Below are 89,351 nucleotides of genomic sequence, written 5' to 3'. Positions count from 1 at the left end.
GGGGCCGCCACGACGGGAGCCACGCTGAGGCTCGGCTGCCTCGGGCAGCTCGAGCAGTCGGCGGAGCACGGCGTTGGGGGTGTCCACGAACGGCTTGGCCTGTTCCTGGAGCTTCTCGTAGACCTCGTGGTCAATTCGAATGGTGGGAGTCATCAGCTTCGTACCTTTCTCGCGTCTGACTGGTGGGGTGCCCGGCGGATCCGCCGGCACGCGGGGCAGGACCGGGAGTTCGTCACCGTTTCGTCTTGCTGAAACAGTGTGACAGACAAAAAGATAAAAGACAACTGTGACGCTAGGCTCATCGCGTGAACGACGTCTCCCGCCCGGTGATCCTGCTCGTCTCCGAGACCCGGGGCGCCTTCCTGCGCGACGAGTTCGGCCGCTACGCCCGCGACTACGACCTGCGCACGGCGACGACGGTGGCCGAGGCCGAGCGCATCGCGAAGGAGGTCGCCGGAGCCGGGGGACTGGTGGCCCTGTTCGTGACGGAGTCGACGTTGCCCGACGCCGGCGTCTTCGAGGCGTTCGGTCGCCTGCGGGCCGTCGTACCCACCGCGCGCCGGCTGGTCACCGCGCACTGGGAGCGCTTCCGGGTCGACGCCGACGCGCTGCGCCACGGCCTGGCGAACGGCAAGTTCGACGCCTACCTGCTGATGCCGCGTGGTGCCCGCGACGAGGAGTTCCACACCGCGATCACCGAGATGCTCTCCGACTGGGGATCCACGGTGGCCGCCCCCGAGGTCGACGTCGTGCGCATCGTGACGCCGTACGTCGACTCGCTGGTGCTGGCCCTGCGCGACTTCCTCGACCGAATGGGACTGCCCAACCGCACCTATGCGCCCGACGACGACGCGGTCGCCGAGATCGTCGCCGACGTCGTCGATCCCGCCTACCCACTGGTGACCGCGTTCGACCGCGCCCCGGTCGCGGTGCGATCGGTGCACGACCTCGCGATCACCGTCTATGGCCAACCGGGCGACATCGACGTCGACACGGTGGTCGACCTGGCCGTCGTGGGTGGCGGCCCGGCCGGCCTCGCCACCGCGGTGTACGGCGCCTCCGAGGGCCTCTCGACCGTCGTGCTCGAAGCCGAGGCCATCGGCGGCCAGGCCGGGACCAGCTCGATGATCCGCAACTACCTCGGCTTCCCGCGGGGCATCTCGGGGATGCGCCTGGCCCAACGCGCGCGCAGCCAGGCGATCCGCTTCGGCACCCGCTTCTTCACCGGATGGCCGGTGACCGGACTCGAGCCGGGACGCGCCGGCGCGCCGCACCTGCTCCACACCGACGGCGGCGACCTGCGGGCCCGGGCGGTCGTCATCGCCTCGGGCGTCACCTACAGAAAGCTCCGGGTCGAGACGCTCGAGGCTCTCACCGGCTCCGGTGTCTTCTACGGTGCGGCGATGACCGCCGCTCGCGAGATGGCCGACCAGGACGTGTACGTCGTGGGCGGTGGCAACTCTGCCGGTCAGGCCGCCGTGCACCTGTCCCGCTTCGCGCGATCGGTGACGATCCTGGTCCGCCGGGCGGGGTTGGCCGAGACCATGTCCGACTACCTGGTCCGCGAGATCGAGTACAACCCGCGGATCATCGTCGAGGCGGCCTCCGAGGTGGTCGACGGCGGCGGGGAGGGGCGCCTCGAATGGCTCGGCATCCATCGGATCACCACCGGCCAGGTCGAGCGCCGCGCTGCGGGCGGGTTGTTCCTGCTGCTCGGGGCCGAGCCTCGCTGCGACTGGCTGCCCGAGGTGATCGACCGCGACGAGGACGGCTATGTGTGCACCGGCCGCGACACCGCGCGCCGATCCTGGGTCGACGGTCTGCCGCCGCCGGGCCTGGCCACCACTGTGCCCGGCGTCTTCGCGGTCGGTGACATCCGAGCGGGTTCGATGAAGCGGGTCGCCTCGGCCAGCGGTGAGGGCGCGTCCGTCGTACCCCTCGTGCATGCGTGGCTCGCGGAATACGACTGATCGGTCAGCGTGAGGCCAGCACCGCCTGTGCCGCGTTGTGCCCGCCGAGCCCGGAGACCGCGCCGCCACGGCGCGCCCCGGAACCGCAGAGCAGCAGGTTCTCGATGTCGGTGGCCACACCCCACTGCTGGGCCGGCTTCTCGAGCATCGCCCGGTTCGTGGCCCACGGCCACTCGAGGTCGCCGTGGAAGATGTGACCGCCGGGCATCGCCAGATCGGCCTCGATGTCCTGGGGCACCTTCGCCTCGATGCACGGCAGGCCGTGGGCATCGGTGGCCAGGCACTCCTCGATCGGCGTGACCAGGTGCTGGTTGAGGGAGGCCAGTGCCCGGGCGACCGCGAGTTCCTTGTTCCTCGGGTCCTCGAAGAGTCGCGCCGGGGTGTGCAGGCCGAAGTAGGTCAGCGTGTGTCCCTCGAACGTGCCGAGGATCGACCGGTCGCTCAACGAGTGGCAGTAGACCTCGCCCGGCATCTCGGTGGGCACCCGGCCGGCGGCAGCCTCGGCGTACGACCGCTGCAGCTGCGAGTAGTCCTCGCTCAGGTGCAGGGTGCCGGCGAAGGCGACCTCGGGGTCGGCGCCGGACCTGAGCTCGGGCAGTCGATCGAGCAGGAAGTTGATCTTGAGCTGGGCGCCCTCGGGTTTGGTGTCGGGCTCCGGCTCCTCGCCGAGCAGGATGCGCAGCACCCAGGGCGCCACGTTGGCGAGCACGTGGTCGGCGGTGACGGTGTGGTGCCGGGTGTCGTCGTGCCAGGTGACCTCAGCGGTCGAGCCGTCGCTGCGGATGGAGCTCACTCCGGCTCCGGTGAGCACCTCGGCGCCACCGCCGACGGCGGCCCGGAGCAGGGCGTCGGTGACGGCACCCATTCCGCCGACGGGCACTCGCCATTCGCCGTCACCATTGCCGATCAGGTGGTAGAGGAAGCAGCGGTTCTGGATCAAGGACGGGTCGTGGAGGTCGGCGAAGGTGCCGATCAGCCCGTCGGTGGCGACCACTCCGCGGACCGTGTCGTCGGTGAAGCGTCGCTCGACCGAGGCTCCGAGCGGCTCCTTGGTGAACTCGCGCCAGAGGTCGGCGTCGACCCGGCCGGCGAGCTCGGACTCCTTCATCAGCGGCTTCAGCAGCGTCGGAGAGACCGCGTCGGCCAGGGTCCCGACGTCGGCGTAGAAGCGCTGCCACGCGTCGTACTCGTCGTTCGAACCGGTCAGCTTCTTGAACGACTTGCGGGTCGCCCTGCCCTCCGGCCGCTCCGCGAGCAGGCCGCCGGCGCGCCCGTCGCGCAGCCACGGTGTGTACGACGCGGTCGTGCGCGACCGAAGGTCGAGGGAGAGCCCGAGGTCGGAGACCAGCTCCTGCGGCATCAGCGAGACCAGGTAGGAGTAGCGCGACAACCGTGCGTCGTGGCCCGCGAAGGCCACCTTGGAGACGGCCGCCCCGCCGGTGGCCGGAAGTCGCTCCAGCACCAGCGTCGATAGACCGGCGCGGGCCAGGTAGGCCGCGGCGGTGAGTCCGTTGTGGCCGCCACCGACGATGACCACGTCGTACGACGACCTGCTGCTGGCTGAAGTCATGGCCCGAACCTAACCCAGCCATGCTCGTCGAACGGGACTACCGTGGAGACATGCCCGCCGTCACTGTCGATGACCTCACCGTCCTGCACCGGAGCAAGGGTCCGGGTCTGGGCGATCAGCCGCGCCCGGTCATCTCCGTGACCACCGCGCCCCAGGGCTACGAGGGCGAGGGATTCCCGGTCCGGCGCGCGTTCGCCGGCATCGACATGCGCCAGCTCGACCCGTTCATCATGATGGACCAGATGGGCGAGGTGGACTACGCGCCGGGGGAGCCGAAGGGCACGTCGTGGCACCCGCACCGTGGCTTCGAGACGGTCACCTACATCATCGACGGGCAGTTCGACCACCAGGACAGTCACGGTGGTGGCGGCACGATCACCAACGGTGACACGCAGTGGATGACCGCCGGCGGGGGCATCCTGCACATCGAGGCACCACCCGAGTGGCTGGTGGTCAAGGGTGGACTGTTCCACGGCATCCAGCTCTGGGTGAACCTGCCGCAGGACGCGAAGCGGGTCGCGCCGAAGTACCAGGACCTCCGGGCGGGCACGGTCGCCCTGACCACGTCCCAGGACGCCGGCGCTCTGGTGCGGATCATCGCCGGCGAGGTCGACGGTCACGGTGGTCCGGGTGCGACGCACACCCCGATGACGCTGGTGCACGCCACGATCGAGCCCGGCGCCCGGCTCGACCTGCCCTGGCCGGTGGAGTTCAACGCGCTCGTCTACGTGCTCTCGGGTCGGGGGAGCGTCGGCACCGACGCGCATCCCGTCCAGATGGGCCAGGCAGCGGTCCTCGGGGCCGGCGACTACGTCACGGTCCAGGGTGCGTCCCGCCAGGAGAGTCGTACGCCGGCACTCGACGTGATCGTCGTCGGCGGCCAGCCGATCCGCGAGGCGATGGCGTGGGCGGGGCCGTTCGTGATGAACACCCGGGCCGAGGTCGTGCAGGCCTACGAGGACTACCAGAAGGGCCGGTTCGGCCACCCTCAGTCGTGAGGCACTTCGCCGTTGGCGATCTCGGCGGCGACTTCGACGGCGATCTCGATCGCCCGCGCCGCGAGTGGGGACAGGGTGCGTTCGGCCGGCCAGTGCAGATAGATCTCGCGTGGTGGCAGGGCCGGTCGTAACTCGTGGATGCGGAGACGCCTGTCGGACTGGACGCCGGCACCCCGGATCGCGAGCCACGGCAGCACCGTCGATCCGAGGCCGGCGCGCACCATCGAGAGAAGGGTGTCGTTGATCGCGCTGCGAAACACGATGCGCGGACGGGCGCCCGTCCCCGCGATTGCCTGCTCCATCAACGGCTGGTCACAGGTCAGCGGCCACGCCACCATCGGCGCACCGTCGAGTTGGCCCAACCGGACCGGTCCGTCGGGGAAGGCCTCGGGGTCGGCCACCAGGTAGTAGGGATCATCGAGCAGTTTGGCGCGATCCACGTCGGTCTCGATCCGGCCGTCGTAGAACAGCAGGTCGAGATCGCCGATCCGGGGAGCGTCAGGCTCCCCCTCGGACAACCTGATGTCGCAGTCGGGGTGCTCGTCCCGGAGCCGGCGTACGACGCTCGGCAGGATCACGTTGGACACGCTCTGAAAGGTGCCGATGTCGATCCGGCCGTCGCCCGCCTTGAACCGGTCGACCGCGTCGACCAGCCGCTCGGCCCTGGCCAGCAGTTCACGGCCTTCTTCGAGGACCACGGCGCCCAGCGGCGTGATGCGCACCGGCCTTGGTCCACCCGGCCGATCGAACACCGCGCCGCCGACGGTTCGCTCCAATGCGGCGATCTGCTGGCTCACTGTCGACTGGGTGTAGCCGAGCAGAGCGGCCGCCCGGCCGAAGGAGCCCTCGTCGGCGACGGCGGCCATCGCAGCGAGGTGACGCAGCTCGATGTCGGACACGCGTCCACGGTAGCAACGACATCGCTACTGGCGATTGACTTGATCGAAGACAATCGCTTTTCACGATGGCGGCCGGCGGGCTAGCGTCACAGGACCAGCCAGTCCACGAAGCAGTCCGAAAGGGGTCGACATGACCGCGATGACCACTCACGGCGAGAGTCGGCTGCGTTCGGCACTCTGGCTGCCGCTGTTCGACGAGCTCGCCGACCCGAGGGTCGTGGCCAGGTTGGCCGCCGACGCGGAGGAAGCCGGATGGGACGGCTGCTTCGTGTGGGACCAGCTGTGCTGGCGTGCGCCGGTTCGAGCGGTCGCCGACCCGTGGATCACCGTGGCGGCGATGGCCACGGCCACGCAACGCTTGCGGATCGGTCCGATGGTGACACCGCTTCCCCGTCGCCGGCCGGCCAAGGTCGCTCGCGAGACCGCGACTTTGGATCGTCTCAGCGACGGTCGGCTCATCCTCGGGGTCGGCATCGGCGGCGACGGGTTCGGCGCCGAGCTGTCCAAGACCGGTGAGCAGCTCGATGATCGGCAGCGTGGTCGGATGCTCGACGAGTCCCTCGCAGTCCTCGCCACCGCTTGGTCCGGTGAGCCGGTGCACCACCGCGGTGAGCACTACACCGTCGACGACATCGAGTTCCTGCCGCGACCGGTGCAACGGCCCGGGGTGCCGGTGTGGGCCGCCGGCTTCCCCGGCAACGCCAAGCCGATCCGCAGGGCCGCCCGACTCGACGGCTTCTTCCCGGCCAATCTCAAGCACCCCGACCAGCTGGCCGAGGTGGTTGCCACCATCACCGACCTCCGATCGGGCGAGACCAGACCGTACGACGTCGCCATCGGGCTGCCCCTCGACGCCGACCCGTCGCCGTACGCCGCCGCTGGTGCGACCTGGTGGCTGCCGGAGTTCGACCCGGGCGTGCCGCTGGACACGGTGCGTGGCGTACTCCGCGACGGGCCCGCGAGTCCGGGCGGTGAATGAGATGTTCGACTACGACGCTGAGCTGAGCCGCTACAACGTGCGGTTGCGAGAAGCCGCCGCCGTCCGGGCCGATGACCGGGTGCTCGACATCGGCTGCGGCAGCGGGCAGACCACGCGACAGGCCGCAAGGTCGGCGACAGCGGGCAGCGCGCTCGGGGTCGACCTGTCACTCCCGATGGTGGACCGTGCCCGACGGGTGGCAGAGGAGAAAGGCGTGTCCAATGTCAGCTTCGAGGTGACCGATGCTCAAGAGCACCCGTTCCCGCCGGGCGACTTCACCTTGGGGATCAGCCGCTTCGGCACGATGTTCTTCAGCGACCCGGTTGCGGCATTCACCAACATCGCGCGTGCCCTGCGGCCACAAGCACGTCTGGTGCAGCTGGCGTGGCAGGCCCACGACCGCCAGGAATGGGTCAGTGCGATCCGGCAGGCCCTGGCCGGACCGGACAAACAGATCACGCCGGCCGGGCTGGGCCATGCCGCGTTCTCGCTGGCGGACCCGGCGGTCGTGGCGGGCGTGCTGGCCGCTGCCGGATTCACGGGCGTCGAGATCACGGATCTGCGCGAGCCCGTCTACTACGGCGCGGACGCCGCCCGCGCCCTCGACGCCCTGGCGGAGCTGCGGATGGTTGACGACCTGATCGTCGACCTGGACGACAACGAGCAGGCGCGCGCGATGGAACGACTGCTGGTCATGCTCGACGCCCATGACGCCGGCGACGGCGTGTGGTTCGACTCCCGTGCCTGGCTGGTCACCGCGATCCGAGCGTGACCACCGCCGTTCGCCCAGCCAGGACCCGACGACGCCTGCTCCTGCGAGGAACCATCAGGCGGCGGCGTCGTCGATGAGCTCGTACTCCGAGAGGAAGTCAGTGGGGTCCTGGAGGTTGGCGGCGACCAGTTGCCAGTCTGGTGGGTCGGTCCAGCCGGGTAGGGGTGGTGCGGTGGAGGTGTAGGTGTGCCCGGTGGGTGTGGTGGTGGTGACCTGATGTCGCCGGTGGGGTGGGTGGTGGCCGGTGGCTGTCCAGTAGGGGGCTTGTTTGGCGTAGTTGCAGGCTTCGCAGACGCCTTGGAGGTTCTCTTCGACTGTGTGGCCGCGGTGGGCGATGCCGGTGGCGTGGTCGATGTGTCTGATGGGGGCGTCGCAGTAGCGGGTGCGGCAGGTGCCGCCGTCGCGGAGCCGGATCAGGTGGGCCAGGCCGTGGGGGACGATCCGGGCCCGGGAGTCCATTGCGGTGAGTCCGCCGTGGGGGCTGGTGTAGATCGTGCGCAGCCAGGTCTGCAGCCCGGTTGCGGCGCCGGTGTCGAGGGCGGTCGCTGCGAGGTGGCGGGCCAGGTCAGCGGGGATGGTGCCGTGGCCGTCGAGGTGGGCGGGGTCGTTGCCGTGGCCGAGGAGGGTCTGGTCGCAGACGACCAGGTTGATCGCGACCGGGACGTGGTCGGCTTGGGTGTGTCCGGTGACGCGGGTGACCAGGGTGTCGGCCATGATCTGGGCCCGGGAGCGTTCGTCACCGGCCGCGATCAGGGTGTCGGCGGTCTTCTTCAACGCGGCGTAGACGCTGACGCCTTGGGCGACGGGTAGGTGCCCGGACAGGTAGGTCATCGTGTCGGGGGCGGGGCGGATGGTGACCCGGCGGTCCTTCTCGGCCTTCGCTCGGCGTTGGGCCACCGAGGCGGGGTCGAGCTTGGCGGCCAGTGTGCGGGCCCGGTCCCCGATCTGCTTCTCAGACAGTTGCGCGACCTGGGTGAGGTCGCCGGCGACGTGCTGGTCCACGCGGGCCCGGTCGGAGAGGTCGAGGCAGGCGGTCTCGCGGGCGATCAGGGTGGCGGCCCATTCGGTGATGTGTCCGGCCCGGAACGCGGCCCGGGTGTGCGGCAGCTCGGTGCGCAGGATCTTGGCCAGGCCGAGGTGTTGGCGCCCGCGGTGGGGGGACTCGCGGCGGGCCAGGGCGAGCTGTTCGGCGATGCCGCGGCCTTGGCGGCGTTTCCCGACGCCGGTGGCGGCTGCCTTGGCGCGCATGGACTCGTCGAAGTCGACGCAGAGTTCGGCCTGGGCCGCGGCGGCGGCGTGCTTGAGTTTCTCGAGTTCCCCGATCACGTCGATGCGGGTGGTGTCGTCGTTGACGGCGCGGGAGATCTCGATCAGGGCTTCTGCCCATCCGGTGACGGTGGAGGCGTCCAGGGGCAGCTCAGGGCCGGGAGCGGGGTGCTCCGGGGTGAGGCCCTCCGATGCTTCGAACATGTGTTCGAGCTTATCGGGAATCGTCAACCAGGGCAAGGGATTCCGACGATCTGTGGAGACCAATGTCGACGACAGCGCCGTTGTCGTCGGCGTCGGCGAGTCGCGGTTCCTCACGTGCTCAGAAGCGCTGCCGACGGGCCATCCGGGTGGTCGTTCGCGCATCGCGCCAGGCGATCCAAGCGGTTCGTGCCCGTGGCGAGGCGATCGCGTGACCGTGCCTCCGTGCGCGCAGCTGGTCGACCAACCATGCCGGAGCCCGCGCCTCCTCGACCGCCGCGCTCTTGGTGAGGAGTTGTCCGGTGCGCAGTGCGTGACGACCGCGCGCCATCGAGGTCAGGCCGAGGTCCGCGATCATCGGGTCCAGCCACAGGTGCGGTCGTCATACGGCCCAGGCCCAGTAGCCGCAGAGCTCGGCCCGGGCCGCGGCGCGGATCTCGTCGTCCGACATCGGTGGCAGCAGGTCCGCGGGGGAACGGCCGATGACTTGGAACCCGTGACGCACCAGTTCCGCACGCGTGATGCCGGACAGGATGCGTCGGGTGAGCGCGCCGTGCGTCCAGGTCGGATGGAGCGCGTCGGCGTCGAGCAGGTTGCGCTCATCCACGTAGACGCAGCCGAGGTCGGCGCCTGCGGCCGCTGCGTGGTCGAGCTCCGCGTGCATCGCGACGAGCTGTGCGGTCCTCGTCTCGTCGACCGGTCCCGCAACCACGGCGACCAGATCCAGATCGCTGACCCCGGGAAGGTGGTCGCCGGTGGCCAGGGATCCGGCGACCAGGAGGTCGCTGAGCCAGGGGAGAGACCCGAGCCGGTCCGCGAGCTCTGTGACGGCAAGCGGTAGCGGCTCCACGCAGCGAGGGTAGTCGAAATGCACGAAGGCCCCGTCCGTGTGGACAGGGCCTTCGAATCGGGGTGAGTAACGGGACTTGAATCCGTTAGTCTGTGAGTCGGGATTTGTATCAGTGCAGGTCAGAGCATGTTTTGCTGTGTGGTCATGTGTCTTCGTACGCGCTCGAATTCGGGGTTATGTGCAAATATGCACATTGGTTTTGGGGTGCAGACGTCGGGCAGCCAGGGATCGAGCAGGGCCCGATCAGCAGGTCCGCCCAGTAGTGAGCGACGCCCAGGTCTTCGAGCTCGTCCATAGGTTCATGGTGCACCTGTTCGGCCGCGGCTGTAGTCGTTCTCCACAGGCCGCACCCGGGCGGCCGGCACGGCATCCAGCCTCGTCTCGGTGTTCCGTGTCCAGGAGACGTTCGCCGACCAGGACCCGTCGTCGTCCTGCGTCCACATGCGGACCTCACCGAACCACCACCCGCCGTCGACGAGCACCTCACACTCAGGCCGGTCGGGGATGGGGTAGACGATCTGCTGACGGGGCACCCGAAAAGAGTAGGCCCAGTCATTCTGCTGCGGGGAAGGGTGGACAAGATGCATCCTGTTGCGATGAAGCTCGCCACTCTCGCTCTCTGCCTCCTGCTCGCCCTAACCTCGTGCGGAGGCTCGGCCGATGGTGACGGCGGATCGAAGGGTGCGAACACCGCTACGCCGGCGGCGACCGCCGAATCCACCCCAGAGCCCCAGTTCGAGAAGGACGCTGCGTACGGCACCGTCCAGGAGTTGCATGATGCGGCGGTCGAGGCCGGCTACGTCTGTGCCAACTGGAAGCCGGAGCATAACGTCACGCTGGCCGCCGAGTCTGGCACGTGCTCGGATGAGGACGTGTTCAGCACCTTCGCGTCGCAGGGGGATCTGCAGTCTCAACTCGATCTGCACCGCGAAATGAACGAGCTGCTAGCGGACGCGGATATCGACCCGTCCCCGATGCTCGTGGGGTCCAACTGGATCATCAACGGAGACAACGCGCCCGCGCTGCAGTCGATGCTCGGTGGGACCGTGGAACGGTTCGCGCCATGAGGGCATAGGCCGGTGGCACGAACGAAACCGCCCCACCCTGCCGGAGCAGAGTGGGGCGGCGAAGTGCCGGATGCGGGGACAGCCAGGCGGCGTCAGTATGCCAGAGGGTCAGGCGCCCTGTCCGTCGATCGCAGCAGTCAGGTCAGCCCTGTCACCACCGGACTCCACGAACTGGGTGGCCAGCTGCGTGATGGTCGACGGAATCTGAGCCAGCCGGGATCTCCGTTCCAGCTCGTTGAGCACGTCGAGGCGGTGCTGCTCCAGGTCTTCGTCAGTGAGGGCCTGCAGATCCATGGTGTCTCCTTCGTCGGGTTGGGTGAGGGTCCTTAGGTGGGGTCGCCGATAACGCACTAACTGTGCTGCCCGTGGGCGCTGACGGCCGCGTGCCCATGGCCGACGCATCGCAGGCCGGCGGCATCCGCTGGTCTACCACCGGCCGGCTTGAAGGGACAGGGTCCCCGGGGGCTGGCAGCAACGCCACCCTCACCGACGCTGCCCCGGTCGGGACGGAGTACGTCGACACAGCCGGCACCAACGGCGCGTGGAAGTGGATCAAAACCTCGGCAGGTCCCGGAATCTCGAAATGGGCCGTCACCGTCGGCGACACCGGGTGGCGCGACATAACCGCACTTCTCGGTGCTGACTTCACGGGGTTCGTGCTGGTGCGGCGGAACACCAACTTGGTAGATCTACGAATCACCCAACTCAGGCGGAGCGCTGGCACCAGCACGACACCAATTACAACCCTTCCCACCGCATTCCAATCGTCCAGCGTTCCTGTCTATGGCCGGACGTACTGGAACTTCCAGTGCTACGTCGCGGCAGCGACGATCGCCGTGACGGCCTACACAGGAGGCGGCGATTACTGGGCGGTCTGTTTCTCGACGGGGAATGCCTGGCCCACCTCGCTGCCGGGAAATGCGGCCTAGCCGGAGACCCCCGGGAGCGCGGCGGGCCACGGCTCAGTCACGGGACTGGTTGCCGTCGCGCGCACCAGCGACACCTTCGCCACGGATGCCGTGGCCCACCGCAGGTAGCCGCCGGAGTGTGCCTCGACCGGCAGGTATTGACCGGCGGAACCTGTCGCGTTGAAGGGGTAATAGCCCGTCCCGGACGTGCTGTAGACGCCTCGGAATCCCGTCGGGATGTCGATGATCCGGTCAGCCGTGGCGGCAGTTCCGTCGAGGCCGAGCTGCCAGTACGCCGAGTTGCCCATCCGTCGTACGACGCACACCCCAGTGCCGCCAGAGTTCTTCGCCCAGCCATTGCTGAGAAGTGCGGTTACGTCAGGTCACGCAGCCGTGCCTGGGAGGGACGCCGGCCAGGCATCCGCCGTGGGCCACTGCTTGTCGAGCAGGAGTAGGGAAGTGTCAGCGGCGCTAAGCGGAGAGACCACCAGGTACCTATCGGCGGACACGAATCCATCCCGGAGGGTGCCTACATTCCGGAAGGTGATGCGCGCATTCTTTGGGCGGAAGCCGGTAGGGAAGTCGTAGATGGAGGCCGCCGTGGCGCCGCCGGCGGTCAGGAAGAACCCTAGATGCGTCGCGCTCCCGATGCGTCGAACCTGGGCAAACCCGGCACTGGTGAGTGCCCAGCCGTTGGTGAGGTCCGAGCTCACGTTGCGCCAACCAGTGTCGCCGGACTCGACCTCCCACCCTGTGTTTCCGGTGCCTGCGATCTTCCGCCACGTTCTCGCGCCGTTGTAGCCGCCGCTCTCGCTGTTCACGAACGCCGAGCCGACGGGTGCAGCGACCACACCGTTCGGGCTGCCCGTCCCCTCGAAGAAGGCCGTGGTGGCGAACCGCCACCCGCTGGTCTGGGCCGAGTCTGGCAGCAGTGCCCGCCCGTTCGCGCCGACCGGGAGAACAGTTAGTGCGTTATCGGCTGTGCCGACGAGCAGGTCACCCTTGGCGTTGACGATCGTCTTCGGGATGTTCGACCCGGCCTGGTCGACGTCGAGCGTCGTGCGGCCTGCGGCTGCGTTGGCGAGCGTCAGGATCGATCGCCCGAACGGCGTGGTCGTTAGGGCGGCGATCGCGGACAGGTCGGAGTCGACGGGCTGGGACGCGGCCTGTCCTGCAGCTGCCGCACCGAGTGGGTCGAACGTGCCCGCGAGCTCTGCCTCCGAGAGGCGGGCCGGGAGGTTGCCGTCCGGAACCACCTCGGTGTTGGAGAGCGCGCCGGCCTGGGCGGCGGTGACCTGGTGCGGGTTGTCGTGGTCGGCCTCGTGCGCAGCCAGGTCCCCAGCCACACCAGCGGCTGCTTCGTTGGGGCGGGCTACGTAGAACTTCACGTTCGGGTTCTTGATCTTGAACCTCGACCCGTTGGCGATCTCAACCATGACGACGCACCTTCCCTGCAGCCCACACCTGGTCGGTGGAGCCGTTGACGTAGACGAGCCGGACACCGGTGCCGTCGGGGACGGTGTCGGCCGCGGCCTTGTCGACCTGCCAGACCGCCTCCGGGCCGGTGATGGTGGCCGCCCAGCTGGTGGGGGACTCGGTGGTGAACACCAAGGACAGGGTCGACCCGGCAGGGAAGTCCTGGTCGAGCTCGCCGGTGCACGTGAAGTCCGCGCCGGTGGTGAGGTTGAGGTCGACGTACTCGGGGTCGATGCCCATGGAGAAACTGCAACTCATCGGGGCTGCTCCTTCGGGTAGAACGGCGACTCGCCAACGGCGAGATGAGCGAGCACGAAACCGAGCGGGTACGCCAGGGCACCGACGATGACGCCGGCCGCGAACCTGGTCACGGCTACTCGGCCCTGTGCTCGCCGGCGACCGGGGTGACCTGGCCGCGGATGTAGAACTGGGTCGCGGCCTGCAGCCCGGCGACGACGAGAGCGGCGACACCGAACGCGACGGCGCCGATGACGTCGGCCAGCGCGGTTCCGGCGACGACGACCTGCAGGAACACCAGCACACTGGACCAGATGAGCAGGGGTTCGTTCTTCATGGTCACTTCTCTTTCCCGGCCGAGGCCTCGATCTGCTTGAGCCGGCGGGCGAGGGTGAACGTGGTCCCGCCGTCGGGGTCCTCGATGCGGGCGTTGCCGATGGAGGGTGCGCCCTTCTCGTCGCGGAACAGGCGCTCGAGCTCGGCGCGTACGGCGGTGGGCAGCTCCTCGCGGATGATCGCCCGCAGTTCCTTCTCTGTGGCCATGTCGAACCAGGTCCTTCCGTTGTTGGTGATGGCGATCTTGATGTCGTCGCGGAACTCGTCCATGTCCAGCAGGCCGGGGTCCCACTTCCCGGTCAGGCTGGTCTCCTTGTGCGCCCTGTTGGCCACGGCTGTCCAGCCGTAGTGCTGGCTGGTGACGGCAGCGCCGTCGACCATCGCGGCAAGCTGCGGACGACCCCAGCCCTGCGAGCCAGAGTTCATGCACTCCCAGCCGATGTAGAGCCCATTGCCGTTGCCCGCCGGGACAGGGCCGGACGCCTTGGCGTCGCCCGCGTGGTAGGCCCGCCCAGCGGCGCAGACGTAGTAGACGCCCTCGGCGCTGATCGAGACGTTGCACAGTGGTCCCGCGAGATCGGAGCGGCCCTCGAAGGCCAACCACTTCGCGTACGACAGGTCGTCTGGTGCGTCCGCCAACGCGTCGTACGACCCGGTGTGGTGCCACAGGTTCCCTTGCGGATCGAAGGTGCCCGGGTGTCCGTTGCTCTTCCAACCGGGGAGCTCGATCACCGGGTGGCCAGTGGTGCGCAGGACTTCGGCGAGGTCGGTGAGATAGCGGTAGGTCATGCGTCGCTCCTTGTGTCGTCTGGCCAGGCAGGCAGGTCGACGGTCTGGCCAGCGAGCTCGTGGGTGCAGTCGCCGAGGAACTGGATCCGGCCGACGGTCACGAAGGAGTGGCACACCGTGTCATCTCCCGGCTGGACGTCCGGGTGAGCGGGCTTGTAGTACTCCGGGTACTCGCCCTTGGGCCACTGGTTGCCGCGGATGAGGATGGAGGGCGAGAACGTCGGACGTTCGAGGTCGCCGTTCCAGGTCCACGTGCCGACAGTGATGCCGTGGACTTCCTCGCAGCCGGGGCACCAGAAGTGCACGCGGTCAGGGTGGGCTGGCTTCGCTCGCGCGGTCACGCCGCCTCCTTGCGTGGGTGGATGGTGATGTCGATGGGGCGGTGGTCGGACGCCGCGTTGGAGGGCAGGACCTTGACGGTGGTGTGCCGGTTGGTGAAGGCCCAGTCGATGACCCGGCCACCGTGCGTCCCACGGACCCGGGACCAGGGGATCCGCTTGCCGTTGCTGTTGACCGGGGCAGCGGCGGTGAGGCGGAGCTGCCGGGCGATCAGGTCGCGGAAGTGCTTGTTCCGCAGGTTCACGTTCCAGTCGCCGACGACGACGATCTCCGCGTGCGGGCACTTCTCTCGCAGCTCCGCGACGAGGCGGCCGAGCTGGGCCAGTGCGTCGGTCCATGCGTTCGTGTCGACGGTGTTCGTGCCACGCAGGAGCGGGCCCTCGACACGGGCGGGCATGTGGACACCGACGACGACCCTGGTCCGGTCACTGCCGCGGAGCCGGTAGACCGTGACGGCGGCCCAGCATTCCTTCTTCCCACCGAGGTACCGCTTCGAGGAGAGGCGTACGGCGTACCCGGCGAGCCGCTTCCATGGGGTGCGGTGGTGCTCGACGGTCACGTCACCGCGGGCGCGGGGGCCCGGCTTGCGGAACACCCCCCAGGCCTTGGTGCGGAACTGGGTGCCGGTGGTTGCTTCGGTGCGGGTGATCATCTTCGACCGCTTGCGTTGGGCGAGGGTGATCCTCCGGCGGACTCTGCGGGACCTGCTGTACCTGCCGGATGCGTGGAGCACGGGCGCTTCAGCCCTGACCGGGTGGCAGGCTCGCGGGGGTGCGGCAGTCGAGGGCGACCGTCCCATCGGAGGCGATGGTGAACCCTGCGACGTACTGGCCATCAGGGCACGCGTAGCCGCCGGGGGTGGCGGTGCCGGGCTTCCCGTCCGCACCGGCGGGGCCTTGTGGTCCTTGGGGTCCGGTGTCGCCGGTGGCGCCCTTCTCTCCGGCCGGGCCGGGTGGGCCCTGGGGACCGACGACAGTGTCGCCGTCTTGCCCGTTCGCACCAGCTGGCCCGACGACGGTGTCACCGTCCTGGCCGGTCTTGCCCTTGACGCCGGTGAACCCACGAGGGCCACGGCACGATGCGAGGCCGAGCTCCTCGACACAGGACTGGCCACGCTGCCCGATGAGTGGGGCCGGGTCGGGTGCGTCGACGTCGGGTTCGGCCACCGGCTGCTTCCCAGCGGAGCGTAGGCGCCGGTTCGCTTCCTGCAACGCAGCCTGCTGCTCGGTCAGGGACACCCGCAGGTCTGCCCGGTCAGCGCGGCCGGCGTCGGCTCGCTCCTCGAGGGAGTCGTAGTTGCGGGACAGGGAGGCGAACCCGACGGCGCCGACCACGAGGGTCGCGACGAAGAGCACCACCGCCAGCCCCCACGCGACGTGCACCGTTCGTTCTGATGTCTTGAACTGCTTCACTTCAACACCACCATGAGTACCAATGCGAGGATCGTGAGAACCCACCCGATGGCAGCGACTGCCAGGGTGAGAGACGACGTGCGCCGCCATGACTGATCGCCCTCGCGTGACTTCTGGAGGGTGTCGACGTCGGCCTCGACCGCGGCCATCCGTCGACCGTCGCCCTTGCGTGCCTCGACCCACTCGCCGCGGGGGACGTAGGTGCGGCCGATCTCGGCGCGGAGTTCTTTGATCTCGGCCGTCATCGCCTGCTGGGTGCCGGTGATCGCCTGAAGGGCCCGCAGCATCTCCCCGGACGTGAAGTCCTCTTCGGCCATCAGGGGTGTCCTCCCACGAGACGGTTACGGGGCACGCCACCGACGAGGCGGCGGGCAGAGGAGTGGCCGCGGCCGTCGGTGCGGGGGTACTGGCGGACCGGGGGGATCTCGGTGGGGTCGGCACCGAGCTGCACGTTGTCGATTCGGTTGCTGATCCACAGGCGCCACGGGAACCCGATCGATTCCCGGAGCCCACCCTGTCCGGCTTGAGCGCCCCACATGATGGGGTAGTTGTCCACGATCGCCGGAGCCGCCGGCACGTCCGGGAAGGTCGCAAGAACGGCCCCGGTATCGAGGTTCCGATAGGTGACATCGGAAATGGTGGTGCCGTCGAACGTTGAGCTGAACGAGAGCCAGTGCCCGAACACCTCGGTGCCAGCGACCCAGTGAAAGAACTGTCCGGTCTCGTCGATGACCGAGTGGTACAGACCTGGGGGGATGGTGCCTTGTGCGGGGATACTTGTTCCGGCCGGGTCGCCGACCATGTAGGGGCCGCTGAATGCTTGGGCTGCGAGTGGCGGTTCGCTTGCCACGACAGCGCACCAGCCGCCGAGCGCCAGGCCTGCGACGCTGTTCACCGGGTAACTGGACACGTCGACGAAGGTGGGCTTGAAGGCGAAACTTCCGGGGCCCCAGCCGGCGAAGCCGGCGAACCCATTTACCTCGGTGAGGTCGGCGTACCCCTCCATGCCGGTCGTGCCGGCGTAGCCGTCACCGAAGAAGCACCCCGGGGTGACGAACGTCAGGTTCGTGTTCTCTGTGGTGATCGACTGACCGATGATGCCGGAGTTGAAGTCTTCCCGGAGCGTCGCGGTCACGAGGGCCACGTCAGGACCCTTCCTCGGACTGGGGCCACATGACCCGGCCGCCCTTGACGACTGCGTCCTGGTTGGGCCAGATCGCGACGTACAGGACGGGTTCGCGGAAGGTGGCGTACCCGAACCCGCCGTCGTCCTCCCACCTACCGGTGACCTGCTCGACGACGTCACCGTCGCCGGTGGCTTTCGCGCCGGGGAAGTAGCCGCACGGTTGTTCGTCGTCGCCGGCGACGTAGAGCAGCACCCGGTCCCGGTCGAGCTTGCGGCGTACGGACTCCTTGACCCACCGCTTCTTCCCCTCCTTCGTGAGGGGTGCGGGGACAGCGGCCTGCAGGTACTTGCGTCCGACACGGCGCCCGAAGATCGCGACGACGTACTCCGTCCACTCCCCGAGGTCGAGGGCCAACCTCGCGATCGTCCCGGCCTGCCCGGCGACGACGGGGAAGACGTTCCACTCTCCACCGTCGAGCTTGATGGGGTCGGTGACTCCACCCATGTCGGCGTCGTAGGTGACCAGGGCGTCCTTGTCGACGGTGGAGGAGCGGTGCTGGGCCATGAACAGGCGGGCGGGGTTGTTGCGGGAGTCCCGGTTCCGCTGGATGACCTCCCAGGCCTGCATGGCGTCACGGGCCTGGGTGTCGACGACGGCGGTGACGATGCCTTCGGAGGAGACGGTGATCCCGGAGACGTGCACGGTGATCCCACCCCCGAACAGGGGGAGGCGGAGGTTCATGCCGGGGCGGATGTTCCTCGACCTGAGCATGGACGTGACGGGGTCGCCGGGGGTGTGGTTCCCGGCGGGGATGGCGCCGGTGTTGAAGACGATGGTCCCGACCCAGTTGTCACCCGTGGCGAGCTGTCCCTTCGCCCATGCACGGATCTGAGACTTGGTGAACCCGTTCCCCATCGCGACGTTGCGGTCCACCGGCAGGACCCGCTTGTTGTAGTTCGGGTTCCGTGCGATCACCGACCCCGAGCTGGTGCGCCGCCACAGCATCGTGGCGGTGCGCTGCGCGGCCGGACGGATGCCCGCGTTGCCCAGCGACCACCCGGTCGCGGACAGGTCGAACAGGGCCGCCCACGTCGCATGGTTCACGTTCCCCGTCAGCGGGAGGCCGGCGTCTTCCTGCAGGTCCTTGACCGCGTCGACGACATCGTCGTCGTACCCGCCGGGCAGGTCCCGCATGGTCAGGTAGCCCATGGTCTCCAGGCGCCAGATCAGCGCGGAGACCCCGTCACCGGTGTCGGTGTCCGAGTCGGTGGTGCCGGCCCCGAACGCTGACCCGTCGGTGTAGGGGTACGGCGCGGGGCGGGTCTTGCGGAGGCCGGGGTAGTTCGCGAACTTGATCCGCAGGCCCTGCGAGCTCACACCACTGGCGTAGATCCGGTTCGGTTCCTCAGCGATGTCACGCCGCAGGTCCCCGACCGTGTGGGCCGCGTCGAGGTAGGCCGTCCCGTGGATCGTCGTCCGGTCCTTCAACGTCATCCGGTACGAGCCGTCCTGCACCGGCATGATCGTCCACTGGTCACCGTTCCTACGGACCGCCTTGGCGCACACCTCGAGGAGGTGGTCCAGGTGCGACCCGCCACCCCACGACAGCATCTGGATCCCGGTGGTCGGGCCGAGCCGGGGCCGCATCTGCAACCCGAGTGCGCGGATGTCGTGCCACGCGACCCGGCCCAGGTCATTGGTCCACGTGACGATGGGGGTCTGCTTGTTCCGCAACGCGGCCCGGCCCGAGGCGTGGCCACCGACCTCGACGGACAACGAGTTGCCGCGGGTGTTGAACGCGACCACGATGCCGCGGTAGTCGGTGACTGCGACGACACCGGTGGTCGGGTTGACCCGCTGGATGATCACGTTCGCGCCGGGCTTCAACCAGGACAGGGCACCGACACCGGGGGTCTCGAAGCACGCCGACACCTGCGGGAGCTCGAGGGTGGCGGTCCCGTAGAGCAGGGGCTCGGTCAGCTGGTAGGCCGGGAGCGGGGTCGGGATGCCACGGAAGTACGTGACGTCCTTGCCGCCCACGATGATCCGGTCCCGGTGATCGCCTTCGACCTTCTCCGACTCAACCAGGGTCGGCATCGTGTCCTGGTCGAAGATGGGTACGTCGTACGCGATCGCACGGACCCGGTTCATCGCCTTCTTCGCGGCGGCCACCGTGACGGGTGGGTCCACCACAGCGGGGAACCACTCCGCCAGGGCCACACCCCTGCGGGTGCGACCACCGACACGGTTCGAGGTGTCACTGCTGTACGGAGCGACGAGGGACATCGACAACGTGGGCCTGGGCAAGACGGCGGCCGCGGTCACCTCGACGGGCACGAAGAAGTGCACCCTGGCGTCCATGGTCGGCACCGGCGCCACAGCAGCAGCGAGGAGCGCCGCAGGACCGGGGTCGACGAGGTCAGACTGGGAGAACTCCACGAACGCGCGCTCCCACGTCCGTGGGTCGTTGGCCAAAGTCCCCGTGTTGCCGTTGGCGAGGGTGTCCTTCAACCCGAACGGGTCGCCGTACTGGAAACCGGCAGCGAGGTCCCACGACGGGGACGACGCGTTCAAGCCCCTGTCGAGCTTGACGCCGATCTCGATCGACAAGATGTCACCCGGCGTCACCGCGACAGGAGTCAACTCACATCGCCGCGCGAAGTCCGGCGAGACGAACCCCTCGTCGAGACGCTGGATCGGGTACCCGTTCTGCTCGGGGTCGGTCTCGTCGCACGCAATCCCACGCAGCGTGGACCCGTCCGCCGACCACACCGAGACGATGACCCGCAAACGGCGATTGGAATCGGTGGTGCTGGCGCCGCTGAAACCCGTGTGCCAGATCGGCACCCGAGCACGCAACGTACCCGACACCTCCGACACCAACAGTGGAGGCGACACGAGCTGCACCAGCAGCCCCGACAGGACATCAGCCGGAGTCGTGTGCAGAACGTGCTCGGTCAGCGGAGTGCCGGACCACCTCGGCGACGTCGGGAACACCAGCCCCGATGCTTCATCCCACTCGCCGCTCGCGGCAGGTGCGACCGCCGGGGCGCCTGAGGAAGGGAGGTAGAGGCGAGTGGCCACGGTTCAGGCCCTCAAGCTGCCGGCAACGACAGTGAACCGCCGAGCACCTTGATCGTCTGCCCGGTCGCGACCACGGACGTGTTCACCAAGATGTCCGCACCCACCACACCCACCGACGCGTCCAGCACCGGGGCCTCGGCCGAGTCCAACAGTCGCGCCCACCCCGCCTGCCCGTTGCCGACCGCGGGGGCCTCCGGGGGGATGGTGACGTCGAACTCCAGCACCGCTGCAGTGGACGGCACGAACGCCGGGTCCGAGAGGGCGATCTCCACCAGCAGCGTCCCTGTCGCGGCCGCGGCGGCGTCGGCTGGCTGGGGGCCGGTGTAGATCCGCAGCAACCCTGACCCGGCTCCACCGTCCACTGCAGCGGCGACGTCGTCCAGCATCGCGTTGCGGACGGTCTCGCTCAATCGAACGGCCATCTGTCAGTCCTCCTGGGGTTCGAGCACATCGGCGTGAAACAGGGTGATCGTGATCGCCGGACCAGTGCCGGGGCCGGTGATGACCAGGTCGTCAGCGAGTGGGGCGCAGTCCCACATCACTTCGCCGGCAGCGATCAGAGCGAAGTGGGTGACGTCGTCTTCCCATTCGTCGGTCGTCGGTGGGAACTCGACGGTCTCGAGCAGCGACTTCTCGCCGTCCGCCGCGGCCGCCCAGTCAGCCTCGGTCACGGTCACGCGGGAGTACCCGCCGCCGGAGACCTCAACACCACCGTCCATCGGGTCACCGGAGAACAACGCCAGCTCGTGCTCGGCCGGCGCGTTGGGTCCACGGGTGGTGCCGTAGTCGTTGTCCAGGCTGGCGTTCATCGCAGCCACGTCACGGATCGGCATCTCGTCCTCCTCAGGGGTTCACAGGGATCACGAGAGCGCCCCGGGCCAGGTGCTTCTCTGACATGCCGTGCGTCAGCGCACCCCACTGGGGGAACGCCGGATCGCACGACCACGACTGCTCCTGGCCGTCGACGCTGATCGTGGTGGTGTAGACGAACTGCGACACCGCCGCCTCGAGTTCGGCCTTCAACTCCGCCAGGTGACCGGGGGAGTTCCCGGAGGCGTAGACGCTCAAGGGGATCGACGACGCCTCGAGTACCGCGGAGAGGAGTTTCTTCCCGGGGACCCATGGCGAGTCCGGGGCGTACCCGAGACGCCAGGAGAAGTCCGGGGTGGAGATCCCATCAGCAGGGATCCAGAACGGCGCCGTGGCCCGGCACGACGGGTCACCCGTGACGTAGAGGTCAGGCAGCGACAGCCCGGCCCGGGCGATCCACACCTCGAGGCGGCTCATGCGGGGAACCCGCCCAGAGTCGCGGCCTGCTTGCGGCGGGTCAGCTGGATCATCAGGTCGTCGTAGTTGTTCGACCGGACGGTCTCGATGTTGATCAGGGCCGCCGAACGGGGGTTCGCCTCGGGGCGCTTCGCCGGCGCGCTGCTGGGCTTGATCGTCGGTGTCGGGGCGACCGTCTTCGGTGACGGGTTCGCCAACAGATCCAAGTAGTCGTCAGCACCGAAGTGGCCCCACTGGCCGCCCTTGCCGGCGGCCCTGTTGGCCCAGTCCACGGCCTCCTTGGCCTTGTCGACGAGCAGCTGCAGCTTGTCGATCGCAGCCTGGATCGGCGCGAGGAGTCGCGCGAACACCCGACCCATGACCCTGCCCACGACCTTGGCCGCGTCCATGACCTTCCCGAGCACCGTCTTGATGATGTCCAGGGCCGGCTGGAACTTCTCCCACAGCCACGCGGCCAGCACCTTGAGCCGGTCCCAGAAGAGCTTGAACGCCGGGACCAGTACGTCGGTGACGAACTGTGCGGCCAGCTTCATCAGGTCCCAGATCATCCGGAACGCGGGCCCGTAGATCGCCCAGTAGAACGACGCGATCTTCTTCAGGACCATCCACATCGTGTCGACGACGAGCCGGAAGGTCTCGGACTTCTTGTAGGCGTAGACCAGGCCGGCTGCCAGGGCGGCGATGGCGACCACGATCAGACCGATCGGGTTGGCGGTCAGCGCGATGTTCAACGCCCACTGGGCCACCGTCAGGACAGCGACAGCAAGCGCGGCCGCGCCGATGATGCTGACGAACACCGCGACCACCGTCTGGTTGTTCCGGATGAAGTCGATGACCGAGGACACTGCGTCGCGGACCTTGGTCAGCACGTTGGCGAACTTGCCGCCCAGACCCTCACCGGCCTTGAATTCCTGCCCGAACTTCCGCAGCGCAGGGATGACCTTCTTGTTCATCCCCTCAGCCATGCGGGTGAGCAGCGGGAGGAGCACCGAACCCAGTGACGCCTTGGTGTTGGTCCACTGAGCTGAGAGTCGCTGCTGCTGCCCGGCCAGGGTGGAGGACTCCTTGGCGAACGCGCCGGTCGAGTCCTTCGACTGCTTCATGATCAGGTTGGTGGTGGCCTGGCGCTTCGCGGCGTCCTGTGTGGCCGTGGACAGCTTCTTGAACTGGGACTCTGTCTTGACGCCAGCCAGGCGCCACGCCTCGGTGTTGATGACCGACTGCCGCAGGCTGATGCCGTACCGCTCCATCGGGTTGAACTCACCCTTGAACGCAGAGCCGAGGGCCTCGACAGCTTCCGCTGTGGTGCCACCGAAGGTCGCCGCGAGGTCGCCGGCCTTCGCGATCATCCGGTCTGTTTCGGCACCGAGTTCGCGCATCGGGACACCTTGGTTCTTGAACAGCGACCCGATCAGGTTGGCGTTCTCGCGGTACTCGTTGGCCGAGAGCCCGTACTGCAGGGCCGCCTTCTTCGACGTCTTGATGACCGTGTCGGCGAACTTCTTGAACACGGTCTCGGTGGCGCCGAGGGACTGCTCCGCGTTGGAGGCTTCGGTGATGGTGCTGCCGACCAGCTCCTTGATGCTGACCGCTGCGAACAGCCCGGCGGCCAGCCCGGCGACGCGGCGCAACGATCCGCCGACTCGGCCGGTCTCACGCTGTACGCCGGAGAGCTCATCGCGGCCGGTGCGGCCCATCGCCTTGAACCGGTCCCGGAGCCGGTTCGTGGACGCGGAGACCCGATCGGTCTGGGTGGCCTGGGTGCTCTCGGCCTTCGTGAGCTCGTCTGCGCTCATCTTGGCCCGCTTCTGCGCGACCGTCAGATCGCGGACAGCGTCGCGGGTGGTGTCGGTGGCCGTGTCGTTGGCGCGCATCGCCGCGGCCACACGCTCCTCGGCGGCAGCCAGCTGGGACGCCTTCGCCTTGCCGGACTCGCGCAGGTCGAGGAGCTTCGCCTCCGCCACCCGCAGGGCGCCGGCCCGGTCCTCTTCCTTGCGTCGCGCGAGGGTGACCTTCTCGGAGGACTTCACGACGGCGGACTGGGCGGACTCCACCGACTTCTTCAGCGCCGCTGTGGACGCGGACGCCTGCTGGGCCATCGGGGCACCGAACGCCTTGCCGGCTTCCTTGCCGGTTCGGGCGGCGACCTTGGAGACGCCGGCGAACTGCTTCTTCACCTCGGGCGCCACCTGGGATGCCTCGACGACGAGCGACACGTACGCGGTGGCGAGGTTCACTCCGTTCTTCGATGCCATGAGGTGGCTCCTCTCAGAGTCGTTCGCCCGTGGGTGACCACCCGAGAAGGGCAGCCATGTCGTCGGTGGTCATCACGTCGGGACCGTTCTCCGACTTGTCCTGCTCTCCGTCGCCCTTGAGGTCGATCGGCTCCGGCTGGTTGATCCCGCGTTCGGCGTCCGGGGTCTGACGCCACAACCCGACGCGCAGGTGGTACTCGATGCTGTGCAGCAGCGAGACCTCGGGCGTGTACCACCACTCCGGGTTGGTCGCGCGGGCGACAGCTGAACCGGGTGGCAGGTTGGCCGCCAGGTCGGCGACCTCGTGCAGCGGGATCCCCGTCGCTCGGATGCCGGCCAGGGACAGGGAGTAGTAGCGGCGGAAGTCAGAGGCCAGCGGCCCACGGTGCTTGCCGAGCAGCACCGCGAGCCTCAGGAGTTTGGGTTACACCCCGTCATCAGATCCATGACGAACTGCGTGCCGGCCTCCATGGACACCCGCTGACTGTCGGGGTCCCGCAGACGGCGCAGTGCCTCCCTGGTCTGATCGGGGCCCAGGAGTCGACGCATCACGGACGGAAGCCGGGTGGGGTCCTCGTCCTGGTCGATCGTGTTCAGGTCGTCGAGGAGCTCGAAGTCGTCGAGGGCGTCGGTCGCGACCACATAGTCGTGGTCGTCGATCGTCACGGTGATCTCTTCGGGTGGCGCCTCGGCGGTCTTCTTCGGCTTCTTGTCTGCCGGCCGCTTGGCGCCCTTGGGGATGTCGGTCATGTTCGCTGGCCCTTCGGTGGTTGCTGGCCACTGGGTGGTGCACCCGGCGCGGGCGGGCCAGCGATGGAAACCCGCGCCGGGTGGTCTCTCAGGCGCCGTCGGCGACGTCGTCGTTCTGCAGGTAGATGTACTGGCGCTTGCCCTCGGCGTCCTTCAGGCAGGTGATCTGGCACTCGGTGGCCGACAGTGCGGTGTGCACCAGCGGGTCCTCGGCGGTGATCAGCGGGTGGCCGTTGGGGAGCACGCGGCGCATCCGCTTGCCCTTGTAGAACGCGTCGATGACGAAGACGCCCGGCTCCGGCTCGGCCCCGGTGTCTTCGATCGCGATCAGGGTGCCGACGGCGCCGGCGGCCGGGGTCACGACGACGTTGTCCGCGCCGAACAGGAACTCGGCCACGTCCTTGTTGAACACCTCGATCAGCTTGAAGGTGTAGCGCTTCACGCTGCCCTGGGTCTGCAGGGCTGCGACGTTGTCACCACCCCACGCGAACTGGTCCTCGGACGTGGCCGCGTCGCCGGTCGGCTGGACGCCGTCGACGTTGACGTACCCCAGGGGCACGAACGCGGGGTCGAGGGCGGCGCTGGCCGAGGTCGGCAGCGGGGTCCCCAGGGGTGCGCGGAGGATTCCACCGGTCGTCGCGTTGGGGGAGAACGCGGCGACGTTGCTCGCTGTCTGGCTCATTTCTTGTCTCCTTCATCAGAGTGCTGGCCCTGATCCGCAGCGGTCGCCGCTTCGGAGGCTGAGGTGTTGGCCGCCGGGCTGGTGAGGCGGGCGGCGTGGTACTTCTTCGCGGGCTTCCCTGCGCTCGTGACGCAGGGTTGGTAGCCGGTCTGTGCGCAGGTGGGGCACTGCAGGACAGCGATCGGCCGGGACGGGTCCAACGCTGGCAGCGTGACGCGGTCGCCAACGGTCGGTTGGGCGGCGTGGACCCACCCGGTCGCGAGCCAACGGTCTGCCTGCGAGTCGGGGACTTCCCTCTGCTGCTGCAGGGTGGGGTGCTTCAAGATCATGGGCTGACCTCCGTCAGGCTGGCTGTGAGCTGGGCGACGAACTGATACCTCGGAGACCGGGTGTCCGGGTCGGGGAGGTTCACCGGGTTCGTCAGCTGGATCTGAGACACCCACACCCCGGGGGCGATGAAGGAGTCCTGGCCGCCCCACAGCACGGCGTACGCCAGCCGCGCCAAGCCGAGCGCTGCAGTGTCGTCGGCGCCCCAGCATTCGACGATGACCCGGGCGTCGGACTGGATCAGGTTCCGCTCGTTGCCGCCGGCCGCGGTCACCCGGGTGTGGGCGGCTGGGCGGGGGTTCGGCACCTTCGTGGCCACCGTCATGTGCGAGGACAGCAACGTCACCACAGCGGCCTCGATGTCGGGCGGCGCGTAGATCGTCACTGACCGGCGTCCAGGTTCTTGATCAGACGCAGGTCGCGGAGCTCGTCGTTGCGACCGTCCGCACCGAAGACGCGTTGGAACGTCGTACGACCGTCGAACTCGGGCTCGGTGGCGTAATAGCCACCCCACTCCGAGTCGGCGTTGCAGGCGGCCGCGATCGCCTCGCCGCGGCCGTCGAGCAGGGCCGGGTTGTTGCGCAGCTGAGAGAAGGCTTCGTCGTTGAACTCGAGCTTCATGCCGCTCACCCCTCTGCTCGTTTGAGTTCGACGACGAGGCCGGCGGTGGGGTGCGCCCATGGGCCGTGCGTCCAGTCGTCGGGGCGGGTCTCGATGTCGTACTCGGTGCCGCCGAGCAGCACACGGTCCAGTTCGCCAGGGGCATTGCCGCCGGCCGGTGCGTAGACGGTCCACAGGATCAGGGACAGGTCGCGGTTCGGATCCGTGGTTCGATCCGAGGCGCCTGGGGCGTACCCGAAGACGGGCCAGCTGATCGGGTCGGCGTAGGTGATAACCGGGTTGCCGTGAGAGTCCTTGGCAGGGCCGTCCTGGCGGCGGCGAACCTGCAAGGTCGTCCTGGTGGGGATGCTCACGGCAGGGGGCCCAACGCGTAGCGGGCCATCGTCGTGGCCTTGTCGCGGTCAAGCCATGAGCTGAGGGTGGTCAGGTTGGTGCGGTCCTGGCTGAACGGACCAGCCTGGTCGCGGGTGACGCGGGGATCCAGCGCTTGCTCGGAGGCGATGGCCGCGATGGTGGGGTACAGGTCGCCCGGGCACTCTGCGTAGCCGTGGACCAGGTCGATCTCGAGGACACGGTCACAGCCCGGCCGAGGCATCCACAGGATGCCCTTGCTCTTGCGGACCCGCCACCCCTCGATGATCACGGGGTCGGTAGGGCGCGTGACGTCGCGGATCTCGGACACGGCCTTGACGAGCAAGGACGGGAGCTGGATCCGCTTGCCGGACCAGTCGACCTCCAGCGTCTCGGTCACCTCGGGGAACACGTGCCACCCGGCACGGCCACGCAGCTCGGATACTGCCGCGTTGATGGCCGCCTGGGTGAACGGTGCCCCGGGGTAGGTCTCGAGGTCGCCGGGGGTCGGCTGGTCCGCCATGACTCACTCCTTGTTCGGTGTGGTGGAGCGGGCCTTGTTGCGGGGGCGGGCGACCTTTGTCGTCACCGTCTTCGCTTCATCGGGCTCACCCGACCCGCCCTCCGGACGCTTGGGAGCGTCCTCGGGGCGGTATCGGATGCCGTCGACTACGACCATCTCGAAGTCAGTCATCGTCATCACGGGGTGACGGCGGGCTTGACCACGGTGAGGCGGTTCGGCTTCCAGATTGCCTGGGCCGCCGAGAGCTCGCCGCGGACGTAGTTGAGGTTCCGCTGTGCGTAGTCCTTGTGCTGGTTGAACACCAGGACCGAGAGACCCTCGTTGTCGAGCAGCGCGACCTGCTTCCAGTCGCCCAGGATCGCGTTGGTGTCGACCACGCGCTCCGAGGTGACGCGGGGGCGACCCCACAGGGTGGCCGGGCCCGAGCTGAACGGGCCACCGGAGAAGTACCGGCCCTCGAGGTCCTGCAGCAGGTCCATGGCCGCGTCCATCTCGGGCGACATGACGATGCCGGTGACCGTTCCGCCGGGAAGGCGGGTGATCTGCAGGATCGCCATCCGGATCGCGCGGATGAACGCCTTGGCCGTGGCCTCGGTGGGCATGCCGTCGGAGCCGACCGCCTCGGCGGTGTACTCGACCTGCTGGACCCCGGTGGTGGACAGGATGCCCAGCGGCTCACCGTTGGTGCCGGTGCCGTTGAGCAGCTTGTCCTCGATGAGGTTGTCCAGCGAGTACTTCAGCTCGTTGTTCATGTACGTCGCGAACGCCGGCGCGTTGGCCAGCAGTTTATTCGTGACGTCGTAGCCGTCGGCGTACGTGTACACCTTGGCGTCCGCGAGCTGGGTGGTCATGTCGCTGACCGGCTTGAGGTCCGCCTCGAGCGACTCGCTGGTCAGCTCTCCGACGATCTTCGCGTTGCGGGTCACGCCGGTGACCTGCACGTACTCGAAGTCGCCGTCGGTCTGACCGTGGTCGATCAGGTCCAGCAGGGTGAGGCGGTCACGGTCGACGAGGTCGATCGTGGGGAACCGCACCGGCTGCGTGTGGGCCTGCCCGAAGGTGAGGGTCTTGAGGCGGGTCTGGGCGAACGTGCCCCGCTCGCCGACCTTGACGCGCCCGATCGAGACCGGGGTGCCGCGACCAACGCCGTTGGGGAACTCCTTGCGGAACTCTCCGTAGGCCGCGGACTTGACGAACTTCTCGCCGAAGGACCGGATGTCGGCCATGTCCCCGCGGTCGGAGACCTCCCAGCCAGACGCCTTGGTGCCGGTGGCGCCGTCGTCGGGGGCGTCGCCGTCGACCGATGCGAGGTCCTTGAGCAGGGCCTGCGAGTCGGCGTCCTTCTTGGCCTGGTCGGACTCGCCCTTGAGGCGGAGCGCCTCGTCGTGCTTGCCCTGGAACTCCGTGCGCTCGGCCTCGGTCATCGCGCCGTCGGGGCCAGTCCCCTTGGCGGCGATGTCCTGAGCAGCCTTGGCAGCGGCCTGGGCCTGCTTGAGCAGGCTCTTCCACTTCTCCATGATGCTTCTCCTTCTGTGTCAGCCCGCGGTTGCGAGCTCGATGGACAGCAGCGCCGACAGTTCAGACGGGGACGCGTGCATGGGCTCCACGGACTTCGCCCCGTCGGGCGCCTCGTCCGCGGCCGGCTCACTCGCCTTGGCCTTCTCGTCGTTGCCTGCCTCGCCGTCGACGACGGTGAGGACATCTGTGATGTGCTTCGAGGCGGCGTCCAGGGACGCCTTGGCCTCGCGCAGTGTGGCCTGTGCGGCCGTGGAGACGGACAGCACTCGGCCACCCTTGGTGAACCGGGTCGCATGCTCGGCCGCCGCCTTCACGGCCAGCAGCTCGGTCTCCTGGTTGGCGCCGATGACGCAGGGCCCGACCTCGTGCAGCTTGACCCGACGCAGCTCGTACCAGTAGTCGTCGTCGGCCTCGACCCATGCCGCTTCGACGATGTCGTACGCGAACGAGAACTGCGTGACCCGCCGGCCCTCGAGGAGCCGGTAGGCCTGCTTGGCCTTCGGAGAAGCGGCGTCGTCGATGTCGAGCTGGGCGAGCACCTCAAGGCCCTGGTCAGTCTCCTTGGCCTCGATGACCTCACCGATGCACATCTCCGGGTCGGACATCTGGTGCGACCAGAACACGGGGATCGGGGTGCCCTTGGCTGCCCACTCAGCGAGCGTCTCAGCGAAGGCTCCGGGCATGACGATGTCGCCGTAGGAGTCCTTGTTCCCGAAGACGGAGACGACGGCACGGAACTGGCCCTCGGCCAGCCCGTCGGCTGTGCCCGCGGCCTTGACCTGCACGGGGCATGACTTGAACGGCATGTGGACCTCCTAGAGGCCAGTCGGGTTCGGACCGTCGCCGTTGTCGGCGTCGTCGGTGGTGGGTTCGCTGGCCGCTGGGTCGGTCTCACGCAGGTGCAGTGCGTAGGTCTTCGGTGTCGTGTTCTGTGATCCCGAGTCGTGGGGTGATGCCTGACCGCCGACGAGCACATTCAGCGGGGTAATCAGCTCGTCGCCGCCTTCGACCGGGGGCATGTTTCGCATCGAGCGGGCTTCGTTGCGGGCCATCCACGGGCCACCGACCGCGGTCGAGGTGGCCGCTGCCTGCTCGAGGAAGGAGCCGCGGAGCTTCACGTCGACGTTGGCCTCGAGGTAGTGCCCCTCGTCTCCGAACGCGGCGTCGAGGACCTGCTCCCACTCGGTGATGTACGGGCCGAGGTTCGGGCCGAACAGCATCTGCCGGAAGGCGTCGATGTTCGCGAACGTTCCCTCGCGGGCGCCGACGAGCTCGGGCGCGATGTGGAAGGCGGAGGCGACTTCGATGTCGGTAAGGGTGCGGCCCTGCATGAGCTCGAGGTCAACGGGCTTGAACGCGTCGAGCGTCTTGTACTCCATGCCGTCTTCGAGCATCGGTGTGCCGCCCTCGCGGCCACCGCCGGATTCAAAGTTCCTCCATCCGGAGATGAACCGCTCGCGGGCCTTGCCGTCGGCCGGCCATGCCGTGGGGCGGTGGATGTAGCCCGGGATCCGTGCACCGCGCGCGAGGACGCTGCGGCGGAAGTCGACACCCTCACTGGCCTCGTTGAGGATGTCCTTCAGGGTCTCCATGGGGCTGGTGCCGTTGCCGCCCCGGGTCGAGTAGCCGGCGTCGAAGAGGCAGGTCTCGGGGGCCAGGGTCCGCTTGGTGCCGTCCTTGGCGTAGACGACCACGCCATCGATCCGGTCGAGAGAGTCGGTGTGGAACTGGAACCGGCGCGCAGGGATGCGGTCCAGCCACGGGCGCCCCTCGTCGGTGCTGATGATGCAGCACCACCGGTCGTAGATCAGCCGGTCGACCAGCACGCCGTGCCAGAACCGGTACGGCGTCATCCGCGGCGCCGCCGACGGCTTGCGCAGCATCGCGGCGATCGGGTCGTCGGTGACCCGCTTACGCTCGGTCTCCGAGATCCGGGCGTAGTGGTTGATCGGGATAGAGGCGACGTTGCGAGCGATGTAGTCGACCACCTTGCGCACCGACGGCTGCGAGGCCCACACGGACTTGGCGTCGATGGACTCCATGAGCGTCATCGGCGGGTCGGCGACGTAGACGCTGGGCGACTGCTCCAACCAGTCGCCGAGCTGGCCCAGGGACTCGAACCGCATCAGGGCACCTGCACCCAGAGGACCTGGGACTCGGGCACGACCAGGACCCCGTCGACAGGCTTCTGAGACCCGACGTCCATGGCGTTGACGAGCTGCAGCGTGGTCCGGCCGGCGCGGTCGAGGGTGCCACTGACGACAGACTCGGTCGTTCCGACGACGACGCGCCGGCCCACGAATGGCTTGTAGTCGGTCATCGGGTGCCTCCGTTCACAGGACGAGTAGGTCGTTGTCTTCGTAGGCCGAGGTCTCCGGCGGGGGAGTGGGCCGGATCAGCAGGGCCAGGGCGCCGAAGAAGGCGACCAGTGGGGCCACGTCGGTGGGGGACTTGGCGCGATCGATGACGAACCGCTCACCCAGCGGCTTGAACACAGCTGTCGCGGCGGCCAGGTCGAGCGCTGGCTGCGGCAGGTGGCGTACGCCGACCTGCTTGCCGTCGTCGGTGACGGCGCCGGCGCGGACCAGGTCGAACACCTCGCCGGTCCAGCCGGCCAGGTCGTCGCCGGTCCAGTCGATGATGGGCGGGAGATCCAGCGGCATCCCGTCGGCGTCGACGACCCCGGCCTTGAGTTCCTTCATCAGGTTCGACACCGGCGCGCCCTTCGACTGCCCGGTGACTTCCTCGATCCGGTGACGGCGCTTCGGGTCCGCCAGCCACCCAGCCACCCAGTGCTGCCCAGCTCGAGCAGCGACGACCTCGGCCTGAGGCAGCCCGTCTGCACGGCGGCCGGCGAAGCTGATGTAGGTCATGGTCCGGTCGTGTGAGATGTCGATGCAGGCCTTGACCTGGCCGACGATCTTCGGAGGCTCGTCCTTCTTGGCCCGCTGCACCCACCGGCCGGCCTCCCAGGCGCCGGGCGGGAACGGTCCCTCGAGGGTTCCCTCGGACCACTGGCACAGGCACTCGGTGCGGAACACCCACTCGGGGTCTGTCGCACACGCGCTGGCCAGGGTGCGTTCGGTGATGGTGTATCCCATCGATGGGTTGGACTCGACCCAACCGTCGCGGTCGCGGACCGAACGCCCAGGCTTCGCTGACCACTCGAACAGGCCGAGCGAGTCGTCATCCTCGAGGAGGTCCTCGGCCTCGTCGGTGAAGTCCTCGAGCTGGTCGGCCTCGATGAGCTCGTCGGCCTCGTTCAGTCCGTCCGGATCGCCGACCGCGGCGTGAGCTTTCTGCCGGAGGAAACGCAGAACGATGCTGGTCGCGTCGCCCGCGTTCGACAACGCGAGGATGAGCGCCATCGACCGGGCCATGGTGGTCTTGGTGATGGAGCCCCACGCGTCCCAGGACTGGTGCTCGCGAAGCTCGTCGAGGAGGATCAAGTCACCGGAGAGACCGCGGCCCGCGCGGCGGTTGGCGGCCTTGACCTTGTACCGCTTCCGGTTCTTGAGGACCAGCGCCTTCTTGCCGTTGACCTGGACGACCTTGTCGAGCAGGTCGAACAGCTCAGGGCGGATCGGCTCGTCGGTCTCGTCGTCGACGTCGGTGACCAGGTCGACCGCGCCTTGCCAGACCTCTTCGGCGGTGTCGAGATCCTGCGCTGTGCCGAGCACGAGGTTGAGCCCGTAGACGTACATCATCCAGAGGGCCAGCACCTGCGAGAGGGTGCTCTTCCCGTTCTGCCTCGCCACGAGCACGACCACGGTTCGGAAGCGCAGCGTGTTGTCGGGCCGCAGCTCGAGCATGTGGACGAGCAGCCAGCACTGCCACGGCAGCAAGGTGATCTTCAGGATGTGCTCGGCGAAGTCGATCACCGAGTAGCCGAGGGTGTTCTGCTCCGTCTCGGGGGTCCGCGGCTCGAGCGGTCGCAGCGGTGGAGTGAAGACCCGCGGCGTCGTTGAGCCGTAGCGTTTAGGCGCCGGGTCGCGGGATGCCTTGCGAGAGGAGCGTGAGCTTGCTGCCACCCGTCGCACCTCCCGGTTGCTGAGGCTTCGCGGCTTCCAGTCGGGACCGGCCGGCCGGGGTGAGCCCGAGCGATTCGCAGTACTTCAAGTAGGTCGGCACCGACACGTTGTCGATCTGCGGGGGCTTGCCGGCGCCGTCGTTCTGGGCCGCCCACTTCAGGGCCGCCTCGCGGATCTCATGCTCGGTATCGATCTTGTTGGCCAGGTGGCGCAGTGCGGCGACGGCGCCCTGGTCGCGTTCGGTCAGCTCGGTGCCAGCTGCAGTGATCGCGAGCTCGGTCGCCGTGGCGACAGGGCCGAGCTCGACGGCCGGCTGCTTCGCTCGGCCAGCGCGACAGTCGGCGTCGCAGAACTTGCGGTTCGAGCGGGCGTCCTTCGGCAGGGGCTCGGAGCAGAACGCGCACCGGCGGCGTCGGGGGGCCATCGTGTCGTCCTCTCGCGCGCGCGACCCCCTCAAGGGGGCCGGGGGGAAACGAACTCGGCCCGGAGGTCAGGGCCGCCGGGCGGCTCGGCCTGAGACCGAGACGCCCCTACCCGCTGGTCGGGCTCTCTACCAGTCCTCGGAGACGGTGCCGAGGCCTCGAGGGCCGTCACCGTCGTCTGTGAGGGCTCCCTGGTTGCACCTGGCGTGCTCCTGCTGGAAGTTGGATGGGTCTTCGCGCAGCTCGGGGTTCGTGGCCCATGACTTCTTGTGGCCGGCGTTGAACGCGTCAGGTTCGCCGGCCTGGGCGTCGGCCTCGTAGTCGATGTCCATGCCGCACCGCATGCAGGGCTGCAGTCGCTGGGCCTTCAGGTTGGCCACGATCTGCTTGTACCGCCGTGAGCCGCGCGCCTGGGCCATCGGACGTCCTCCTGCATTCTCGGGACGAGAGCGGTGGAGCGGGCCTACCGTGGCGGGATGGAGCTCAAGGGGTACCGCGGCAAGGTCGCGTTCGACGGTCACAACGTCTTCATCAGCAAGCCGATGAGAGGCCAGGTGGTGATGCCGCTGCACTCGATCGCCACCGCCATGATCATCCCGGCAGGCATTGGGATGAAGGCGTTGAAGTTCACGGCGTCGGGGACACCGGATGCGCCGCTCGTTCAGCCCATGGGGAAGCACAAGACAGTCGCAGAGGACCCGTACGCAGTGACGTTCCGCTCGGGCCGAGCGGGAGAGTTTCAGCAGTTCATGCAGTCCGTGCTTGCTGCGCGGGCTCAACGTCCCTGAGACGGACGTGGTTGGGGTCGCTGAAGATGTCGGGGTCAGTATGACCTGCTCGGCGCCCATGGATCAAGCACTCTCGACCTGAGGGGCTGGCGTGTCGTTGGCCTTCGCTTCTCTGATGTGCTCGGCCAGCATCCCGATGGTGGTCGGATCCCACAGTGCGCGGCACTCCACGCACAGGGCTGTCTGGGCTGTCAGCTTCACCCGCAGGGAGTTCACGGCCTCGCAGATGGGGCAGGCCGCGAAGGGTCGGAAGGCTGGGGTGTCCCACCCGGACACGATGCGGGCCTGGTGCCACCAGCCTGAGAGGTCGTGCTCGAGGCGGTGGGTGAGGCAGCACCACGCGGATCCGGTGCGGCCGCCACGCAGGCCGGGCTGGCAGATGGGTGCGGAGGCGTGGAGTCCGTGGAGGTGACGCAGTGCGCGGAGGGTGCCGGAGCCCTTCACGGGTCGGTCGTTCTCGACGTCCCACACGTCGGCTGGGGTATTCGAGCCGAGGCGTTCGATCCAACGTGAGACCTCGTCGTCGATGAGCATCACCGTGTCGAGTGCCTCGATGCGGATCGCGGGGCGGGAGTGGCCACCGGTGCCGGCCTGGTCGCCGGAACCGGCAGGGGTTGCCTCGAGCAGTTGCATGACCAGGGCTGGGACACGGGTTACGTGGTGCTGGGTCCACGTGGTGCCGCCGCGGCGTACGACGTACGGCTCGCGGTGTGAGTGTGGCTGGGTGAGCTCGGCGAACATGGTGTGCACGTCGGGGGCCTGGTCCTGGGTCACTGCTGTCCCTCCGGGGTGTGGTGCTTGCACTTCTTGGCGTGCTCGGTCGCAGCTGCACGGGCGCGGGGCTCGGTGGTCTCCCACACCACCCAGCCCTTGGCCTGGCAGGTGAACGCATGGCCACCTGCCTCGAGGGTGTGAAGGAAGCCGGTCACAGGAGCACCACCATGAGCGTCACCAAGGCGGTGAGGAGGAGGCTGGCAGCAGCAAGCATGTGCCGCAGACGCAGGGTGCCCGCTGGCTCCGGCCTGGGCGCCGACGGGATCGTCAGCGGGGCACGCCGCTCGGGCGGCGCCGGGCGGTGCTCGAGGGTGACCATGTTCGGGGCCGGGACGACCGCGACCGCCCGGTTGGAGGCCATGTCCACCGCGGTGTCGTCCGTCGCGCCCCCGCATCGGAGGCGGAACGCGATCTCCTCGAGGTCCTGCAATCGCCACGACTTGAGGTAGTCGTCGCGGCGGATTGTGACCTCGGCGCCTTCGGGACCCGTGGAGCGGCGGGCTTCGTAGAGGCTGCGTCGCTCTTGGGCTTGCTGCTCGAGGAGGTTGTTGGTGGAGCGTTGGGCCTCGAGGGTGCTCCTGAGCACGTCCATGCGCTTCTCGTGCTCCTCGCGCAGTCGTGTGATCTCCGCCTGGTGCTCCTCACGGCTGACGTCGAGCTGGATGCGGTGGTATTCGGCGCTGCCTCGGACGAGGTCCTCCGCCGCCCTGAACATCTCCCAAGGCACGGTGCGGCGGTTCGCGAAGCGCTCACGGAACAACTCCAGCTGGCGGGCGAACGGATCGATGACGGGTTCGGTCATGGCGTGACCCACTCTGCAGACGCGTAGGTGCCGGTGGCGGTGAGAAGGACGGTGGCGCCGCCTGCGACAAGGACTGGGGTGGATGCGGGGTCGCCGTGTTGGGGGACGAGCCAGCCGTTGGCCAGGGCGAGGGTGCGCTGGGACTCGATGAGGCCGTGGCAGGTCGAGGGGTCTTCGTTGCCGGTGCCGCAGACGAGGAGCAGGTTGCACGGGGAGTTCGTGGCCGGGTCGCTGGAACCTCCGGCACCGCGGGGCCGTCTGTGGTGCACGGCGTGGGCCTGGGTCCACCCGTTCCCGTCGTGCAGCTGGCGGCCGCAGACCTCGCAGCACCACCCAGCACGGGCGTACACGAGACCTCGGACAGTATTCGACGGGCCGGTGTTCTTGCGGCGGCCGGCGACCGTCTTCTGGGCGTTGGGGCGCTTCCTGGTCATCGGCGTACGACGCAACTCGGTACGTCGGGTCATCGCGGTGCGGCGGAGGCTGGTCATCGGTCACCACCGACCTTGGCGTCAGCTGCGCAGGAGCTGCAGTTGCCGGACGGGGTGAGGCGGGTGCCGTGGACGTCGCAGAGGCGCTGGGCGACGAGGGCGAGGCGTTGGCCCGGGGGCGGCATGGCTTCCCAGTTGCCGAGGAACGCTGAGGCGTACGTCGGGGCCGGGGTGCGGAGGGTGGCCAGGGCGTTGTCGACGAGTGCCTGGTCGCCGTGCTCGGTGACGCAGGTGGTGATGCGGTCGAGCTTCTCGGTGGGGAGGTCCCAGCGGAGGCCACGGAGTGGGGTGTGCTGGGCGAGTTTGGTCGCGAGGATCGCGACGGGGCCGGGGAGGTCGGTTGTGGTGTGCGAATCGACTGCTGCTGCCGCGTCTGCTGCGGCAGCAGCAGTGGGGTCGGGTACGGGCCGGGTCGGGGTAGAGCGAACGTTTTCCGAACTTCGGTCTTTGTTCGCGCGAACATCTTCCGAACCATCCTCTGAATCGCCCGTCGTTCCGGCATTCTTGGGGCCCTTCTTCGCGCGCAGCTTGCGCATACGCTCTCGGGCTGCTTCACGGTCGGACTCCTTGTCGCTCGACGTCGGCTGGTATTCAGCCCAGTCGTGGAACAAATAACCGGTGTCGGTCACCTCCCACAACGTCACGTCGACCAGGCGCTTCGCGTCAGCCTTCGTGCCGCCGAGCTCCTCGATCATGTACGCCGGGACGTGCCCGTCGGTCTCCTGCTTCGCAGCCCAGGTGCCCGCCAGGGTCCACAGGCCAACCGAGCGCATGCGAGCAGCACCGCGAGGGAGTGCGAGGACCTTCGGGTGGCTCCCGAAACTGTCATCGGTCTTGAACCAAGCCATCGGGGGTCTAGTCCTCCTTCAGAGGGATGTGTGAGTAATCAGCGCCGCCACCAGCGAGGAGACGGCCACCGGAGGGGAGCGTTGATCCTTGGTCGTCGTCGCCAGCGGCGCGCTTCTCGAACTCAGCCTCGATCGCCTGAACCATCACGGGAACGGGGTAGCTCGTCTTGGACATCAGCCCGCCGGTCAGGTCGCAGAGCAGGGCCGATAGGCGGTCAGCGAGATCGTCACGCTCGGCCTTGAGCGCGTTGACCGCTTCCACTGCGCGAGGGCCAGTGATCGAGGTGCCGAGGCGGAGGTCAAGCGCCCGGCCCAGCTCTTGCAGGCCTGAGATCACTTCCAGCGCTTCGTCCTTCCAACGTTGAAGACCGACGATCTCGTCGTACCTCCGCATGGCCAGGTGGTAGGCGGCCTCGAAGTTGCGATGCTCGAGACAGATACAGGTGCACGCCTTGGATTCGTCGTGGTGCTTCTGGCAGCCGCACATCAGGTGTCACCAGCGATCCGGTCGGCGCAGTCGTTCAGCAACTTGACGACGGTGGCGGTGAGGTTGCTCCCCATGCAGCGTGCGTCCCAGATGTTCCTGGCAGCGCTGCGGAGGTAATCGGCATCTGCCTCGTCCTGTGTGAGGTGCTTGGGGCCGAATGGGACGGTCGGGCGTGGAATGGTGATGACCTCGGCCAGCGCGTCCCGGTCGTCCGGCGCGCTCTCCCGCTTGGCCGGGGACAGATTCCAGTACCGAGTGATGGCCTGCTCGGTCAGTGACCGCGCGGCCATCTGCTCGGGGCCCGTGAGGTCGGCCTGACGCTTCCTCGCGTCTCCCACGGCGCTCATGATTCGCCACCACCCTTGGTGAACTCGCGGGCGATCCGGGCGGCGTCCCACATGCCTTGGGACCAGCGCGCCTCGTCCTCGCCCGACCAGCGATGACTGCGGAGCCAGCGACGACGACGGGAGAGGCGTCGCTTCTCGATGGCCTCCACGATCTCCTCGACCAGCGCCTTCTCGCGGGCGGTGATGATGCCCTCGACGTCGGCTTGCACGAAGACTCGCCTGAATCCCCAGTCCGAGTGCTTATGACCCAGCAGAGACTCGGCGTCAGAGAGGCCGCTCATGATTGGCCTCGCGTGGTCAGGGTTAGCGAGAGTACGGGCGCGGCGGCATTCGATGCAGGGGGGATCTCGGTCATTACTTCGTCTCCTTGGTGCAGTCAGGGCGCCGGCAAACGCGGCAGATCGGAGTGTCAGTACGGGTTGGGAAGGCCATGACAGCCCTCTCCCCGAGCCGGGCAACGGTGTTCACCGCAGCCACAGCGAGAGCACGCCAAAGCGGGCGCTGGCGGTAGATCATCGGGCCACCCACCAGCGGGGTGTCGGCTCGAGAGCGAGGGTGCCGTCAGCAGGCTTGCCGCTGTCCATGAGCGGAGCGTCGACCCACTCGCCCGACACCCACTTCAGCCGGCCGCCGGCGTTGGGGCACTCGTCGCGGATGTGCTCTGCGTGTGCCTCTCCGATTGCTCGCATGGCGACGAGCCACCCACCGAGGTCGGAGATCGCGCCGGGGCGTACGTCGATCTGCCAGTGGCGGCAGGTCATGCACACCCCGACGTGCTTGCGGAGGTCCGGGCGCTTCTGGGGCTTCGTGATCACTGGCCGCCGCCGATCTGTGCTCGTACGGCGTCGAGCTGGTCAGGGGTGACCAGGACGTCACGGGAGAGCCCCTCGCGCTTGCGGGGGCCGACGACGCCGTGTGCTTCGAGTTCGGTCATGACCCGGGCGGCCTTGTCGTGGCCGATGCCGAGGACGCGTTGCAGCTGCGAGGTGGACCCGAACTGTGTCGTGATGACCAGGCCAGCCGCCTCGAGCAGCAACTCATGGCCGACAGCGGCCGGGCCCACCCCGTTCACTCGGGGCGACCCTGGAACAGGGGCGCGGTGATCTCTGCGCGGACCGAGTCGACGTAGTCGAGGAACACCCGCTGGGCGATCTCCTCCACGTTCAGCAGGGCATAAGAGAGGACAAGCTTCCCGGAGTTGATGCGGTACCGGAACCGGGCGTCGACGGGGACACGCTCAGCGCCCTCGAACGGTGCCAGGGCGACGGTGAAGGTCTTCGGGATCTCCAGGTCACCGGACTGGCCGGCGCGGGCGGTGGTGGTCTCCTCGTAGCGCAGGGACACGTTGCCGTCGGAGAGCCGCTGGGCGGACTTGAAGTCAGCACCGACGGCGGCGTGGAAGTGCTCGGCGATCTCCAACATGGTGGCGGCGTCGGGGTTGAGGATGTCGACGGCGTTGTCCTCGAGGTGCTCGGCGAACTCGGACTGGTTCAGCCACTGCTTGTCGCGGCCGGTCCACTTCTGCCAGGCCTTGGTGGGGAGCAGCTCGAGGGCGACACGGTGGTCGCCGTGCCCTGCCACGCCCTCAGTGATGCGGTCTTCGCTGGCCTCGTCGTGGGCGTTGATGACGCCGACGAGGCGGGTGCGGGACAGGTCGGCCCACACCTCGGTCGCCGAGAGGGCGTGCTTGGCGAGGTACTCGATGAACGAGGAGGCGTCCTGGACGTGGACGGTGCCGGTCTTGCGGCGCGGGAAGATCGCCAGCTTGTCCTCGAGGGCTTCGAGGTCGATGTGCTCGAGGCGGGCGCCGGCGGGGACGAGTTGGGTGAAGAACCGTGCCCCGTCTTCGGGGATGGGGGTGAGGCGGCCGACGTTCTCGCCGGCGCGGACTGCAGCCTCGATCCCCGTGGCGGGTGCGGTGGTGGTGTTCTCGGTCATGTCAGTTGGCCTTCCGGTGCTCGTCGGTGACGGGGGTGGCAGGGACGGCGCGCATGCCGTCGAACTGCTCCTGGTTGGGGTCGGTGCGGGTGAGGTTGCCGTCGTCGGTGAGGAAGAACAGGGACGGCTTCACGGTGCGGCGGGGTGCCTTGGTGGTGATCTGGTCGGTGACCTTCATGCGGGTGGAGAAGTCGTCCTTGTCGGGGTCGAACGTGAGCTTGAGGACGACCTCGCCCTTCTTGCCGGTGTCGATGCACGCCTCGAGGACGGCCGCGAAGGCGTCGGTGAGTTCGGTGTGGAGCTTCCCGCGGCGGATGTCTGCGATGACATCGAGCGCGGGACGGTGGAAGGTGCTCATATCAGTCGGTTTCCTTCGGTGTGGTGGGTTGGCAAACGTGGAGGTGGAACCACTGCATGTCGCGGACCTCGGCCATCGCTTCGACGTCGGAGATGTGGTCACGCACCTGGATCTGTTCGGCCAGGTGCAGGGGCCGGTACGCCGAGGCGCCGACGACGGGGTAGGCGTTCGCGGTGTTCGGGTGGTGCCCGTCGATCGGCTTGGCGTCGAATGGGGCCTGCTTCGGGCTGGACGGGTGCTTGAAGAACACGAGTGCGGCGGCGCAGGACCGGCAGCGGGCTGGCTTTCCCATGTCAGGCCGCCACCTTCTGGTGGCGGTTGGGCTTGGTCAGGTCGTTGATGTTGGAGCCGTCGGGCCAGGTGTTCCAGTCGTGGGGGTTGTTGCGGATCAGGGTGGTCAGCAGGTCCCGTTCGTTGGCTCGGCGGAGCAGCTGCTCGACGGACTTCCACTTCATCCCGATGCGTCGGGCAGCGCCGTGGAGGCCTTCGCCGTGCTCGGCCATCCAGCGGAGGTCCTCGACCCGTTCGGCCCTGACCCGGGCGATGGTGGCTCGGCGGTTGCAGTCGGCCGTGCGGCCGGGGCAGCGGAGGCCGTTCGGGGTGGCGCGGGCCATGGAGCCGGCGAGGCGTGTTCCGCAGAGGTAGCAGTCCAGTCCGGGGATCCTCATTCGTCCTCACCGGCCTTGGTGTCGGACACCCACCGCTGCACACCGTTCTTGTCGGCGACCCAGCGGCCACCGGCGAGGGTGTCGGAGTCTTCGGCGTACCGGGTCACGAGATCACCACCCGCGGAGTCGTGTGCTGCTCGGACTGGGCTGCGGTGACGACGGTGACTGGCGACGACCAGATCCCGGTGCGGGACTGCCAGGCGAAGTCGTCGCTGGTGGCGATGTTCACCTCGACCTCGTAGTAACCCGGCAATTCGGCCAGGGCCTCGCGGAGTTGTTCGACGTTCACGCGACCACCGCCGTCGTCTGGGTGGTGTCGCACAGGACGCAACGACCACGTTCGTTGGACTGGTCGTTGAGGACCTCACGCTCGTTGGCTCGGATCACCGTCTCCCAGCACTCACCGCACGCGACGCCACCGACTGAAGCGCCGCCGCCACGCTTGTGGCCCAGGGACCGGCAGCGGTTGGCGGCCTTCGTGGCGAGGTCGTGCGAGGTGGACAGGTGGGCAGCGGACTTCTTGCCCGCGGCGCCGGGGCGGGTGCGGCCGGACTCGATGCGCGCCTTCTTCACCGCGGCGGTGATGGTGCCGAACCCGGCACGCAGCTGCTCTTGTTCCTCGGTGGGAAGTGAGAGCAGGGTGATGCGCGCGGAGACGTGGCCTTGGGAGCGGCCGATCTTCCTGGCGATGTCCTGGTCGGTCATGCCCTTGTTCTTCAGCTTCCGCAGAGCCCGTGCTTCCTCGATGGGGTCGAGGTCGGCTCGCTGACCGTTCTCGACGAGCATCGCCAGGAGCTCGTCGTCGGGGAGGAGGTCCTTGCGGATCACACAGGGGAGTTCCTTGATGCGGGCGAGCTTCGCGGCCGCGAGACGACGGTGGCCTGCGACGACTCGGAACCCGTCGATACCGGGGATCTTCTGCACGATCAGCGGCTGGATCAGCCCGTTCTCGTAGATCGACTGGGCGAGCTCGTCGAGGCCGGTGAGGTTCTCCCGCGGGTTGTTGGGTGACGGGTGGATCTCCTCCACGTCGACGATCGCGAGACCCCGGACGGGGCGTGCGGTGCCGGTCACTGGTCATCACCGCCGGCTTCAGCGAGTTCGGTGAGAGCCGCGACGCGGTCCTTCTCAGGGGTGGACAGTGAGTAACCGGCGCTCTCAAGCCAGGCCCACCCGGCCAGCACGTTGGCGAGCTGGTCCGGGTCGTCGTCGATGGACCAGTGGCCGGCGTCGACCTGGAACACGGACGTCTCGAGCAGGCAGGTGAGGAGTAGCCACAGCCCCCCGACCGGATTCGTGTCGACCTGGGCGGTCACGTGCTTGTTGATCTGTGTCCGGCGGTTGTCCCAGCCGATCTCTTCCGGGTCAAGGCCGAGGGACGAAAGTCGTTCGATGTCGTTCATGTAGTCGTCGACTGCGGGGTCGTTGAGCACGGCCGGCACCAGGGCGGTGGCGAGGGGGCCGAATGCCTTTGTCTTGGTGGGTGCCACCAGTGCCGCGAGGTGCTCACGGATCCACGCCGTACGAACCTTCGTGCTGGCCGACCACTCCACCCGGGCCTTCTCGCTGGCTTCCCGGGCGGCCTCGAACTGTGCCCGGCGGGCCCGGTCCTCTTCGGCTTCCTCGGGGGACAGTGACGGGTTGCGGGTTTCGGCTTCCTCGTCGGCGTGTGACTCGGGGTCCAGGCACACCAGCTGCGGTTCGCCGTAGGAGTCGATCGACCCGAGGTAACCCAGGCACTCGCAGTGGGTGTGGCCCCCTGCTTCACGCAGGTCAGCGGAGCGGAACTGATACAGGTGAGCGGGCTTGTCCTCGGCGGTCGCCTCGACGGCACCGAGCTCCTGGTACGCCTCGATGGTCTCGGTGTTCCGTGCGATGCGCTGTCGGCGTGCTCGTTCGTTCTGCACCTGGTACGCGAAGTCCCGGTCACCCAGCACTGCCTCGAGGCGGGCTGATGCTTCGTGGTCGTCTGCGAACTCCAGCAGGGCCTGGGCGTCAGCGAGGGTCGCCTGCCCGTCGTGGAGTTGCTCGCGTGCCTTCTCGGGGAGGTCGTTCAGCTTGAGGCGGGACTTCACGGTGCGCAGGGAGCGGCCGGTCTTGGCGGCGATGACCTTCGCGTCCATGCCGCCGAGCACCAGCTGCTCGTAGGCCTGGGCTTCCTCGACCTCGCTGATGTCGGTGCGGAGGAGGTTCTCCATCAGCATGACCTCGACTGCTTCGCTTCGGTGTCGAGGTCGTCGCGGAGCATGGCGGGCAGGGACGTGAGGCCGGCCTTCACCGCGGCGTCGTAGCGGCGGTTCCCGGCGATGAGGAACCGGACCCCGTCGGCGTCTTCGGGGCCGAGGAGGACGGGCTCATGGATGCCGGCCTCGAGGACCGACGACACGAGCTCCTCGTCGGCGACGGCGGAGCGGCGAATGTTCCGCGGGTGCGGTGCCACCTGGTCGATCGGGACGATCGCGAACGTGGTCATCAGTGCTGCTCCTTGGCTGCTGCGAAGACTGAGACGGGCGGGAGGAGGCCGTTCTGCTCGTCGGCGTCGACCGCTGCGACGAGCAGAAGGACGATGTCGGCGACCCAGGCGGCCTTGCCGGGTGCGCCGTTGAAGACGCGGCTGATGTACGTCGCGTGGGACCGGGCGTCAGCTGAGGTGATGAAGTACGACGCGTTGTCGTCGCCGTTCACCGTCCCGACCACCACCCGACCGTCGACGGCGGTGACGCGGAGGTCACGGACAGGGAGACGGTTCAGCACGTCCCGGGTGGTCAGGGTGGTGGTCATGCTGTGCCTCCATCGATCGGGCGGGTGGACGGGTGGACCAGGCGGCGGCGGAGGTGTTCGTTCTCCGCGGCGAGGCGACGATTGGTGGCGGCGAGGTTCTGGTCGCCACCGACAGCGATGGTCAGCAGCGCCAGGAGGAGACACACCGCGAGGACGAGGACGAAGGTGACGGTCATGCCGGCACCGCCGTCGTGGTGACGGGTTCGGTGATCTGGAAGCCGAGCAACCGGGCGATCTCTGGGGCACCGGCGGCGTGCTCGTCGCACGACCGCATCACCCACGCGAGGCCAGACTGCGACCGGAACTTGATCGCCTGGGTGGTCGGCCGGGTGCAGTCGAAACGGCACTGGTCGGGGGGTTGACTGGCCGAGGATCATGCCGTCACCGCGCGGCCCGTGGTGGTGAAGGTGGTCATCGCTAGGATGTCCTTTCGTAGGGCGGTCCCGTTTGCGTCTTGGTCGATGTGGCGGGGCCGCTGTTTTTGTTGGGTTACGCGGACTTCGTGTGTTCGGCGTTGACGAACCCGATCTGTTCTCGCCGGGTCTCCTTCTCGGCCCAGGCGTCGTGCCGGTCACGGCGACGCTGCTCGGCCGCCAGGGCCCGGCGGCCTGCTTCGATCTCCCGGGCCTCCTCGGTGATGGCGTTGTGTGTGCCACCGACCCGGACCCGCGCTGTTGCGAGGTGCTTGTCGATCGGCGGCGTGGTCTTCCCGGTGGGGGAGAGGACCGGGTCCTTCTTGCAGACGGGGAACCCGACGACCAGGAGTGCCAGGTGTTCGAGCTGCTCGACCTCGGTCACGGTCTGTGCGGCGTAGGCGCGGTATGCCAGGTCGAACCCGGTCACCCCGGCGTACGCCGCCATGTGCTCGTCACGGGTGATGGGCTCGGCCTGCCTGGCCTTCCCCGGTCGCAGGCAGGCCGAGCACCGCAGACACAGGGACTCGTCGCCCACGACCCGAGGGTCGAGAACGACCCGCAGACGACGAGTCCGTGTGTTGCAAACCGTCCGGCCGGAACGGGGGATGAAACGGCCGGACGGCGTCATGGGACCCACGTACACGTGGGTGACGCCACCGTGAGGACGATGGGCGAGGACCGCGCCGCCGCCAGCGGTCGTGAGGGCCTGGTGGGCGGACATGGTGGTCATGCCTTCGCCTTCGCGCGCCGCCGCCGGCGGCGGGTGGTGTTGGTGCCGGCGTCGACCATCTCCGCGATGGCTTCCTTCGACACCAGCCACCGGCCGGCGACCTTCGAGCCACGCAGCTTCCCAGCGCGCAGCTGCGCGCGGATCCAGTCGGCGTTCCCGAACGGCAGCAGCCGCTGCTCGACAGCCTGCTCGGGGGTGAGGAGGTCGGTGTCGGTCATCGGTCGGTTCCCGTCTGGAGCATGGACACGTTGCCGGACATGAGCGTCAGGAGTCGCTCGATGCCCTTCGGGGTGACCCGGACCTGGGGCTTGCCCTGTTTCCGCTCCCCGGTGACGTCGTCGAAGTAGCCGCCCGTGATCCGCTCGACCACCAGGCCGGCGTTGACTGCGGTCTGCATGGCCTGCCACCGGTCGCCGCGGCGGAACACCCAGCGGGCGTCGTCGCGGAGATAGTCGAAGAGCTTCCGTGGACCGGTCCCGACTCCGGCGCGGCCAAGGATCTTCGCGGCGTCGGAGACGGTGTAGTCGCCCTGCGCGGAGGCGAGACCTTCCCAGGCAGCGGCCGGCGCTTCGAGCTCGAGGACCAAGGCCTCGGCCTGCTCCTTCGCCTTGACCGCCTCGATCCGCTCGAGCTCGGCGTCACGAGCGATGTCGATCAACTCGAGGCGGGACAGTTCGCGGCGTGGCTGGATCTCACCGAAGGATCCGGTCCTGCGGATCTGGGGGAGCACCTCGCTGGTAACCCACTGGCGGAATGCGCGGGCACCGGTGGCATTGCTCCGGTAGACGGCGTCGTACATCCCAGACTCGTTGATCACCGTCATGCGCTGGTCGCCGCCAGGGGTACTCACAATTGCGTAACCCGTGTCGGCCTCATCAAGCCGCCGCGTCATGTCGGAGGCCATCCGGTATTCGAGGACGGTCGCTATATCTCCCGCGACGAACCAGGTCGAGCCGTCCATTTCGACGGTTCGGACGCGGTGCCCCTCGAAAGCGAACGCGATCAGCCCGGTCATCGGGGACCACCGTCCAGCCCGCCGCGGCCGGCAGAGGATCCAGCCGCGGCAGGACTGTCGGTGACGCTCCGTACCCTCGAGCCAGGGGCTGTAACAGCAGCCGCCTGACTGTCACCAGGAACAGAGGACATCTCATGGCCCGCATCCACCCTGACCCCTACGGAACGAACGGTCTCCGTGACGAGGTCAGCAGCCTGAAGAAGCGTGTCCAGACTCTCGAGGAGTTCCTCGCTCATCAGGGCTTCGTCGTCGTGCAACCAGAGGCTGACCGAGCCGAGTAGGTTCGACAGGACAGCGCAGACGTTCGCCGCTGCTACGCGGGGTGACTCATCGAGTACCAGCTCCTTGACCTTGGTGGAGGAGCGGACGCACTCGCGCGCTTCGTGGAACCGGACCTCGGTCTCGTAGTGGTCCTGCGCAGCCATGTCGTCGTCGGTCCAGTCATCGCCACCACCAGCGATCCCGAACGCTGCACCGCAGCGGGTGCAGTCGTAGTTCTCGGCGCTCATGCTGGGGTCCGTGCACGCTTGACCGAAGGTCGTCGCACAGGCGACCCGGAAGGGTCGAACAGGGTGCCAGGGAGGACGCGCAGCGCCTCCTCGATGAGGCGGCCGACTTCCGTCGTGCAGGTGGTCCGCTCGCCGCTGACCAGCATGTGAATGAACTGCCGAGAGCAGCCGGCGTACCTCGAAAGGCGGGCCTGCGTGAAGTCATTGGCCTTCATGTAATCGACCAGGAGTTTCGGGTTACGCAGTCGCATCCATCTGCCTCTCGATCCGCGTCGTCGTTGGCGTTGCCTCATCCTGCACCTCCTTCTACTTGGTTGTCAACGGGAACACGACTAATAGTCCACGATCCGTGGACATTCTGTCAACTACTTACACGGGAGTAGTTCTGCAGGCAGGCGAATACTTTGCCGTTCGCGCGGGAAACGGTTAGTTGACATGATGTGTACGCCGAAGCGACGGAAGCCGGTTGACGAACCATGTCGGCCACGTTCGCCACACCCGCGTCAGACGTAGGACGGTTCATCCATGACACATGCACTCACGCGGTTCATTCGTGGCGAGATGGACGAGCGCGGGTGGCGCAACGTCGACCTCGAGAAGAAGTCCACGCTGTCCAAGCAGCTGGTCTCGAAACTCGTGAACGATTCCCGCGATCGCCTATCCCGGCTGCCAGACCGGGCGACGATCGAGGGCCTGGCGAAGGCATTCAGCGTGCCGCCTACCAGCGTGCTGGCCAAGGCCGTGGAGGCTCTCGACCTGGGCTTCGACGCCGGCGATATCGAGTCACCCATCCGAGAGTTGCCAGACGAGGATCTCCTCGCGGAGGTGGGGCGTCGACTTCGGGCTGTCAGGCACAACGCTGGGTCGGGGAAGACCCACTCGATGATCAGCGAACAGGTGGGCAACAGCAACGTGGAGTCGATGGCCATCCGCCGAACCGAGAACAACGGCAGCAGTGGCGACGACATGGACGCCTACCTCGAGCTCCTCGGTGTCATCGACGCAAGCGACAACCCTGAACAGGTCCTCGACCAGGCAGCGGGCGTCGCGCTCACCGACGGGCAACGCATGCTGCTCGAGGACCGCGTCAAGGACCGACGGGTCGTGCTCGACCGCGACCAGCTCCAGGGCCGCCGCACCGAACGCACAAGTGGGAGAGGTCTGGCGCGTAAGGCGTCTCCCGCCACCCCCGACCTTGACACGAACACCAGTGCAAGTGCGAGATGGATCCCCGATGTCCAGAAATCAGCGTCGAAGCGCGGCACCCCGTCGCGGCACGAGACGGATCGGCCACAGAACGAAGCCGGCGAAGAGAACCAAGATCACCAGTAAGTCGTAGCGGACGGACATAGGGTGATTGATGAGCCGCCGACACTCAGGCGGGTGGGGGCACGCGAACGTCTAGGGGAACTGGGATCGATGGTTGTGAGCAGGGGAGAAGTGTGACGCGCGATCGTCGTCGAGTGGCTGGGGCGCGGCACGTCGCCAAGGAGCGAGTGGCAGCACAGGCCGCGACGTTCTGGATCGACGAGAGCGGCGCGCGCGGATCGGCGGGTAAGGGCTACGTCCTTGCCGGAGTCAAAACGCGTCACCCGGACATGCTCGCGCGACAGATCGCTGGCGTCCGAGACAAGTTCGAGTACAAGGGTGAGTTCAAGTTCAACAAGGTGACGGAGTACAACTTCGACCGCTTCGCCGCAGTGCTGGACGTTGTCGAGAAGAGCGACGCACACCTGGTCGCGACCGTGGTCGACTCGAGGTACAACCCGTTCAAGGGGTCGGAGTCCTGGGCGGTGCAGGCTGACCTGATCTCACATCTCATCCAAGGTGGCCTGAACCGAAACGAGGTGGCCGTCGCATTCATGGACGTCATCACCACGCCGGTGCACATCGGTTTGGGCGCGGAGGTGAAGCGCAGGGCGAATGCGCAGCTCCAGGGAGCTCCGCTGATCCAGGCCGTGTCGCTGGACTCCAAGTGCAACGACCTGCTGCAGCTGGCGGACATGTTCGCTGGAGCGATCCGACACATCCGGTTCGAGGCGCCCACAGAATCACGAACGGGGCGCGAGAAGCGGCGCCTTGCGCGCCGGGTGGCTGAGTCGTTCGATGTCGAGGACCTCTGCGATCGACACAAGGAGAGGGTGAACATCCTCACCCTGAACGGGGCTAGGAAATTGCCCAGATCTTGATACTGACCCTCATTGTGTGTCTACACTGTGCGTGTGTGGGGCGAGAGCGATAGGGCTCTGAGTTCCGCGCATCGGCGAGAGCGATAGGGCTCTGAGTCGATAAATGACAGGCTAGGACCTGTCACCACCACATTGGCAAATGAGCGGTTGCGGGGCCTTCCCCCAACTACATCACCGGCGGGCGTCTCACTCACGTGAGGCGCCCGTTCGGCCGTTGTGGGTGCCCATCTCTACCGTCCTGCTTCATGTGGGGGATGAAGAATCGATGGAACCCGTGGCGGTCGCTGAGGTGCCGGCCTGACGTGACGTTGGTGTTCGCCGACCCGGGTCCGGGGACGTTGGGTCGGGTGGACTACGCGCACCAGTTGATCACCCTGCACCCGGACCTGCTGCAGACCGAGCGCAGGTCGACGTTGACGCACGAGCTGATTCACCTCGAGCGTGGCCCGGCCGCCCCGGGATGCGAGGCGCGTGAGGAACTGTGCGTGGATCGCGAGGCCGCGCTCCGCCTCGTTGAGCTCGCGGACCTGGTGACAGCGGCGCAGTGGACCGACGACGTGCACGAGCTCGCGTTCGAGCTGTGGGTCGACCCCGACACCGTCCGGGTGCGGTTGCGTCACCTCACTGGCCGGGAGCATGCAGTGCTCGCGCGTGTCCGTGCGTCCCGGGACGGGGAGTCGTCCGACGATGGGGGAGACGCTGTGGAGGTGGAGACGTGGGCCTGAGTGATCGGGACAAGGCGGTGCTCGAGTTCGAGCGCCTCGAGTGGAGGTACCTGGGCGCGAAGGTCGCCGAGGTGCGCGACCGGTTCGGGCTCTCGGAGCCGCGGTACTTCCAGCTGGTGAACCACCTCATCGACCAGCCCGAGGCGATGGCGTACGACGCGCCCACGGTGCGGCGCCTGCAGCGGCTCCGAGAACAGCGGGCCCGGGTCAGGTCGTCGACGCGGGAGCGGTGAGCTCCTTCGCGGGCTTGTCCTCGTTGGCCGCCAGTGCGGTGCGGGCGAACGCCAGGGCCGCGGCTTGGGCGGCCTCGCGTTGCATGTCGGGGAGCAGATGGCCATAGACCCGGCGGGTGGTGGCGTAGTCCTCGTGACCCAGCCGCTCCTGGATGACCTCGAGGCGGATGCCCTGGGCGATCAGCCACGACGCGTGGGTGTGGCGGGCGTCGTGGATCCTCGGCCGTGACGCGAGGGTGCCGGGGCAACCGCACGGTTCGATCGGGATGTGGTGACGCTTCTCGTTCTTCTCGGTGTGGACCTTGCACAGGTGCGGCTTCCCCGTCCCGCAGCGGCAGCCCTTCGGCATGTGCTCGGCGCAGACGCTGGCGCGGATGGTCGCGGGTCGCCAGATCCGGTTGTAGAAGTTCGCGTGGGTGATCCGCAGCCCGGACGGGGTGGTGAAGACCAGGTCGCTGGCGGCCTTGTTCTTGAGCTGGGCCTCGTAGGCATCGACGACGACCGGGTCGACCCAGATCGGGCGGCGTGACTTCTTCGACTTCGGCGGCCCGAGCCGGTTGCCCTTCTTCCAGGCCCTGGCCACCCGGATCAGTGGCGCCTCGGTGAAGATGTCGTCGTCCCAGTGGCCGGCGGCCAGGTCGGCGTCGCGTTTCTGCTGGGCGGTGATCTCACCGAACCGCATGCCGGTACCGAACAGGGTGGCCACAAAGGGGCGGTACCACTCGGGGAACTGGGCATAGAGGATGTCGAACTCGGCGTAGGTCAGGAACCGGATGTCGTCGGTGTCCTCCTCGCCGTCGCGAGAGATCCGGATACGGCGGGCCGGGTTGGCGGTGACGTGGCCGCGTTCGATCGCGGTCTCGAAGAGGCTCGACAGGACCGACAGCGCGTTCTTGATGGTCTTCGGCTTCACCGTGCCGGTGGCGGCGTTGACCCAGTCGGCGACCTCGTCGCGGGTGACCTCGTCCAGGCGCAACGGGCCAAGGTCGGGGAGCCAGCTGCGGCGCGCTTCGGCGCGGTACCCGTCACGTGAGGCCTGCTCGATGCCGGTGAGCTGGCGCAGGTGGGTCTCGAGCATCTCCGCGACGGTGGGGATGTAGGCGTCGGATCCCTTTTCCTCGCGGTCGCGGCGGGCGATCGCGCGGGCGGGCCCGACCTTGGGGTCCTTGCACTGGATCGCGAAGGCCTGGGCGGCGGCTTCGGAGTCGAAGGTCTCGGTGGACTGGCGGCCGTCGACGCGGACGCGGACGCGGTAGGTGAGGGTGCCGTCGGTGCGTTCGTACGTCGTCACCTTGGGGTTGATTGGCCTGCCCATGTCACTGAGGGTACGCCAGGAGTTTGAGTAATTGAGCGAGTAACCGTTAAAAAACAAGACCCCCTCTTACCTGTCTGCGCAGGTCAGAGGGGGTCTTTCTCGGGGTGAGTAACGGGACTTGAACCCGCGACATCCGCCACCACAAGGCGGCGCTCTACCAGCTGAGCTATACCCACCATGGGCACGACGCCGAAGCGGCGTGACCGGAGAGGAGTTTAGCCATCTCAGGGGGTCTTGGGCGAATCGGGGTCGGCCAGCCCGGTCAACGATCCGCCGTGACGGGCCGCGATCTCGCGTGCGGTGTTGCTGTCCGGGCCCGGGCTGGGCTGGAACACGGCTTCGCGGTAGTAGCGCAGCTCCTCGATGCTCTCCTGGATGTCGGCCAGGGCGCGGTGGTTCCCGCGCTTGGGCGGCGAGGAGAAGTAGGCCTTGGGGAACCAGCGGCGGGAGAGCTCCTTGATGGAGGAGACATCGACGATCCGGTAGTGCAGGAACGACTCGAGCTCGTTCATGTCGCGGGCCAGGAACGCGCGGTCGGTGGCGACCGTGTTGCCGGCCAGCGGCGGACGCGAACCGTCGGGGCAGTGCTGCTTGATGTAGGCCAGGACCTGCTGCTCCGCATCGGCCATGGTGATGCCGTCCTCGAGCTCCTCGAGCAGGCCGGACTTCGTGTGCATGTCACGCACGAACTCGTTCATCTGGTCGAGGGCAGCGGCCGGGGGCTTGATGATCAGGTCGATTCCGTCACCGAGCACGTTGAGCTCGAAGTCGGTCACCAAGGCGGCCACTTCGATCAGCGCGTCGTTGACCAGGTCGAGTCCGGTCATCTCGCAGTCGATCCACACAAGTCGTTCGTTCACCCGGACGACACTAACGGGTGTGGCGGCAGAGGCCGATTCAGTCTCGTCTCAGGTGATGGTCCTACTGTCTGACGCATGGTGGGATGGATCGGTCTGCTCGCGCGTCTCGTGGTCGGCGGGGTGTGGATCGTCGCGGGCGCGCTGAAGCTCCCTGATCCGGCCGCCAGCGTTCGCGCCGTTCGTGCGTATGACCTGTTGCCCGAGGCCGTCGTACCCACCCTGGGACACGTGCTGCCGCTGGTCGAGATCGTGGTCGGCCTCTGCCTGGTGCTCGGCGTGCTCGTGCGACCGGTGGCGTTGGTGTCGGCATTGTTGTGCGTGGCGTTCATCATCGGCATCGCGTCGGCCTGGCAGCGTGGCCTGCAGATCGAGTGCGGCTGTTTCGGCGGCGGTGGCTACGACGCGAACGCCACCGACGACTACCCGTGGGAGATCGCCCGGGACGTCGGCCTGTTGGTCGCCTCCGGCTTCCTGGTGTGGCGCCGGCGGACCCGGCTCGCCTTCGACAACGTGATGTTCACCCCCTGAGAGAATGGTTCGCATGCCCTCCCCGTACAACACGAACCCGCCACCCGCCCCGGGCTCCGGCAAACGCAACGCCTTCATCGGCGGAGGCATCGCGCTGGTCCTCCTGCTGATCGTCGGCATCGGCTTGGTGATCCAGGCCAACCGGGACACCACCGGCGACGAGGGGAAGGTACCGGGCTCGTCGTCGAGCGACCGGAGCACACCCACCGAGTCGACCAGCCCGGATGCCACGCCGGCCAAGGGTGCGCCGGCGCTCGCGGACACCTACGGACTCGGCGTCGGCGATCCGGATGCGCCGGTCAAGGTGGAGGTCTTCGAGGACTACCAGTGCCCCTACTGCATGCAGTTCGAGGAGGCCTCCCACGAGGAGCTCCAGCAGGCGGCAGCCGAGGGTGACGTCTACCTGGTCTACCGGCCGATGGCCTTCATCAACGACTACTCCGGTCGGGCGCTGAACGCCTTCGGGGTCGTGCTCGACGCCTCGGGTGGCGAGGTGGCGCTGAAGTTCCACGACCTGCTGTTCGCGAACCAGCCGTCCGAGAGTGGTCCCTACCCGAGCAATGACGACCTGATCGACCTGGCCGTCCAGGCCGGCGCCGACGAGGACCAGATCCGTCGCGGCGTCGAGCGCTCGGAGTTCGGCCAGTGGGTCGTCAACGCCAGCGACGCCGCCTCCAAGCGCGGCGTCAACGGGACCCCGGCGATCTTCGTCGACGGCGATCCCGTGACCGGCGGCTCGATCCAGGACCTGGTCGACAAGACCATGGCCGCCGTCGAGGCCGGCTGACCTGACTCCGGACTGCCTCAAGGTCTGAGAGACTCCGCTCATGAAGGTCGAGCGAGTCCAGCGTTGGGTGATGTCCGCACTGCTGACCACGGTCGGCTTCATCCTCGCCGGTGGGCTCTGCTTCCTCGCGGCGGTCGCGGACCGGCCGGGTGCCCGGCCGGGGCTGCTGATCATCGCAGCGATCGTCGGCACGATCACCCTCGCCGGGGTGCGCACCATCAACCAGCTCAGCATCCTGTCCGCCTGGCTGGTGCTGGGGCTGGTTCCCTCAGCAGTCGGGGCCTGGTTCCTGCTGCTCCACTGACGGCCGGGTTTGGTCGGGCCGGTGAGCGGTTAGCATCCCTGCGTGATCATGCGCCGGGCCCTCGTGGCCCTCTTTCTCGGGTGGTGCCTGGTGGCATCCGTGTCGCCCGCTTCGGCCGATGACCGGTCGACCACGATGCCGAAGCAGATGAAGGCCACCGGCGTCTACCTCGAGGCGTCCCCGGCTCAGGGTGACCTCGCGTTGTGGCGCAAGCGGCTCGAGGCCGGCGTCAAGAAGGCCGATCTCGGTGTGCCGCTGCACGTGGCGCTGTGGACCGAGGCCGAGGACCTGTGGCCCAAGCCTTCCGACATGACCGACAACGACGACGCCGGCGTGCTGCGGGTGCTGGGCCTGCCCCGGCACAGCGTCGCCCTCCTGAGCTCCGAGACCGGGTTCGTGCTGATCGAGCACGACGTCACCGGCCGCGCGGCCGATCCCATCGAGGCCTGGGAGACCCGGGCCCAGGCAGTCGTACGCCGCATCGTGGCTGCCAGTCCGGACCCCGAGCGCTACCTCTCGATGACCTCGGTGGCCCAGGCCTGGGTCTACCTGCGACTGGCTGCTCCGAACGCGCCGGCGCCGCAGAAGCTGGTGGCCGAGCTCTCCGGCGACGTGTCGCTGCTCGACGACTCCGCGGCCGGGCCCGAGGACCCGCTCCTCGCCGACGACGGCGAGGACGTCTACTCCGATCCGCGGACCTTTGTCGCGGCCGGCGTCGTGGTGCTGGGGGCGATCGCGCTGTTCCTCTACCAGACCAAGGTTGGTCGTCGTGCCACCCTGGCGGAGCGGGTGGCCGCCCCGACGACACGTGGGCCGGACCTGCTCCTCGCCTCACTCACCCCGCTCGCCGTCGAGCAGGAGGTCACCGACCTCGCCGAACAGGTCGCCGGGTCCGACGTTTCTCCAGGTGATCCGGCCTACGACGCGGCCCAGGGGTTCCTCGACGCGGCCGCGAAGTACGTCGACTCCGACCGGGAACGCGACCGTGTCGGCGTGCATCTCCTTGTCGCCGACGGCCGGGTGGCGCTGGCGGGGGAGGACCCGCCGCGTCGCTGCTACTTCCACCCGATGCACGCTGCGACCACCTCGGTGAAGCGGCGCGAGGTCTCTCTGCCCTGCTGCCCGTCGTGTGCGGGCGCGGTCACCCGAGGTGCGGCGCCACCGGCGTTGCTGGTGACCGGTGACGACGGTGAGGTGCGGGCCTACTACGAGACCGACGACGTGTGGACGAGCACCGGCTACGGCGCGATCGACGAGCGCTGGGCCAGGCGTGCGCTGCTCGCCGCGTTGGGGGCACGATGACGACCAGCGAGGTCAAGCTGAAGGGCGTGAAGTGGTTCTTCGTCGGCCTCTGCACGCTCAGCTCGATCGGGTGGATCTTCCTGCTGTTCACCGCCGACACGGTCTTCGAGCGCTCCGACCACGACGAACCGGTGGCCGACGTCGGCCTGCGCACGCCGTACGTCGACGAGGTGGCGGCCGCGCTCCGCGCAGACGCGATGTACGTCGACCCGCTGCTCGCCGACACCGTCGGTCACTTCGTGGACACCGATGGAGTGCGGGCGGCGGTGGAGGCGAGCGAGACACCGGTGTTCGTCAGCGCCGTGCCCACCCAGGGCTTCGAACCGCAGGACGACCGGGTGCTGCTGAGCCGGATCGCGTCGGCCACCGACCGTGACGGCGTCTATCTGCTCTACGACGAGAGGGGTCACGTCGAATACCTCAAGCGAGGTCTCGGTGAGCGCCTCTACCTCTACCCCGACTACGAGAGCTCCTCCGAGACCGCGGTGCGCACGCTCGTCGAGGCCGTCGACGACGCGGTCGAGAACGAACGTGAGAGGGACAAGGGTTCGGACTACACCGAGAGCCCGCTGGTCATGGGCGGGTTCATGGGTCTCACGTTCGCCGTGCCGCTGTGGTACCTGATGAAGTTCATCCGCTGGTCCGCGCGACGCGACCGCTCCTACCTGAAGGGATTCAAGGAGTGAGGACCCTGCTCGCAGCGTTGGTGGCGACGGCCTGGCTGGTCGTCGGCGCGGTCATCGTGGGGCCGGTGTCCGCCGTGCCGGCTCGCTCGGAGGTCGCCGAGCCCGACGTCACCGTGCAGAGGGGAACCGGCTTCAGCGCGGCGCAGCTGCGGGAGATCCGCGAGCTGGTGGCGGAGGCCAGGATCCCGACTCGGGTGCGCATCCTCGCCCGGCTGCCGAAGGCGGCGGATGCCTCTCCCCAGTTGCACGCCCAGCACCTGGAGCTGGCTCGCTTCAAAGGGGACCGAACCCCGGGACTGACCCTGGTCTACTCGCCCGGAACGATTCCCGAGTACGGCGGGTTCGAGACCGTGCCGAAGGACGAGCGGGACGTCACCTACTCGTTGGAGGTCGCCGAGCGTCTGGCGGGCCCAGCTCGAGCGAGGTTCGTCGAGCTGGTGCGCATGGGCACCACCCGAACCGGTGCCGAACGCTTCGACGAGGAGCTGGCCAAGATCTGGGAGGACCCGGAGGTCTCCGACTCGGGGTCCGGCAGCCGGACCGAGCCGCCGAGCACGAAGGTGAAGGTGGCCCGCTGGGCGGTGCTCGTCGGGGCGGTGGTGCTCGTGCTGCTGGTCGTGGTCTTCCGGGCGCGCGCCATCGGTGGCTGGTGGCGGCGTCGCGGTCGCGCCCGGGGGCTCGAGGAGGCGGCCGATCGGGCCCAGACCAAGAACCTCGCCGACCAGGCGAAGGCCGACGTGATGGCGTTCGGCGCGGCGATCGATGCCGAACGGATGGACGAGCACGACGCGCTCGAGCTGTGGAACCTGGCGCTCGACGACTATGACCAGGCCTCCAGGCTGCTGGACGCCGCGAGGGCGCCGGCCGATCACGAGAAGGTGATCGTGATCTGTGCGCGCGGCCGGGGTCGGCTGGCCAGCGCTCAGCGCTGAGGTGGCGGCTGGGTCCGGGCGGGTCGTCCGGCACGGCAATGGCCCCGCAATCTCATACATTGCGGGATTTGCCGACGATTCAGACTCAGATCGGGGCCAAAATGGGTGCTGATGTAGCAACAAAGTAGCAACGCCTCTGAGATCCGCATTCGGGCGCGTGACGGCGCGCGGCATTCCTGAGACAGAAAGCCGGCCCGGTGGCATCATTGAGAGATGGCCAAGGTCAAGCTGACGCCGCCGGGTTGGTACCCCGACCCGGAGATGGCGAACACGATGCAGTTCTGGGACGGGCAGTTCTGGACGGGCCAACGCGTGCCAGCCTCACTCCCCGCCCAACGGCAGTGGCTCAGTGGCTGGTTCTTCGTGGCCGGGTTCGTCCTGGCGCTCGTGTTCCCCATCGGCGGCTTCGTCATGGCGATGATCGCGTTCGCCAAGAACGAAGCCGGGGGTGCTATCGGCCTCCTGCTCTTCTCTGCCCTGGGGTTCTACTGGTGGCTGGAAGCGCTCACGCCGAACTCGTCGTACGCCCTCGGGTAGGCCAACCGGGCGCAGTTGGTGGGCGGGGAAGTTGCCGAGGCGGGTGTAGGTGTCGTGGGTCCATGAGACGTTGGCGGTCCAGTGGCCGTCGTCGTCTTGGGTCCACATGCGGACCTCGCCGAACCACCACTCGCCGTCGACGAGCACCTCGCACTCAGGCCGGTCGGGGATCGCGTAGACGATCTGCTGGGCCATGGGCACAGGGTAGGCCCGGTCAGGCGCCGCCGGAGATGTACGCCGCCAGGGTGTGCACCGCGTGCCGGTCGAGGTTGCCGCGGGCTCGGTCGTACCGGTTCGTCGTCCGGGGGTCCGAGTGTCGGGCTGCGATCTGCACGTCGCGCAGCGGCACCCCGGCGTCCAGGGCGTTGGTCACCATCGCGTGCCTGAGGCTGTGCGGTGAGACCCTCTTGCGGATGCCGGCCCGTTTCGCCAACGACTTCACCCACCGTGCGGCCGTGCAGCGGTCCAGCTGCTCGCCGTCGGCCCGGAGGAGCAGGGGCCCTGTGGTGCGGTCCCCGCGGCAGGCGTCGAGTGCCCGGGCGACTGGGACGGGGAGCGGCATCGTGGCCGGCTTGTGGCCCTTGCCGATCACGGAGATGATCCGGTGGCCGCGCTCCTCGCGGTCGAGGAAGTTCTCGATCTGCACGTTGCAGGCCTCGGAGACTCGGAGCCCCAGCAGTCCGAGGAGGGTGACCAGAGCCCACCGGGTGTTGTCGAGGGTCCGGGCGGTGGCCAGGAGCGCGGAGAGCTCGAGGCGGTCGAGGCCCAGGGTCTTGGTTTCGTCGGACCAGACCTTCGGCATGCGGATGTACTCGGCTGGTGAGGCTGGGATGACGTTGTCGAGGGCGAGGAGCCGGTAGAACATCTTCAGCGTGGAGAGTGCGCCGGCGACGGAGGCGGGGCAGTTGGCGCGGTCGTCTTCGAGGTGGCGGGAGTAGAGCTCGAGGAGTGGCCTCGTGATCCCGGTGATGGGGTCGAGGTTGTGGGTGGCGCACCAGGCGAAGAAGATGCGGAGGCGGGTCCCGTAGAGGTCGCGGGTGGCGCCGTTGTAGCGGGCGAGGAATTGGGCGCCGTAGAGGTGCGCCGTGTTGTTGCTGGGTGCGACGAGGGTCGCGGTAGCGTTCGTCATGGTCACTGCTCCTGGTCTGAGGTCAGGGTGGTGGCAAGGCCTCGACGTCGGTTGCCGCCGGCGTCGGGGCCGCTTTGTTTGGAAATGGAAAGTACCCCCACCCCGTACCCGAGGGCAAGAGGTGGGGGTGTATCAATCCGAGCAGTTTGGTACAGGGTCAGGCGCTCGTCTTGCGGACGCGGCGGAGTCGGAGGGCGAGTATCCACACGGTGTCGTCAAAGACGTCCGAGGCGTTGCCCCACGCCCGTTCGATGCTGGCCTTGATGGGGCTGGCGCCCGACTTGAGGTCAATCTCGTTCGTGAGCGTGACCCACTGCGGGACATTGAGCGCATTGATAGCCGGGACCACAACCTGCCCGAACTGCCCGGTCGTCAGAGTGTCGCCCGCGCCCGCTTGCTGGTAGCGGGACTGGAGGACAATGCCGCCCGACAGTGCGCCACCATTGACGACGAGGGCCTCGACCACGAACGAGTGCCACTCAGCCGGGGGTGGCGGGAACGTGCCGACGACGCCACTGTTGGCCGTGTGCAGCAGCCCGCGAGCGGCCCAGCCCGTGATCGGCCCTGCGGCTGGTGCCCCCACGTAGGTGGAGAGGTCGTTTGCGAGCAGCCAGCGCTCGTCGGAGTCGGCATTGAACACGACCTCGCCGGGTTCGGGGAAGTTCCACGTCTCCCCGTCCTTGAAGTCAAGGTCACCGTAGTAGCCGATGCGCCAGATGGCGTTGTCGTGGGTGGTGCGGGTGTCGTCCATCGAGGAGGTCCACACGTCGAACCGGCCCTCGATGCCGGAGGCTGCGGGCTGCAACGTGGAGCGGTAGTGGCCGCGCTTGTCGAACCGGCTCCCGGAGAGCGGCACAGCCGGGGTGCTGGGGCCTGTCCACGCGAGCCCGTCCGCGCTCGTCCAGTGAAACAGCCGGTACGGGTCGGGGCCACCCGTTGCGGTGTTGATATCCACCAGTGCGTGGTAGGTGCCATCGACCTTCACGACGTCGATGTGCCAGACGTTGACGTAGGGGGCGGGGACGGTGGGGCGGCTGGTGATGACCGTGCGGGCAGCCCATGTGATGCCGTCTGCACTGGTGCGGCGGTAGATGGTGTTCTCACCACAGGTGAACATGGTGAAGCCACCACCCGGTTCCACGACGACAGCGGGGGATTCCTCGATGCCTGCGACGACCTGTTGGAACGGGGTCCACGTGATGCCGTCTGTGGAGGTGGTCAGGTAGCAGGTGTTGGTGACGCCCTGGTTGGTGCCTCGGAAGTAAAGCATCATCGTGGTGCCGTCTGCGGAGAGCACCATGTCGGTGTCGCTCCACCAGTCATACCCGGCGGGGAGGGCGGAGAATGGCACGATGGGGTTGGTGAGGCCAGCCGGGATCTCCCACTTTACGCCGTCGTTGGACGCGACGATGCTGGGGTTCTCTCGGGGGGCCGAGGGGAATGGCGTGAATGCCATCCAGTACTTGTACCCGTTCCACCCGGCAGGGACGTGCACGACGTCGGGGTGACCGGCTGAAGGGTTGCCGTCGTAGGTGGGCACGTTGAGCGGGAGCCGGGCGACCGCCTTGGGGGTCTGTGCGGTGACCTCTGCACCAATCGTGTCAGATAGTGCAGCCTTCGTCGGCCCGTCCACGGTGATGTAACCGGCCACACCCTCGTTCGATCCGCCCGGCCCGACCGGCAGCTCGCCCGCGTTCAGCTCAGTCCCGTCGGACAGGGTCGTGACCAGGTCACCGCCCACGATGCTCATGGCGGACACCGACTTGCCGGCCGGGCCGACCACGATCGACTGACCACCAGCAACCGGCACCGGAGCCAGCAGCGTCAGGTCGTTGGCCGTCACACCCTCGGGGAGCAGGTCGGCCGGGAGCGGGTGGAACGTGAACTGCGGGAACGTGACATCCGCGCCGGCGGCCTGCACGTTCTTGAACGTCACCTTGTAGGCGGCCTTGTCCCGGGCGATGCTCGGGTTCATCTTGGACGACCCCAGGTCGACGAGCCAAAGCCACTCCACCCCGTTCAACGAGATGTAGCCCGCCGAGTCGACCGTGGCCTCGATGATCGCGTGGCCGGCCATCCAGGGGGACGGGATGCCGCCGGCGACCTTGGTGTAGTTGATGATCGGCTCGAAGAGGACCGACCCCGAGTCGCACCAGACGGTGTCGGGGTTGCCGTCCTCGTCGACACCGTCGGCCCGGGTGATGCCGAGGCGGCCGACGATCTTGACGTAGTCGAGGTCAGCCATGGTCAGGACTCCTTGAGGGTGCGGTGGGGTGCGGTGGCGGATGCCTTGTAGGCGGCCTTGGCGAGCGGGAAGGTGTCGGTGGTGATGACGTTCGCCTGCACGGCGCCGTAACCGGACTTGTCGCGGGAGAACAAGATCGCGGCGTGGATGCCCAGTGCGGCCATGCGGGGGCGCAGGTTGGTGTAGAACTCCGCGCACTTCGCGTCACCGAACGTCTTGTCGATGGCGTACTCGGTGAATGCGATCGGCTGGCCGGCGTACCACGCGCGGGCGCGCAGCCACGTGAGCTTCGGCCCGGCCATGCCCTCGAAGGTGGTGGCGTCCCCGGTGTGGTGGGAGAAAACGTACGGGTCGAGGGTGATGATGTCGGGAGAGTTGAGCATCGAGCCGATGTGGTCGATCTCGCCCTGGCGGGAGTAGCCGTACCAGTAGGTGAACTTCACGCTGGGGCGCGCGGCTTTGATCCGGCTCTTCCAGCGGTTCCACGCCGCGGCGTAGTCCTCGTCGGTGGCGGTCCACGTGAACAGGTCGTGGTTGCGCTTGACCTCGAATTCGTGGTCGAAGGTGAACCAGATCTCACCCTTGTCGAGGGCGGCGAGCTGGGTGGCCCAGTAGTCGATCCACGAGTCTGCGGCACCGGCGGCGACCTGGGCGTGGGTCCACTTGCCGCCGACCATGGACACGGTCAGGTTGGGGATGATCCCGCGGGCGAGCTTGGCGTTCTCGGCCGCGGCGTTGATGGCCCACCCGGGCTTCTGGTCGGCCTGGTAGTACTGGGTCGACATGTCGGGGTAGGTGCCGAGGTTGTCGTGGTACTTGGTGTCGGGGTTCTCGGAGTGGTTGCCGAGGTAGACACCCATGAGGGGGACGAACTCTTCGACGGGTTCCGGGGTGGGGACCTGGGTCTCGAGGTCGACGATGCGGGCCCGGAGGTCGGCGATGGTGGCGTCCCTGTCGGCCACCGTGCGGGTCAGGTTGGCCACGTCGGTGTTCAGCTGGCTGTTGATGGCGGTGGCTTCGGTGAGTGCGGCGTCCCTGGCGGCGTCGTCGGCGTCATGTTGGGCGAACGTGTCAGCGAGGTTCATGGGCGCGTCCTCTCGGGACTGTGGTGCTGGGGTCGGGCGTGAAGAAGTGGATGGCCAGTGCTCCGAGAAGGGCGATGCCGACGGCTGGCCAGCGGCGGTGGAATGCGGTGACGGTGGGGAATCTTCGGGTCACGATGGCGGCGACCTCGTAGGAGCAGATCGCGGCGACGAGTGCCTTGGTGGTGGGGGTCTCGGGGATCGCGACGCGGGCCATGGTCGCTACTCGCGGCCGAAGAGCCCACGCTGCGCCAGCGTGGTCAGCAGGGACAGGACAGCACCACCCAGGGCCATGCCGCCGACGAGCTGCCAGTCGGCGTGCAGGGCGTTGATCTGGTCGGCTCCGATGGTCAGGAGCGCGGACTGGGCGGCGGTCTTGGCGGCCCGGTCGACGGTGTCGGTGTAGTAGGCGCGGATCTTGGACATGGTGTGCCTCACTTCTTGGGGAGGTTGTTGCGGGCTTCGCGGATCTTGCGGACCTCGGTCTTGAGGGCGTGGGCGCGGCCGGGGCGGGCGGCGCGGGCTGCGGCCATGAGGATCGCGGCGGCTTCGGTGAGGCCGGCGCGGGCCTGCTGGACGCGGGACTTCTTCGCAGGCTTCGGCTTGGGGTCCGGCTTCGGCGGGGTCGGCGTGACGCCCTTCGCCAGCTCGAGGACGCGGGCGAAGTCGAGGTTGCCGGGGTCACCGTGGTCGTTCTCGGGCACGTGCTGGTGACCACACCAGCCCTTCAGTGCACGCCACTGGGCGAACGTGAAGCGGTTCGGGTTGCTCTGCCCGTAGGAGGCCGGGTAGACCAGCCAGACCTGCGCGCCGGCCAGGGGGATGCCGTGCTCGGTGTCGCACCAGCGCAGGAACTCCGCGAGAGCGGCGAGTGCCCAGTCGGGGGCGTCTGGCCAGTAGATGTAGTCCACGCCGGCGCGCATCTTGCCCCAGCTGGTGCGGTGCGCGGGATCGCAGGTGCCGACGAGTTCGACCTGGGCGACGTTCAGGGTGTTCGTCTCGACGCCGCCCGCGTCGTTCTGCAGCGCGCGTGAGGATCGGTCCATGTCGAAGTGCTGTCGCCACAGGAGGCGCTTGGCCGGGATGTTCGGCTTGGCAGTGACGTTGGGTGCGGTGGCGCCACCGTTGTAGCCGGGCCAGTCGGTGCTCTCGGTGGTGTGGAGTACGCCGCAGTTGGCGTCCATGCTCGAGCCGGGGTAGCGGGACTGGAACCACTGCGTGGTGGTGTCGGCCTTCGGGTAGGTCTGGTCCTTCACGGTGATCTCCTGGTGCTCGGCGAGCGCCCGGTGGTCGGACGCAGGGTTGGGGACGATGCGGGGGTCAGACAGGTCGATGCCGCGGGCCAACGAGAAGTCGATGAACCGCTTCCCGTGCGTGCCGCCCTTCGCGGTGAGGGGCGTGTGCGCGAAGTCGGGGAAGTGCTTCGCGAGGAGTGCCCGCACCCACTTCTTGCGCAGGTGGAGGTTCCAGTCGCCGGTGATGACGACGGGCCCGTCGAGCTCGTCGACGTACGCGGCGAGGCCGACCAGCGCGGAGCGGTAGACCTTGCCCTGGGCGTTGTTCTTGAGTCCTCGCAGGCCATCCACCCCGGACGGCATGTGCACGACCAGGCGGTGGTGGCGTTGGCCTGTCTTGCGGTCCTCGACGATGACGTGGAGGGCGTAGCAGCGGGCCTTGCGCCTCGGGATAACCAGGGTGGACAGCCGGACTGTCTCCACCGAGACGACGCGCCAACGGTCGTTGCGGACCTGCAGCGCGCACTCGGGCTGCCCGTCCGTGCCGGTGCCGCGACACAGGCGCATCGTGGTGAAAGTCTTGAGCGCGTCGAGGTGGAGACGGACCTCGGTGTGGGAGAGGAAGTCGGCACCTTGGGCGACCCAGGCTTCGACGCCCATGCGTACGCCGGAGTCGGGTCGGTTCCATTCGCCGGAGGCGTGCAGGGACTTCACGAGGTCTCCTCGGGGTAGATGCCGGGCAGGGGGACGTCGTGGCAGTCGCAGTCGTTCATGTCGCACCGGAGCAGGTGGTGCTCGTGCGGGCAGGCCGGACAACCCATCTGCCGGGAGACGGGTCGGGTGGCCACGAGAAGGGCCTAGGGGTGTTTCCGGAGACGCCGGCGCAACTGCACGGCCAACGCGAGGAACTGCATCCACGCCCCGCACACGATCAGGGCATAGACGCTGAGGCGCACGACGTCGCGCAACGCGTAGTTGTCACCGAACGCCTTGTAGGCCAACGAGATGTCGATCAGAAACGCCAGGCCGAGCGAGGACGTCATCAGGGCCCGGCCGACCAGCGACCGCCACCACGGCGCGGAGAGCCCGTACAGCAACGGGAAGACAGTGGCCGGGGGCGCGGCCGCCACGATCAGCAGCAAAGCCAGCATGTCGGCGCTCATGGCTTCCTCCCTTGGAACGACGTAGCGATCGCTGAGGCAAAGTGGTTGTGCTCCCGCAGCTCGCGCAGGCGGGCAGCAAGAGCTTCGATGGCCGGGGTCTCGGCCTGGGCCTGCTCGAGGTCGCGTTCAGCCTGCTCGCGTGCCTCGGTGGCCTCGCTGGGGCGGCCGAGGCGGCGCTTCCACACCCACTTCACGGGCACCCACCCCCTCCAGAATTGTCGGGGCCCTTCTGGATGGATCGCATGATCGATTCGACGGTGCGGCCCACCTCGGAGAGGTGCTGGATCTGCGAGTCCTTCTCGATGATCTGCTGGTCTTTGATCCGGGACTCGGTGCGCCACTCCTGGGCCTCGTGCACCTTGTCGTCGTAGGTGCGGCGGGGGACCAGTCGGCCGGTGAGGATCATCAGCACGACGAGCGCCAGGAGTGCCGGGGGCCCGTACTCGACGACGGGGATGCCGTCGATGAGCATCACGCGCCACCGAGGGCGAGCTGCAGGGCGTCCAGGACGACGCCTTGGAGGAGATCCTCGCCCAGTGCGGCGACTGCGGCGCCGATGTTCCCGTCGACGATCGCGGCTGAGACGGCGTCGTAGATGGTGGGGTTGGTGGCCACGGCCCACACGAGGGAGTCGAGGCCGATGGCCGCGGTGGGGTTCCCGGCGTTGTTCCACTGGTGCACTCGGACGATGGCTTCGATGCGGCCGCGTAGCCCGACGTTGACGGTGGTGGCGTACATGATCTGTGACGGGGACTGGGTCACGGTTCCTCCCGAGGTGGCGGTCATGGGTGGACGACGAGCTTGATGGGGAGGTCAGTGAATGTGGCCGCGGTGGTGCCGGTGTTCAGCAAGACGACCCGGCAGTTGGTGGTGGTGTAGGTGTCGATCTGACGTACGACCATGGCGCCGGCGCCGGTGACGAACCCGGCGATGTTCCCGACGATTGCGTCAGGGTTGGCGTCGAGGGTGAAGCCGTAGCCGATGGTGGCCGTCTCGGTCGTCCCAGCGGCGACGGAGGTTCCGGACATGGTGGCGTCAACGACGCGGGGCCGCCACGGGGTGACCGCTTCTCCGGAGCCGGTGAACTTCCACAGCGGGTCACCGTTCGAGTCGACGGCGGTGGACTCGAGCTGCCCCGGCGCCGACCCTGCGGAGATGAACCCATTCGACGCCGGGGGGACCGCTGACCCCGTGTCGAGGACATCCAACGGGGTAATCGACACAACCCCGGCTGCAAGGGTCTGCTGCAACCGGACGGTGCCACCGGTGCCGACGTACACCTTGACCCGGTCAGCCTTGTCAGCGGCCCCCGGATCCAGGTTCCCCGCGTCGGGGGGTGTCGGGGTGGTGACAGTGAGCCAGGTCCTAGCCTTCCACGACCATGGGGCGGCCGGGGAGTCCTCGGTCTCATGCGTCCCGGTACCCCCGGAGTCCCCGTCGTACCAGGTGTGAGCGACACCCACAGTCTGGGTGGTGACCCGTTTCGAGTAGTCCCAGATGCGGCCGCCGGTGTCGAGGTGGCGGAACCTGGTGCCGTCCCAGTGGAAGCCGGCAACTTGCGTGGAACCGGCACGCGCCCACTCGTGGGCGGTGACCCGGGTCAGGGTGGTCGTGGAGTTCACCCACGTCGACGGGTCGAACGCAAGAATCTGGTTCGACCGGGTCGCGACGATCAGCCGGTCGGCGCCGAAGTCGGCGGTGCCCATGAACACGCCACCCATGTGCGTGGGCGTCGACCCGACCGGCAGACACAGGTTGACGCGGGCACTGACACCGGTGGTGGAGTACTCCTCGACGACCAGGCGGCCGTTGGTCAGGTACCGGGCGATGATGATCTGGGTGCCGTCGGTGCCGATCGCTGGCCGCCACACCTGGTCTGAGGGGAACGCGAGCCATTCCCCGGTCTTGACCATGTCGGTGTCGAACCTGAAAACGTAGTAGTCGCCCTGACGCTGGTGGTCCTCCCCGAGCACGTAGTACGACGACCCGACCCGGGTGAGCCCGGCCGGGTAGAAGTTGTAGGGCATGTTCGGGAAGAAGAACCCGATCCCCTCCCCGGTGGCCTTGTCGACAGCCCTGGCGCCACCACCACCGAAGAAACTGAACGCACCCACCCACTGGTCGGTGTGGTCGATGCGCTCGACGAGGCCGCCGAGGGCTGCGCCGAGGTCGACGACCTCAGAGATGTCGGTGGCCAGGCTCGGCCACATCGACCCCGGCGTGGGGGCCACGGTCGGGTTCGTGACGCCGTTCGAGGCCCGGAGCACCCCGAAGAGCTGCGAGAGACCGAAGAACGACGCGTTGCCCTCGACAGTGAGGGACTTCAACACGGCGTGCGCGATCAGTTGGATCGGGTCACCGTTCGCGGGGATCGTGATCCCACCCGGCACCACGATGCCGTTGTCCGGGTCGATCGTGATCAGACCTATCGCCAGCAGTCCCGCCAAGATCGTGGCACCCGACAGGGTTCCGCCGACCAGCTTGGAGACCGTCAACTCGGCGATGGTGTCGGAGTCGCTCAACTTCAAACGACCCTCGACCTCGACCCCGACCGGGGCCGCCCCGGCGGCGTTGTGCGCCACCGCCACCAAGTAGTAGCTGGTGGCTGGATCCAGTGGCGTGGTCCCGTCGGGCAGGGTCACGATCTCGATGATCGTCATGGCTGTCGACCGGACCAGCGTCGTGGAGTCCGGGACGAACCCCGACGTCGTGCCCAGGTGGTAGTCGATGACGGTGCCGAACTCCACCTGGGTGGCCTGCACGACCAGGCTGCGCGGCGTACCTGCCACCTCGAGGGCGGGGGACGACTCAGGGGGCTCGGCGGGGATCGGGGTGGGGATCGTGGAAGGGATCGCACCCGTCAGGTCGAGGGACGGGCTCTTTCCGATGACGTCCACGATGCGCAGGTCATCGGTCGTGTCGTCGATGATCACCGACTCCCCGACATCACCCCGCGGCCCCAGCGGAAGCAGCGGCACCAGGTGGTGGTCTACCGCCACCGTCATCGGGTCGCCCTCGACCTGCTCGTCGAACACGACCTGAGCAACCCGTTCCACCACCGGGGCGCCCGACTCGGCATCCCAGATCGCAATGAAGTCGCCTTCGACCACGTCGCCGACCAGTGGGTCGACCAGGGTCATCGTGTCGGCCTCGTCGTCCACGCTGGCGTACGCCGTGGGGACGTCGGCGATCAGGCACCAGCCGCCGTCCTCGTCGAAGTCAGCGACGTCGGTGAGCTGCAGCTCGGTGACCCCGGCGGCGTGGTCGAGGGCGTACACGTCGCCCATCGCGTCGTCGTTGACATTGATCACACGCCCGTGCTCAGCCACGAGACCACCCCGATCCCGACTTCGTCGACGTCTTCACTCGGTTGAACCCGTCCCCGCGCTTGCGGGTCGTCTTCCGGCGCGTCACCGGAGCCGTCGTACGACGCACCTGGCCCACGGACATCACCGCAGCCCCGTCGACCCCCAGGGGGATGGAGAACTGCGTCAGGCGCACCGCCCACGCCCCTTCACGGGTACGGACCCGCACCAGGTCGCCCTCCTCGAGACACGGGATCGGCATCGCGTCGAACCCGAACTCGGTCTGCAACCTGGCCCCGTCGTTACGGAGCCGGACCGCCTTCGCCTTCGCCTCGGCCTTCGAGCGGATCTGGTCGTTCTCCTCCACCCGACCCCGGTAGAACGGCTTCCCGCCCCGAGCCAGCGACCACGGTGAAAGGTCGTGCCCCTTCGGGAGCGTCAACGTGAACGCCACCCGGTGCTTGGCACCCTTCGGCTTCCGCCCGATGACGGTCCAGATGTTCTCGAAGTCGCCACCGGGACGACCGATCGCCGGGTCAGTGAGCAGCGCCCCGTCGAACGTGTAGACAGGCTTCCCGGGCCGGTGACGCATCACCGCGCGCCCGTACCCGTCGTAGTAGAGCTGCCGGTCCATCGACGAGGCCACCTGACGGGCCTTGTCCCACCACGTGTCCAGCTTCTTCACCGTGAACCGGGCCGGCAGCTTCGTGGCCAGGTCGGGCACCGAGAGCATGGTCTCCCCGGACGCCCACAGCAGGGACCGGATGATGTCGGTCTTCTTCTTGCCCTTCGCGAACTGTCGCGGCGTCCACGCCGTGCCCAGGCCCATCGACTCCTTGCCGTACGCCACGAGCTCGACCAGCGCGCCGGTGCGCTTGAGGTCGTCCAGGGGGCCGGTGAAGATCCAGCAGTTGACCCACTGGTCCAGGGCAGGCACCCGGATGCAGTAGCCGACGCGGATCATCCGCTGCTGGTGCAACGGCAGGTCGGCCAGCCCGTCGGCCTCGAAGCCGATCGAACGGGTGGGGTCGAGGATCGTCATCGTGCACGAGCGCGCCGGCTTCTGTGACGTGTCGACGGTGACCTGCCCGTCGAGCACCATCGGGGAGATCTCACGCAGGTGCTTCCCGGAACGGTCGAGAATTCGCAGGATGATGCGCCGCTCGTGGGTGTTCTCCAGCGCTCGGAGGTAGGCCCGGAAGTCGGCCGCGTTCAAGCCCATGCGTTGCATCAGTCGACCCCGTATCCGATGTCGCCGACCTGGAAGAACTCGAACTCGACCCGGTGCTGACGCGAGCCCTCCATGAACGACGACGACGGCAGCACGGTGAGGTGGCGCAGTCGTACGACGATGCGGAGGTCCGCGGCGATCAAGTTCACCGCGTCGGACGGGTTGTCCTTGATCGTGGCCAGGATCGCCAGTGCCGCGTCGAGGTCCTGGGTGGGCGACTCGGAGATCGTGCCCTTGAAGGGCCCGGTGATCCCCTCGAGCTGGGTGATGATGTCGACGTCGATGGCACGGTTCACCGGCTTGTAGGTGATCCGGCGGTCCATCTGCACCCACTCGTCGATACCGGTGCCGCGCAGCTGGACCATGTCGCCGTTGGTGCGACGCAGCCAGACGCCCTCGACCTGAGTGGTGAAGGTGCGGGTCGGGCCCTTGGTGGACCGCTTGCCGTTCACGACGGCCTTCACGTTGTAGGTGTGCGGCACCCACGACTCGGTGTCGGGGAAAGTGGCCGTGAAGGAGGTGCCGGCGATTACGAGGTCCTCGTTCTCGAACGTCTCCACGACCTTGCCGTCCTTCAGGAGCTCCCACGAGTCGGCGGCCGCTGCCCGGGTCCACACGACCTGCACGGCGGGGGTGTCCCCGACCTGGGTGACGGCCAGGGTGGCGACAGGTGTGGTGGCCAGGTCGTCGTCGACGGTGAACTGTGTCCACGTCTGCGTCCACGTCGGGTCGCCGGGGGTCGCTTCGCGGTCGACGGTGTCCCAGACCTGCACGTTGAGCCACCGGGTGGAGTCGTCGGGGAGGATGACCCGGCCGGCGTCGTTCCTGAGCGGGATGCTCCACACGATCGAGGTGCCCGTCTCGGGCTGCTTGCCGGAGTCGTAGAGCACCTTGGTGCGGTCGGCTCCGTGGGTGATGCGGATCCGGTACGCCTCCATGGCCGTTGAGACGGTGGCCAGGATCTCCGGGGTCGAGTCCCACAGGACTCCGGCCGAAGGGCTGTTGATGGTGATCGTGGGCTTGTCGACCCGGTTGAAAGTGGCCCAGTCCGACCAGGCCGACCAGAGGCCGGAGCCGTCCTTGACCCGGACTCGCCACTGGGTCGAGGACCCGGCGGCCAGCCCGGCGTACGCCGTCGTGCTCAGGTCGAGCTCGGGCTCGGTGGTGACGACCTCGCCGGAGTCGAAGTCCGGCGTGCCGCCACCGGCGCCGAGTGGGTCGATCTGCACCTGCACAGACGCGAGCTCGGTGGACCCGGACACGTCGGTGTAGTCGAACAGCAAGGTCGGCTTCGACAGCGACACAGCAGCCGAGGACGGCGTCTGCGACGTCGGCTTGTCGGGTTCGTCGGCCCACTCCACCTCGAGCTCCCAGGAGTCGTACCCGGAGTCGAAGGAGAAGAAGTTCACCGCCGTCGCCGAGGACGAGGCAAGGTTCCAGCCGTAGTGCTTGGCCCCGTTGGCGATGGACTGCACCGAGGAGAGGACGTTGAACTCCACGGTGGTGCCCTGGGCGACGGCGCCGACGACTGTGACCGCGGCGCCGGTGGATCGTGCGTCGGGGCGGTTGGTCCACGTGGTGGCTGAGGAGAACTTCTCCGCCAGGGGCCGCAGGGTCAGGGTGCGTGACCCGGCCCAGGTGCCACGGGTGGTGCCGCGCAGGGTGGCAGCCGTGATCGTGGCGCCCTTGGGTGCGGGGGAGCGGAGGTAGACGTAGGCGATCGCCTCGGAGGCTTCGACGCGGAGCCAGTTGGTGGACCCGAACCGCTTCGAGGGTACGGAGGCCCTCGCGAACGTGTCGTTGCCGGCGCGAACGATTCCACTACCCATGACGGCGTACCTTCCGGTCGAACTCGGCCTCGGCGTCGATCTCTTCGCGGGCCACGTCGCGGGCGATGCCCTCGATGGTGGCCGGACCCCACGGGGTGTCCAGGACACCGGTGACCGACATCGCCATGGCCGGGGCGCGCCTCGACGAGTGCTCGCTCATGACAGAGCCGCGGTCGTAGCGGCCGGCAGTGCCGCCGTCGGCGAGCCGGTTGGCGTTGATTGCCTTCAGCAGCGGCCGGTGCCGGTCGGCCTGACCGTGACGGTTGCTGATGACCTCCTCGGTCGGCGCCAGCAGCGTTAGCACGGAGTCGCCGTACGGCTGCCGTTGGCCGGGGACCGTGAAGCCCGGAGAGCCGCCGTTGGCCAGCCGCGGGACGGTGGCCCCGTCTGCGGCGAACAGGCCAGCCGCCCCCGTGTTGACGTGGCGGGTGTAGACCGTGGCGGAGTCGCCGTCGAGGTTGGCCAGGGCCGCACTGATGCCGCCGATCGCACCGAAAACACCCATCGCACCGCCGAGGCTGACCGTTGGATTGGCGTCCTTCTTGTCGAGGTCCTCCATCAGGCCGATGACGCCCCGGATGCCGGCGGACGCGGCGTCCCTGAGGATGGCGATCGCCTGGGCCCTGGTCAGCCCGTACTTGTCGATCAAGCCCTGGATGGTGTTGACCTTGCCCGACGCGATGTCCTTGACTGCCGCGGTCGCCTCGGCCTTGGTGAGGCCGAACTCGTGCAGCTTCTTCTTCAGGTTGGCGATCTCGCGCTCGGCCTTCATCAGGCCGACGTTCCTGATGATCGTCTCGATCAGCTTCGGAGTGAGGTCGAGTTCCTTCAGGTAGGCCCTGATCTGGGGAACCGAGAGCCCGGCGGCCTTGCCCTGCGCGATGATCTGCTCGGTGCCCAGCTTGAGGTTCTTGGCCAGCTTGTCTGAGCTGGCGCCCTCGCCACGCTGGGCTACCAGGTACTCGACCAGGTCGTTCTTGAGCCCACGGATTGCACTGCGGTTTGTTCGAGCGCTGTCCGTCTGCCCCTTGAGTGACCGGCCATTCTCGGCGAGGTTGTCGTTGAGGTGCTGGAGGCTCTCGTTCCACGTGTCCTGGGTCACCGACAGAGCCTCGGCCGGATCCAAGAGCGCGTGCAGAGCCTCGTTGAGAGCGTCGGCCGACTCGGCCACTGTCTGCAGCGGGTCGTTGAGGCCGAGGATCGCGTCAGAGACGTTGCCGATCCGGCCGGTGTCTGAGTCCATGCGCTTGATCTCGTTGTTGATCTGCGCCAGCAGCCCGGACTTCTTTGCCCCGTTCGCGTTCTGCAGGTCCTCGATCGAGATGCCCAGCTTGTCCATCACCGGCAGGGCGACCTTCATCGCCGCGATGCGGTCCTCCAGACTGACCATGAACCCGGTGTCCTTGCCACCGAACATGTCCGCCATGCCCATCGACTTGGCGATGTCGCTGCTGGTGATGGCGAAGTCGTTCGCCTGGTCCTGCAGTTCGCGGAGCTCGTCCGAGCGCTTATCGACCTCGCCATTGAGCCCGGCCCTGATCCCGGCGAACGTGCCAGCCGGATCGGTGAACGTCCCCCCGAAGCCCTTGCCGAACGCCGTGAAGAACCCGTCATCCGAGTCGGGCGTGTTGAGCCCCGACTTCCAGTCGTCGAACTCCTTCTTCGCGTCTGCGAGGCCTGTGGTCATCGCCGAGTAGTCGGTGCCCTCCACCGCCCTCTGAGCCCGCTTGAGCGAGTCCTCGAGGTCGTCGTTGGCGCCGGCCAGATCCATCGTGAAGCCGGCGGCAGCACCCAGGACGGTTCCGTACGGACCGGTCAGGCTGCCGATCATGCCCATCGTGGCCGTGTTGGCCAGGCCCATCTTCTCCGGGAGTGGGGACATGGCCAGGGCGAAGCCAGCCGCGGCCGCGGTGCCCTTGGCGAACCCGGCGGCGGACTCACGCATCGTGCCCGAGACGCGCTGGCGGGCAAGGGCGAGCTTGGACTCGGCCGCGGCTTGCGCCTGCACAGCCTTGAGCGTCGCCTCGGACTGGACCCGCATGCGCACTGCGGCGAGCTGGTCGCCGGGTCGGGCGCCCATGATGAGCGCCGCCTCGCGGGCTCGCACGGCAACCTTGGCGCGATTCGCCTGCGCGGCTGCCAGCTCACGTTCGGCGGCCGCAACCTTCTTGTACGCCCCGGGAATCTGCTGGATCATCCCGAGCTGCGAGCGCATCGTGCCCGGGGACCCCGACATGAGCCCGCCGGCGAAGATCCCGCCGGAGGACAGCGAGGCTGAGGAGATCTTCTTGGTGGCGCCGAGCACGAGGTTCAGCGCGGATACGGCTGCAACCATGCCCATGATCGGCGTGCCGAGCGGGGAGTCTGCGATCGTGGCCACCAGGTCGGCGAACGCCTCCACGCCCTCGAGCACGGGGCCGCCCAGCGGGGCTGCGGCCTCACCGATCTGCAGGAGCCCGTTGGCGAGCGCCCCGAGCGTCTCCACTGCCTGCGGACCGGTGTCGTGCATGTACTCGAGGAACTCTTGGAACTTCTCGTTGCTGTCAAGGTTCGCGGTGGCTTCAGCAAGGTTCTGCGACCACTTCAACAGGCCGGCTGAGAAGTCATCCGAGGCTGGGTCGAGCGCCATGATCGTGTTGGCGCCCGCGGTGGCCAGGTTGCCCAGCGTGTGACCGAAGTCGAGCAGCTTGGGCTTGCCCTCGGTGGCCAGGAAGGTGAAGAAGTCGTCCCACTTCTTCGACGCGAGATCCGCGCCAGTGTCGGCAGCGAGCTCGCCGAGGCCCTCGGCCATCTGGGAGACGAAGTTACGCACCTCGGGCAGGCGGTCCATCAGGGAGTCCAGACCCTTCTGGAAGCCTGGCAGGGCGCCGGCCTGGGCGGTCGTACGCAACGTGGCGAGCTTGGGGCCGATGGTGTCGAGGAAGTGCACGAACTTCACGGCGTCCGGACCCAGCCCGCGAAGGGACTCCCGGACCTTCTCGAGGTTCTCGGGAGTCTTGTCGAGCTGGTAGGTGTTGAGGGCGTCCAACGCCCCGCCGATGCCCTTGAACGCAAGAATGGCGGTCCCACCGGCGGCGGCCGCAAACCCGAGCTGGGTCGACAGGCCGGCCACCAGGGGGACCGCAGCAGTCATGATGGGGATGAAACCGGGGCCGAGCGCACCGGCGGCGCGCGCGGCGATGGCCATGCGGCCCGAGAGCCTGTCGATCGACGAGCCACCCTCGCGGTCGGCTGAGCGCAGCCGGGACTCCAGGATGCCGACCGCGGCTGCCGAGGTGGCCATGTCGCGGTTGAACTGGGCAACGCGGGCCCGCAGGGAGACTGTGACCGACCGATCAGCCATGGGGTCACGCCCTCTCTTCGTCGAGCACGGCACGCCAGATCAGGGCGTGCATCTGCGGGTTGGTCTCTTCGGTGACCTTCGACTGGGCCACGAGCAGCGCCGTGTTTCGGTGGCAGCGCACAGGCGGGGCGGCCTTCCACTTGTCCTGCAGCTCGGGGTCCTGGCAGAGAATGGCCGGGTTGCCGCAGACGGCGCACAGCTTGACCGAGTCGAAGGCCAGCATCAGAGAACGGTTCTGTTCGTCGAACTCCGGCTCGGCCATCGTGGTCACGAGTCGGGCGACTCGGCCTTCTTCGTCCCGCTCGACTTCGGTGACGTAGGTCGGCTCCCACCCGCGGAACCTTTTCGGGGACGGGCCTTGCCAGGACTGGGCTGTGCCAAGCTCGCTCCGGAGTCCTGGCTCCCGTGCAATGAGCGAGCTGAGGGAGGGACCGAGGTCTCGTTGAGGTTCACGCCCTTGGCGGCCCCGAGCAGCTTGTCCAACTGCGCAAGGTTCAGGGTCGGGAACAGTGCATCCCACTTCGCCTTGGGGATCTCGGTCTCCGTGTCGCCGTCGGCGTCGGTGACCGAGACGCAGGTCTCCATGATCAGGGCCCGGGGGAACAGCTTCGAATCCCACCCCTGCAGCTGGTCGGCCATCACGCCCGGCTTGGGTGGGTGTGCAGCCTGCAACTCGATGTAGTCGAACGGGTCCAGCTGGTCGAACGCGAACGTCACCTTGGAGGCCTCGACCTGGTCGCGGAGGGCGTCCATCTGCTGGATGATCTTGGTGGTGGCAGGCATCGCCAAGGATCCGTGGTCTCTGACTGCGGCATCGTCGAGCTCGGCCGCCAGCTTGCGCCACTCGGCGTCCACGGCCTTGTCGAGGATCAGCTCGACGGTTGCCGAGAACTTGGTCGACTGGTCGAACTTGTCCAGGACGCCCATCAGTCTGTGACCTTCACGTAGACCGTGTGCCTCGCGAGCGCAGCCTGCTCAGACGTCGAGGCGGTGGCGTCCACCATTCGTTCCCCGGTCTCCGGGTCGCGGGCGACCACCTCGGCGTAGATGCCGTCAGTCGCGAACCGCAGTGAGAAGGTGTCGTCGACGTCGAAGCCTGCGGCCTTGATCATGTCGAGGTAGGCGGCTCGGGTGATCTGACGGGGAGTCTTCTCGGTGCCGTCCATCACTGCTCACCCGCCTTGCGGCAGATGATGATCCAGTCACGGCCACCCTGGTAGTGGATGGAGAACACCTCGTCGCCGGATTCGACAATCCGGTTCAGGTGGTGCTCGAGCTTGTCGGTGGTCATTGTCCGGTAGACGTAGAACACGGCGCCTCCTTGGCGCTAGAGGGTCACCTGAGCCGCGCCGTGCGGCCAGGTGTCGAACGGGGGTGGATCAGGTGAGAACGCCGCGGACGCGGGCACCACTGATCGAGACCGGGACGCGGTAGCGCAACAGGCTGTTCGCCTCGCCGCGGCCGACGTGGTTCCAGTCACCCGTGCGGACCGGGTAGGCCTCGTACGCGTCGCCGACGATGGGGGCGGTGTCGGCGTCCTCGCCGTCCATGATCACGATGATCAGGTCGGTGTCCTTGACCGAGACCAAGGTGAAGAATGCGCTGGGGGTGTCCTGCTTCTTGCCCACCAGGCCTGTGCCGGAGAATGACTGCCGACCCGGGAGGCGGGTGTCGAACGTGGACGAGAGGGCGGTGTTGTCGACCTCTGCCGTGGACGCCTCGAAGCCTTCGAGGCCGGTCGGGATCAGCTCGTCGTGTCCGGCCTCGCCGGTGCCGATGTTGGCGACCGTGAGTGCGCTGATGTCGAGTGCGGCTGCGGGGACGGCGAAGACTCGGGTCTTGCCGTCAACGATGATGTCGGTCATCGGGGTGTCCTCCTCGGACTGGTGTTACGGGTGGGTGGTTGTCGGCGTCAGTCGCCGGTGCTAGCTGGTGAAGTCGTCGCCGTTGAAGCCGTCGAACCCGACCACCGACGTGCCGTCGTCGTCGGTGTGCTCCTCGGCCGACTCCTCGTCGGCGAGACGGAAGCCCTTGGCCTGGGCGTGCTTGACGTAGCCGACGGGGCACTTCCACGGCTTGTCGTCCGGGCTGATCATCAGGACGTGGTTGGACTTGGACATGACGCCTCCTTGGCGATCGGGTGAGTGGAGCAGTTGCTCGTCAGGGGGCGAGCAGGCGGAAATGAAGGGGCGCGTAGAACCGCGCCGGCGTGACGTTGTCGTCGCGGCGGAGACTGACCACGTCGTCCTCACGAATCCGGATCCGGCGTACGACGCCGTCGATCTCGACAGCAGCACCGGCCAGCGCCTCGAGGACCTGGTCGACACACCACATGGCGGAGGTCGGGTCTCCAGCGGCACAGGTGACCTGGAAGGCTCCGTCGGTCGAGGCCTGCAAGCCGTTGAGCGCGTTGGCGTGACGGCGGCCCGGCGAGTAGTAGAGGACCGCGTAGGCGTAGACGCGGTGGTTGCCCGGGTCGGCCGGCGGAGAGGTCGAGTTGCCGTTCCCATCGACGATCTCGCCGTCGTAGGTGTTCACACCCGTGAGCGCATCCAGCAGGGCCCACACGGCGTGGTGCATCACGCGGACTGAGGCCATCAGAGGATGTCCTCGCCGGTGTCGCCCAGGCGGCGCTCCAGGCCGTCGGCGTTGACGTCGAGCGCGGGGCCCATGAACGGCTGGGGGGCGGTGTCTGAAGTGCCTTCTTCGACGTACCCGGCGTACCTGGTCGACGCAGTGACTTCGCCGTCGAGGCCGTCGGCGTGGCCGTGGATGCTGCCCTTGAGTTCTCCGGTGAGGACCGGGGCGAATGCCTTGGCGTCGCGCTCGGTGGCGCTCACAGTGGCCTGCACGTCCTGACGGGCGCCGGCTTCCACCTTGGCGGGCGCGGCCGCGAGGTCAGCGTGCAGTGCGGTGACCTCGCCGAAGTCGATGTCGAAGCTCACGGGGTGACCTCCGCCGGTGTCTCAAGGTTGTCCGTGCAGAGCAGGCGGCGTTCCCAGTGCAGGGAACCGCCCTCGATCGAGGTGATGGTGAGCTCGCGGGTGAGCAGCCACGGGTCGCCGTTGTCGTCGACGGCTGCCACGGCGACCAAGTCGTCGAGCTGCATGCCGGTCACGGCGTGGTCGAGCATGATGGCGTAGCCGAGGGTGGAGATCTCCTGCTCGGCCGCGGTCTTCTCCTGGGCGTTGGCCGGCAGTACCTGGATCCGGGCGTACCCCTCGTAGTAGGGCTCGTTGGCGACGGTGGCCCACTTGCCTGTTGCTTCGTCGAACGCGCCACGTACGCCGCCTGGGCGCCGCAGGGAGACTGTCGCTCCGTGGGTGTCGGTGACGATGGGGCGGTGGTGGGCTGACCAGTCGGTCGGGATGACGGTGCGCCGGCCTGAACCGCCGTGGTGGCGGAGCATCAGCGCCAGGGCCGATCGTCCGGGGCTGGCGGGAAGCACCCGCGAGGCGCCAGCGCGGCACTGCCCGCGACGTCGTCCTTCACGGACTGCCGCAGGGCCCGGGCCCGCTCGCGCAGGGACTCTGCGACCGCCGCCCCGTCGGTGGAGAGGCCCTGGGAGGTGATGACCTTGGAAGTCAGGGCCTCGTCGTCGGCGATGATGTCCAGCGCCTGCGCCGCGGCCAGCTTGACGTTGGCGCCCTCCATGGCGAGGAAGGCATCGATTGCCTGGTCCGAGAAGACCTCGGTCACCTGGTCGTCGTTGATGAGCAGGCGCACCTGGCCAGCCGGGGTGGTGTAGTCGACGGCCATGACGCCTCCTCTGTGAAGTTGGGGTGACGCTCAGGCGGGGCTGGAAGGGGTGCCCCGCCTGAGCGTCGGGTGGATCAGTCCCCGGAAGGGGTGAACTTCTCCGCGAGCTCGTCCCGGGTCATGGCCTCGGCGTCCTCCGCGGAGAGCTTGTCGTCGCCGCGGGCGTCGTCGGTCGCGAAGGCGACCCAGTCGGCTTTCGAGGAGGCCTTGGTGAGGGCCTTGCCTTCATCCTTGGCGGGCTTCTCAGCCTTGACCTTCTCGACCATGCCGGCCTCGACAAGCGCCTTGCAGCGCTTGTCGTTGAAGCCGTCAGCGATGACGGCGTCCTGGTAGAAGTACCCGTCGCCACTGGCGCCGTCCTGGTTGGGGACGATGACGAGAGCAGCAGTCACCTTGTAGCTCATGTCTGCCCCTCTCAGGCCGTCAGAACGATCTTGCGGGCGGCGTTCGGCTCGAGGATGACCGGCACCGTGACGCGACGTGCGCGCACCCGGTAACCGTCCGTGTCCTCGAGGCGGTTGGACTTGACCTCGACGCCGACCCCCTCGACCTTGGCGTAGCCCGGACCGCCGAGGTCCTCGTCGGCCATGCCACCGAGCTGGTCGGTGTCCGCGATCAGCGCCGTGCCCGCAATGCCGTTGGGCGTCGCCAGCCAGGTGAGGCCCTCGAACTCCGGGAAGTTCCCCGTCATCAGGGCGTTGGTCCGGTCCTCGCGGGGGAGGTACCCGGCCGCGATGAACTTCGCCATCACGATTGCGTGGGACAGGTCGTCCATGACGACGGTGTCCGCCTCGTAGCCCTCGTTCAGGGCGCGCATGTTCGCGCGGGCCGTCAGGAACGCCGTGAGGATCTGCTCAGCCGTGGCCGAGGCGATCGCGGCCCCCAGGTTGGCCGAGTTGGTGACGGCCGACGTGATGGCCGACATCGTGATCGAGTCGACGTACTTCACGTTCTGGTTGGCCAGCTTCGTGAGGCCGCGGTCGACCGGGTTCCGGTTGAGGCGAGCGATCGCCTCGTCCGTGATCTCGGTGTCCTGGCCCCACTTGGTGGTCTTCGCAACCGACGCGGTGCCAGCCGAGAGGCTGACCAGCGGGTACTCGGAGCCGGGCGCGACGGCTCGGGGGTTCTCCCCGGAGAAGATCGACTCGCCCGTCTCGTACATGATCGCGCCACCGACGGCGTTGAACCGTCCGGTGAGCAGCGCGTCGGAGACGTACCGCTGCTCAAGCAGCGTCCGCATGCGACGAGCGACCAGGGTGGGGTTCTTCAGCAGCCGGTGGATGCTGAGAACGTCCGTCGCGATGGTCGGCGCAGGTGCGGGGTAGGTGTATCCGGCCATGATGGTCAGACCTCCATGATCTCGACGGAAGCGTCGGTGGCGGTGGTCAGGGCGACCCCGAAGACGCGAACGTCGTTGGTGCCCTGCGTGTGGGTGGCCACGCTGCCGGCGGCGGCGGCCTCGACGACCTGAGCGGCCGTCACGGTGCCTGTCGCCAGGAGGCGGTGGACGGTGCCGCGGCCGAAGAAGGTGACCTTCTCCCCGGACTTGGCGTCGAAGGCGGCGACGCCCACGATCAGCTGCGTGGCGGCCGTCGCCGGGGCGACCGTGCCGGAACCGCTGACCTGGACGGCCTGGCCGCCGGCGATGTCTGCCGAAGCCTGCGAGGTGATCGCCTGGCCCGGCTTGTAGAGGGGCAGGTAGTCAGCCATCTCAGGCCTCCTTCTCGTCGTCGCCGAAGACGAGGGCGTAGATCGCGTCGTCCTCGGACTTGGCCTCGTCGACGGGGGCGTCGTGGCCGATCTCGCTGGTGGGGATGAGCACCGCGGCCTTCTCGAAGTGCGCCTTGACGCCCTCGGAGTCGCGGTCGTACTCGGCCTCCCAGCCCTCACGACTGGTCGGGAGGTACTTGCCCTTGACGCTGTCCAGGAACGTCTTGCGCTCCTGGTCGTGCAGCGCCTTGGCCGTGGTCGTCGCCAGCTTGGCTCCGGCCTCGAGGTCGGCCAGCTTGGCCGCGGGGATGACCACGTGGCCTTCCGGCACGGTGGTCTCGGCAGTGGGCTCGGCGCGCTCGGCGAGGGCCTCGGTCAGGGCCGCCACAACGGTGGCCTCGTCCGCGTCCTCGGCGATGCCGAGCTTCTGCCGCATGGTGATCTGCTCGGTGGTGAGAGCCACGGCAGAACCTCCTTCGGTTTCGGTTTTCCCGGACGCGGATGCGATCGGGGGCTTGGGGGTCTGCCACGCAGCACGCGCGGCGGGGTGAACGAGGACGTCGAGGTCCCACGCTGCGAGCGCGGCCATCTCGTCCTCGTCGTCGAGCTGGTCGACAGGTGCCACGGGCGGAGAGCCTGCGGCGGTGACAGTGCCGATCCGATCGGCCAGGCCGGCCGATACCGACTCCTCGGCGGTGTACCAGGTGCCTTCGCCGTTGTCGGCAGTCATCGCTTCGCGCCACTGTTCGGCGGTCCCGCCGGCGCGGCTGGCGTAGACGGCGGCGTAGTTCTGTGACTGCTTGTCGATCCAGTCGGCGTCGGCGCGCAGCTGCGCGGCGTTGCCGTACGTCATCACGCTGGCGTCGTGGATCATGAACTGCGACCCGGGGGACATCACGATCTCGTCCCCGCCCAGCGCCAGCACGGAGGCCGCCGAGGCCGCCATGCCGTCGACCACGACCGTGATCCGAGCGCGGTGGTTGCGCAGCAGGTTGCCGATCGCGATCCCGTCGATCGCATTGCCGCCGGGGGAGTGCACGCGGACGGTGATCTCGTCGACGTCGAGACCGCGGAGTTCGTGGGAGACGGACTCGGCGTCGAAGCCGTACCACCAGCCGCCGACCACGCCGTACAGCCACAGCTCGCCACGCGTCGTGCCCTCGTCGCTTGCTCCAACTTCGGCGCGGATGCTGCGGAGGCCGACCGCACGGCAGATCCGGGACTTGCTGGCCTGGATCTGGCGCAGCCGGTCGGTGGGCTTGCTCATTCGGTCTCCTCGGTCGAAAGGTTGCGGAGGAACTTCACGAGATCCGCATCGGAGGTGAGGCCGGATGCCTCGCGGGCTCGGTCCAGCTCGGTCACTCGGGTGCCGATCTCGTCGTAGACCAGCCGCGGGGCAGGCTCAGTCGGGCTGAAGTTGATGTCCACCAGGTCCTCGACCACGTGCCCGGTGGCCGTCTCCGCGACATAGCCGGCGATCACGTCGAGGGAAAGGTTGAACGTGTCGGCGAGCACGGAGCCGTAGTTGTACGACCCGACCTGCCCGCCGCCTTGGGAGCCCAGGCTGAGGAAGTGACCCAGCGCAGAACGGGCGATCGCCTCGTCCTGGTAGCGCACGAACTCCGCCGTGTCCGGCAGCTTGCCCATCACGCCCATCAGTTCAAGCTTGGCGTCGTGCGGGATCGCACCGCCCGCGTTCTCACCGCTGCGGAACGAGGTCGCGAACTCCTCGCCCTTGGTGAGGTCGGCCTCACCGGGGGCCGCGGTGTAGACCGGGACGCCGGTGCCATTGCGGTCGATGGTGACCGACCAACCGCGCAGCGCCCGGTCCTTCAGAAGCCAGTTCTTGTACGCCGAACGGAGCAGCGAGCGGCCCAGCCAGTTGGCGCCCTCGCGCTCGTGGACGTAGGCCACCAGCCGGTTGACCGGCAGCGGCGGAGTCGTCGAGCTGCTCAGCAACCCAGATCCGTACTGCTGGATGGAGACCAAGCCGCCGTCGCGGGCCACCGAGATGGCCGAGATGGTGCGCGAAGGTCGCAGGGCCAGCTTGCGGATCCGGTACTGGTCCCGGCCCAGGCGGGCCGTGGCCTCCGGGTCCTCGCGGTAGACCTGTTCGAAGAAGCTGTGCCCGAACGGCAGCATCAGCAGCGCCAGGCGCAGGTGCTCGTCCCAGCTGAACCGGTCGCGGCCGCGGAGCTGCGCGGCCTTGTCCTCGGCGGGGTCGTCGTCCTTGATCGGCAGGCCCAGACTCCTGGCCACCGACTCGGTGACTTCGCGGTCGCAGCCGGTGCCGTCAATGCGCCACTGCGTGCGGGTGATCGGGGCCGTCACCGCGGTGAGCACGGAAGAGACCTGCGAGTCCTGCCGGCGCATCTTGTCGAACACCTCGACCGACAGCGGCCAGGCCAGCTCCGGAGTGGTCTCGTTCGACAGGTCCACCCAGAATCCGCCGGGGGCGTCGTTGGCGTACCCGCGTTCCCGTTTGGCGGGCTTCGGAGACGGCGGCGGGGTGTCAGCCACTGAGGCCTCCTTCAGTCATTCGTCAGAAGCCGACGCGGTCGATCGTGCGACCGGTACCGGCACTTGCTCGGCGGGGAGACGGAGGCGGAACATCAGGTACGGCAGTCACCAGGTCCCACCGGTGCAGCGCGGTGGCGATGGAGACCACCGGGGAGATCTCGAACGCCTGCTCGCGGCGATCCCACGTCTCCGCCTCGCTGGGCATCTGCCGAGTTCGCGCCACAGCGACCGCGTCGGTGATCTCGTCCTGGCCCAGGTGGAGGATCCGCTGCTCGAGCACCGCGTGCTGCAGGGCGGCACACCCGCGGGCCACGTCGGAGCTGGTGAGCTTGCGCAGCCGGCCGGGCTGCTCGCCAGGCTCCTTGGTGGTGACCTCGAAGCCAGCGGCCAGCAGATCGGGGAGCAAGACACCGGCCTGCCCGGTCGGGAGGAGCGAAAGCTCGAGGATGTCCAGGTCGCCCTTGTTGCGCAGCTTCACCAGCTGCGGTACCACCCAGGCGAATCCGGGCTTGGTGTGCGAGAGCAGCAGCACCCGGCCATCAGAGCCCGACGTGCCGGCCACGCCGATCGAGGAGCGGGAGCGGTCCGGGGCCACGTCGATGACGAGTGCGGCCCGCTTCGGAGCCGGAGTGTCCGGAGCGTTCAGCGCCTTCGAGGTCCAGGTGCGGATGTTGATGGCGGGCGGGCCGGCCATGTCGCCGGCGTCATCCATCCAGCCCAGGCACTCGCGCATGTACTCATCCGGCGCGAGCTCCTGGCGCAGGTTGCGCAGGGTGCGGATCGTGATCCGGCCCGTATCGAGAGGCTTGCCCTGGTCATCGCGGTCGACAGTCGGGTTGGCCTGCAGGAGCAGATGCTCACGGTCCAGCGCACAGTCAATGCCCTGGGAGAGCGCGTCCTTCGGGTGCAGGCAGTCCTCGGTGGCGCACTCCTCGCGCTCGGCCAGCCACTCGAGGTAGCTCATCTCCGGCGACATGCGCTTGCGGCCACGCTCGATCACGTCGCGCAGGTCTGCGGCATCCTCGTCCAGCGGCGGGGCGCTCGACCCGCGGAGGAGCTGCGGGTGGTGCTGAGCCAGCAGGATCGGGAGCAGGGCGCCTGCAGTGCGCAGCTTGAACTTGAACGCCTCGTCGATGATGACCTTCGGCTTGCCCAGGCCTCGGCCACCGTCACGGGTCCTGGTCTGGAACCAGCACGTCTGACCGGTGTTGAGCTCGATCCGCTCCTTGCCGTTCTGGTCGTACAGGCCCGCGTTCTTCGTGGCCGGCAGGTACTTCGACAGGAACGAGTTCTCGATCGTGTCGTACAGCTCCCGCTGGGCGTTGAGCGAAGTGCGCAGCTCGTGCGCTGACCAGGCGACCTCAGGCACCTCGGTGACGAAGAACCACCCGAGCACACACTGCTGGAAGAGCCCCGACTTCAGATTCTGCCGGGCGCAGATGACGCAGAACGAGAACGAAGCCGGCGAGCCATCCGGCCGGATTGCGAAGACCAGGTCCAGCCCGAGCTCCTGCTGCGGGTCCGGGGCGTAGCCGGCCTTGGCGCAGAGCTCGGCCACCTCGGGGCCGTAGGTCAGCGCCGGCTCAGGCCTGACCCGCACCCCGTGCGGACACGTCCAGTAGTCCGGCTCGATCAACCGGCGCTTGGCCAGGCTCGCGGTCACGACTGCTCCGCGGCTTTGGCTGCCTTCTCCTCGCGGCGACGGCGGGCCTTCTCGACCTCGTCCGGCTCAGCCTTCGCAACCGGAGTCGGGCTCGCGTCCTTCGCCTGAGCCGGACCGCACGCCTCGGCTACCAGCGTCCGGAGCTCCTTGCTCAGCGTCGAGATCCCAGTCGTGTCCGGGTTCGCGATCCTCCGGGCCACCTGCAGCGCGAGCTGGCCGGCAATCGTCGTCGTCGCCTTCGACTTCTCCAGCTCGAGGCGTACGGCCCGCACCAGCTCGTGCTCGGCGTCCGTCCCGGTCTTGGCTTCCTCGGCGGCGTTGTCCTCGGCGGCCTTGCGCGACCTGGCGGCCCGAGAGCGGCAGGTCGTCGAGTGGTACCGGGCGGTCGAGCGCTGCGGGACAAAGTCGACGTCGCAGTCGGGGGCCTCGCACCGCCGTGCCTCGGCGGCCGGCTTGGCCTTGCGGGTCATCGGCGCAGCCACTCGAGCCAGGCCAGCGGCCGAAAAAAGTTGCCGAGAAGGCTTGACATTTGGCCGCCTCCTTAGCGTTGCACCGAGCCACGAACGGCTCAGGGGAGAGAGCTACTGCGAGCTTGCTGACTGACCCGATCCCCGGACGCTGGATTTCTGAGCGGCCCGGCTCACAGTCAGTCGAAGATGTCAAGCGCTGAAGGCCTTGACATCTGGCCGCCCAGCCGGAGCGAATCCACGGGCAGGTTGCCCCGCTTGTAGTTGCAGCCGGGGCACGCGCCTCGCACGTTGGACCGGACCAGTGCGAGGTCGGGCCGCACCGTGACCGGAATGACGTGGTCACCCGTGGTGCTGCGGATCGTGCACCCCTCGAAGCGAAGCCAGCATGTCGGCTCTTCGATGGCCACTCGCTTGGCCAGCTTGCGCCAGGCCTGGGTGGAGCGGGGGTCAGGGATCCTGCGTCCGTCGGGTGTGGTGATCAGGCGAGTGGCCATGGTTGACCGAGGTCAGACCTTGGCCTGCCACTCGACGAGCAGTGCGTCGATCTTGGCGTGGAGGCCAGCACGTCGGTCGGTCCAGTGCGAAGGCATCCGAGCCAGCGTGGCCCGGATGTTGGTGATCGCTTCCTCGAGTTCGGCCTTCGTCGTGTCGTCAGTGACGCGAACGATCTCACGCTCAGTGGTGGTCATCGAGACCTCCTGACATGACGAAGTCCGGGACTTGGGCAATGCAGTAGCCACAAATCAACCGGACAAGGTCAGCGTACATCACGAGTTCAGTCGATCGCGTTGATCTTGCTGGGCGTGTTCGACAAGCAGTTGCTGCACGTCGCCGAGTCGATAGAGGTGGCGATCCCTGCCCGCCAGGCTGGTCACGTCAGCCACCGGAAGCTTGTTGCGGTCACGCCACTTGCGGATCCGGTCGACCAGCTTGGTCTCACTGCCGTCGTAGTCGGTCCACGCGAGCAACGCTCCGGCCGCCTCGGTCGCGGTCACCAGGTAGTCCTTGGCCTCGGCGAGCAGGAACTCTCGACGGGTGGTCACGTCGTACGTCGCCAAGCAGGCCGAGCAGGTGACGTCGCCGCGGTCCTGGGTGGCGTACATGTCCACGCCACAGTCGCACTTGCCGGCGTACCAACGCTCGGGTGGTCGGTTGACCATGCGGACGAGGCGGCGTTCGAGGTCGAGCAGCTCGTCGAGCAGGACTGGGGCCCAGTCGCGACCCTCGATCCAGCGGTGCTGGCGGTCGAGGTAGAGGCACATCGAGCCGATGGTGTTGACCGGCCAGCGTCGTACGCGGATCACGCTGCAGGAGGCGTGCAAGCAGGGGCGGGGGCACAGCGGGCCGAGAACTTGGGCCTGCTCGTCCATGAGGACGCGGCACCACGCCACGATGGTGCTCCACGTGTCGTAGCGCAGCTGATTACCGGGTGCGGTGACGGGGCCACCGACGCCCCCGAAGACGTCAAGGCGAGGTGCGCCGTTGACGAAGCGCATGTCGACCGGCAGAGGTTGCGACTTGCCGATGCTGCCCTTGGTGGCGGCTCCGGTGCCATAGCGAGTGGTCTTGGTCTCGACGTTGCCGAGGTCTTCGTAGTGGCCGGCCACGTTGGCGATGGCGAACGCCAGGGTCTTGGTGCATCGCTCGCACAGTGTGGCGCCGGCGGTCGGCTTGCCGCAGTCGCAGAGCTGCTGGGTGCAGATGGTCACTTCATCTCCTCAGAAGGGTGCCGGCGAGCCGGGGGTCAGGTGCTGGGCGTGGGCTTGGTGGTGGGTGGAGTCGGCCATCAAGGGCTGGGTCAGTGGCGAGGATCCGCATCGGTGCTCTCGTAACACGTCCTCACCTCGCTTGGTCCCAGCGGGCCAGCCTTCGATCTGTAGGTCGTAGCGGTCGTTGAGCACCCACGTCCCGCCTTCGCGGTTGAGGCTCACGGCTCGCCTGCCCTCGAGCAGGGCCATGGCCTCACCCAGCGGACTGAGTGGGATCGGGTCGACGAAGACCTGCAGGGCGGCGATCGTCGCGTCGAGCCCGGCGAGGATCTGGGCTCCGCATGTGCACGACCTGGCCTGGGCTCGTCGGTTGATGCCGGTGATGCTCAGGACGCCCTGGCGTTGGAGCTGCTCGCGCAGCCAGTCCGGCATGGCCTCGCCGGTCTTCACGGTGGCACGGATGCTGTCGAAGAGGCTGGGCTGCAGGGCCGTGGGGATGGTCATGCCGGACCACCTGCATGACGGGTTTGGCCGATTGCCAGGTCGGGTCTCTTACCCGCGCACGTAAGGCGTCCGAGTAGAGAAAACCTGTCATGTGTCATGCGGCCTAGGTCTGAAAAACCTGTCATACCTGTCATTCCCGCGTGAATCGGGGCGGAATCTGTCACGTTTTGAGCCCTGTCGCATGACAGGTATCTGTCATGGTTCATCGGTTCCACCACGCTTCAGATCCCGTTTCGGGCTCCCCGGGCGCTTTCAATGACGGATCCGTCATGGACTTTGAGGCCTCGTCGAGGAGTCGGACTCCGGCATAGAACCGGGCGCTCATGGACCGCTGCGACACCACGTCGAAGCGTGCCGTGAGTGCCGACGTCAGGGCCTTCGCCGACACCGGCGTCTCACCTTCGGTGCGGCACCAGTTCTCGTACGCCTGGCGCAGCTCGGCGACCCGCACCGACATGCCCTGGGCGGCCTGTGGACCACGTGCACAGCACTCCTCGACGAACCGGGCGACGGTGTCCTGGTCGAGCTCGTAGGCACTCGTGGCGACCCGCACGGAGTCGGGTTCGGCGAGCCCGTCACGCAGGTAGTCGACAGCGCCCCGGATCACCCAGGCGAGGATGGCCGGGCCCTCGGCGGCGACCAGCTCGCGGTCGAGGCCTGCGATGCGCTTCTCCGGCGGCACGACGTGCACGAAGGGCAGTAGGCGCAGCCGGCGCCACAGGGCGGGTCCTCCGGCACGCACGGCGGGCTTCTCGTTGGCGTGCAGCCAGATCGTGTGGGTGGGCGTGAAGGAGAAGAAGTCCTTGCCCATGAAGCGGGCTGCGATGACGTCGCCACCGGTGAGCATCTTGACCCGGGACTCTGCGAACCGTTCGCCGTCCTCGAGCTCGGAGGAGACCACCATCCGCGCACCGGAGAGCCGCGCGAGCTCGGTGGGGTGGCCGTGCTGCGTGGTGGCCAGGAGCAGCTCGGAGGGCGCTGGGATGGAGTACCCAGTCTCCCCGGTGCCGACGATGCCCTGGATGACGTCCATGAGCGTGGACTTGCCATTGGCGCCCGACCCCCACTGGAAGGGCAGGATCTGCTCGAGGTGCTCGCCGATCAGGGTGAGACCCAGAAGCCGCTGGATGTAGACGGTCATCTCCGGGTCACCGGCGAACGTGTCGGCCAGGAACGTGTCCCACAGGGGCGCCTCGGCCTCGAACTCGGGGGCGACGGTGGTGATGCGCGTGTGGAGCGCCTCGGGACTGGGTGGGGCGAGGGTGCCCGTTCGCAGGTCGACCACGCCGGCCGGGGTGTTGAGCTCGTAGGGTCGGGCGTCGAGCTGGTCGGGCGAGACGATGGTGCGGGTGTCGGTGCGGGCGACGTTGACCATGGCCTTGAGGCCGGTGTTGGACAGCGACTTCTTGCGGTGCAGCTTCTGCACCTCGTGCTCCTGGGGCAGGCCGCGGGCGATGGTGCGGGCGAGCTCGTGCACGTGGCCGGCCGTGTCCCACACCCAGCGCTGACCGCCCCAGCGGAGCCACGAACCAGCCTCAGGGCAGTAGCGGATGGTGGTGGCGTGGGAGTCGATCAGCCGCAGCGCGTTGCCGTCGTCGGTCAGGGAGTACGACCCGGGCCCGGGTGACATGGTTGTGGGGGGTTTTGATTCGCTGGGGGGGCCTTCTGATCCGGATTCGGGGGCCTCTGCTTCACCCTGGGCGATCGGCGATCCGACCAGGGTCAGGGTTGGTCGAGCCTCCTCGAGCGGCTTGCCGTACCCCTGACCTCGCAGCGCCTTGGCGGCCGCGGCGTAGTCGCCGCCGTACTCCAGCAGCGTGATCGCGCTGAACTTGCTGTAGGCCTTCTCGGTGTCGAACTCGGTGGAGCTGGTGAAGACGAAGAGGTTGTCGGCCTCGTTGCGCCCGGTGGTGGCTGAGATGCCGTCGTGGGCGTTCTTGCCTGGTCGGGTCCAGCCGTAGCAGGTGCCGCCGAAGTGCTTGGTGCGCTGCCATCCGAGGGGGGTGAGGATGTCCTCCCACGTGGCCTTGGCGTTGTAGTCGTCGCCTGGTCGCTCGCCCGGGGTTGCATTGCTGGTCATATTTTGACCATCTGGTCGCGCTGGGGCGGAATATGACTCGACCTCGGGCATGGAGTCGAGCATGTTGGCGATCGCGTGCAGGGCGTCACGCTCATCCACGCTCAGGGTGGGGATGGTGGCCGGCGTGCCCGCGAGGAGCATCCACGGCTTGCCGGTCGGGTGGGATCGGCCAGCCGAGGGTGCTGCGACGGTGAACCCGCCCTCCCCTCTCGTCTCGATCAGCACGACGGGCAGGCTGGTCGCGGTGGTCTGCTCGATGCGTTTCAGCCGCTCTTCGCGTTGCCCGTAGTTGTCGATGTGTTGGGCGGCCTCGACCTCGTGCGCCTTGTGTGCGGCGAGCTCGTCGGGCGTCATGGGTCGCCGGGCCAGCTTGGTGTTGCCCCGCGCCTCCCCGTCGACCCGGTAGAGCCAGTGCATGCCGCCCGAGGGGGACTGTTCGAGGTAGCCGGTGCATATCCGGTTCCAGAGGTCGCCGAAGCCGTTGTCGGTCATCAGGCCGGCCAGGGCTGCCACGAGGTCGGTGGCTCGCCCCTCCACCTCGAGCATCTCCAGGTGGCCGGAGATCTCGCCGCAGACGAAGCCGAGGCCGTCGTACGCCGCCTTGGCCGGGGCGGCCGCGTTCCATGGATCGGGCTGGGGCGTGAACCAGGTCGTCAGCTGGTCGAGGGTGGGCCGCTCGCCCTGAAACGCCTTCCAGTTGACCGCCGGGGCCTTGCTGCCATCAGCTTTCACTGGAATGACGGCCAGGCCAGCGGCGTGAGCGTCGAGCGCAGCGTCGAGGAGTGTCACGCGACACCGCCGCCACTCAGGTCGAGCCCCGGCTGTGCGAACCGTGTCCGTAGGCTCAGGTCGAGGTAGTCGGCGCTCAGGTCGATGCCGACGTACTTCCGCCCGTGCTTGGTCGCCGCGAGTCCCGTGGTGCCGGAGCCGCTGAATGGGTCGAGCACGGTGCCGCCCGGCTTGCAGCCAGCGAGGATCGCCCGCTCAGCCAGCGCTTGCGGCATGACCGCGAAGTGCGCCTCTGCAAACGGCTGAGTGGGCAGCGTCCAAACGTCACCGGGGTTCTTGCCTGCGTCGTGGTTCGCAACTGGATGGTCTTTCCATTCCGTGTTGTCGGTCGCCACCTGGTGGCGAGGGGTCAGGTTGCGGCCACCGATGGGTCGCGGCTCGCGGCTGATTGACGGTTCGCGGATCGGGTCAAGGTCGAACCAGTAGTGGCGCCCCTTGGCGAACATGAACACGTGCTCATGGCGACCCTGTAGGCGATCTGCAACGGACTCGGGCATCGGGTTGGACTTCACCCAGATCACGTCGTTGCGCAGCACCCAGCCGCAGTCCTGCAACGCGAACGCGACTCGCCACGGGATGCCCAGAAGTGATTTCGGCTTGGCCCACTCGGCGCCGCCCTTGTCGAGCGACCGAACCTTCGTGAATCCCCTGCGCGCAGGCTGCTTCGGGTCGGTGCCGCCATGGTTGCCGCGACCGCTGTAGTACGAGTCGCCGAGGTTGAGCCACAGCGTCCCGTCATCACGGAGCACGCGGCGCACCTCGGCGAACAGTGCGCGCATCGTCTCGACGTACTCGGCAGGGGACGCTTCGAGCCCATACTGACCCTCGACGCCGTAGTCACGCAGCCCGAAGTAGGGCGGGCTGGTGACGCAGCAGTCGATGGACTGGTCGGGCATCTCGCTGAGGACGTTGAGCGCGTCGCCGTGGTGCAGGGTCACGAGGTCGTCTTCGTAGTAGGGCTTCATGTGCGCTGGTGGCTCCTCGGGGCTGTCGTGTGCGTCGTGGTGGTGTGTGGGTCTGAGCTGCTCGAGCGGCCACCCGGGCCCGTTAGCGGCGGGTCCGGGTGGCCTGTCCAGCCCTCAGCCCGTGAAGCCGGGGAAGACCGTCGCCGGGTCGACGCCTGCAGCGCGCAGGGCGGCCACCTGGGCGTCGGTCGGGCCCGCGGGTGCAGCAGCGGCCGGCGGGGCT

General features: G+C 68.0%; 119 protein-coding genes and 1 tRNA gene. 18 read left to right on the top strand and 102 right to left on the bottom strand.

What is annotated here, in order from left to right; all coding sequences use genetic code 11:
• The first annotated feature begins 305 nt into the window (after window positions 1–305).
• The gene (locus tag NJ4_RS00590) at window positions 306–1,970 is read left to right on the top strand and encodes an FAD-dependent oxidoreductase (protein ID WP_067428613.1); all 1,665 of its coding nucleotides are present in this window, start codon (window positions 306–308) and stop codon (window positions 1,968–1,970) included.
• A 4-nt stretch (window positions 1,971–1,974) separates the two neighbouring features.
• Here the strand turns inward: NJ4_RS00590 and NJ4_RS00585 are convergent, their stop codons facing one another.
• The gene (locus NJ4_RS00585; RefSeq protein WP_067428610.1) at window positions 1,975–3,540 is read right to left on the bottom strand and encodes a phytoene desaturase family protein; all 1,566 of its coding nucleotides are present in this window, start codon (window positions 3,538–3,540) and stop codon (window positions 1,975–1,977) included.
• Between the two features lie 50 nt (window positions 3,541–3,590).
• Here NJ4_RS00585 and NJ4_RS00580 point away from each other — a divergent pair, with 50 nt between their 5' ends.
• On the top strand, window positions 3,591–4,538 hold the full coding sequence (locus NJ4_RS00580; protein ID WP_067428619.1) for a pirin family protein: 948 nt from the start codon (window positions 3,591–3,593) through the stop codon (window positions 4,536–4,538).
• Here the strand turns inward: NJ4_RS00580 and NJ4_RS00575 are convergent.
• Window positions 4,529–5,437 carry a LysR family transcriptional regulator gene (locus NJ4_RS00575; RefSeq protein WP_067428607.1) on the bottom strand — a complete coding sequence of 303 codons (909 nt, stop codon included), beginning with the start codon at window positions 5,435–5,437 and terminating at the stop codon, window positions 4,529–4,531. The two genes, NJ4_RS00580 and NJ4_RS00575, sit on opposite strands and share 10 nt — an antisense overlap.
• Window positions 5,438–5,567: 130 nt before the next feature.
• On the opposite strand from NJ4_RS00575, the gene NJ4_RS00570 reads away from it, so the two are divergent.
• The gene (locus tag NJ4_RS00570) at window positions 5,568–6,416 is read left to right on the top strand and encodes an LLM class flavin-dependent oxidoreductase (protein ID WP_217996704.1); all 849 of its coding nucleotides are present in this window, start codon (window positions 5,568–5,570) and stop codon (window positions 6,414–6,416) included.
• 1 nt (window position 6,417) lies between these two features.
• Window positions 6,418–7,188, top strand: a complete 771-nt coding sequence (locus NJ4_RS00565) for a class I SAM-dependent methyltransferase (protein WP_067428604.1) — start codon at window positions 6,418–6,420, stop codon at window positions 7,186–7,188.
• 54 nt (window positions 7,189–7,242) lie between these two features.
• Here NJ4_RS00565 and NJ4_RS00560 read toward each other — a convergent pair whose 3' ends face one another.
• From NJ4_RS00560 to NJ4_RS00545, 4 genes are all read right to left on the bottom strand, one after another.
• Window positions 7,243–8,658 carry an HNH endonuclease gene (locus NJ4_RS00560; RefSeq protein WP_067428600.1) on the bottom strand — a complete coding sequence of 472 codons (1,416 nt, stop codon included), beginning with the start codon at window positions 8,656–8,658 and terminating at the stop codon, window positions 7,243–7,245.
• 118 nt (window positions 8,659–8,776) lie between these two features.
• Entirely contained in the window at window positions 8,777–9,013 is a 237-nt protein-coding gene (locus NJ4_RS26280; protein ID WP_067428597.1) for a hypothetical protein, read from the bottom strand.
• Window positions 9,014–9,037: 24 nt separating this feature from the next.
• Window positions 9,038–9,505 (bottom strand): nucleotidyltransferase domain-containing protein, encoded by a 468-nt coding sequence (locus NJ4_RS26275; RefSeq protein WP_067428593.1) that lies wholly within the window; start codon window positions 9,503–9,505, stop codon window positions 9,038–9,040.
• 299 nt (window positions 9,506–9,804) lie between these two features.
• Entirely contained in the window at window positions 9,805–10,038 is a 234-nt protein-coding gene (locus NJ4_RS00545) for a hypothetical protein (RefSeq protein ID WP_067428588.1), read from the bottom strand.
• 63 nt (window positions 10,039–10,101) lie between these two features.
• On the opposite strand from NJ4_RS00545, the gene NJ4_RS00540 reads away from it, so the two are divergent.
• On the top strand, window positions 10,102–10,572 hold the full coding sequence (locus tag NJ4_RS00540) for a hypothetical protein (RefSeq protein WP_067428586.1): 471 nt from the start codon (window positions 10,102–10,104) through the stop codon (window positions 10,570–10,572).
• 108 nt (window positions 10,573–10,680) lie between these two features.
• On the opposite strand, the gene NJ4_RS00535 is transcribed toward NJ4_RS00540, so the two are convergent.
• Entirely contained in the window at window positions 10,681–10,866 is a 186-nt protein-coding gene (locus tag NJ4_RS00535) for a hypothetical protein (protein WP_067428584.1), read from the bottom strand.
• A 71-nt stretch (window positions 10,867–10,937) separates the two neighbouring features.
• Between NJ4_RS00535 and NJ4_RS00530 the strand changes: the two genes are divergently transcribed.
• Window positions 10,938–11,501: a hypothetical protein gene (locus NJ4_RS00530; protein ID WP_157550522.1), complete on the top strand. Its 564-nt coding sequence runs from the start codon at window positions 10,938–10,940 to the stop codon at window positions 11,499–11,501.
• On the opposite strand, the gene NJ4_RS00525 is transcribed toward NJ4_RS00530, so the two are convergent.
• From NJ4_RS00525 to NJ4_RS00380, 30 genes are all read right to left on the bottom strand, one after another.
• Window positions 11,498–11,788 (bottom strand): hypothetical protein, encoded by a 291-nt coding sequence (locus tag NJ4_RS00525; protein WP_067428579.1) that lies wholly within the window; start codon window positions 11,786–11,788, stop codon window positions 11,498–11,500. The genes NJ4_RS00530 and NJ4_RS00525 overlap by 4 nt on opposite strands.
• Window positions 11,789–11,863: 75 nt before the next feature.
• Entirely contained in the window at window positions 11,864–12,916 is a 1,053-nt protein-coding gene (locus NJ4_RS00520; protein ID WP_067428576.1) for a hypothetical protein, read from the bottom strand.
• On the bottom strand, window positions 12,909–13,214 hold the full coding sequence (locus tag NJ4_RS00515; protein ID WP_157550520.1) for an LtfC-like domain-containing protein: 306 nt from the start codon (window positions 13,212–13,214) through the stop codon (window positions 12,909–12,911). Before NJ4_RS00515 ends, NJ4_RS00520 begins: the two co-directional genes overlap by 8 nt.
• Before the next feature lie 115 nt (window positions 13,215–13,329).
• Entirely contained in the window at window positions 13,330–13,530 is a 201-nt protein-coding gene (locus tag NJ4_RS00510) for a hypothetical protein (protein ID WP_067428571.1), read from the bottom strand.
• 2 nt (window positions 13,531–13,532) lie between these two features.
• Window positions 13,533–14,318: a peptidoglycan recognition protein family protein gene (locus tag NJ4_RS00505; RefSeq protein WP_067428568.1), complete on the bottom strand. Its 786-nt coding sequence runs from the start codon at window positions 14,316–14,318 to the stop codon at window positions 13,533–13,535.
• Complete coding sequence (locus NJ4_RS00500) at window positions 14,315–14,659, bottom strand: DUF6527 family protein (protein ID WP_067428565.1); 345 nt, start codon at window positions 14,657–14,659, stop codon at window positions 14,315–14,317. Before NJ4_RS00500 ends, NJ4_RS00505 begins: the two co-directional genes overlap by 4 nt.
• On the bottom strand, window positions 14,656–15,309 hold the full coding sequence (locus tag NJ4_RS00495) for an endonuclease/exonuclease/phosphatase family protein (RefSeq protein ID WP_067428562.1): 654 nt from the start codon (window positions 15,307–15,309) through the stop codon (window positions 14,656–14,658). Before NJ4_RS00495 ends, NJ4_RS00500 begins: the two co-directional genes overlap by 4 nt.
• A gap of 88 nt (window positions 15,310–15,397) precedes the next feature.
• Window positions 15,398–16,069: a collagen-like domain-containing protein gene (locus NJ4_RS26210; protein WP_067428559.1), complete on the bottom strand. Its 672-nt coding sequence runs from the start codon at window positions 16,067–16,069 to the stop codon at window positions 15,398–15,400.
• Window positions 16,066–16,386 carry a hypothetical protein gene (locus tag NJ4_RS00485; protein ID WP_067428556.1) on the bottom strand — a complete coding sequence of 107 codons (321 nt, stop codon included), beginning with the start codon at window positions 16,384–16,386 and terminating at the stop codon, window positions 16,066–16,068. The genes NJ4_RS26210 and NJ4_RS00485 overlap by 4 nt, the downstream gene beginning before the upstream one ends.
• Window positions 16,386–17,213 (bottom strand): hypothetical protein, encoded by an 828-nt coding sequence (locus NJ4_RS00480; protein WP_067428553.1) that lies wholly within the window; start codon window positions 17,211–17,213, stop codon window positions 16,386–16,388. The genes NJ4_RS00485 and NJ4_RS00480 overlap by 1 nt, the downstream gene beginning before the upstream one ends.
• Window position 17,214: 1 nt before the next feature.
• Entirely contained in the window at window positions 17,215–20,280 is a 3,066-nt protein-coding gene (locus NJ4_RS00475; RefSeq protein ID WP_157550518.1) for a peptidoglycan-binding protein, read from the bottom strand.
• A gap of 11 nt (window positions 20,281–20,291) precedes the next feature.
• The gene (locus NJ4_RS00470) at window positions 20,292–20,702 is read right to left on the bottom strand and encodes a hypothetical protein (RefSeq protein ID WP_067428550.1); all 411 of its coding nucleotides are present in this window, start codon (window positions 20,700–20,702) and stop codon (window positions 20,292–20,294) included.
• Between the two features lie 3 nt (window positions 20,703–20,705).
• Complete coding sequence (locus tag NJ4_RS00465) at window positions 20,706–21,113, bottom strand: phage tail fiber protein (protein WP_067428547.1); 408 nt, start codon at window positions 21,111–21,113, stop codon at window positions 20,706–20,708.
• 10 nt (window positions 21,114–21,123) lie between these two features.
• The gene (locus NJ4_RS00460; protein ID WP_067428544.1) at window positions 21,124–21,567 is read right to left on the bottom strand and encodes a hypothetical protein; all 444 of its coding nucleotides are present in this window, start codon (window positions 21,565–21,567) and stop codon (window positions 21,124–21,126) included.
• The gene (locus NJ4_RS00455) at window positions 21,564–23,822 is read right to left on the bottom strand and encodes a phage tail tape measure protein (protein ID WP_157550516.1); all 2,259 of its coding nucleotides are present in this window, start codon (window positions 23,820–23,822) and stop codon (window positions 21,564–21,566) included. Before NJ4_RS00455 ends, NJ4_RS00460 begins: the two co-directional genes overlap by 4 nt.
• 13 nt (window positions 23,823–23,835) lie before the next feature.
• On the bottom strand, window positions 23,836–24,225 hold the full coding sequence (locus NJ4_RS00450; RefSeq protein WP_067428538.1) for a hypothetical protein: 390 nt from the start codon (window positions 24,223–24,225) through the stop codon (window positions 23,836–23,838).
• A gap of 8 nt (window positions 24,226–24,233) precedes the next feature.
• Window positions 24,234–24,572, bottom strand: coding sequence for a hypothetical protein (locus NJ4_RS00445; RefSeq protein ID WP_067428537.1), 339 nt, complete (start codon window positions 24,570–24,572; stop codon window positions 24,234–24,236).
• A gap of 88 nt (window positions 24,573–24,660) precedes the next feature.
• Complete coding sequence (locus NJ4_RS00440; protein ID WP_067428535.1) at window positions 24,661–25,254, bottom strand: phage tail tube protein; 594 nt, start codon at window positions 25,252–25,254, stop codon at window positions 24,661–24,663.
• A 325-nt stretch (window positions 25,255–25,579) separates the two neighbouring features.
• Window positions 25,580–25,966 (bottom strand): hypothetical protein, encoded by a 387-nt coding sequence (locus tag NJ4_RS00430; protein ID WP_067428530.1) that lies wholly within the window; start codon window positions 25,964–25,966, stop codon window positions 25,580–25,582.
• Window positions 25,963–26,202, bottom strand: a complete 240-nt coding sequence (locus NJ4_RS00425; protein ID WP_067428528.1) for a hypothetical protein — start codon at window positions 26,200–26,202, stop codon at window positions 25,963–25,965. Before NJ4_RS00425 ends, NJ4_RS00430 begins: the two co-directional genes overlap by 4 nt.
• Window positions 26,203–26,207: 5 nt before the next feature.
• A complete protein-coding gene (locus NJ4_RS00420; protein ID WP_067428525.1) occupies window positions 26,208–26,555 on the bottom strand; it encodes a hypothetical protein in 348 nt (115 codons plus the stop codon).
• Entirely contained in the window at window positions 26,552–27,076 is a 525-nt protein-coding gene (locus NJ4_RS00415; RefSeq protein ID WP_067428523.1) for a hypothetical protein, read from the bottom strand. Before NJ4_RS00415 ends, NJ4_RS00420 begins: the two co-directional genes overlap by 4 nt.
• Before the next feature lie 3 nt (window positions 27,077–27,079).
• Window positions 27,080–27,247: a hypothetical protein gene (locus NJ4_RS25415; RefSeq protein ID WP_157550512.1), complete on the bottom strand. Its 168-nt coding sequence runs from the start codon at window positions 27,245–27,247 to the stop codon at window positions 27,080–27,082.
• Window positions 27,248–27,252: 5 nt separating this feature from the next.
• The gene (locus NJ4_RS00410) at window positions 27,253–28,593 is read right to left on the bottom strand and encodes a phage major capsid protein (RefSeq protein ID WP_067428520.1); all 1,341 of its coding nucleotides are present in this window, start codon (window positions 28,591–28,593) and stop codon (window positions 27,253–27,255) included.
• Window positions 28,594–28,611: 18 nt separating this feature from the next.
• Window positions 28,612–29,400 (bottom strand): HK97 family phage prohead protease, encoded by a 789-nt coding sequence (locus NJ4_RS00405; RefSeq protein ID WP_067428517.1) that lies wholly within the window; start codon window positions 29,398–29,400, stop codon window positions 28,612–28,614.
• 9 nt (window positions 29,401–29,409) lie between these two features.
• A complete protein-coding gene (locus NJ4_RS00400; RefSeq protein ID WP_067428514.1) occupies window positions 29,410–30,720 on the bottom strand; it encodes a phage portal protein in 1,311 nt (436 codons plus the stop codon).
• Entirely contained in the window at window positions 30,720–30,914 is a 195-nt protein-coding gene (locus NJ4_RS00395; protein ID WP_067428511.1) for a hypothetical protein, read from the bottom strand. Before NJ4_RS00395 ends, NJ4_RS00400 begins: the two co-directional genes overlap by 1 nt.
• 13 nt (window positions 30,915–30,927) lie before the next feature.
• Window positions 30,928–32,625: a terminase gene (locus NJ4_RS00390; RefSeq protein WP_157550509.1), complete on the bottom strand. Its 1,698-nt coding sequence runs from the start codon at window positions 32,623–32,625 to the stop codon at window positions 30,928–30,930.
• Complete coding sequence (locus NJ4_RS00385) at window positions 32,573–33,049, bottom strand: terminase small subunit (protein WP_067428505.1); 477 nt, start codon at window positions 33,047–33,049, stop codon at window positions 32,573–32,575. The genes NJ4_RS00390 and NJ4_RS00385 overlap by 53 nt, the downstream gene beginning before the upstream one ends.
• 126 nt (window positions 33,050–33,175) lie before the next feature.
• The gene (locus NJ4_RS00380; RefSeq protein WP_067428502.1) at window positions 33,176–33,466 is read right to left on the bottom strand and encodes a hypothetical protein; all 291 of its coding nucleotides are present in this window, start codon (window positions 33,464–33,466) and stop codon (window positions 33,176–33,178) included.
• 33 nt (window positions 33,467–33,499) lie between these two features.
• On the opposite strand from NJ4_RS00380, the gene NJ4_RS00375 reads away from it, so the two are divergent.
• Window positions 33,500–33,835 carry a hypothetical protein gene (locus tag NJ4_RS00375; protein ID WP_067428499.1) on the top strand — a complete coding sequence of 112 codons (336 nt, stop codon included), beginning with the start codon at window positions 33,500–33,502 and terminating at the stop codon, window positions 33,833–33,835.
• 63 nt (window positions 33,836–33,898) lie between these two features.
• On the opposite strand, the gene NJ4_RS00370 is transcribed toward NJ4_RS00375, so the two are convergent.
• From NJ4_RS00370 to NJ4_RS00260, 24 genes are all read right to left on the bottom strand, one after another.
• Window positions 33,899–34,609, bottom strand: a complete 711-nt coding sequence (locus NJ4_RS00370; protein WP_067428496.1) for a DUF7341 domain-containing protein — start codon at window positions 34,607–34,609, stop codon at window positions 33,899–33,901.
• Window positions 34,606–34,764, bottom strand: a complete 159-nt coding sequence (locus tag NJ4_RS25410) for a hypothetical protein (protein ID WP_157550507.1) — start codon at window positions 34,762–34,764, stop codon at window positions 34,606–34,608. The genes NJ4_RS00370 and NJ4_RS25410 overlap by 4 nt, the downstream gene beginning before the upstream one ends.
• Window positions 34,761–35,411 carry a hypothetical protein gene (locus tag NJ4_RS25405; protein WP_067428494.1) on the bottom strand — a complete coding sequence of 217 codons (651 nt, stop codon included), beginning with the start codon at window positions 35,409–35,411 and terminating at the stop codon, window positions 34,761–34,763. Before NJ4_RS25405 ends, NJ4_RS25410 begins: the two co-directional genes overlap by 4 nt.
• Window positions 35,408–35,902 (bottom strand): HNH endonuclease, encoded by a 495-nt coding sequence (locus NJ4_RS00360; protein WP_067428492.1) that lies wholly within the window; start codon window positions 35,900–35,902, stop codon window positions 35,408–35,410. Before NJ4_RS00360 ends, NJ4_RS25405 begins: the two co-directional genes overlap by 4 nt.
• The gene (locus NJ4_RS00355; protein ID WP_067428489.1) at window positions 35,899–36,750 is read right to left on the bottom strand and encodes a hypothetical protein; all 852 of its coding nucleotides are present in this window, start codon (window positions 36,748–36,750) and stop codon (window positions 35,899–35,901) included. Before NJ4_RS00355 ends, NJ4_RS00360 begins: the two co-directional genes overlap by 4 nt.
• A gap of 7 nt (window positions 36,751–36,757) precedes the next feature.
• Window positions 36,758–37,237 carry a hypothetical protein gene (locus NJ4_RS00350; protein WP_067428487.1) on the bottom strand — a complete coding sequence of 160 codons (480 nt, stop codon included), beginning with the start codon at window positions 37,235–37,237 and terminating at the stop codon, window positions 36,758–36,760.
• Window positions 37,237–37,584: a hypothetical protein gene (locus tag NJ4_RS00345; RefSeq protein ID WP_067428484.1), complete on the bottom strand. Its 348-nt coding sequence runs from the start codon at window positions 37,582–37,584 to the stop codon at window positions 37,237–37,239. The genes NJ4_RS00350 and NJ4_RS00345 overlap by 1 nt, the downstream gene beginning before the upstream one ends.
• The gene (locus tag NJ4_RS00340) at window positions 37,581–37,865 is read right to left on the bottom strand and encodes a hypothetical protein (protein WP_157550505.1); all 285 of its coding nucleotides are present in this window, start codon (window positions 37,863–37,865) and stop codon (window positions 37,581–37,583) included. The genes NJ4_RS00345 and NJ4_RS00340 overlap by 4 nt, the downstream gene beginning before the upstream one ends.
• A gap of 231 nt (window positions 37,866–38,096) precedes the next feature.
• Entirely contained in the window at window positions 38,097–38,399 is a 303-nt protein-coding gene (locus NJ4_RS00335; protein WP_067428478.1) for a hypothetical protein, read from the bottom strand.
• Complete coding sequence (locus tag NJ4_RS00330; RefSeq protein ID WP_067428476.1) at window positions 38,396–38,656, bottom strand: DNA translocase FtsK; 261 nt, start codon at window positions 38,654–38,656, stop codon at window positions 38,396–38,398. Before NJ4_RS00330 ends, NJ4_RS00335 begins: the two co-directional genes overlap by 4 nt.
• Window positions 38,653–39,522 carry a DUF2303 family protein gene (locus NJ4_RS00325; protein WP_067428473.1) on the bottom strand — a complete coding sequence of 290 codons (870 nt, stop codon included), beginning with the start codon at window positions 39,520–39,522 and terminating at the stop codon, window positions 38,653–38,655. Before NJ4_RS00325 ends, NJ4_RS00330 begins: the two co-directional genes overlap by 4 nt.
• Before the next feature lies 1 nt (window position 39,523).
• The gene (locus tag NJ4_RS00320) at window positions 39,524–39,880 is read right to left on the bottom strand and encodes a hypothetical protein (protein ID WP_067428471.1); all 357 of its coding nucleotides are present in this window, start codon (window positions 39,878–39,880) and stop codon (window positions 39,524–39,526) included.
• 1 nt (window position 39,881) lies between these two features.
• The gene (locus tag NJ4_RS00315) at window positions 39,882–40,172 is read right to left on the bottom strand and encodes a hypothetical protein (RefSeq protein WP_067428469.1); all 291 of its coding nucleotides are present in this window, start codon (window positions 40,170–40,172) and stop codon (window positions 39,882–39,884) included.
• A 1-nt stretch (window position 40,173) separates the two neighbouring features.
• Complete coding sequence (locus NJ4_RS00310; RefSeq protein ID WP_067428468.1) at window positions 40,174–40,548, bottom strand: hypothetical protein; 375 nt, start codon at window positions 40,546–40,548, stop codon at window positions 40,174–40,176.
• A 103-nt stretch (window positions 40,549–40,651) separates the two neighbouring features.
• Entirely contained in the window at window positions 40,652–40,837 is a 186-nt protein-coding gene (locus NJ4_RS00305) for a hypothetical protein (RefSeq protein WP_067428466.1), read from the bottom strand.
• Window positions 40,834–41,622 carry a ParB/RepB/Spo0J family partition protein gene (locus NJ4_RS00300; RefSeq protein ID WP_067428463.1) on the bottom strand — a complete coding sequence of 263 codons (789 nt, stop codon included), beginning with the start codon at window positions 41,620–41,622 and terminating at the stop codon, window positions 40,834–40,836. The genes NJ4_RS00305 and NJ4_RS00300 overlap by 4 nt, the downstream gene beginning before the upstream one ends.
• Window positions 41,619–42,746, bottom strand: coding sequence for a ParB/RepB/Spo0J family partition protein (locus NJ4_RS00295; protein WP_067428461.1), 1,128 nt, complete (start codon window positions 42,744–42,746; stop codon window positions 41,619–41,621). The genes NJ4_RS00300 and NJ4_RS00295 overlap by 4 nt, the downstream gene beginning before the upstream one ends.
• Entirely contained in the window at window positions 42,746–43,021 is a 276-nt protein-coding gene (locus NJ4_RS00290) for a ParB/RepB/Spo0J family partition protein (protein ID WP_067428459.1), read from the bottom strand. Before NJ4_RS00290 ends, NJ4_RS00295 begins: the two co-directional genes overlap by 1 nt.
• Window positions 43,021–43,329 carry a hypothetical protein gene (locus NJ4_RS00285; RefSeq protein ID WP_067428456.1) on the bottom strand — a complete coding sequence of 103 codons (309 nt, stop codon included), beginning with the start codon at window positions 43,327–43,329 and terminating at the stop codon, window positions 43,021–43,023. Before NJ4_RS00285 ends, NJ4_RS00290 begins: the two co-directional genes overlap by 1 nt.
• A complete protein-coding gene (locus NJ4_RS00280) occupies window positions 43,326–43,505 on the bottom strand; it encodes a hypothetical protein (protein ID WP_067428453.1) in 180 nt (59 codons plus the stop codon). The genes NJ4_RS00285 and NJ4_RS00280 overlap by 4 nt, the downstream gene beginning before the upstream one ends.
• 313 nt (window positions 43,506–43,818) lie before the next feature.
• A complete protein-coding gene (locus NJ4_RS00275) occupies window positions 43,819–44,280 on the bottom strand; it encodes a hypothetical protein (protein ID WP_157550503.1) in 462 nt (153 codons plus the stop codon).
• A gap of 191 nt (window positions 44,281–44,471) precedes the next feature.
• Complete coding sequence (locus NJ4_RS00270) at window positions 44,472–44,693, bottom strand: MerR family transcriptional regulator (RefSeq protein WP_067428448.1); 222 nt, start codon at window positions 44,691–44,693, stop codon at window positions 44,472–44,474.
• Window positions 44,690–45,490, bottom strand: coding sequence for a phage antirepressor KilAC domain-containing protein (locus NJ4_RS00265; RefSeq protein WP_067428445.1), 801 nt, complete (start codon window positions 45,488–45,490; stop codon window positions 44,690–44,692). Before NJ4_RS00265 ends, NJ4_RS00270 begins: the two co-directional genes overlap by 4 nt.
• Window positions 45,487–45,999: a hypothetical protein gene (locus NJ4_RS00260; RefSeq protein WP_067428443.1), complete on the bottom strand. Its 513-nt coding sequence runs from the start codon at window positions 45,997–45,999 to the stop codon at window positions 45,487–45,489. Before NJ4_RS00260 ends, NJ4_RS00265 begins: the two co-directional genes overlap by 4 nt.
• Before the next feature lie 525 nt (window positions 46,000–46,524).
• Between NJ4_RS00260 and NJ4_RS00250 the strand changes: the two genes are divergently transcribed.
• The 4 genes from NJ4_RS00250 to NJ4_RS00235 all read left to right on the top strand — a co-directional run bounded on the left by NJ4_RS00250 (window position 46,525) and on the right by NJ4_RS00235 (window position 49,146).
• Window positions 46,525–47,331: a helix-turn-helix domain-containing protein gene (locus tag NJ4_RS00250; protein WP_157550501.1), complete on the top strand. Its 807-nt coding sequence runs from the start codon at window positions 46,525–46,527 to the stop codon at window positions 47,329–47,331.
• Window positions 47,332–47,495: 164 nt separating this feature from the next.
• Window positions 47,496–48,188 carry a DUF3800 domain-containing protein gene (locus NJ4_RS00245; RefSeq protein ID WP_067428435.1) on the top strand — a complete coding sequence of 231 codons (693 nt, stop codon included), beginning with the start codon at window positions 47,496–47,498 and terminating at the stop codon, window positions 48,186–48,188.
• Between the two features lie 302 nt (window positions 48,189–48,490).
• Window positions 48,491–48,913, top strand: a complete 423-nt coding sequence (locus NJ4_RS00240) for a hypothetical protein (RefSeq protein WP_217996703.1) — start codon at window positions 48,491–48,493, stop codon at window positions 48,911–48,913.
• Window positions 48,904–49,146 carry a DUF3263 domain-containing protein gene (locus tag NJ4_RS00235; RefSeq protein ID WP_067428433.1) on the top strand — a complete coding sequence of 81 codons (243 nt, stop codon included), beginning with the start codon at window positions 48,904–48,906 and terminating at the stop codon, window positions 49,144–49,146. The genes NJ4_RS00240 and NJ4_RS00235 overlap by 10 nt, the downstream gene beginning before the upstream one ends.
• Here the strand turns inward: NJ4_RS00235 and NJ4_RS26270 are convergent.
• The 3 genes from NJ4_RS26270 to orn form a co-directional block, all read right to left on the bottom strand.
• Window positions 49,121–50,461, bottom strand: a complete 1,341-nt coding sequence (locus NJ4_RS26270; protein WP_067428431.1) for a tyrosine-type recombinase/integrase — start codon at window positions 50,459–50,461, stop codon at window positions 49,121–49,123. The two genes, NJ4_RS00235 and NJ4_RS26270, sit on opposite strands and share 26 nt — an antisense overlap.
• 103 nt (window positions 50,462–50,564) lie before the next feature.
• A tRNA-His gene (locus NJ4_RS00225) sits at window positions 50,565–50,637 on the bottom strand.
• A 48-nt stretch (window positions 50,638–50,685) separates the two neighbouring features.
• On the bottom strand, window positions 50,686–51,321 hold the full coding sequence (orn, locus tag NJ4_RS00220) for an oligoribonuclease (protein WP_067428428.1): 636 nt from the start codon (window positions 51,319–51,321) through the stop codon (window positions 50,686–50,688).
• 75 nt (window positions 51,322–51,396) lie between these two features.
• On the opposite strand from orn, the gene NJ4_RS00215 reads away from it, so the two are divergent.
• The 7 genes from NJ4_RS00215 (at window position 51,397) to NJ4_RS00185 (ending at window position 56,397) form a co-directional block, all read left to right on the top strand.
• Complete coding sequence (locus tag NJ4_RS00215; protein WP_067428425.1) at window positions 51,397–51,849, top strand: MauE/DoxX family redox-associated membrane protein; 453 nt, start codon at window positions 51,397–51,399, stop codon at window positions 51,847–51,849.
• A gap of 13 nt (window positions 51,850–51,862) precedes the next feature.
• A complete protein-coding gene (locus NJ4_RS00210) occupies window positions 51,863–52,636 on the top strand; it encodes a DsbA family protein (protein ID WP_169799189.1) in 774 nt (257 codons plus the stop codon).
• 40 nt (window positions 52,637–52,676) lie between these two features.
• On the top strand, window positions 52,677–52,940 hold the full coding sequence (locus tag NJ4_RS00205) for a hypothetical protein (protein ID WP_067428419.1): 264 nt from the start codon (window positions 52,677–52,679) through the stop codon (window positions 52,938–52,940).
• A 42-nt stretch (window positions 52,941–52,982) separates the two neighbouring features.
• Window positions 52,983–54,242: a hypothetical protein gene (locus NJ4_RS00200; RefSeq protein WP_067428416.1), complete on the top strand. Its 1,260-nt coding sequence runs from the start codon at window positions 52,983–52,985 to the stop codon at window positions 54,240–54,242.
• Window positions 54,239–54,928: a glycosyltransferase family protein gene (locus NJ4_RS00195; protein ID WP_067428413.1), complete on the top strand. Its 690-nt coding sequence runs from the start codon at window positions 54,239–54,241 to the stop codon at window positions 54,926–54,928. Before NJ4_RS00200 ends, NJ4_RS00195 begins: the two co-directional genes overlap by 4 nt.
• Window positions 54,925–55,860 carry a hypothetical protein gene (locus tag NJ4_RS00190; protein WP_067428410.1) on the top strand — a complete coding sequence of 312 codons (936 nt, stop codon included), beginning with the start codon at window positions 54,925–54,927 and terminating at the stop codon, window positions 55,858–55,860. The genes NJ4_RS00195 and NJ4_RS00190 overlap by 4 nt, the downstream gene beginning before the upstream one ends.
• Window positions 55,861–56,073: 213 nt before the next feature.
• Window positions 56,074–56,397 (top strand): DUF2510 domain-containing protein, encoded by a 324-nt coding sequence (locus NJ4_RS00185; RefSeq protein ID WP_067428408.1) that lies wholly within the window; start codon window positions 56,074–56,076, stop codon window positions 56,395–56,397.
• 214 nt (window positions 56,398–56,611) lie between these two features.
• Here NJ4_RS00185 and NJ4_RS00180 read toward each other — a convergent pair whose 3' ends face one another.
• The 38 genes from NJ4_RS00180 to NJ4_RS00005 all read right to left on the bottom strand — a co-directional run bounded on the left by NJ4_RS00180 (window position 56,612) and on the right by NJ4_RS00005 (window position 89,128).
• Entirely contained in the window at window positions 56,612–57,526 is a 915-nt protein-coding gene (locus NJ4_RS00180; RefSeq protein WP_157550499.1) for a tyrosine-type recombinase/integrase, read from the bottom strand.
• A gap of 157 nt (window positions 57,527–57,683) precedes the next feature.
• A complete protein-coding gene (locus NJ4_RS00175) occupies window positions 57,684–59,771 on the bottom strand; it encodes a glycoside hydrolase family protein (protein ID WP_067428402.1) in 2,088 nt (695 codons plus the stop codon).
• Window positions 59,772–59,773: 2 nt separating this feature from the next.
• Window positions 59,774–60,856: a hypothetical protein gene (locus NJ4_RS00170; protein WP_067428399.1), complete on the bottom strand. Its 1,083-nt coding sequence runs from the start codon at window positions 60,854–60,856 to the stop codon at window positions 59,774–59,776.
• Entirely contained in the window at window positions 60,843–61,070 is a 228-nt protein-coding gene (locus tag NJ4_RS00165) for a hypothetical protein (protein ID WP_067428397.1), read from the bottom strand. Before NJ4_RS00165 ends, NJ4_RS00170 begins: the two co-directional genes overlap by 14 nt.
• A 5-nt stretch (window positions 61,071–61,075) precedes the next feature.
• Window positions 61,076–61,279: a holin gene (locus NJ4_RS00160; RefSeq protein ID WP_067428395.1), complete on the bottom strand. Its 204-nt coding sequence runs from the start codon at window positions 61,277–61,279 to the stop codon at window positions 61,076–61,078.
• A gap of 8 nt (window positions 61,280–61,287) precedes the next feature.
• Window positions 61,288–62,802 (bottom strand): endonuclease/exonuclease/phosphatase family protein, encoded by a 1,515-nt coding sequence (locus NJ4_RS26205; protein WP_174524569.1) that lies wholly within the window; start codon window positions 62,800–62,802, stop codon window positions 61,288–61,290.
• On the bottom strand, window positions 62,799–62,936 hold the full coding sequence (locus NJ4_RS25395; protein ID WP_157550497.1) for a hypothetical protein: 138 nt from the start codon (window positions 62,934–62,936) through the stop codon (window positions 62,799–62,801). The genes NJ4_RS26205 and NJ4_RS25395 overlap by 4 nt, the downstream gene beginning before the upstream one ends.
• Before the next feature lie 9 nt (window positions 62,937–62,945).
• Complete coding sequence (locus NJ4_RS00150) at window positions 62,946–63,251, bottom strand: putative phage holin (protein WP_067428394.1); 306 nt, start codon at window positions 63,249–63,251, stop codon at window positions 62,946–62,948.
• Window positions 63,248–63,445 (bottom strand): DUF7620 family protein, encoded by a 198-nt coding sequence (locus tag NJ4_RS00145; protein WP_157550495.1) that lies wholly within the window; start codon window positions 63,443–63,445, stop codon window positions 63,248–63,250. The genes NJ4_RS00150 and NJ4_RS00145 overlap by 4 nt, the downstream gene beginning before the upstream one ends.
• Entirely contained in the window at window positions 63,442–63,726 is a 285-nt protein-coding gene (locus tag NJ4_RS00140) for a hypothetical protein (protein ID WP_157550493.1), read from the bottom strand. Before NJ4_RS00140 ends, NJ4_RS00145 begins: the two co-directional genes overlap by 4 nt.
• On the bottom strand, window positions 63,723–64,013 hold the full coding sequence (locus tag NJ4_RS00135; protein WP_169799188.1) for a hypothetical protein: 291 nt from the start codon (window positions 64,011–64,013) through the stop codon (window positions 63,723–63,725). The genes NJ4_RS00140 and NJ4_RS00135 overlap by 4 nt, the downstream gene beginning before the upstream one ends.
• Window positions 64,014–64,033: 20 nt before the next feature.
• Window positions 64,034–66,580: a hypothetical protein gene (locus NJ4_RS00130; protein ID WP_067428384.1), complete on the bottom strand. Its 2,547-nt coding sequence runs from the start codon at window positions 66,578–66,580 to the stop codon at window positions 64,034–64,036.
• Window positions 66,573–67,787, bottom strand: a complete 1,215-nt coding sequence (locus NJ4_RS00125) for a hypothetical protein (RefSeq protein ID WP_067428380.1) — start codon at window positions 67,785–67,787, stop codon at window positions 66,573–66,575. The genes NJ4_RS00130 and NJ4_RS00125 overlap by 8 nt, the downstream gene beginning before the upstream one ends.
• On the bottom strand, window positions 67,787–69,616 hold the full coding sequence (locus tag NJ4_RS00120; RefSeq protein ID WP_067428377.1) for a DNRLRE domain-containing protein: 1,830 nt from the start codon (window positions 69,614–69,616) through the stop codon (window positions 67,787–67,789). Before NJ4_RS00120 ends, NJ4_RS00125 begins: the two co-directional genes overlap by 1 nt.
• The gene (locus NJ4_RS00115; protein WP_067428375.1) at window positions 69,609–72,959 is read right to left on the bottom strand and encodes a hypothetical protein; all 3,351 of its coding nucleotides are present in this window, start codon (window positions 72,957–72,959) and stop codon (window positions 69,609–69,611) included. Before NJ4_RS00115 ends, NJ4_RS00120 begins: the two co-directional genes overlap by 8 nt.
• Window positions 72,960–72,963: 4 nt before the next feature.
• Window positions 72,964–73,230 (bottom strand): hypothetical protein, encoded by a 267-nt coding sequence (locus NJ4_RS00110; protein WP_067428372.1) that lies wholly within the window; start codon window positions 73,228–73,230, stop codon window positions 72,964–72,966.
• On the bottom strand, window positions 73,227–73,886 hold the full coding sequence (locus tag NJ4_RS00105; protein ID WP_067428366.1) for a hypothetical protein: 660 nt from the start codon (window positions 73,884–73,886) through the stop codon (window positions 73,227–73,229). Before NJ4_RS00105 ends, NJ4_RS00110 begins: the two co-directional genes overlap by 4 nt.
• Window positions 73,886–74,125, bottom strand: a complete 240-nt coding sequence (locus NJ4_RS00100) for a hypothetical protein (RefSeq protein ID WP_067428363.1) — start codon at window positions 74,123–74,125, stop codon at window positions 73,886–73,888. The genes NJ4_RS00105 and NJ4_RS00100 overlap by 1 nt, the downstream gene beginning before the upstream one ends.
• Entirely contained in the window at window positions 74,125–74,271 is a 147-nt protein-coding gene (locus tag NJ4_RS25390) for a hypothetical protein (protein WP_157550491.1), read from the bottom strand. The genes NJ4_RS00100 and NJ4_RS25390 overlap by 1 nt, the downstream gene beginning before the upstream one ends.
• A gap of 67 nt (window positions 74,272–74,338) precedes the next feature.
• Window positions 74,339–74,824, bottom strand: coding sequence for a phage tail tube protein (locus NJ4_RS00095; RefSeq protein ID WP_067428360.1), 486 nt, complete (start codon window positions 74,822–74,824; stop codon window positions 74,339–74,341).
• Between the two features lie 60 nt (window positions 74,825–74,884).
• On the bottom strand, window positions 74,885–75,079 hold the full coding sequence (locus tag NJ4_RS00090; RefSeq protein WP_067428357.1) for a hypothetical protein: 195 nt from the start codon (window positions 75,077–75,079) through the stop codon (window positions 74,885–74,887).
• Window positions 75,080–75,119: 40 nt separating this feature from the next.
• The gene (locus NJ4_RS00085) at window positions 75,120–75,557 is read right to left on the bottom strand and encodes a hypothetical protein (RefSeq protein ID WP_067428355.1); all 438 of its coding nucleotides are present in this window, start codon (window positions 75,555–75,557) and stop codon (window positions 75,120–75,122) included.
• A complete protein-coding gene (locus NJ4_RS00080; protein ID WP_067428352.1) occupies window positions 75,557–75,904 on the bottom strand; it encodes an HK97-gp10 family putative phage morphogenesis protein in 348 nt (115 codons plus the stop codon). Before NJ4_RS00080 ends, NJ4_RS00085 begins: the two co-directional genes overlap by 1 nt.
• Window positions 75,901–76,368, bottom strand: coding sequence for a DUF6093 family protein (locus tag NJ4_RS00075; RefSeq protein ID WP_067428349.1), 468 nt, complete (start codon window positions 76,366–76,368; stop codon window positions 75,901–75,903). The genes NJ4_RS00080 and NJ4_RS00075 overlap by 4 nt, the downstream gene beginning before the upstream one ends.
• Window positions 76,368–76,718: a hypothetical protein gene (locus tag NJ4_RS00070; protein ID WP_067428346.1), complete on the bottom strand. Its 351-nt coding sequence runs from the start codon at window positions 76,716–76,718 to the stop codon at window positions 76,368–76,370. The genes NJ4_RS00075 and NJ4_RS00070 overlap by 1 nt, the downstream gene beginning before the upstream one ends.
• Before the next feature lie 74 nt (window positions 76,719–76,792).
• A complete protein-coding gene (locus NJ4_RS00065; protein WP_067428343.1) occupies window positions 76,793–77,122 on the bottom strand; it encodes a hypothetical protein in 330 nt (109 codons plus the stop codon).
• Between the two features lie 11 nt (window positions 77,123–77,133).
• A complete protein-coding gene (locus NJ4_RS00060) occupies window positions 77,134–78,057 on the bottom strand; it encodes a phage major capsid protein (protein ID WP_067428340.1) in 924 nt (307 codons plus the stop codon).
• Between the two features lie 5 nt (window positions 78,058–78,062).
• Complete coding sequence (locus NJ4_RS00055) at window positions 78,063–78,428, bottom strand: capsid cement protein (RefSeq protein WP_067428337.1); 366 nt, start codon at window positions 78,426–78,428, stop codon at window positions 78,063–78,065.
• A gap of 1 nt (window position 78,429) precedes the next feature.
• The gene (locus tag NJ4_RS00050) at window positions 78,430–79,695 is read right to left on the bottom strand and encodes a head maturation protease, ClpP-related (RefSeq protein WP_067428334.1); all 1,266 of its coding nucleotides are present in this window, start codon (window positions 79,693–79,695) and stop codon (window positions 78,430–78,432) included.
• Window positions 79,692–80,948, bottom strand: coding sequence for a phage portal protein family protein (locus tag NJ4_RS00045; protein WP_067428331.1), 1,257 nt, complete (start codon window positions 80,946–80,948; stop codon window positions 79,692–79,694). The genes NJ4_RS00050 and NJ4_RS00045 overlap by 4 nt, the downstream gene beginning before the upstream one ends.
• A 22-nt stretch (window positions 80,949–80,970) precedes the next feature.
• The gene (locus NJ4_RS00040) at window positions 80,971–82,611 is read right to left on the bottom strand and encodes a hypothetical protein (protein ID WP_067428327.1); all 1,641 of its coding nucleotides are present in this window, start codon (window positions 82,609–82,611) and stop codon (window positions 80,971–80,973) included.
• A complete protein-coding gene (locus tag NJ4_RS00035) occupies window positions 82,608–83,093 on the bottom strand; it encodes a hypothetical protein (RefSeq protein ID WP_157550489.1) in 486 nt (161 codons plus the stop codon). Before NJ4_RS00035 ends, NJ4_RS00040 begins: the two co-directional genes overlap by 4 nt.
• Before the next feature lie 164 nt (window positions 83,094–83,257).
• The gene (locus tag NJ4_RS00030) at window positions 83,258–83,575 is read right to left on the bottom strand and encodes an HNH endonuclease (RefSeq protein WP_067428322.1); all 318 of its coding nucleotides are present in this window, start codon (window positions 83,573–83,575) and stop codon (window positions 83,258–83,260) included.
• A gap of 12 nt (window positions 83,576–83,587) precedes the next feature.
• Window positions 83,588–83,770, bottom strand: a complete 183-nt coding sequence (locus NJ4_RS00025) for a hypothetical protein (protein WP_067428320.1) — start codon at window positions 83,768–83,770, stop codon at window positions 83,588–83,590.
• A gap of 78 nt (window positions 83,771–83,848) precedes the next feature.
• Complete coding sequence (locus NJ4_RS00020) at window positions 83,849–84,790, bottom strand: hypothetical protein (protein ID WP_067428317.1); 942 nt, start codon at window positions 84,788–84,790, stop codon at window positions 83,849–83,851.
• Between the two features lie 9 nt (window positions 84,791–84,799).
• A complete protein-coding gene (locus NJ4_RS00015; RefSeq protein WP_067428314.1) occupies window positions 84,800–85,294 on the bottom strand; it encodes a hypothetical protein in 495 nt (164 codons plus the stop codon).
• 202 nt (window positions 85,295–85,496) lie between these two features.
• Complete coding sequence (locus tag NJ4_RS00010; protein ID WP_067428311.1) at window positions 85,497–88,163, bottom strand: phage/plasmid primase, P4 family; 2,667 nt, start codon at window positions 88,161–88,163, stop codon at window positions 85,497–85,499.
• Complete coding sequence (locus NJ4_RS00005; protein ID WP_067428308.1) at window positions 88,160–89,128, bottom strand: DNA-methyltransferase; 969 nt, start codon at window positions 89,126–89,128, stop codon at window positions 88,160–88,162. The genes NJ4_RS00010 and NJ4_RS00005 overlap by 4 nt, the downstream gene beginning before the upstream one ends.
• Between the last annotated feature and the right edge of the window lie 223 nt (window positions 89,129–89,351).

The sequence above is a fragment of the Nocardioides jensenii JCM 1364 = NBRC 14755 genome, assembly GCF_001552535.1.
In the GTDB taxonomy this organism is placed as follows: Bacteria; Actinomycetota; Actinomycetes; order Propionibacteriales; family Nocardioidaceae; genus Nocardioides; species Nocardioides jensenii.
This window is presented reverse-complemented; position numbering and strand designations above follow the sequence as displayed.

Coding starts and splice junctions, on each gene's coding strand:
- NJ4_RS00585 (WP_067428610.1), bottom strand. CDS start 3,540: ATGACTTCAGCCAGCAGCAGGTCGTCGTACGACGTGGTCATCGTCGGT.
- NJ4_RS00580 (WP_067428619.1), top strand. CDS start 3,591: ATGCCCGCCGTCACTGTCGATGACCTCACCGTCCTGCACCGGAGCAAG.
- NJ4_RS00570 (WP_217996704.1), top strand. CDS start 5,568: ATGACCGCGATGACCACTCACGGCGAGAGTCGGCTGCGTTCGGCACTC.
- NJ4_RS00565 (WP_067428604.1), top strand. CDS start 6,418: ATGTTCGACTACGACGCTGAGCTGAGCCGCTACAACGTGCGGTTGCGA.
- NJ4_RS00560 (WP_067428600.1), bottom strand. CDS start 8,658: ATGTTCGAAGCATCGGAGGGCCTCACCCCGGAGCACCCCGCTCCCGGC.
- NJ4_RS26280 (WP_067428597.1), bottom strand. CDS start 9,013: ATGATCGCGGACCTCGGCCTGACCTCGATGGCGCGCGGTCGTCACGCA.
- NJ4_RS00540 (WP_067428586.1), top strand. CDS start 10,102: ATGAAGCTCGCCACTCTCGCTCTCTGCCTCCTGCTCGCCCTAACCTCG.
- NJ4_RS00535 (WP_067428584.1), bottom strand. CDS start 10,866: ATGGATCTGCAGGCCCTCACTGACGAAGACCTGGAGCAGCACCGCCTC.
- NJ4_RS00525 (WP_067428579.1), bottom strand. CDS start 11,788: ATGGGCAACTCGGCGTACTGGCAGCTCGGCCTCGACGGAACTGCCGCC.
- NJ4_RS00520 (WP_067428576.1), bottom strand. CDS start 12,916: ATGGTTGAGATCGCCAACGGGTCGAGGTTCAAGATCAAGAACCCGAAC.
- NJ4_RS00515 (WP_157550520.1), bottom strand. CDS start 13,214: ATGAGTTGCAGTTTCTCCATGGGCATCGACCCCGAGTACGTCGACCTC.
- NJ4_RS00510 (WP_067428571.1), bottom strand. CDS start 13,530: ATGAAGAACGAACCCCTGCTCATCTGGTCCAGTGTGCTGGTGTTCCTG.
- NJ4_RS00505 (WP_067428568.1), bottom strand. CDS start 14,318: ATGACCTACCGCTATCTCACCGACCTCGCCGAAGTCCTGCGCACCACT.
- NJ4_RS00495 (WP_067428562.1), bottom strand. CDS start 15,309: ATGATCACCCGCACCGAAGCAACCACCGGCACCCAGTTCCGCACCAAG.
- NJ4_RS00485 (WP_067428556.1), bottom strand. CDS start 16,386: ATGGCCGAAGAGGACTTCACGTCCGGGGAGATGCTGCGGGCCCTTCAG.
- NJ4_RS00470 (WP_067428550.1), bottom strand. CDS start 20,702: ATGGCCGTTCGATTGAGCGAGACCGTCCGCAACGCGATGCTGGACGAC.
- NJ4_RS00465 (WP_067428547.1), bottom strand. CDS start 21,113: ATGCCGATCCGTGACGTGGCTGCGATGAACGCCAGCCTGGACAACGAC.
- NJ4_RS00460 (WP_067428544.1), bottom strand. CDS start 21,567: ATGAGCCGCCTCGAGGTGTGGATCGCCCGGGCCGGGCTGTCGCTGCCT.
- NJ4_RS00455 (WP_157550516.1), bottom strand. CDS start 23,822: ATGGCATCGAAGAACGGAGTGAACCTCGCCACCGCGTACGTGTCGCTC.
- NJ4_RS00445 (WP_067428537.1), bottom strand. CDS start 24,572: ATGACCGACATCCCCAAGGGCGCCAAGCGGCCGGCAGACAAGAAGCCG.
- NJ4_RS00440 (WP_067428535.1), bottom strand. CDS start 25,254: ATGAGCCAGACAGCGAGCAACGTCGCCGCGTTCTCCCCCAACGCGACG.
- NJ4_RS00425 (WP_067428528.1), bottom strand. CDS start 26,202: ATGAAGCTCGAGTTCAACGACGAAGCCTTCTCTCAGCTGCGCAACAAC.
- NJ4_RS00415 (WP_067428523.1), bottom strand. CDS start 27,076: ATGGCGGACCAGCCGACCCCCGGCGACCTCGAGACCTACCCCGGGGCA.
- NJ4_RS25415 (WP_157550512.1), bottom strand. CDS start 27,247: ATGACTGACTTCGAGATGGTCGTAGTCGACGGCATCCGATACCGCCCC.
- NJ4_RS00410 (WP_067428520.1), bottom strand. CDS start 28,593: ATGGAGAAGTGGAAGAGCCTGCTCAAGCAGGCCCAGGCCGCTGCCAAG.
- NJ4_RS00405 (WP_067428517.1), bottom strand. CDS start 29,400: ATGCCGTTCAAGTCATGCCCCGTGCAGGTCAAGGCCGCGGGCACAGCC.
- NJ4_RS00400 (WP_067428514.1), bottom strand. CDS start 30,720: ATGCGGTTCGAGTCCCTGGGCCAGCTCGGCGACTGGTTGGAGCAGTCG.
- NJ4_RS00395 (WP_067428511.1), bottom strand. CDS start 30,914: ATGACCGACTACAAGCCATTCGTGGGCCGGCGCGTCGTCGTCGGAACG.
- NJ4_RS00385 (WP_067428505.1), bottom strand. CDS start 33,049: ATGGCCCCCCGACGCCGCCGGTGCGCGTTCTGCTCCGAGCCCCTGCCG.
- NJ4_RS00380 (WP_067428502.1), bottom strand. CDS start 33,466: ATGGCCCAGGCGCGCGGCTCACGGCGGTACAAGCAGATCGTGGCCAAC.
- NJ4_RS25405 (WP_067428494.1), bottom strand. CDS start 35,411: ATGACCGAACCCGTCATCGATCCGTTCGCCCGCCAGCTGGAGTTGTTC.
- NJ4_RS00360 (WP_067428492.1), bottom strand. CDS start 35,902: ATGACCAGCCTCCGCCGCACCGCGATGACCCGACGTACCGAGTTGCGT.
- NJ4_RS00355 (WP_067428489.1), bottom strand. CDS start 36,750: ATGGCTTGGTTCAAGACCGATGACAGTTTCGGGAGCCACCCGAAGGTC.
- NJ4_RS00350 (WP_067428487.1), bottom strand. CDS start 37,237: ATGTGCGGCTGCCAGAAGCACCACGACGAATCCAAGGCGTGCACCTGT.
- NJ4_RS00345 (WP_067428484.1), bottom strand. CDS start 37,584: ATGAGCGCCGTGGGAGACGCGAGGAAGCGTCAGGCCGACCTCACGGGC.
- NJ4_RS00340 (WP_157550505.1), bottom strand. CDS start 37,865: ATGAGCGGCCTCTCTGACGCCGAGTCTCTGCTGGGTCATAAGCACTCG.
- NJ4_RS00325 (WP_067428473.1), bottom strand. CDS start 39,522: ATGACCGAGAACACCACCACCGCACCCGCCACGGGGATCGAGGCTGCA.
- NJ4_RS00320 (WP_067428471.1), bottom strand. CDS start 39,880: ATGAGCACCTTCCACCGTCCCGCGCTCGATGTCATCGCAGACATCCGC.
- NJ4_RS00315 (WP_067428469.1), bottom strand. CDS start 40,172: ATGGGAAAGCCAGCCCGCTGCCGGTCCTGCGCCGCCGCACTCGTGTTC.
- NJ4_RS00310 (WP_067428468.1), bottom strand. CDS start 40,548: ATGAGGATCCCCGGACTGGACTGCTACCTCTGCGGAACACGCCTCGCC.
- NJ4_RS00295 (WP_067428461.1), bottom strand. CDS start 42,746: ATGGAGAACCTCCTCCGCACCGACATCAGCGAGGTCGAGGAAGCCCAG.
- NJ4_RS00290 (WP_067428459.1), bottom strand. CDS start 43,021: ATGACCACGTTCGCGATCGTCCCGATCGACCAGGTGGCACCGCACCCG.
- NJ4_RS00285 (WP_067428456.1), bottom strand. CDS start 43,329: ATGACCACCACCCTGACCACCCGGGACGTGCTGAACCGTCTCCCTGTC.
- NJ4_RS00280 (WP_067428453.1), bottom strand. CDS start 43,505: ATGACCGTCACCTTCGTCCTCGTCCTCGCGGTGTGTCTCCTCCTGGCG.
- NJ4_RS00270 (WP_067428448.1), bottom strand. CDS start 44,693: ATGACCGACACCGACCTCCTCACCCCCGAGCAGGCTGTCGAGCAGCGG.
- NJ4_RS00265 (WP_067428445.1), bottom strand. CDS start 45,490: ATGACCGGGCTGATCGCGTTCGCTTTCGAGGGGCACCGCGTCCGAACC.
- NJ4_RS00260 (WP_067428443.1), bottom strand. CDS start 45,999: ATGAGCGCCGAGAACTACGACTGCACCCGCTGCGGTGCAGCGTTCGGG.
- NJ4_RS00250 (WP_157550501.1), top strand. CDS start 46,525: ATGACACATGCACTCACGCGGTTCATTCGTGGCGAGATGGACGAGCGC.
- NJ4_RS26270 (WP_067428431.1), bottom strand. CDS start 50,461: ATGGGCAGGCCAATCAACCCCAAGGTGACGACGTACGAACGCACCGAC.
- NJ4_RS00215 (WP_067428425.1), top strand. CDS start 51,397: ATGGTGGGATGGATCGGTCTGCTCGCGCGTCTCGTGGTCGGCGGGGTG.
- NJ4_RS00210 (WP_169799189.1), top strand. CDS start 51,863: ATGCCCTCCCCGTACAACACGAACCCGCCACCCGCCCCGGGCTCCGGC.
- NJ4_RS00205 (WP_067428419.1), top strand. CDS start 52,677: ATGAAGGTCGAGCGAGTCCAGCGTTGGGTGATGTCCGCACTGCTGACC.
- NJ4_RS00195 (WP_067428413.1), top strand. CDS start 54,239: ATGACGACCAGCGAGGTCAAGCTGAAGGGCGTGAAGTGGTTCTTCGTC.
- NJ4_RS00185 (WP_067428408.1), top strand. CDS start 56,074: ATGGCCAAGGTCAAGCTGACGCCGCCGGGTTGGTACCCCGACCCGGAG.
- NJ4_RS00180 (WP_157550499.1), bottom strand. CDS start 57,526: ATGACGAACGCTACCGCGACCCTCGTCGCACCCAGCAACAACACGGCG.
- NJ4_RS00175 (WP_067428402.1), bottom strand. CDS start 59,771: ATGGCTGACCTCGACTACGTCAAGATCGTCGGCCGCCTCGGCATCACC.
- NJ4_RS00170 (WP_067428399.1), bottom strand. CDS start 60,856: ATGAACCTCGCTGACACGTTCGCCCAACATGACGCCGACGACGCCGCC.
- NJ4_RS00165 (WP_067428397.1), bottom strand. CDS start 61,070: ATGGCCCGCGTCGCGATCCCCGAGACCCCCACCACCAAGGCACTCGTC.
- NJ4_RS00160 (WP_067428395.1), bottom strand. CDS start 61,279: ATGTCCAAGATCCGCGCCTACTACACCGACACCGTCGACCGGGCCGCC.
- NJ4_RS00150 (WP_067428394.1), bottom strand. CDS start 63,251: ATGAGCGCCGACATGCTGGCTTTGCTGCTGATCGTGGCGGCCGCGCCC.
- NJ4_RS00125 (WP_067428380.1), bottom strand. CDS start 67,787: ATGCAACGCATGGGCTTGAACGCGGCCGACTTCCGGGCCTACCTCCGA.
- NJ4_RS00120 (WP_067428377.1), bottom strand. CDS start 69,616: ATGGGTAGTGGAATCGTTCGCGCCGGCAACGACACGTTCGCGAGGGCC.
- NJ4_RS00115 (WP_067428375.1), bottom strand. CDS start 72,959: ATGGCTGATCGGTCGGTCACAGTCTCCCTGCGGGCCCGCGTTGCCCAG.
- NJ4_RS00105 (WP_067428366.1), bottom strand. CDS start 73,886: ATGGGCGTCCTGGACAAGTTCGACCAGTCGACCAAGTTCTCGGCAACC.
- NJ4_RS00100 (WP_067428363.1), bottom strand. CDS start 74,125: ATGGACGGCACCGAGAAGACTCCCCGTCAGATCACCCGAGCCGCCTAC.
- NJ4_RS00095 (WP_067428360.1), bottom strand. CDS start 74,824: ATGACCGACATCATCGTTGACGGCAAGACCCGAGTCTTCGCCGTCCCC.
- NJ4_RS00090 (WP_067428357.1), bottom strand. CDS start 75,079: ATGTCCAAGTCCAACCACGTCCTGATGATCAGCCCGGACGACAAGCCG.
- NJ4_RS00085 (WP_067428355.1), bottom strand. CDS start 75,557: ATGGCCTCAGTCCGCGTGATGCACCACGCCGTGTGGGCCCTGCTGGAT.
- NJ4_RS00075 (WP_067428349.1), bottom strand. CDS start 76,368: ATGCTCCGCCACCACGGCGGTTCAGGCCGGCGCACCGTCATCCCGACC.
- NJ4_RS00070 (WP_067428346.1), bottom strand. CDS start 76,718: ATGGCCGTCGACTACACCACCCCGGCTGGCCAGGTGCGCCTGCTCATC.
- NJ4_RS00065 (WP_067428343.1), bottom strand. CDS start 77,122: ATGAGCTACAAGGTGACTGCTGCTCTCGTCATCGTCCCCAACCAGGAC.
- NJ4_RS00060 (WP_067428340.1), bottom strand. CDS start 78,057: ATGGCCGGATACACCTACCCCGCACCTGCGCCGACCATCGCGACGGAC.
- NJ4_RS00055 (WP_067428337.1), bottom strand. CDS start 78,428: ATGGCTGACTACCTGCCCCTCTACAAGCCGGGCCAGGCGATCACCTCG.
- NJ4_RS00050 (WP_067428334.1), bottom strand. CDS start 79,695: ATGAGCAAGCCCACCGACCGGCTGCGCCAGATCCAGGCCAGCAAGTCC.
- NJ4_RS00030 (WP_067428322.1), bottom strand. CDS start 83,575: ATGGCCACTCGCCTGATCACCACACCCGACGGACGCAGGATCCCTGAC.
- NJ4_RS00025 (WP_067428320.1), bottom strand. CDS start 83,770: ATGACCACCACTGAGCGTGAGATCGTTCGCGTCACTGACGACACGACG.
- NJ4_RS00015 (WP_067428314.1), bottom strand. CDS start 85,294: ATGACCATCCCCACGGCCCTGCAGCCCAGCCTCTTCGACAGCATCCGT.
- NJ4_RS00005 (WP_067428308.1), bottom strand. CDS start 89,128: ATGAAGCCCTACTACGAAGACGACCTCGTGACCCTGCACCACGGCGAC.